At 65.9% G+C, this 114,998-nt stretch carries 105 protein-coding genes and 4 tRNA genes (1 of these 109 running past the window's edge); 77 read left to right on the forward strand and 32 right to left on the reverse strand.

Annotation, left to right across the window (positions count from 1 at the left end; genetic code table 11):
- A protein-coding gene (locus EPO41_RS24135; RefSeq protein ID WP_296330958.1) for a hypothetical protein crosses the window boundary here: on the reverse strand, positions 1-1,648 show its 5' portion. 257 nt of this gene lie to the left of the window's left edge; the window shows 1,648 of its 1,905 coding nt (coding positions 1-1,648); it begins with the start codon at positions 1,646-1,648; its stop codon lies off the left edge, out of view.
- Here EPO41_RS24135 and EPO41_RS24140 point away from each other — a divergent pair.
- From EPO41_RS24140 to EPO41_RS24160, 5 genes are all read left to right on the forward strand, one after another.
- On the forward strand, positions 1,635-1,886 hold the full coding sequence (locus EPO41_RS24140; protein ID WP_296331322.1) for an acyl carrier protein: 252 nt from the start codon (positions 1,635-1,637) through the stop codon (positions 1,884-1,886). The two genes, EPO41_RS24135 and EPO41_RS24140, sit on opposite strands and share 14 nt — an antisense overlap.
- On the forward strand, positions 1,883-3,043 hold the full coding sequence (locus EPO41_RS24145) for an acyl-CoA dehydrogenase family protein (RefSeq protein WP_296330960.1): 1,161 nt from the start codon (positions 1,883-1,885) through the stop codon (positions 3,041-3,043). Before EPO41_RS24140 ends, EPO41_RS24145 begins: the two co-directional genes overlap by 4 nt.
- A 68-nt stretch (positions 3,044-3,111) precedes the next feature.
- Entirely contained in the window at positions 3,112-3,963 is an 852-nt protein-coding gene (locus EPO41_RS24150; RefSeq protein WP_296331325.1) for an amino acid--[acyl-carrier-protein] ligase, read from the forward strand.
- On the forward strand, positions 3,947-4,918 hold the full coding sequence (locus EPO41_RS24155) for a DUF1839 family protein (protein ID WP_296330962.1): 972 nt from the start codon (positions 3,947-3,949) through the stop codon (positions 4,916-4,918). Before EPO41_RS24150 ends, EPO41_RS24155 begins: the two co-directional genes overlap by 17 nt.
- Entirely contained in the window at positions 4,918-7,317 is a 2,400-nt protein-coding gene (locus EPO41_RS24160; RefSeq protein ID WP_296330964.1) for a glycoside hydrolase family 2 protein, read from the forward strand. The genes EPO41_RS24155 and EPO41_RS24160 overlap by 1 nt, the downstream gene beginning before the upstream one ends.
- A gap of 160 nt (positions 7,318-7,477) precedes the next feature.
- Here EPO41_RS24160 and EPO41_RS24165 read toward each other — a convergent pair whose 3' ends face one another.
- The 5 genes from EPO41_RS24165 to EPO41_RS24185 all read right to left on the reverse strand — a co-directional run bounded on the left by EPO41_RS24165 (position 7,478) and on the right by EPO41_RS24185 (position 12,018).
- Entirely contained in the window at positions 7,478-8,671 is a 1,194-nt protein-coding gene (locus EPO41_RS24165) for a CoA transferase (RefSeq protein ID WP_296330967.1), read from the reverse strand.
- Positions 8,668-9,546 carry a hypothetical protein gene (locus EPO41_RS24170; RefSeq protein ID WP_296330968.1) on the reverse strand — a complete coding sequence of 293 codons (879 nt, stop codon included), beginning with the start codon at positions 9,544-9,546 and terminating at the stop codon, positions 8,668-8,670. The genes EPO41_RS24165 and EPO41_RS24170 overlap by 4 nt, the downstream gene beginning before the upstream one ends.
- Before the next feature lie 118 nt (positions 9,547-9,664).
- Positions 9,665-10,141 (reverse strand): HAD-IA family hydrolase, encoded by a 477-nt coding sequence (locus EPO41_RS24175; RefSeq protein ID WP_296330970.1) that lies wholly within the window; start codon positions 10,139-10,141, stop codon positions 9,665-9,667.
- Positions 10,142-10,217: 76 nt separating this feature from the next.
- Positions 10,218-11,624, reverse strand: coding sequence for a type I glutamate--ammonia ligase (gene glnA, locus EPO41_RS24180; RefSeq protein WP_296330972.1), 1,407 nt, complete (start codon positions 11,622-11,624; stop codon positions 10,218-10,220).
- 55 nt (positions 11,625-11,679) lie between these two features.
- Positions 11,680-12,018: a P-II family nitrogen regulator gene (locus EPO41_RS24185; RefSeq protein ID WP_296330974.1), complete on the reverse strand. Its 339-nt coding sequence runs from the start codon at positions 12,016-12,018 to the stop codon at positions 11,680-11,682.
- 196 nt (positions 12,019-12,214) lie between these two features.
- Between EPO41_RS24185 and EPO41_RS24190 the strand changes: the two genes are divergently transcribed.
- The 36 genes from EPO41_RS24190 to EPO41_RS24365 all read left to right on the forward strand — a co-directional run bounded on the left by EPO41_RS24190 (position 12,215) and on the right by EPO41_RS24365 (position 44,384).
- The gene (locus EPO41_RS24190) at positions 12,215-13,378 is read left to right on the forward strand and encodes an aminotransferase (protein WP_296330976.1); all 1,164 of its coding nucleotides are present in this window, start codon (positions 12,215-12,217) and stop codon (positions 13,376-13,378) included.
- Between the two features lie 217 nt (positions 13,379-13,595).
- On the forward strand, positions 13,596-14,201 hold the full coding sequence (locus EPO41_RS24195; RefSeq protein ID WP_296330979.1) for a hypothetical protein: 606 nt from the start codon (positions 13,596-13,598) through the stop codon (positions 14,199-14,201).
- The gene (locus tag EPO41_RS24200; RefSeq protein ID WP_296330981.1) at positions 14,198-14,596 is read left to right on the forward strand and encodes a TetR/AcrR family transcriptional regulator; all 399 of its coding nucleotides are present in this window, start codon (positions 14,198-14,200) and stop codon (positions 14,594-14,596) included. The genes EPO41_RS24195 and EPO41_RS24200 overlap by 4 nt, the downstream gene beginning before the upstream one ends.
- 16 nt (positions 14,597-14,612) lie before the next feature.
- Entirely contained in the window at positions 14,613-14,816 is a 204-nt protein-coding gene (locus EPO41_RS24205; RefSeq protein WP_296330982.1) for a hypothetical protein, read from the forward strand.
- The gene (locus EPO41_RS24210; RefSeq protein WP_296330984.1) at positions 14,813-15,454 is read left to right on the forward strand and encodes a TetR/AcrR family transcriptional regulator; all 642 of its coding nucleotides are present in this window, start codon (positions 14,813-14,815) and stop codon (positions 15,452-15,454) included. Before EPO41_RS24205 ends, EPO41_RS24210 begins: the two co-directional genes overlap by 4 nt.
- A 56-nt stretch (positions 15,455-15,510) precedes the next feature.
- Positions 15,511-15,587: transfer RNA gene (locus tag EPO41_RS24215), tRNA-His, on the forward strand.
- A gap of 23 nt (positions 15,588-15,610) precedes the next feature.
- The gene (locus EPO41_RS24220) at positions 15,611-17,113 is read left to right on the forward strand and encodes an NAD(P)H-hydrate dehydratase (protein ID WP_296330986.1); all 1,503 of its coding nucleotides are present in this window, start codon (positions 15,611-15,613) and stop codon (positions 17,111-17,113) included.
- Positions 17,114-17,201: 88 nt separating this feature from the next.
- Positions 17,202-17,286 (forward strand) — tRNA-Leu (locus EPO41_RS24225).
- A gap of 18 nt (positions 17,287-17,304) precedes the next feature.
- A complete protein-coding gene (tig, locus tag EPO41_RS24230; protein WP_296330988.1) occupies positions 17,305-18,651 on the forward strand; it encodes a trigger factor in 1,347 nt (448 codons plus the stop codon).
- Between the two features lie 88 nt (positions 18,652-18,739).
- Entirely contained in the window at positions 18,740-19,390 is a 651-nt protein-coding gene (locus tag EPO41_RS24235) for an ATP-dependent Clp protease proteolytic subunit (protein WP_296330990.1), read from the forward strand.
- Positions 19,391-19,534: 144 nt separating this feature from the next.
- The gene (gene clpX / locus EPO41_RS24240) at positions 19,535-20,806 is read left to right on the forward strand and encodes an ATP-dependent Clp protease ATP-binding subunit ClpX (protein WP_296330993.1); all 1,272 of its coding nucleotides are present in this window, start codon (positions 19,535-19,537) and stop codon (positions 20,804-20,806) included.
- 174 nt (positions 20,807-20,980) lie between these two features.
- Positions 20,981-23,380 (forward strand): endopeptidase La, encoded by a 2,400-nt coding sequence (lon, locus tag EPO41_RS24245; RefSeq protein WP_296330997.1) that lies wholly within the window; start codon positions 20,981-20,983, stop codon positions 23,378-23,380.
- Between the two features lie 147 nt (positions 23,381-23,527).
- Positions 23,528-23,800 (forward strand): HU family DNA-binding protein, encoded by a 273-nt coding sequence (locus EPO41_RS24250; RefSeq protein WP_295136838.1) that lies wholly within the window; start codon positions 23,528-23,530, stop codon positions 23,798-23,800.
- Between the two features lie 34 nt (positions 23,801-23,834).
- Positions 23,835-23,909 (forward strand) — tRNA-Val (locus EPO41_RS24255).
- Positions 23,910-23,938: 29 nt separating this feature from the next.
- Positions 23,939-25,291, forward strand: coding sequence for a DUF3857 domain-containing protein (locus EPO41_RS24260; RefSeq protein ID WP_296331000.1), 1,353 nt, complete (start codon positions 23,939-23,941; stop codon positions 25,289-25,291).
- 60 nt (positions 25,292-25,351) lie between these two features.
- Entirely contained in the window at positions 25,352-25,966 is a 615-nt protein-coding gene (locus EPO41_RS24265; RefSeq protein WP_296331002.1) for a hypothetical protein, read from the forward strand.
- Positions 25,967-26,292: 326 nt separating this feature from the next.
- Positions 26,293-26,369, forward strand: a tRNA-Asp gene (locus EPO41_RS24270).
- 45 nt (positions 26,370-26,414) lie between these two features.
- Positions 26,415-26,780 (forward strand): NADH-quinone oxidoreductase subunit A, encoded by a 366-nt coding sequence (locus tag EPO41_RS24275; protein WP_295136840.1) that lies wholly within the window; start codon positions 26,415-26,417, stop codon positions 26,778-26,780.
- A complete protein-coding gene (locus tag EPO41_RS24280; RefSeq protein WP_296331005.1) occupies positions 26,771-27,304 on the forward strand; it encodes an NADH-quinone oxidoreductase subunit B in 534 nt (177 codons plus the stop codon). The genes EPO41_RS24275 and EPO41_RS24280 overlap by 10 nt, the downstream gene beginning before the upstream one ends.
- Positions 27,304-27,945, forward strand: a complete 642-nt coding sequence (locus EPO41_RS24285; RefSeq protein WP_296331008.1) for an NADH-quinone oxidoreductase subunit C — start codon at positions 27,304-27,306, stop codon at positions 27,943-27,945. The genes EPO41_RS24280 and EPO41_RS24285 overlap by 1 nt, the downstream gene beginning before the upstream one ends.
- A gap of 1 nt (position 27,946) precedes the next feature.
- Positions 27,947-29,131 (forward strand): NADH-quinone oxidoreductase subunit D, encoded by a 1,185-nt coding sequence (locus EPO41_RS24290; RefSeq protein WP_296331011.1) that lies wholly within the window; start codon positions 27,947-27,949, stop codon positions 29,129-29,131.
- Positions 29,132-29,142: 11 nt separating this feature from the next.
- Positions 29,143-29,724, forward strand: a complete 582-nt coding sequence (nuoE, locus tag EPO41_RS24295; protein WP_296331014.1) for an NADH-quinone oxidoreductase subunit NuoE — start codon at positions 29,143-29,145, stop codon at positions 29,722-29,724.
- A gap of 3 nt (positions 29,725-29,727) precedes the next feature.
- A complete protein-coding gene (gene nuoF / locus EPO41_RS24300) occupies positions 29,728-31,011 on the forward strand; it encodes an NADH-quinone oxidoreductase subunit NuoF (RefSeq protein ID WP_296331017.1) in 1,284 nt (427 codons plus the stop codon).
- A 15-nt stretch (positions 31,012-31,026) separates the two neighbouring features.
- Positions 31,027-33,075, forward strand: a complete 2,049-nt coding sequence (gene nuoG / locus EPO41_RS24305) for an NADH-quinone oxidoreductase subunit NuoG (RefSeq protein ID WP_296331020.1) — start codon at positions 31,027-31,029, stop codon at positions 33,073-33,075.
- A gap of 15 nt (positions 33,076-33,090) precedes the next feature.
- Positions 33,091-34,116, forward strand: a complete 1,026-nt coding sequence (gene nuoH / locus EPO41_RS24310) for an NADH-quinone oxidoreductase subunit NuoH (protein ID WP_296331327.1) — start codon at positions 33,091-33,093, stop codon at positions 34,114-34,116.
- 12 nt (positions 34,117-34,128) lie between these two features.
- Positions 34,129-34,617, forward strand: coding sequence for an NADH-quinone oxidoreductase subunit NuoI (gene nuoI, locus EPO41_RS24315; protein ID WP_295136846.1), 489 nt, complete (start codon positions 34,129-34,131; stop codon positions 34,615-34,617).
- A 25-nt stretch (positions 34,618-34,642) separates the two neighbouring features.
- Entirely contained in the window at positions 34,643-35,257 is a 615-nt protein-coding gene (locus tag EPO41_RS24320) for an NADH-quinone oxidoreductase subunit J (protein ID WP_296331023.1), read from the forward strand.
- Positions 35,257-35,565: an NADH-quinone oxidoreductase subunit NuoK gene (gene nuoK, locus EPO41_RS24325; RefSeq protein WP_296331027.1), complete on the forward strand. Its 309-nt coding sequence runs from the start codon at positions 35,257-35,259 to the stop codon at positions 35,563-35,565. The genes EPO41_RS24320 and nuoK overlap by 1 nt, the downstream gene beginning before the upstream one ends.
- Before the next feature lie 13 nt (positions 35,566-35,578).
- Complete coding sequence (nuoL, locus tag EPO41_RS24330; RefSeq protein WP_296331031.1) at positions 35,579-37,546, forward strand: NADH-quinone oxidoreductase subunit L; 1,968 nt, start codon at positions 35,579-35,581, stop codon at positions 37,544-37,546.
- A gap of 8 nt (positions 37,547-37,554) precedes the next feature.
- Positions 37,555-39,069 (forward strand): NADH-quinone oxidoreductase subunit M, encoded by a 1,515-nt coding sequence (locus EPO41_RS24335; protein ID WP_296331034.1) that lies wholly within the window; start codon positions 37,555-37,557, stop codon positions 39,067-39,069.
- 19 nt (positions 39,070-39,088) lie between these two features.
- On the forward strand, positions 39,089-40,531 hold the full coding sequence (gene nuoN / locus EPO41_RS24340; protein ID WP_296331038.1) for an NADH-quinone oxidoreductase subunit NuoN: 1,443 nt from the start codon (positions 39,089-39,091) through the stop codon (positions 40,529-40,531).
- Between the two features lie 5 nt (positions 40,532-40,536).
- Positions 40,537-41,262: a biotin--[acetyl-CoA-carboxylase] ligase gene (locus tag EPO41_RS24345; RefSeq protein WP_296331039.1), complete on the forward strand. Its 726-nt coding sequence runs from the start codon at positions 40,537-40,539 to the stop codon at positions 41,260-41,262.
- A 12-nt stretch (positions 41,263-41,274) separates the two neighbouring features.
- Positions 41,275-42,045, forward strand: coding sequence for a type III pantothenate kinase (locus EPO41_RS24350; protein ID WP_296331042.1), 771 nt, complete (start codon positions 41,275-41,277; stop codon positions 42,043-42,045).
- A complete protein-coding gene (locus tag EPO41_RS24355; protein WP_296331045.1) occupies positions 42,042-43,694 on the forward strand; it encodes a ribonuclease J in 1,653 nt (550 codons plus the stop codon). The genes EPO41_RS24350 and EPO41_RS24355 overlap by 4 nt, the downstream gene beginning before the upstream one ends.
- A 26-nt stretch (positions 43,695-43,720) precedes the next feature.
- Positions 43,721-44,125 carry a methylmalonyl-CoA epimerase gene (gene mce / locus EPO41_RS24360; RefSeq protein WP_296331047.1) on the forward strand — a complete coding sequence of 135 codons (405 nt, stop codon included), beginning with the start codon at positions 43,721-43,723 and terminating at the stop codon, positions 44,123-44,125.
- A 13-nt stretch (positions 44,126-44,138) separates the two neighbouring features.
- Positions 44,139-44,384 (forward strand): DUF1467 family protein, encoded by a 246-nt coding sequence (locus EPO41_RS24365; protein ID WP_296331050.1) that lies wholly within the window; start codon positions 44,139-44,141, stop codon positions 44,382-44,384.
- Positions 44,385-44,641: 257 nt separating this feature from the next.
- Here EPO41_RS24365 and EPO41_RS24370 read toward each other — a convergent pair whose 3' ends face one another.
- Positions 44,642-45,934 (reverse strand): NCS2 family permease, encoded by a 1,293-nt coding sequence (locus EPO41_RS24370; protein WP_296331053.1) that lies wholly within the window; start codon positions 45,932-45,934, stop codon positions 44,642-44,644.
- A gap of 152 nt (positions 45,935-46,086) precedes the next feature.
- Between EPO41_RS24370 and proS the strand changes: the two genes are divergently transcribed.
- From proS to EPO41_RS24390, 4 genes are read left to right on the forward strand one after another with little or no spacing between them, the layout of a single operon-like run.
- On the forward strand, positions 46,087-47,400 hold the full coding sequence (gene proS, locus EPO41_RS24375; protein ID WP_296331056.1) for a proline--tRNA ligase: 1,314 nt from the start codon (positions 46,087-46,089) through the stop codon (positions 47,398-47,400).
- 19 nt (positions 47,401-47,419) lie between these two features.
- On the forward strand, positions 47,420-48,730 hold the full coding sequence (locus EPO41_RS24380; RefSeq protein ID WP_296331059.1) for an FtsX-like permease family protein: 1,311 nt from the start codon (positions 47,420-47,422) through the stop codon (positions 48,728-48,730).
- The gene (locus tag EPO41_RS24385; RefSeq protein ID WP_296331062.1) at positions 48,723-49,982 is read left to right on the forward strand and encodes a lipoprotein-releasing ABC transporter permease subunit; all 1,260 of its coding nucleotides are present in this window, start codon (positions 48,723-48,725) and stop codon (positions 49,980-49,982) included. The genes EPO41_RS24380 and EPO41_RS24385 overlap by 8 nt, the downstream gene beginning before the upstream one ends.
- Positions 49,975-50,658 (forward strand): ABC transporter ATP-binding protein, encoded by a 684-nt coding sequence (locus EPO41_RS24390; protein ID WP_296331065.1) that lies wholly within the window; start codon positions 49,975-49,977, stop codon positions 50,656-50,658. Before EPO41_RS24385 ends, EPO41_RS24390 begins: the two co-directional genes overlap by 8 nt.
- Here the strand turns inward: EPO41_RS24390 and EPO41_RS24395 are convergent.
- Complete coding sequence (locus EPO41_RS24395) at positions 50,655-51,425, reverse strand: helix-turn-helix transcriptional regulator (RefSeq protein WP_296331068.1); 771 nt, start codon at positions 51,423-51,425, stop codon at positions 50,655-50,657. The genes EPO41_RS24390 and EPO41_RS24395 overlap by 4 nt on opposite strands.
- A gap of 87 nt (positions 51,426-51,512) precedes the next feature.
- Here EPO41_RS24395 and EPO41_RS24400 point away from each other — a divergent pair, with 87 nt between their 5' ends.
- The 14 genes from EPO41_RS24400 to gloA all read left to right on the forward strand — a co-directional run bounded on the left by EPO41_RS24400 (position 51,513) and on the right by gloA (position 67,773).
- Complete coding sequence (locus EPO41_RS24400) at positions 51,513-52,580, forward strand: alcohol dehydrogenase catalytic domain-containing protein (RefSeq protein ID WP_296331070.1); 1,068 nt, start codon at positions 51,513-51,515, stop codon at positions 52,578-52,580.
- A gap of 43 nt (positions 52,581-52,623) precedes the next feature.
- Positions 52,624-56,070 carry a DNA polymerase III subunit alpha gene (dnaE, locus tag EPO41_RS24405; RefSeq protein ID WP_296331075.1) on the forward strand — a complete coding sequence of 1,149 codons (3,447 nt, stop codon included), beginning with the start codon at positions 52,624-52,626 and terminating at the stop codon, positions 56,068-56,070.
- Positions 56,067-57,086, forward strand: a complete 1,020-nt coding sequence (locus EPO41_RS24410; RefSeq protein ID WP_296331078.1) for a DUF72 domain-containing protein — start codon at positions 56,067-56,069, stop codon at positions 57,084-57,086. Before dnaE ends, EPO41_RS24410 begins: the two co-directional genes overlap by 4 nt.
- A gap of 163 nt (positions 57,087-57,249) precedes the next feature.
- Positions 57,250-58,038, forward strand: a complete 789-nt coding sequence (rpsB, locus tag EPO41_RS24415; protein ID WP_296331080.1) for a 30S ribosomal protein S2 — start codon at positions 57,250-57,252, stop codon at positions 58,036-58,038.
- Positions 58,039-58,113: 75 nt separating this feature from the next.
- Positions 58,114-59,040: a translation elongation factor Ts gene (gene tsf / locus EPO41_RS24420; protein ID WP_296331083.1), complete on the forward strand. Its 927-nt coding sequence runs from the start codon at positions 58,114-58,116 to the stop codon at positions 59,038-59,040.
- 68 nt (positions 59,041-59,108) lie between these two features.
- The gene (gene pyrH / locus EPO41_RS24425) at positions 59,109-59,834 is read left to right on the forward strand and encodes a UMP kinase (protein ID WP_295136868.1); all 726 of its coding nucleotides are present in this window, start codon (positions 59,109-59,111) and stop codon (positions 59,832-59,834) included.
- Between the two features lie 2 nt (positions 59,835-59,836).
- A complete protein-coding gene (gene frr / locus EPO41_RS24430; protein ID WP_296331086.1) occupies positions 59,837-60,391 on the forward strand; it encodes a ribosome recycling factor in 555 nt (184 codons plus the stop codon).
- Positions 60,391-61,131, forward strand: a complete 741-nt coding sequence (locus tag EPO41_RS24435) for an isoprenyl transferase (protein ID WP_296331089.1) — start codon at positions 60,391-60,393, stop codon at positions 61,129-61,131. Before frr ends, EPO41_RS24435 begins: the two co-directional genes overlap by 1 nt.
- Entirely contained in the window at positions 61,112-61,810 is a 699-nt protein-coding gene (locus EPO41_RS24440) for a phosphatidate cytidylyltransferase (protein WP_296331092.1), read from the forward strand. The genes EPO41_RS24435 and EPO41_RS24440 overlap by 20 nt, the downstream gene beginning before the upstream one ends.
- A complete protein-coding gene (locus EPO41_RS24445) occupies positions 61,807-63,009 on the forward strand; it encodes a 1-deoxy-D-xylulose-5-phosphate reductoisomerase (RefSeq protein ID WP_296331096.1) in 1,203 nt (400 codons plus the stop codon). The genes EPO41_RS24440 and EPO41_RS24445 overlap by 4 nt, the downstream gene beginning before the upstream one ends.
- Positions 63,010-63,039: 30 nt before the next feature.
- Positions 63,040-64,419 (forward strand): RIP metalloprotease RseP, encoded by a 1,380-nt coding sequence (gene rseP / locus EPO41_RS24450; protein WP_296331098.1) that lies wholly within the window; start codon positions 63,040-63,042, stop codon positions 64,417-64,419.
- Positions 64,420-64,543: 124 nt separating this feature from the next.
- Positions 64,544-66,844: an outer membrane protein assembly factor BamA gene (gene bamA, locus EPO41_RS24455; RefSeq protein ID WP_296331101.1), complete on the forward strand. Its 2,301-nt coding sequence runs from the start codon at positions 64,544-64,546 to the stop codon at positions 66,842-66,844.
- A gap of 17 nt (positions 66,845-66,861) precedes the next feature.
- Positions 66,862-67,338, forward strand: a complete 477-nt coding sequence (gene fabZ / locus EPO41_RS24460) for a 3-hydroxyacyl-ACP dehydratase FabZ (protein WP_296331104.1) — start codon at positions 66,862-66,864, stop codon at positions 67,336-67,338.
- A gap of 24 nt (positions 67,339-67,362) precedes the next feature.
- The gene (gene gloA, locus EPO41_RS24465) at positions 67,363-67,773 is read left to right on the forward strand and encodes a lactoylglutathione lyase (RefSeq protein ID WP_363247489.1); all 411 of its coding nucleotides are present in this window, start codon (positions 67,363-67,365) and stop codon (positions 67,771-67,773) included.
- Between the two features lie 144 nt (positions 67,774-67,917).
- On the opposite strand, the gene EPO41_RS24470 is transcribed toward gloA, so the two are convergent.
- From EPO41_RS24470 to gltX, 5 genes are all read right to left on the reverse strand, one after another.
- The gene (locus EPO41_RS24470) at positions 67,918-68,121 is read right to left on the reverse strand and encodes a hypothetical protein (RefSeq protein WP_296331109.1); all 204 of its coding nucleotides are present in this window, start codon (positions 68,119-68,121) and stop codon (positions 67,918-67,920) included.
- Positions 68,122-68,152: 31 nt separating this feature from the next.
- A complete protein-coding gene (gltA, locus tag EPO41_RS24475; RefSeq protein WP_295136877.1) occupies positions 68,153-69,451 on the reverse strand; it encodes a citrate synthase in 1,299 nt (432 codons plus the stop codon).
- Between the two features lie 121 nt (positions 69,452-69,572).
- Positions 69,573-70,472 carry a DMT family transporter gene (locus tag EPO41_RS24480; RefSeq protein WP_296331112.1) on the reverse strand — a complete coding sequence of 300 codons (900 nt, stop codon included), beginning with the start codon at positions 70,470-70,472 and terminating at the stop codon, positions 69,573-69,575.
- A gap of 82 nt (positions 70,473-70,554) precedes the next feature.
- Positions 70,555-72,252, reverse strand: a complete 1,698-nt coding sequence (locus EPO41_RS24485; protein ID WP_296331115.1) for a glutamine--tRNA ligase/YqeY domain fusion protein — start codon at positions 72,250-72,252, stop codon at positions 70,555-70,557.
- 14 nt (positions 72,253-72,266) lie between these two features.
- The gene (gene gltX / locus EPO41_RS24490) at positions 72,267-73,670 is read right to left on the reverse strand and encodes a glutamate--tRNA ligase (RefSeq protein ID WP_296331118.1); all 1,404 of its coding nucleotides are present in this window, start codon (positions 73,668-73,670) and stop codon (positions 72,267-72,269) included.
- 84 nt (positions 73,671-73,754) lie between these two features.
- On the opposite strand from gltX, the gene EPO41_RS24495 reads away from it, so the two are divergent.
- On the forward strand, positions 73,755-75,884 hold the full coding sequence (locus EPO41_RS24495) for a ComEC/Rec2 family competence protein (RefSeq protein ID WP_296331121.1): 2,130 nt from the start codon (positions 73,755-73,757) through the stop codon (positions 75,882-75,884).
- Between the two features lie 2 nt (positions 75,885-75,886).
- Here the strand turns inward: EPO41_RS24495 and lexA are convergent, their stop codons facing one another.
- The 5 genes from lexA to trpD all read right to left on the reverse strand — a co-directional run bounded on the left by lexA (position 75,887) and on the right by trpD (position 80,345).
- The gene (lexA, locus tag EPO41_RS24500) at positions 75,887-76,636 is read right to left on the reverse strand and encodes a transcriptional repressor LexA (RefSeq protein ID WP_296331123.1); all 750 of its coding nucleotides are present in this window, start codon (positions 76,634-76,636) and stop codon (positions 75,887-75,889) included.
- A 119-nt stretch (positions 76,637-76,755) separates the two neighbouring features.
- On the reverse strand, positions 76,756-77,970 hold the full coding sequence (gene glp / locus EPO41_RS24505; protein ID WP_296331125.1) for a gephyrin-like molybdotransferase Glp: 1,215 nt from the start codon (positions 77,968-77,970) through the stop codon (positions 76,756-76,758).
- 94 nt (positions 77,971-78,064) lie between these two features.
- Positions 78,065-78,538, reverse strand: a complete 474-nt coding sequence (moaC, locus tag EPO41_RS24510) for a cyclic pyranopterin monophosphate synthase MoaC (RefSeq protein ID WP_296331129.1) — start codon at positions 78,536-78,538, stop codon at positions 78,065-78,067.
- Complete coding sequence (gene trpC, locus EPO41_RS24515) at positions 78,535-79,335, reverse strand: indole-3-glycerol phosphate synthase TrpC (protein ID WP_296331132.1); 801 nt, start codon at positions 79,333-79,335, stop codon at positions 78,535-78,537. Before trpC ends, moaC begins: the two co-directional genes overlap by 4 nt.
- Complete coding sequence (gene trpD, locus EPO41_RS24520) at positions 79,332-80,345, reverse strand: anthranilate phosphoribosyltransferase (protein WP_296331329.1); 1,014 nt, start codon at positions 80,343-80,345, stop codon at positions 79,332-79,334. Before trpD ends, trpC begins: the two co-directional genes overlap by 4 nt.
- Before the next feature lie 70 nt (positions 80,346-80,415).
- Here trpD and EPO41_RS24525 point away from each other — a divergent pair, with 70 nt between their 5' ends.
- The 4 genes from EPO41_RS24525 (at position 80,416) to EPO41_RS24540 (ending at position 83,940) form a co-directional block, all read left to right on the forward strand.
- Positions 80,416-80,616, forward strand: coding sequence for a heavy metal-associated domain-containing protein (locus EPO41_RS24525; protein WP_296331134.1), 201 nt, complete (start codon positions 80,416-80,418; stop codon positions 80,614-80,616).
- A 135-nt stretch (positions 80,617-80,751) separates the two neighbouring features.
- Positions 80,752-81,219 carry a MarR family transcriptional regulator gene (locus EPO41_RS24530; protein WP_296331137.1) on the forward strand — a complete coding sequence of 156 codons (468 nt, stop codon included), beginning with the start codon at positions 80,752-80,754 and terminating at the stop codon, positions 81,217-81,219.
- On the forward strand, positions 81,212-82,330 hold the full coding sequence (locus EPO41_RS24535; RefSeq protein ID WP_296331139.1) for an HlyD family secretion protein: 1,119 nt from the start codon (positions 81,212-81,214) through the stop codon (positions 82,328-82,330). The genes EPO41_RS24530 and EPO41_RS24535 overlap by 8 nt, the downstream gene beginning before the upstream one ends.
- A 77-nt stretch (positions 82,331-82,407) precedes the next feature.
- Positions 82,408-83,940, forward strand: coding sequence for a DHA2 family efflux MFS transporter permease subunit (locus EPO41_RS24540; protein WP_296331142.1), 1,533 nt, complete (start codon positions 82,408-82,410; stop codon positions 83,938-83,940).
- Positions 83,941-83,949: 9 nt separating this feature from the next.
- On the opposite strand, the gene EPO41_RS24545 is transcribed toward EPO41_RS24540, so the two are convergent.
- The 4 genes from EPO41_RS24545 to EPO41_RS24560 all read right to left on the reverse strand — a co-directional run bounded on the left by EPO41_RS24545 (position 83,950) and on the right by EPO41_RS24560 (position 88,310).
- Positions 83,950-84,915, reverse strand: a complete 966-nt coding sequence (locus tag EPO41_RS24545) for a tripartite tricarboxylate transporter substrate binding protein (RefSeq protein WP_296331144.1) — start codon at positions 84,913-84,915, stop codon at positions 83,950-83,952.
- 19 nt (positions 84,916-84,934) lie between these two features.
- Positions 84,935-85,540 carry an aminodeoxychorismate/anthranilate synthase component II gene (locus EPO41_RS24550; protein WP_296331147.1) on the reverse strand — a complete coding sequence of 202 codons (606 nt, stop codon included), beginning with the start codon at positions 85,538-85,540 and terminating at the stop codon, positions 84,935-84,937.
- An 89-nt stretch (positions 85,541-85,629) separates the two neighbouring features.
- Positions 85,630-86,592, reverse strand: a complete 963-nt coding sequence (locus EPO41_RS24555) for a hypothetical protein (protein WP_296331150.1) — start codon at positions 86,590-86,592, stop codon at positions 85,630-85,632.
- A gap of 35 nt (positions 86,593-86,627) precedes the next feature.
- Positions 86,628-88,310, reverse strand: coding sequence for an AMP-binding protein (locus EPO41_RS24560; RefSeq protein ID WP_296331332.1), 1,683 nt, complete (start codon positions 88,308-88,310; stop codon positions 86,628-86,630).
- 103 nt (positions 88,311-88,413) lie between these two features.
- Here EPO41_RS24560 and EPO41_RS24565 point away from each other — a divergent pair, with 103 nt between their 5' ends.
- From EPO41_RS24565 to EPO41_RS24575, 3 genes are all read left to right on the forward strand, one after another.
- Positions 88,414-89,298: an EamA family transporter gene (locus EPO41_RS24565; protein WP_296331152.1), complete on the forward strand. Its 885-nt coding sequence runs from the start codon at positions 88,414-88,416 to the stop codon at positions 89,296-89,298.
- A gap of 32 nt (positions 89,299-89,330) precedes the next feature.
- The gene (locus EPO41_RS24570) at positions 89,331-91,985 is read left to right on the forward strand and encodes a bifunctional acetate--CoA ligase family protein/GNAT family N-acetyltransferase (protein WP_296331155.1); all 2,655 of its coding nucleotides are present in this window, start codon (positions 89,331-89,333) and stop codon (positions 91,983-91,985) included.
- A gap of 198 nt (positions 91,986-92,183) precedes the next feature.
- Entirely contained in the window at positions 92,184-93,164 is a 981-nt protein-coding gene (locus EPO41_RS24575; RefSeq protein ID WP_296331333.1) for a divergent polysaccharide deacetylase family protein, read from the forward strand.
- A gap of 7 nt (positions 93,165-93,171) precedes the next feature.
- Here the strand turns inward: EPO41_RS24575 and EPO41_RS24580 are convergent, their stop codons facing one another.
- Positions 93,172-93,609: a D-Ala-D-Ala carboxypeptidase family metallohydrolase gene (locus tag EPO41_RS24580; protein ID WP_296331158.1), complete on the reverse strand. Its 438-nt coding sequence runs from the start codon at positions 93,607-93,609 to the stop codon at positions 93,172-93,174.
- A gap of 149 nt (positions 93,610-93,758) precedes the next feature.
- Here EPO41_RS24580 and EPO41_RS24585 point away from each other — a divergent pair, with 149 nt between their 5' ends.
- The gene (locus EPO41_RS24585; protein ID WP_296331335.1) at positions 93,759-95,354 is read left to right on the forward strand and encodes a gamma-glutamyltransferase family protein; all 1,596 of its coding nucleotides are present in this window, start codon (positions 93,759-93,761) and stop codon (positions 95,352-95,354) included.
- On the opposite strand, the gene EPO41_RS24590 is transcribed toward EPO41_RS24585, so the two are convergent.
- The 3 genes from EPO41_RS24590 to EPO41_RS24600 form a co-directional block, all read right to left on the reverse strand.
- Positions 95,351-95,734: a TfoX/Sxy family protein gene (locus tag EPO41_RS24590; RefSeq protein ID WP_296331161.1), complete on the reverse strand. Its 384-nt coding sequence runs from the start codon at positions 95,732-95,734 to the stop codon at positions 95,351-95,353. The genes EPO41_RS24585 and EPO41_RS24590 overlap by 4 nt on opposite strands.
- Positions 95,735-95,737: 3 nt before the next feature.
- A complete protein-coding gene (locus EPO41_RS24595) occupies positions 95,738-97,429 on the reverse strand; it encodes an amidase family protein (RefSeq protein WP_296331164.1) in 1,692 nt (563 codons plus the stop codon).
- Between the two features lie 85 nt (positions 97,430-97,514).
- Positions 97,515-97,823 (reverse strand): EthD family reductase, encoded by a 309-nt coding sequence (locus EPO41_RS24600; protein ID WP_296331167.1) that lies wholly within the window; start codon positions 97,821-97,823, stop codon positions 97,515-97,517.
- A 161-nt stretch (positions 97,824-97,984) separates the two neighbouring features.
- On the opposite strand from EPO41_RS24600, the gene EPO41_RS24605 reads away from it, so the two are divergent.
- Genes EPO41_RS24605 through EPO41_RS24620 form a run of 4 tightly spaced genes read left to right on the forward strand, consistent with a single transcriptional unit; the run spans position 97,985 to position 101,005 of the window.
- On the forward strand, positions 97,985-98,953 hold the full coding sequence (locus EPO41_RS24605; RefSeq protein WP_296331170.1) for a tripartite tricarboxylate transporter substrate binding protein: 969 nt from the start codon (positions 97,985-97,987) through the stop codon (positions 98,951-98,953).
- A 21-nt stretch (positions 98,954-98,974) separates the two neighbouring features.
- Positions 98,975-99,649 (forward strand): glutathione S-transferase family protein, encoded by a 675-nt coding sequence (locus EPO41_RS24610; protein ID WP_296331173.1) that lies wholly within the window; start codon positions 98,975-98,977, stop codon positions 99,647-99,649.
- Between the two features lie 49 nt (positions 99,650-99,698).
- On the forward strand, positions 99,699-100,559 hold the full coding sequence (locus EPO41_RS24615) for an alpha/beta hydrolase (protein WP_296331176.1): 861 nt from the start codon (positions 99,699-99,701) through the stop codon (positions 100,557-100,559).
- Complete coding sequence (locus EPO41_RS24620) at positions 100,556-101,005, forward strand: cupin domain-containing protein (RefSeq protein ID WP_296331179.1); 450 nt, start codon at positions 100,556-100,558, stop codon at positions 101,003-101,005. The genes EPO41_RS24615 and EPO41_RS24620 overlap by 4 nt, the downstream gene beginning before the upstream one ends.
- Before the next feature lie 60 nt (positions 101,006-101,065).
- On the opposite strand, the gene EPO41_RS24625 is transcribed toward EPO41_RS24620, so the two are convergent.
- On the reverse strand, positions 101,066-102,394 hold the full coding sequence (locus EPO41_RS24625) for an FAD-binding oxidoreductase (RefSeq protein ID WP_296331182.1): 1,329 nt from the start codon (positions 102,392-102,394) through the stop codon (positions 101,066-101,068).
- A 99-nt stretch (positions 102,395-102,493) separates the two neighbouring features.
- Between EPO41_RS24625 and EPO41_RS24630 the strand changes: the two genes are divergently transcribed.
- From EPO41_RS24630 to EPO41_RS24640, 3 genes are all read left to right on the forward strand, one after another.
- Positions 102,494-103,705, forward strand: a complete 1,212-nt coding sequence (locus EPO41_RS24630) for an acyl-CoA dehydrogenase family protein (protein ID WP_296331188.1) — start codon at positions 102,494-102,496, stop codon at positions 103,703-103,705.
- 117 nt (positions 103,706-103,822) lie between these two features.
- A complete protein-coding gene (locus tag EPO41_RS24635) occupies positions 103,823-105,037 on the forward strand; it encodes an acyl-CoA dehydrogenase family protein (protein ID WP_296331190.1) in 1,215 nt (404 codons plus the stop codon).
- Positions 105,038-105,049: 12 nt separating this feature from the next.
- Positions 105,050-106,138, forward strand: a complete 1,089-nt coding sequence (locus tag EPO41_RS24640) for a hypothetical protein (RefSeq protein ID WP_296331193.1) — start codon at positions 105,050-105,052, stop codon at positions 106,136-106,138.
- Here EPO41_RS24640 and EPO41_RS24645 read toward each other — a convergent pair.
- Positions 106,119-107,090: a MerR family transcriptional regulator gene (locus EPO41_RS24645; RefSeq protein ID WP_296331195.1), complete on the reverse strand. Its 972-nt coding sequence runs from the start codon at positions 107,088-107,090 to the stop codon at positions 106,119-106,121. The genes EPO41_RS24640 and EPO41_RS24645 overlap by 20 nt on opposite strands.
- Before the next feature lie 138 nt (positions 107,091-107,228).
- Here EPO41_RS24645 and EPO41_RS24650 point away from each other — a divergent pair, with 138 nt between their 5' ends.
- Positions 107,229-108,254 (forward strand): aldo/keto reductase, encoded by a 1,026-nt coding sequence (locus EPO41_RS24650; protein WP_296331198.1) that lies wholly within the window; start codon positions 107,229-107,231, stop codon positions 108,252-108,254.
- Between the two features lie 266 nt (positions 108,255-108,520).
- Here EPO41_RS24650 and EPO41_RS24655 read toward each other — a convergent pair whose 3' ends face one another.
- Positions 108,521-109,705 carry a hypothetical protein gene (locus EPO41_RS24655; protein ID WP_296331201.1) on the reverse strand — a complete coding sequence of 395 codons (1,185 nt, stop codon included), beginning with the start codon at positions 109,703-109,705 and terminating at the stop codon, positions 108,521-108,523.
- 279 nt (positions 109,706-109,984) lie between these two features.
- On the opposite strand from EPO41_RS24655, the gene EPO41_RS24660 reads away from it, so the two are divergent.
- Entirely contained in the window at positions 109,985-112,444 is a 2,460-nt protein-coding gene (locus tag EPO41_RS24660) for a hypothetical protein (protein WP_296331203.1), read from the forward strand.
- 29 nt (positions 112,445-112,473) lie between these two features.
- Here the strand turns inward: EPO41_RS24660 and EPO41_RS24665 are convergent, their stop codons facing one another.
- Genes EPO41_RS24665 through EPO41_RS24675 form a run of 3 tightly spaced genes read right to left on the reverse strand, consistent with a single transcriptional unit; the run spans position 112,474 to position 114,944 of the window.
- The gene (locus EPO41_RS24665; RefSeq protein WP_296331205.1) at positions 112,474-113,352 is read right to left on the reverse strand and encodes a TauD/TfdA family dioxygenase; all 879 of its coding nucleotides are present in this window, start codon (positions 113,350-113,352) and stop codon (positions 112,474-112,476) included.
- Between the two features lie 13 nt (positions 113,353-113,365).
- Positions 113,366-114,118, reverse strand: coding sequence for an SDR family oxidoreductase (locus EPO41_RS24670; protein ID WP_363247492.1), 753 nt, complete (start codon positions 114,116-114,118; stop codon positions 113,366-113,368).
- Between the two features lie 13 nt (positions 114,119-114,131).
- Positions 114,132-114,944 (reverse strand): enoyl-CoA hydratase/isomerase family protein, encoded by an 813-nt coding sequence (locus tag EPO41_RS24675; RefSeq protein WP_296331210.1) that lies wholly within the window; start codon positions 114,942-114,944, stop codon positions 114,132-114,134.
- Between the last annotated feature and the right edge of the window lie 54 nt (positions 114,945-114,998).

The following is a 114,998-nucleotide window of genomic DNA, read 5'->3' on the forward strand; positions in this document are numbered from 1 at the left end:
TGAGGCCGAGCGCCCGTCCGATCCGCCGGCTCCCCAGCCGCGCAGAACGCAGCCCGCGGACCCAGAGCGAATGCAGGGTTCTGCCGATGTCGACCCGTCCCTCGAGGAGCGTGCGCCAGCTCTGCAGGCTGGACACCTTGCGGAAGTAGAACAGGGGCGTCCGCTGGCGGTGGTGGAGGTAGGTGATTTCGTCCGGCCGTTGGGGCAGGCTGAAGAGCGGCTGGTTGACCAGCATCAGGGCGCCGATGCGACGCTCGACCAGCGCTGCATGGAAGGCGTGATAGGCCCCGGAGCAGATGCCCTGAACGGTGAACTTGCGGAAGCCGCGCTTCTCGAGAGCCTCGATCATCGCTCGAATGTCGGCACTGCGGTCGGTGAACGCATGGCTGATGATGTTCTCCGTTCCAGGTGGGCCGAGACTGTCTCCAAGGCCGGCAAAGTCCGCGCGCAACGATGAAAGACCGGAGCGGGCGAGACGACGGGCGAATTCCACACCCTGTCGCGCCGCTCCATATCGGGGGTCGCGGCCGCCATTCACGATGATCACGACGTGCCGGGAGGGGCCCGTCTCGGGGTTGCAGACGATACCGAACAGCCGCTGGCCCGAGCCGAAGCGCAGTGTCGTCTCGATGCAGCCGCCCGGCCGCAAGGTGGCTTCGGCAGGCAAGGCGGATTGAGGATGGGCCGCCGCCGTCGCATCCCTTGCCAGGGGGAAGGCTGTGGTCACCCAGGCGATGACGTCGCGAAAGGTAGGGAGCTTGACGGCATCGAAGGTCGGATGCCCGACCAGGGAATCGAGATCGCTGCTCCAGCCCCCCACCGTCACCTCGACGCCGGCCTGTCGCCAGGACTCCAGGCATTCGTCGACCGGCCTGGTTCCCGCGCGGGAGAACACGGCAACCTTCCGGGTGGCGCCCATCGTGGTCCGGCGCAGATCCGTGCCGGTAATCTGGGCGATCGTCGTGGCGCTGAAGTTGAATTCACCGACTTCGATGCCGCCGCCAGACGGCAGGACGCGGCCGCCATGCAGCTCCGCATCGAGCATCAACTCGCGGGCATAGGACCGGCCGCTCACCGTAGGCTCGAACAGAAGCAGCCCGTCAATATCGTTACGGTGCGAGGCAGACAGGGTTGCCAGCATGGCGCCGGCCCGCATGCCGCAGATCAAAAGCTTCCGGGCGCCGCTCACGGACTTCAGCCAGTCGGCGGTCGTCCCGATGCTTTCCTGCCAGGCCGCCCAATGGCCGTCCGGCCGTTCGATCGCCCGGTCGCAGGAATCGCCGGTACCCGGATACTGCAAACGAACGGTCCAGTAGCCTGCGCCTGCCAGCTCGTCCGCCAGGACCCTGAGGGCGCAATAGGCCACCAGTTCGTCCCCGAGCAAACCGGGACAAATCAGAACCGCTACGTCGTTACGACGAGCGTCGACAGGCGTGTGAAGCCATCCGAAGCAGTCGTTAACCGCAATCGGCGTCATACCTTCCCTATACAGCCCACGCGCGCCTTCGGGAGTGTCCCACCACCCCCGGAAGCGCCTGCAAATTGATTTGTCCCCAAGGGCAGAATAGCCTAAACGGCAGGAATTGCTTGCGAATTTTCGATTCCGATAGTTGGAGTGTTCGGTGTCCTCGCCGCTGAAGGTTCGCATTCGAACTGTGCTGAAAAATGCCGGATCCCTGCAGAATGGTGTGGATGCCCTTCCGGACGATGCCGACCTTCATGCGGCCGGCCTGACCTCGCATGCCACCGTGAGCCTCATGCTGGCCCTGGAGGAGATGTTCGACATCGAGTTCCCGGACCGGCTGCTGGGTCGCCTGACATTTTCCAGCATCGATGCCATCGCCCGGGCACTCATCGAGATCGGTGTGCAGGACGAGGCGGCATGAGCCCGTGGCTCGCCGCGGCGCGCGCGGTCGGAGCTGAAATCGCCGCGCGGCATGCCGACGATGTCGACCTGCGGGCTCGTTTCCCGGCCGAGGCCGTGACGGGCCTGAGGGACCGCCAGTTGCTTGGCCTTCTGGTGCCCTCGACAGAGGGGGGAGCCGGCGCCGGCATCGCCGACGTGGTGTCGATCTGCCACGAGCTGGGGCGGTATTGCGCCTCTACGGCCATGGTCTACGCGATGCACCAGATCCAGGTCGCGTGCATCGTCCGGCATGCCGGGCACAATCCCTGGCAGCGCGCTTTCCTCCGACGGCTGGCGGACGGACAGCTCCTTCTCGCCTCGGCGACGTCGGAAGCGGGTGCGGCCGGCGATGTGCGGTCGAGCATCTGTGCACTGGACGAGAAGCGCGGACGCTTCACGCTGGTCAAGCAGGCGCCGGTGATCTCCTACGGCGAGGAAAGCGATGCGATCCTGGTGACGGCCCGGCGGACAGCGCAATCGCCACCCTCGGATCAGGTGATCGTCGTCGTGCCGAGGAGCGGCGTCGAACTGCAGCCCCAGGAAACCTGGAACACCCTGGGCATGCGCGGCACATGCTCAAGGGGGTATCGCCTGACGGCGGAAGGCGAGATGAGTCAGGTCATTCCGGTGCCCTACGCGGATGTGTCCGCGCAGACGATGCTTCCGGTCTCCCATCTCGTCTGGGGTGCCCTGTGGCTCGGCATCGCAACCGATGCGCTGGGCCGTGCGCGGGCCTTCGTTCGTGCCGAGGCGAAGAAGAGGCCGGGCGAGACGCCGCTGGGCGCCGCCCGATTGGCCGTCGCCGTGAACGAGTTGCAGACCATGAAGAGCAATCTCCTTGCCTGCCTGCGCCTGTACGAGGCGGCGATCGGGTCGGTGGACGGACCCTCGGCGATTTCTCTTGCCGTTGCGATGAACAACCTGAAGCTCGGCAGCTCGCAATCGGTGGTGAAGATCGTCGGCGAGGCGATGCTGATCTGCGGCCTGGCCGGCTATCGCAACGATTCACCCTTCAGCCTGGGACGCCATCTGCGCGATGCCCACTCGGCGGCCGTGATGGTGAGCAACGACCGCATCAGCGCGAACAATGCGACGCTCGCTCTGGCCCTGCGGGACGATCTGGAGCCGCTGGCGTGAAGGACCTCGTCTCCGCCGCCTACGAGGCGTTCCGGGACGAGCTGCTGGGCCATGGTCTGCTGATCTCCATGGGAGTCGATGGGCTTTATGGGCGGAGCGGGACCTTCGAGCATGTCGTGGAGCGCCTGAACGCGGCGATCAGTGGGGTCGGTGATCCGGACGGCCCCGAGGTCATGCGCTTTCCGCCGGGACTGGGCCGCCTGCAGCTCGAAAAGAGCGGCTATGTCCGGAACTTCCCGCACCTGGCGGGCACCGTAGCCAGTTTCGCGGGCTCCGATCACGACCATGCTGCGCTTCTCGGCAGGCTGTCGAAAGGCGAGGACTGGACGGACATGCAGCGGCCGACCGAGGTCGCCCTGACACCTGCCGCCTGCTATGGCGTCTACCCGACGATCGCGTCGCGGGGACCGCTTGCCGCCACCGGCGCCCTGGTCGATGTCTACACCTGGTGCTTCCGTCACGAGCCGTCCATCGACCCGGCGCGCATGCAGATGTTCCGGCAACGCGAGCATGTCCGCATCGGCACGCGGGAACAGGTCTCGTCGTTTCGCACGCTATGGCTCGACCGGGCGCAGGCACTCGTCGGGTCGCTGGAATTGCCCGCGACAATCGAAGTGGCGAGCGATCCGTTTTTCGGCAGGGCCGGCAAGCTCCTTTCGGCGAGCCAGCGCGAGGAGAGCCTCAAGTTCGAGCTTCTGGTACCGATCGTCGCCGAGGCGCCACGTACGGCCTGTGTCAGTTTCAACGACCATCGCGACCTGTTCGGCCGGGCCTGGGCCATCCAAACGGAAACGGGAGAGACGGCTCATACGGCCTGCGTCGGCTTCGGTGTCGAGCGATTGACGCTCGCCTTGTTCCGTCACCACGGCTTCATCGTCGCAGACTGGCCGGACCGTGTGCGTCATGTCCTCGGCCTCTGACGCGGTCGATCTCCTGGGCCTCAGTCCGGCGACGTGGAGGCCGAGCGCGCTTCACGGTGGCGATCGGGTCTGGCCTGAGACCAATTGCTACGTCGACCTGTGGGTGGAGCTTCTGCCGGCCCTCGGCCATTCGGTCGAAGCGGCGCTTCCGTTTACGGTGCTGCAGGACTTCGAGGGCGACCAGTTCACCTTTTTCAAGTTTCCGCTGGAGGACCTGCAGGCGCTGTTCGGCCTCTCCGTGCAGGAGCTTGCGATCTACGAATCGGTCGAAGCCCAGGCGATGGCGCAGCTTCGCCGCGGGCGGCCCGTGCTGGTCGAGGTCGACGCTTTCTGGCTGCCCGATGCCGGCGAGGCGTATCGCAAGGCACATGTGAAGACGAGCGTGGCCGTCATGGCGCTCGATCCGGCGAGGCGACGCTTCGGATACTTCCACGGCGCGGGCTACCACGAGCTGGCGGACGAGGATTATGATGGGCTGTTCCGCCGGCCGACGGTCCTGTTTCCCTATGCCGAGTTCGTGAAGCGCGACGGCAAGGCGCTCGGTGGTACGGCATTGCTCGAGGCTTCGCTCGCGCTCCTGCGTGGACATCTGAAGCGCCGGCCGCGCAGCAATCCGATAGAGGCCTGGCGCGTCGCGCTGCCATCGCATCTCGAGCGGCTGGCTTCCCGTGACATGGCTTACTTCCACCTCTACGCCTTCAACGTGCCGCGCCAGCTCGGCGCCAATTTCGAGATGCTCGGCACCTATCTGCAATGGCTCGGGACCAACGGCGTGGGCGGCCTTGCCGAAGCTGCCGCCGCCGGCCGGCGTATCGCCGAGGCCGCCAAGGCGGTGCAATTCCAGCTGGCACGCATGGTCCATCGCCGCAAGTTCGACGCCGATGCCGTGCGGTTGCAGCCACTCGAGGATGACTACGATCTCATCTTCGCCGCGCTCGCAGCGCGGTTCGCCTGATGGAGTGGCATCTCGCCTGTACCGCACCCGGGTCGGTGCAGACGCCGGCGGATCTGCCGGCGTTACTGGACTGGATCGCGGCACCGGTGCCTGGGACGGCGGCTCAGGCCCTGCGCGAAGCAGGGCGCTGGACGCTGGAGGATCCGCTCCCCCTGCATGACCAGGATATCTGGTATCGCACCCGCGTCGACGGGAACGGACGCCGCTTGTTGCGCTTCAACGGGCTGGCGACCCTGGCTGAGGTCTGGCTGAACGGACGATCGATCCTCGTCGGCGACAACATGTTCCTCATTCACGAGGTCGAGGTGGACCTCGCGGGTGACAACGAACTCGCGATCGTCTTTCGCTCGCTGGATGTCGAGCTCGCGCGTCGCAAGGGCAGGGCGCGCTGGCGAACCGCGCTTGTCGAGAACAACGCCCTGCGCCAGGTGCGCACCACCTTGCTGGGACATATGACCGGCTGGCAGCCGGCCGTGCACGCCGTGGGACCGTGGCGCGCCGTCGAACTCATCGGGCAAATGGGCGCACCGCATGTGAGGGCGAAGCGGATTCGCGCGACACTCGACGGCGACGATGGTCTGCTGGATGTGTCGCTCGATATCGATAGCAGCGGAACGCGACCGGAGGCCCGGCTGACCGTCGCCGGTATCGACGCGCCGCTCGAATGGACCGGTGAGGGGCAGCTTCGGGGCCGGATGCGCGTCCCGGACGTGGAGAAGTGGTGGCCGCATACGCATGGCACACCCACGCTTCATCGCGTTCGCCTCGTCGTCGGCGACTTCGAGATCGATCTCGGCCAAGTCGGATTCAGGTCGATCGATATCGACGGAGGCGTTGACGGTCGTGGCTTCGCGCTGCGCGTGAACGGACAGCCGATCTTTGCCCGAGGCGCCTGCTGGAGCACGGCGGACCTCGTCACGCTGGCAAGCGATCGCGAGGCGCTGGCACCCTGGCTGCGGCAGGCACGCGACGCGCACATGAACATGATCCGCGTTGGTGGGACGATGGTGTACGAGAGCGACGATTTCTTCGCCTTGTGCGACGAACTCGGCCTCCTCGTGTGGCACGATTTCATGTTCGCCAACATGGACTACCCGATTGCCGATCCGTCGTTCCGCGCGAGCGTCGAGCGGGAGGCGGATCAGTTCCTGGGTCGCGTGCAGGCGCATCCGTCACTCGCCGTCCTGTGCGGCGGCAGCGAGGTCGGCCAGCAGACGGCCATGCTCGGATTGCCGCCGTCGCTCTGGAGCAGTCCGCTGTTCGACGAGATCCTGCCGGGGATTGCCGCGGCCCGGTGCCCCGACGTGGTCTTCGTCGCGCAGTCGCCCAGTGGCGGCGTTCTGCCGTTTCAGGTGGATACGAGGGTGTCGCATTATTACGGCGTCGGCGCCTACAGGCGACCCCTCGAGGACGCGCGGCGAGCCGATGTCCGGTTCGCCGCCGAATGCCTCGCCTTCGCGAACACGCCCGCCGCGTCGACGCCGGCGCGAGCCTCGGACATTGTGCCCCGCGACCGCGGAGCCGAATGGGATTTCACCAGGGTGCGCGACCACTATCTCGCACAGCTCTACGGCGTCGATGCCGCGAAACTGCAGACCGAAGATCCGGTGCACTATCTCAGGCTGTCGCGAGCCCTGTCGGCGGATCTGATGGAGGCCGTCGTCGCCGAATGGCGGCGGCCGGCGTCGCGCTGCGCCGGAGCGCTGGTCTGGATGCTGAAGGACCTGAGCCCGGGCCCGGGCTGGGGGGTCGTGGATTCGAGTGGCATTCCCAAGCTCGCCTGGCACGGGCTGCGGCGGGCCTTTCGGCCGGTACAGGTGGCGCTCACGGACGAGGGCCTGAACGGCCTCGCTGTTCACCTCATCAACGAGACCGCGGCGCCGGTGTCGGCGAAACTGTCATTGCTCTGCCTGCAAGCCGGCGACGTGGTCGTGATGAAGCGGGAATGCGAGCTCACGATGCCGGCGCGTAGCGCGCGAACGATGAGTGCGGCCGAGCTCATCGGGTCGTTCTTCGACATCACCTATGCCTACCGATTCGGTCCGCCGCCGCTCGAGCTCGCGGCCGTTGCTTTGGACGATGCCGGCACCGGCGCTCGCCTCGGCGAAGCCGCCTATTTTCCATTGGGGCGCTCGGCGATCACGCATGATCCGGGCCTGTCGGCGAAACTGGAGCGGGACGGGGAGGGCTGGTCGGTGGTGGTCCAGGCCGACCGCTTCGCGCCCTGCATCCAGATCGAGGCACCGCATCACCATGCCGGGGACGAGGGTTTCCACCTGCTGCCGGGCGAGCAGCGGCGTGTGAAGCTGCTGCCCGCTGCCGGCGCCGGCGAGAAGCCGCCGACCGGCGAGGTTCTGTCCGTGGCGCCGAAGCGGGCGACGAGCTGCCGCTTCGGCTAATGCGGCTTTGCGCAGGCCGGGCCTGACGTCCATGCACCGGTTTTTGCAGCACCCATGACACAACAAGCCCCGGGAATCGCTTCCCGGGACTTTTTTCGATTCGTTCGTTTCGTTTATTTCGTATGTTTCGTTTGTGGCGCCCGGAAAGACGCTAGCAGTGCTAGCGCACCGCGCCCGAGGCACGAAGCGCGTCGATCTCGGCGTCGCTGTATCCGGCGCCGGCAAGGATGGCGTTCGTATGCTCGCCGAGTGTCGGCGCATGCGTTTCCACTTCACGCTCACCGCCCGAGAACTTGTTCGCCCGCCTCGAACGGCGGATGCGCCCTTCGCTGGGATGATCCTCGGGCTGGAAGAAGCCGACGTCGCCGAGATGCGGATCGGTCAGCAGGTCGTCGATCGTGTTGTACCGGGCGGCGGGCACGTCGCATTTGTCGAAGATCTCCAGCCATTCCGCGGTGGTCTTCTGGGCCAGGCCCTCCTTGCGGACGACGAAGTAGGCGGCGGCGTTCTTCGTTCGTGACGCGGCGCTGTCGAAGCGCGGGTCGGTCTTGAATTCGGGGCGGCCGATCGCATCGAAGAAGGCGAAGGCCTGCTGGTTGGTGTTGGGACCGACGGTGATGTAGCCGTCTTTGGTTGGCAAGGGCCGATAGTCGGGACTGAGCAGGCGGTTGTCGCCGGTCGGCCCGACGGGCGGATCGAAGGTGGCGGCGCCGAGATGCTCGCTCGACACGAACGAGGCCATGTTCTCGAGCATGGGCACGTCGATCGCCTCGCCCCGGCCGGTCTTCTCGCGCCGGTACAGAGCGAAGCCGATGCACTGGGCGGCGATCAGCCCGGTCGTGTGATCGCTCATCACCATGGGCACGAAACGCGGCTCGCCGGTGGCGCGCTCGAGCGTGCCGGCGACGCCGGACAGGCTCTGCACGATGGGGTCGTAGGCGGGGCGGTTGTAGTAACGGCCACCGCGTCCGAAGGCGAGGATCGAGCAGTGGATGAGCTTCGGATTTTTCTGCGCCAGGCTTTCATGATCGAGCCCGGCGCGGGCGAGGGCCTCGGGGCGCACGTTGCTCACGAACACGTCGGCCTTCTCGATCAGCCGGTGGAGGGCGGTGAGCCCGTCCGGCTTCTTGATGTCGAGAACGATCGACCGCTTGTTGCGGTTGAAGTTGATGAACTTGCCCGACATGCCGGGATTGCGGCTGCCCTGCGCCATGGTGCGCAGGAGATCGCCGCCCGGCGCCTCGACCTTGATGACCTCGGCGCCGTAGTCGGCCAGGGTGCGCGTGCAGATCGGCCCGACGACCACCGTCGTCAGGTCGACCACCTTCACGCCCGAGAGCGGACCACCGCTCACGCCTGACTCCCTTGGGCGAACTCCAGGTCCATCTCGCCGCACAGCACGCCGTTCTTGTCGGCGGCCCACAGCTTCAGCTTGCCGTCCTTCTGTTCCTCGCCGCGCACCTCGATGAGGTCGCCGACCCACAGCGGATGGACGAGGCGGGCGCTGTAGCCCTTCAACTCGCCCCTGGCATGCTTCAGCGCGGCGTCCACCATCAGGTGCATCGACAGGCCGCCGTTGGAGACGATGGCCGGATAGCCTTCCTCGCTGCGCGTGTAGTCGCCGTCATAGTGGATGCGGTGGGCGTTCCAGGTGATGCCGCCGTAGCGGAAATTGAGCGTGTTGGTGAGCTGGGTCGTCTCGGTCCAGGCCTGGTCGGTGCGCGCCGGGGTGGCCACCGTGGCCGTGGTCTTCTGGCCGGGCGGCACGGCGGGACGGTAGATCGCGTCGAACGTGTCGGAGGCGATGGTCCGGCCGCCTTGTTCGATCGTGTGGCGCATCGTCAGCACGAAGATGTCGCCCGAGCGCCCGGTCTTGGGGACGATGTTCGCCACCTCCGCCTTCTTTACTGCCGGCTCGCCGGCCTTGAGGCGGCCCATGATCTCGACCCGGCGCCCGGCGCCCATGCGGCGCGGCATCGGGATCGGCGGCAGGACGATGCCCTTGTTGGGATGGCCGTCGGGACCCAGCTCGCCCTGGCGGACGGTCTCGGCGAAGAAGACGGTGAACCAGTGCGGCGGCAGCTCCTGGCCGCGCTTGATGCTCTCGGGATCGACGTCGAAGGTCGCGGCGACGCGGCGGACGGCCATCATGCCGATATCGTCCTCGACCGTGCGCACCCGCCCGATCCAGGGACGCAGGGTCTCCATCGCTTCGTCCATCCAGCCCATGTCGGTCTTCCCTCAGAAGTATTGCGGCGTGCATCCTCCAACAAAAGAAGTGGCCGCGACAGCGGGGCCTTCCATGATCCGAAAATCGACTAGGACCTGCTTTCCGAGGGAAAGCAGGTCATCGCATCAGCGACGACAAAAGAGGAATTGCCTCTTCGTTGCTCCGATATTGGATGGCGCTCATGCCCGCCGCCGTAGCAGCGGCAACATTGTCCTGATCGTCGTCGAGGTAGATGACAGTCTGCGGAGCGCTTCCAAACTCCTTGGCGACAAAGGTGTATGCAACGGGATCTCGCTTGCTTAGCCCATGATCCGCAGCGGCAATGATTCGGTGACAAACCTTGTCTAATGCAGGTCGGATCTGCGGATGGTCCTGCACGGTGTCGGTCGTGAAGACACCGATCACGTATCGGCTTCGCAGAGTCCCGTAGAAATCGAGGAGTGTTCGGTTCAGTTCGAAATACTCGAATACGTCATAGTCCTTGCCCCGTTCCGTCACGAGTTTGCGATGCAGGGCGTTGAGCCCGCCCGAATAGAGCGGGTCTTTCGGCAGTAACAGGACGTGAGAGAAATCCGAGAGGAGTATTGCCGGCATCCCGAACAATAACCCAAGGCAAACAAAAAGGCCGCCCCTCGGGGCGGCCTTTCCGATTGTCGTCCGAGCGTCTGGCTCAGATCGAATAATACATCTTGTACTCGATCGGGGCCGGCTGGTGTTCCCAGTTGTAGACCTCTTCCCACTTGAGCTCCATGTAGGCGTCGATCTGGTCGTCGGTGAACACGCCGCCCTGGGTGAGGAACGAGCGGTCGGCGTCGAGGGCGTTGAGGGCCTCGCGCAGCGAGCCGGCGACGGTCGGAACCTTGGAGAGTTCTTCCGGCGGCAGGTCGTACAGGTTCTTGTCCATCGGGTCGCCCGGATGGATCTTGTTCTTGATGCCGTCGAGGCCGGCCATCAGCATCGCCGCGAAGGCGAGGTACGGGTTGGCCGACGGATCGGGGAAGCGGACCTCGACGCGCTTGCCCTTCGGCGAGGACGCGTAGGGGATGCGGCACGAGGCCGAGCGGTTGCGCGACGAGTAGGCCAGCAGCACCGGCGCCTCGAAGCCCGGGATGACGCGCTTGTAGGAGTTGGTGCTGGCGTTGGTGAAGGCGTTCAGCGCCTTGGCGTGCTTGATGATGCCGCCGATGTAGTACAGCGCCGTCTCCGACAGGTCGGCATAGCCCGAACCCGCGAACAGCGGCTTGCCGTCCTTCCAGATCGACTGGTGGGTGTGCATGCCCGAGCCGTTGTCGCCGTAGAGCGGCTTCGGCATGAAGGTCAGCGACTTGCCGTAGCTGTGGGCGACGTTATGCAGCGTGTACTTGTACTTCTGCACGTTGTCGGCGGTCTTCACGAGCGTGTCGAACTTGAAGCCGAGCTCGTTCTGGGCCGGCGCCACCTCGTGATGGTGGATTTCCATGACCAGGCCCATGTCGGTGCAGACCGACATCATCTCGGCGCGCAGGTCGTTGTGCGTGTCGACGGGCTGCACCGGGAAGTAGCCGCCCTTGACTGCCGGACGATGGGCCAGGTTGCCGCCCTCGACGACGGCGCCGGTGTTCCACGGCGATTCGTTCGAGGAGATGCTGTAGAAGCTGCCCTGCATCTGCACGTCGTAACGGACGTCGTCGAACACGAAGAACTCGAGTTCGGGGCCGAACACGGCCGTGTCGCCGATGCCGGAGGACTTCATGAAGGCTTCGGCGCGCTTGGCGGTCGAGCGCGGGCAGCGGGCGTAGAGCTGGCCGGTCGAGGGCTCGACGACGTCGCAGCTGACGATCAGCGTGGTCTGCGCGGAGAAGGGATCGAGCACGGCGGTCGACGGATCCGGCATCAGGATCATGTCGGACTCGTTGATCGCCTTCCAGCCGGCGATCGAGGAGCCGTCGAACATCACGCCGTCTTCGAAGGTGCCTTCATCGGTGGCGGACGCCATGCGGGCCGTGTGCTGCCACTTGCCGCGAGGATCGGTGAAGCGGAAGTCAACGAACTTGACGTCCTTTTCCTTGATCAGCGCGAGAACCTGTTTGGCATCCATTGTCGATCGTCCCTCTACTTGTGGTTTACTTCTTCAGCCCCCAAAGGCCGGGTCCTCATACGGCGGCGTCACCACGCTCACCAGTACGAATTCGGATCGCGTCGTCGATGCTCGACACGAAGATCTTGCCGTCGCCGATGCGACCGGTATGCGCCGAGCCGCGAATCGCCTCGACCGCCTTTTCCACCATCTCATCCTCGATGATGAGTTCGAGCTTCACCTTCGGCAGGAAGTCGACGACGTATTCCGCGCCGCGATAAAGCTCGGTGTGGCCTTTCTGGCGGCCGAATCCCTTGGCTTCGAGAACCGTGATGCCTTTCAGGCCGATCTGGTTCAGGGCGTCCTTCACCTCGTCCAGTTTGAAGGGCTTGATGATCGCTTCGATCTTCTTCATTTGGCTTGAGACACTCCGCGCGCAGGCACCGGGTCCTCCGAATGGGAGAGCCCGTATGAGATACAAGGAAGCACTTTCCATGCCAGAATTTCCCACAGCCTGAAATGGGAATTGTCGATTCATTCTGTCTGTTTTTCAGGCGAATAGACCGAATCTTCATCAGTTTAATGAGTGAATTACAGGCAGTACTGCATCCATGAAATCTGCAAACTCGACGATGGCCGGCTTGGGAACGACGGTGTTCGAAGTCATGTCGGCGCTTGCCCGCGAACACAACTCCGTCAACCTCGGCCAGGGATTTCCCGACGACAGGGGCCCGGAGGAGGTTCGGGCCGCGGCAGCGGATTATCTGCTGAACGGCCACAACCAGTATCCGCCCATGATGGGAATACCGGAGCTGCGGCAGGCGGTGGCGGAACACGCCAGGCGTTTCCAGGGACTGGACATCGATTGGCAAAGCGAGGTGCTGGTCACGTCCGGGGCGACCGAGGCGCTGGGCGACTGCCTGTTCGGCCTGATCGAGCCGGGCGACGAGGTCGTGCTGATTGAGCCTCTTTATGATTCCTACCTGCCCATCGTGCGGCGGGCAGGGGGGATCCCGAAGCTGGTGCGGTTGGAGCCTCCGACATGGCGCCTGCCCAAGGAGGAGCTGGCCGCCGCGTTCGGACCCAAGACCAAGCTCATCCTCTTCAACACGCCGATGAATCCTTGCTCGAAGGTCTTCGACCGGGAGGAGCTTTCCTTCATTGCGGACCTGTGCCTGAAGCACGACGTCTACGCGATCTGCGACGAGGTCTACGAGCACATCATCTTCGACGACCGGCGACACATCTCGCTGATGACCCTGCCGGGCATGCGCGATCGCACGGTGCGCATCGGCTCCGCCGGGAAGAGCTTCAGCCTGACGGGCTGGAAGGTGGGATACATCACCGCCGCGCCGGAGCTTATGAAGGCGATCGCCAGGACGCACCAGTTCATGACCTTCACCACCCCGCCCAACCTCCAGTGGGGGGCGGCGACGGGGCTGCGGCTGCACGATGGGTATTTTTCGACCCTGGCCGCCGACATGCAGCGCAAGCGCGACCGTCTCGCGGACGCTCTGGCAGGTATCGGCTTCGACGTGTTGCCGGCGCACGGGACCTATTTCGTCACCACGGACTTCCGGCCTTTGGGCTTCAATGGCACGGATGAGGAATTCTGCCGTCACATCACTGTAAAGGCAGGAGTAACGGCCGTCCCGGTCAGCGCCTTTTACCAGTCGTCGGAGGCGCCCAGGTATTTCGCGCGGTTCTGCTTCTGTAAGCACGACTCCACATTGGACAGCGCCATCCAGCGGCTGGCGGCCCATTTTGGGGACTAAGGCTCTGGTATTTGCAGTTTGCAAGTCGTAGAATGCAATTGTCGCCCGCTTTTGCGGCGCCAAAGGCTCGAATTAGGAGACTTGCTGCATTGGCGTTGCCAATATCTTCGTGTCCGAGCCATATCCGGCACGCATGGTGTTCCGTGGTGAGTTTGCTGCCGAAATGACAAGGACCGACGACGCTGCCCCAGCAGCGACGGCCCCCAAGCCCATACGGATGGATGGTCGTCGCTTGCGCAGCGAACGGACAAAGCAGCTCATCATCGAGGCCTATCTGGACCTGATCCGAGAGAACCCGCTTGTGCCGATGCCGACCGCGGCGGAGATCGCGGCGCGGGCCGGCTACTCGGTCCGGTCGATCTTCGAGCGCTTTCCCGACCTGCACGCGCTGAGAGTGGCGGCGGCGGACTACAGTCTTGCGCATGCGGCGGCGCTGGCACCGGCGCGCGACGTCGACGGCGATCGCGCGACGCGTATCAGGTCCCAGGTCGAGACGAGGGCCGGGACCTGCGAACGGGGGGTCGCGTTGTGGCGGGCGCTGCTGTTCAACGTCGATGAGAACGACGCCCTCAAGGTACGCATAAAGACGGCGCGTGAACGGACGATCGACCGCATCGAGCTGATGTATCGAGGGGAGCTGTCGGCGCTTCCTCCGACCGAGCGCCGCAATCTCCTGATCGCCCTCGAGGCCGTGACCGACATCGAGAGCTGGGCGCGGATGCGCGACATGTACGGGCTTTCGTTCGCCGAGGCCTGTGCCGTGTGGATCCGGGCCATCGACCGCATCCTGCCACCGACCCCGCAAGACGCTCCGCCATCATGAATTCGAGACCTACCAAGATCGACGGCCGCCGACTGCGCAGCGAGCGGACCAAGCAGTTGATCATCGAGGCCTATCTCGCGCTGGCCCAGGAGATGTCGCCGCGTGTCCCGACGGCCGCCGAGATCGCGGAAAGGGCGGGCTATTCGGTCCGGTCGGTGTTCGAGCGGTTTCCCGACCTCCGCGCGCTTCAGGTGGCGGCGGTCGACTATTCGCTTGCGCAGATGTCGGCGCTCGCGCCGCCGTGGGGAGCCGATGGCGACCGCAGGACCAGGATCGAGTCGCACGTTCCGGACACGCGGTCAGACCTGCGAGAGCTGGCTGCCGCTGTGGCGGTCGCTGATCGTGAACCAGGGCGACTCGCCGGAACTGAAGGCCCGCATCCGTCTGGCCCGTGACCGCGTAACCGCTCGCATGGAGCTGATGTTCGCACCGGAGTTCGCGATGATGCCTCCCGGGGAGCGGCGTCAGATCCTCATCGCACTCGAAGCCCTGACGGACGTGGAAAGCTGGGCCCGTATGCGCGAACTGTTCGGTCTGTCGATAGACGAGGCTTGCCTGGTCTGGACACAGACGATCGATCGCCTGCTTCCCGCAGAGTCCAGCGGCACGACATGACGGATCGGGGCAGGCAACCATCTGGATTCCCGGACGGGCCTGACCTCGCCGACGGTCGGCGGCTGCGCAGCGCAAGGACGCGGCAACTCATCATCGAAGCCTATCTCGCGCTCCTGCGGGAGAATCCACGGATCCCGACCGCCGCGGCGATCGCGCAAAGGGCCGGCTACTCGGTGCGATCCGTGTTCGAGCGCTTTCCCGATCTGCATGCGCTGCGCGTCGCCGCGACAGACGAAGCGCTGCTCAAGGCGACGGGTCAGGTCGCGGCGCAACCCGCCGTCGGCAACCGTCAGGAGCGGGTGAAGACTCATGTCGAGGCGCGCGGCAGGGTGTGCGAGGAGTGGTTGCCGCTTTGGCGAGCGCTCAATGCCAACCAGGGCGATTCGGCGGACCTCAAGGCGCGGATCCGCCTGATCCGAGAGCTGGTCATCCGGCGGATCGAGGAGATGTATGCGCCGGAACTCTCGACCCTCGACGAGCGCGAGCGGCGCCAGACGGTCCTGGCCATGGAGGCGCTGGTCGATTTCGAGAGCTGGGCGCGCATGCGCGAGCAGTTCGGATTGTCGTTCGAGGATGCCTGTGATGTCTGGAAACGGGCCATCGACCGGCTTCTGCCACCGACGCCGCCTGTTTCTTGACGCTCCGGCCGCCGGAGCGTAGGAAGGCGCCGCTTCGTCGGGAGCGATCCGCGATGGCGGCCGTAGCTCAGTTGGTTAGAGCGCCAGATTGTGATTCTGGATGTCGCCGGTTCAAATCCGGTCGGCCGCCCCAATCGCCCTCGCGAGAAGCCTCCAATGTCCGAAATGCGTGATCTCGTTCCCCGAGACGAACAGGCTCTCCTGAGTTGTGCCGAGATGGCGAAGGCCGATGCCTTTGCGATCGCCAGTGGCGTGCCCGGTCGGGTCCTCATGGAGGCGGCCGGGGCAGCCGTTGCCGCCGCCGCGATGGAACGTCATGCGCGGCGTCCGGTGGTGGTCCTCTGCGGGCCGGGAAACAATGGCGGCGACGGCTTTGTCGCGGCGCGACATCTGCAGAAGGCGGGATGGCCCGTGCGGCTGGTTCTCTTCGGGGCTGTCGGCAACCTCAAGGGCGACGCTGCCTGGGCGGCGGGCACCTGGACGGGGCCGGTCGAGCGCTGGTCCTCTTCGATGCTCGACGATGCGCCGCTCGTGATCGATGCCATATTCGGCGCGGGCCTCAGTCGGCCCGTCGAGGGAGAGATCGGGGCCGCCATCGCGTCGGTGAACGCGCGGAAGCTTCCCGTCGTCGCCGTGGATGTACCGAGCGGCCTGCATGGCGATTCGGGCGAAATCCTGGGCAGCGCGCTCGTGGCGGAAACGACCGTGTCGTTCTTTCGGGCGAAACCCGGCCATTACGCCGTCGAGGGCTTGCGACGCTGCGGCAGCCTGCTGATCGCGGATATCGGCATTCCGGCCCGAGCCCTGACGGAGATTGCGCCTCAGGCCTGGCTGAATGCGCCGACCCTGTGGGCGCATCTGCTCCGGCGCGCCGATATCGCCGATCACAAATATGCGCGGGGGCATCTCACGATCCTGGCCGGAGCCCACGCCACGGGGGCGGCGCGCCTCGCCGCGCTGGCCGGCCGGCGCGTGGGAGCGGGACTGGTCACGATCGCGGCTTATCGTTCGACCTTGCCGGCGTTCCAGGCGGCGGAGCCCGGGAACCTCATCGTCGAAGCCGACGATGGCGCGATGTTCACCCACCTGCTGGGCGACGAGCGGCGCAATGCCATTCTGATCGGGCCTGGATCGGGGACGGGCGACCGGACGAGAGAATCGGTCCTCTCGGCCCTCCATGCCAGGCGCAGCGTCGTTCTCGACGCCGATGCCATCACCGTGTTCGCGGCGGACCCGGGTCTTCTCTTTCGCAGCGTCCGCGGCCCGACATTGCTCACCCCCCATGAAGGCGAGTTCCGCCGGCTGTTTCCGGATCTCGGCGGAAGGGCGGGCAAGCTGGAACGCGTGAGGCAAGCGGCGGCGCGGAGCGGGGCGACGATCCTGTTGAAGGGGCCCGACACGGTGATCGCCGGACCGGACGGCCGCGCGGTCATCAACGTGCACGCGTCGCCCGCGCTCGCGACGGCGGGGTCGGGCGACGTGCTCGCCGGACTGATCGGGGGGCTGCTGGCGCAGGGCCTCACGCCGTTTGCCGCAGCCTCGGCGGCGGCGTGGCTGCATGGAGAGTGTGCACGGCAGTTCGGCGGTCCCGGCCTGATCGCCGAGGATTTGCCAGCTCTCCTTCCTCGCGCACTTCAGTCGGTGTCGACCTTCAATTGACCGTTCAGCGGGGTCGGGCTAAGAGGCGCGCGATTCAGCCTTCGCGGCGCGCCCCGACGGCTCGGAATGTGGTTTGGGCTGGCTTCGGGCGGGCGTGGTGGAATTGGTAGACACGCGAGATTTAGGTTCTCGTGCCGCAAGGCGTGGGGGTTCAAGTCCCTCCGCCCGCACCAGGAAATGGAAGTGAGACAATGCAAGTTACGGAACTCTCGGCTGAAGGCCTGAAGCACCAGTTCAAGATCGTCGTCCCCGCCGGCGACCTGACCTCGAAGATCGACGAGCGTCTCGCCGAGATGGCGAAGACCGCCGCGCTGCCGGGCTTCCGTCCGGGAAAGGTGCCGGTCAGCCTCCTGAAGAAGCAGTACGGCCAGGCGCTGTTCGGTGAGGCGGTCGAGGCGGCCGTCAACACCAGCACGGCGAAGGCGATCGAGGATCGCGGCCTGAAGCCCGCACTGCAGCCGCGCGTCGACCTCAAGCAGCTGGAAGAGGGCAAGGACGTCGAGTTCGAAGTCGTTGTCGAGGTGCTGCCGGAAATCGGCGCTCTCGACTTCTCGGGCATCGAACTCGAGCGGCTCAAGGCCGAAGTGCCGGAGAAGGACATCGACGAGGCGCTGGATCGCATCGCCAAGGCGAACCGCGAGCAGAAGCCGGTCGATCCGCCGCGTCCGGCGCAGAAGGGCGATGCGATCAAGCTCGACTTCGTGGGCTCGGTCGACGGCGTCGAGTTCCCCGGCGGTGCGGCCAACGACTACACGCTGGAGCTCGGTTCGGGCTCCTTCATCCCCGGCTTCGAGGACCAGCTGCTCGGCGCCGAGGTCGGCAAGACGGTCGACGTCAAGGTGACCTTCCCGGCCGAGTACGGCGCCGCGGAACTGGCCGGCAAGGACGCTGTCTTCAAGTGCACGATCAAGGAGATCCACGAGTTCGTCGACAAGCCGGCGGACGATGAGCTGGCGAAGAAGAGCAACTTCGAGAACCTCGAGGCCATGCGCAAGGCGATCGGCGAGCGGATCGGCCAGGACTACACGCAGATCTCCCGCACGATGATCAAGCGCCAGTTGCTCGACAAGCTCGCGGACAGCCACAAGTTCGCCGTGCCGGAAGGCCTGGTCGAGGGCGAGTTCAACGCAATCTGGCAGCGCATCGAGGAAGCCAAGAAGAACGGCCAGAAGGTCGAGGACGACGAAGAGAAGATGCGCAAGGAGTATCGCGACATCGCCGAGCGCCGGGTTCGCCTGGGCCTGCTGCTGGCCGACGTCGGCCGCTCCAACAGCATCGACGTCACGCCGGAAGAGCTGAACCAGGCTGCGATGCGCGAAGCCATGCGGTACCAGGGCCAGGAGCGTCAGGTCCTCGAGTACTTCAGCAAGAATCCCGAGGCGAAGGACCAGCTCCGCGCGCCGATCTTCGAGGAGAAGACGGTCGACTTCATCCTCGAGCTGGCCAAGGTCTCCGAGAAGTCGGTTACCCCGGAGGAACTGCTCAAGGCCGCCCGCGAGGCGGAAGAGGAAGAGGTCGGCGAGAAGGCCGCAGACTGATCCTGGGCCAGTTCTTGGGGCCAGTGGTCTTGAACGGGACCACCGGCGCTGCCACTTTTCACAGATCAGTCACTCAAGGGGGCCCGCGATGATTCGCGACCGCGATCCGCTGGAAGTTCACAACAACTACTACGTGCCGATGGTGGTCGAGCAATCGGCGCGCGGCGAGCGTGGCTACGACATCTGGTCGAGGCTGCTCAAGGAGCGGATCATCTTTCTGAACGGTCCGGTCGAGGACCATGTGGCGGGCGTCCTGTGCGCCCAGCTGCTCTACCTCGAAGCCGAGAACCCGACGAAGGACATCTCGTTCTACATCAACTCGCCTGGTGGCGTGGTGACGTCCGGCATGGCGATCTACGACACCATGCGTTACATCCGCCCGCACATCTCGACCCTGGTCTACGGCCAGGCGGCGTCGATGGGCTCTCTCCTGCTGACGGCGGGAGAGAAGGGCAAGCGTTTCGCCCTGCCGAACGCCCGCATCATGATCCATCAGCCGTCGGGCGGCGCCCAGGGCCAGGCCACGGACATCGAGATCCATGCACGGGAGATCCTTGCGACGCGGTCGCGGCTCAACCAGATGTATGTGGAGCATACCGGCAAGCCGATCGAGGTGATCGAGCAGGCCATGGAGCGGGACAAGTTCTTCGCGCCCCAGGAAGCCAAGGAATTCGGCCTCATCGACGATGTACTCGAGAAGAGGCCGACCCCGACCACCCTCCAGGCCGCTGCCTCCTAGGAAGCGGTCGCGACCAATTGTTTCCTGTTCGCACGGCGACACACCATATTTTGATGTTGTCGCCGTCCGGGCGGCACGTTTAACATAGGCTTGTGAGCGGGCCCTCAGGTCGCGGGGCCCCCCAAGCGGAGGTACGTTACCGACATGCCAGCCGCCAAGTCCGGGGGTGATTCCCGCAACACCCTGTATTGCAGCTTCTGCGGCAAGAGCCAGCACGAAGTCCGCAAGCTCATTGCCGGGCCGACCGTGTTCATCTGCGATGAATGCGTCGAGCTCTGCATGGACATCATCCGGGAAGAGAGCAAGACAACCCTCGTCAAGTCCAAGGACGGGGTACCGTCTCCCAAGGAGATCCGCCAGATCCTCGACGACTATGTCATCGGGCAGGATCAGGCGAAGCGTATTCTCGCCGTCGCCGTGCACAATCACTACAAGCGGTTGAGCCACGGCGGCAAGTCGAACGAAGTCGAGATCGCCAAGTCCAACATCATGCTGATCGGCCCCACAGGCTGCGGCAAGACCTTGCTGGCCCAGACGCTGGCCCGCATGCTGGACGTGCCGTTCACCATGGCCGATGCCACGACCCTGACCGAAGCGGGTTACGTGGGCGAGGACGTCGAGAACATCATCCTGAAGCTGCTGCAGGCGGCCGACTACAACGTCGAGCGGGCGCAGCGCGGCATCGTCTACATCGACGAGGTCGACAAGATCAGCCGCAAGTCCGACAACCCCTCGATCACGCGGGATGTCTCGGGCGAGGGTGTCCAGCAGGCGCTGCTGAAGATCATGGAAGGCACCGTCGCCTCCGTGCCGCCGCAGGGTGGGCGCAAGCATCCGCAGCAGGAATTCCTGCAGGTCGACACGACCAACATCCTGTTCATCTGCGGTGGCGCCTTCGCCGGTCTCGACAAGATCATCTCGATGCGCCGCCAGGGCACCTCGATCGGTTTCGGCGCGGAAGTGCGTGGACCCGAGGATCGCCGCACCGGCGAGATCCTGAAGGATCTCGAACCGGAGGATCTGCTGCGCTACGGCCTGATCCCCGAGTTCGTCGGCCGCCTCCCGGTGGTCGCCACGCTCGAGGACCTGGACGAGGTCGCGCTGATCGAGATCCTGACTCGCCCGAAGAACGCACTAATCAAGCAGTATCAGCGGCTGTTCGACATGGAGGGCGTGAAGCTCAAGTTCTCCGATGATGCGCTGCGCGCGGTCGCCCAGAAGGCGATCCTGCGCAAGACCGGCGCCCGAGGGCTGCGGTCCATCATGGAGACCGTCCTGCTCGACACCATGTATGACCTGCCGTCCCTCGACGGGGTTGAGGAAGTTGTGATCAACCGGGAAGTCATCGAGGGACGCGCCCAGCCGCTTTATGTGCACGGCGAACGCAAGGAAGGCATTGCCGCCGCGCCGGCCTGAGTTTTGCAGCGCCGGCGATAGCCGTCGCCGGCAGTCTTCCCGACGGGGCTTGAACAACCCTCTGTTCAGGCCAATCTCTGACAACGAGTGCGCGCGTTCGCGTGCCGTGGATTGCCCACAGGGGATCCCCGGCTCAGGCGCGGGTAGCTCTAACAGTGTACGTTGCGAGGCATCATGAACGCCCCCACTCAAGGAACCGTCTACCCCGTCCTGCCGCTGCGCGACATCGTCGTGTTTCCCGGCATGATCGTTCCCCTCTTCGTCGGCCGCGAAAAGAGCGTCAAGGCGCTCGAAGAGGTCATGAAGGACGACAAGCAGATCCTGCTGATCGCCCAGAAGAACGCCAGCCAGGACGATCCCGGCCCGGACGACATCTACACGATCGGCACGCTCGGTACCGTGCTGCAGCTCCTGAAGCTGCCCGACGACACCGTCAAGGTGCTGGTCGAGGGCGGTCGCCGCGTGAAGATCACCGGTTATAACGACCGACCGGACTTCTTCGAGGCGCGGGCCGTCCACATGGACGAATCGGCCGGCGACAGCGCCGAGCTGCAGGCGGCTGCCCGCACCGTGGTCTCGGAGTTCGAGAACTACGTGAAGCTGAACAAGAAGGTGCCGCCGGAAGTCGTCGTCTCGATCAACAAGATCGAGGAGCCGGCGAAACTTGCCGACACCATTTCGGCGCATCTGGCGCTCAAGGTTGCCGAGAAGCAGCAGCTGCTCGAGCTCGACTCCGTGTCGAAGCGGCTGGAGCGTATCCTCGGCCTGATGGAAGGCGAGATCGGCGTCCTGCAGGTCGAGAAGAAGATCCGCAATCGCGTGAAGCGTCAGATGGAGAAGACGCAGCGCGAGTACTACCTCAACGAACAGATGAAGGCGATCCAGAAGGAGCTTGGCGAGACCGAGGACGGTCGCGACGAGGTCTCCGAGCTGGAGAAGCGCATTAAGAAGACCCGCCTCAGCAAGGAGGCGAGGGAGAAGGCCAACGCCGAGCTGAAGAAGCTCCGGACGATGAGCCCGATGTCGGCCGAGGCGACGGTGGTGCGCAACTACCTCGACTGGCTGCTGTCGATTCCGTGGCGCAAGCCGACCAAGATCATCAAGGACCTGAAGTACGCCGAGGAGATTCTCAACGCCGACCACCACGGCCTGGAGAAGGTGAAGGAACGCATCCTCGAGTACCTCGCGGTCCAGCAGCGCGTCGACAAGATGAAGGGGCCGATCCTGTGCCTCGTCGGCCCGCCCGGCGTCGGCAAGACCTCGCTCGGCAAGTCGATCGCCAAGGCCACGGGCCGCAACTTCGTGCGCATGTCGCTGGGCGGCGTGCGTGACGAAGCGGAGATCCGCGGCCATCGGCGGACCTACATCGGCTCGCTGCCGGGCAAGGTCATCCAGTCGATGAAGAAGGCGAAGTCCTCGAACCCGCTCTTCCTGCTCGACGAGATCGACAAGCTCGGGGCGGATTTCCGTGGCGACCCGTCGTCGGCGCTGCTCGAGGTTCTCGACCCCGAGCAGAACACGACGTTCAACGACCACTATCTCGAAATCGACTACGACCTATCGAACGTGATGTTCATCACCACGGCCAACTCGCTGCGCATGGCGCAGCCGCTGCTGGACCGCATGGAGATCATCCGCCTCGCCGGTTACACCGAGGACGAGAAGGTCGCGATCACCCGCAAGCACCTGATTCCGAAGCAGATCGAGGCGAACGGTCTCAAGGAAAGCGAGATCGAGATCCACGACGACGCGGTGCGCGACCTCGTGCGCTACTACACGCGCGAGGCGGGCGTCCGTAACCTGGAGCGCGAGATCGCCAACCTGGCCCGCAAGGCCACCAAGGAAATCCTCATGAAGGGGACGACCAAGGTGAAGATCGGCCGCAAGAACCTCGAGAAGTATGCCGGCGTCCGGCGCTTCCGCTTCGGCGAGGCCGAACTCGAGGATCTGGTCGGCATCACGACGGGCCTGGCCTGGACCGAGGTCGGCGGCGAGCTGCTGCAGATCGAGGCCGTGCTGGTCCCGGGTCGTGGCCGCATGAGCGTCACCGGCAAGCTGGGCGACGTGATGCAGGAATCGGTGCAGGCGGCCAACGCCTATGTCCGCTCGCGCGCCCATGTGTTCGGCATCAAGTCGAGCATCTTCGAGAAGCGCGACATCCACATCCACGTGCCGGAAGGCGCGACGCCGAAGGACGGTCCGTCCGCCGGCGTGGGCATGGTCACTTCGATCGTGTCGGCGCTGACGGGCATCGCGGTGCGCAAGGAAGTGGCGATGACCGGCGAGATCAGCCTGCGCGGGCGGGTCATGCCGATCGGCGGCCTCAAGGAGAAGCTGCTGGCCGCGCTACGCGGCGGTCTCAAGACCGTGCTCATCCCCAAGGAGAACGAGCGCGATCTCCCGGAGATCCCGGACAACGTGAAGAAGGGCCTGGAGATCGTGCCGGTCTCGACCGTGGACGAAGTCCTGGCCCGCGCCCTGGTGAAGCCGCTGGTGGCGATCGAATGGGTGAACGATCTGGACGCCGTGGCCGCCAAGCCGGCGGAGCCGACAGAGGCCGCCCGGGCACACTGATCGCCCTCGACCAGACGAAACGCGAAGCCCCGGAGCGATCCGGGGCTTCGTCATTTTGATCCAAATCATGCGATCCGTTTCGGCGCGGCTACAAAATATGGTATAGGTAGGGCATACTTGACTTGCCGGACTAGGAGAGGCTCGCCCGTGAACAAGCACGATTTGATTGCTGCCGTCGCCGCGTCGACGAACCTCTCCAAGGTCGATGCCGCGAACGCCGTCGATTCGATCCTCACGGTGATCACCAAGTCGCTGCGGAAGAAGGAAAAGGTCCTCCTGGTCGGTTTCGGGACGTTCCAGGTGTCCAAGCGCAAGGCGGGCGAGGGGCGCAATCCCCAGACCGGCGAGAAGATCAAGATTCCTGCGGCAAATGTGCCGCGTTTCAAGGCCAGTAAGGCCCTGAAGGACGCGATCAACTAGGCTTTTCACACATCGCCGTGCTACCACGCGCGTCGGGCGATTAGCTCAGCGGTAGAGCATTCCCTTTACACGGGAGCGGTCGGCGGTTCGATCCCGTCATCGCCCACCAACTGCCATGTCCGAGCGGGGAGCAGCGGCGTGACGCAGATCGAGGGCGCGCCTGGAGTGACCCCGGGCGCGGTGCGCTGCGGGCCGTTGCCTGCCTGGGTCGAACATGCGCCGCCTGTCGTGCCACCGGACGCGAGCGCGGCAGGGTTCGTCGACAATGGCGTCTGCCGGCTTCTGTCCGAAAGCCAGGTCAATCTCTGCCTGCCCGAGCGGCAATGGCACTTCCGGCGCGTCCAGAAGGTGCTGACCCGCGCCGGCGCCGAACGCGTCTCGCACTTCGGAGTGGAGTTCGATCCTGCCTATGAGCAGGTCGAGATCCATCACGTGCGCATCCTGCGCGACGGTCAGACCATGGAGCACGCCCGCGACGACGCGTTCCAGACGTTCCGGCGCGAGACAAATCTCGAAATGCTGATGCTCAATGGGCGATTGACCGCGTCGCTGCTGATATCCGACGTGCGTGTCGGCGATATCGTGGAGACCGCGATGACGGTCACGGGCAGCAATCCGGCGCTGAAGGACAGATTTGCCGGCTGGGTGACGTTCGACGACGTCAACCCATTTCATCAGTATCGCCACCGCCAGCTTCGTCCGGTCGACCGCAACGTTGCCTGCAAGCCGTTCAACGAGCCGCCGGCGGCAACGACCGTGCTGGCGAATGGCATCGTGGAGGCGTGCTGGAGCCTGGAAAACCCGATACGGCGCGAAATCGAGGAGTATGCCGTGCCGTGGCAGCTCCACCTTCCGACTCTGCAGTTCACCGAGTTCCCGGCATGGTCGGACGTGTCGCGCCTATTCGCCCCTTACTATCAGTCCGCCGACTTGCCCGAGATCCTTGCCGGCGAGATCGACCGGCTCGCGGCAGAGTATCCGGACCCGGCTGATCGCGCCGTCGAATGGCTGCGCTTCGTGCAGCGGGAACTGCGCTATTTCGCGCTGTCCTTCGGGGAGGGCGGGCTGGTGCCGCGCGACCTGGCGAGCATCTGGTCCAGCCGGTTCGGCGACTGCAAGGATGCCGCCCTGCTTTACGTTGCCGGCGCCCGCCGCCTGGGGCTGGAAGCCTGTGCCGCGCTCACGTCGACGACGCACGGCATCGCGCTGCCGGATTTCCTGCCGGCCTCGGACCTGTTCAACCATTGCATCGTTCGGCTGCGACTGGAGGGGAAGAGCTATTGGCTGGACCCAACCTGCTCCGAACAGGCCGGCCGGCTGGCGATGCTCAGTCAGGTCCATTCCGGATGGGGACTGCCGCTTTCGGACGATGCCGATGTGCTCGAGCGAATCGGCTCCGACGAGCCGGCACAGCAGGTCAATATCGAGGACGAGGTCGAGTTCGGCCCCAAGCCCGATTCGCCGGCGAAGCTGACACGGCAGATCGAGTAATATTCACAGTCAGCCGATCGTACGCGTCACAGGTTCGCGAATGAAGGCTCTGGTGACTATGTGAGCGACCGGCTGAAGGAGGTGCAGGCGCTCTGGCCGCGCGCCCATGAGACCGGCGCGATCGATTTGCGTGATGATCGACCGGACAATTGCCTGACCGTGATCCTGCGCTACGAGATTCCCGATTGCTGGAAGGCGGAAGGGAAGCTGCTGGGCTTCCAGATCCACGACCTCGTCGTCGCGGGCGAACTGGGAGCGCTCAAGTCAGTCGAGCGAAAGGGCGAGATAGTCCTGGGACAACCGCGGAAGTTGGGCCATCGCATCACCCTGAAGATGCCGCGCAAGTGGAAAGACGGAGGATGGCACCACGGTGAGGAGGCGGAGGGCCTCTCCTTCGTCAGCCGCTTGCGGGTCGAGGGGCGCACGCTCGTCAATGAAAGGGCCATCACCGTGTCGAGCTGGTCGATGCCCGCCGCCGGCGCCAGGGACTACATGCGCGTCGTCGAGGCGATGCACACTAACGTCCTGAATATCTGGGCCCGCAAGCGCTTCGGACGGATCGTCTCGGCGGCGTCGGGCGGTTTCGGTCTCAACCTCAATTTGGGCAGGTTGTGGATGGTCTGGATCGGCATCATGTTCCTGGCGGCGATCCTGAAGGCGGTTGTCCCCAGGTAATTCGGCGCCCCTTTGCCGCCGGCGTTGGGGCAGCCCCGGCGGTCGTCTGCAGGCCGGGCCGGAAAGCAGGCGGAATCGCATGAAAGTCAGCCAGGCCAGCGTTTTACGTTTCCCTGGAATGTGGCAATTCGAGTGAGGTCTGTGTGGCGACGTCGGTGCGAACGACTCGCAACATCGGCTGCGCTGACGCAAACCGGGCAGTCGTCATATGCTACGCGAAAATTCTCTGGAAAATCCGGCACTTACGGACGCCTTAGCAGCTGCGGTATGCTTGACACCCAATAGGGTGTCCTATATTTCTCCGCGCGCCGTTTGGGGCTGAGAAAGCGGGCGTAGTTCAGTTGGTTAGAATGCCGGCCTGTCACGCCGGAGGTCGCGGGTTCGAGTCCCGTCGCTCGCGCCAGCCCAAACACTGGCAGCCCAGAAAAACAGGGCGCAAGGGGTGGCGATGGAAGCTCTTCTGCGGGAATACCTGCCAATCCTGATCTTCCTCGGACTAGCCTTCGGGCTGGTCTGTGCCATGCTCGGCGGGTCCTATCTGATCGCTCGCCAGAATCCGAACTCCGAGAAACTGTCGCCGTTCGAATGCGGCTTCGCGCCGTTCGACGATGCCCGCGGCCAGTTCGACGTAAGATTTTATCTCGTCGCGATCCTTTTCATCATCTTCGACCTCGAAGTGGCGTTCCTCTTCCCGTGGGCCGTGGCGCTCGGTGATATCGGCGTCTTCGGTTTCTGGTCGATGATGCTCTTCCTTGGTGTCCTGACGGTGGGCTTCATCTACGAATGGCGGAAGGGAGCCCTGGAATGGGAGTAATCACCCCGACCAAGCCCAGTACGGCGGCTGAAGCAGCGCTGTCGCGGGCTTTGAACGACGAGCTGGCCGACAAAGGCTTTGTCGTGGCCCAGCTCGACAAGCTGATCACCTGGGCGCGCACCGGCTCGATGTGGGGCCTGACCTTTGGTCTCGCCTGCTGCGGCGTCGAGATGATCCATTGCTGGATGAGCCGCTACGACCTCGACCGCTTCGGCTTCGCGCCGATGCCGAGCCCGCGGGCCGCTGACGTCATGATCGTGGCCGGCACGCTGACCAACAAGATGGCCCCGGCGCTGCGCAAGGTCTACGACCAGATGGCCGAGCCGCGCTACGTGATCTCGATGGGCTCGTGTGCCAACGGCGGCGGCTACTATCACTACAGCTACTCCGTCGTGCGCGGCTGCGATCGCATCGTGCCGGTCGACGTCTACGTGCCGGGATGCCCGCCGACCGCCGAAGCGCTGCTCTACGGCGTGCTGCAGCTTCAGAAGAAGGTCCGTCGCACGGGCACGCTGGTGCGCTGATGAGCGAGGCCCTCAAGGAACTCAGCGACCATATCGCCCAGGCGCAGGCGAATGTGGTCACGAAGGCCGAGATTCGCCTCGGCGAGCTGATGCTGGACACCACGCCTGACAATGTGATCGCGCTCCTGACCTATCTGCGCGACGACCCGAAGTGCCTGTTCAAGCAGCTCATCGACATCTGCGGCGTCGACTGGCCGGAGCGCGAGAAGCGCTTCGACGTCGTCTACAATCTGCTCAGCGTCAAGAACAACCAGCGCATCCGCGTGAAGCTGATGACCGACGAGACGACGCCTGTGCCGTCGGCTGCACGGGTCTACAGTTCCGCCGGCTGGTTCGAGCGCGAGACTTACGATCTTTACGGCGTATGGTTTTCCGATCATCCGGATCTGCGGCGCATTCTCACGGACTACGGCTTCGAGGGCCATCCGCTGCGCAAGGATTTCCCGTTGACCGGCTTCGTCGAGTTGCGCTGGGACGACGTGCAGAAGCGCGTGGTCTACGAGCCGGTGAAGCTTGCGCAGGAATTCCGCCGCTTCGACTTCCTGAGCCCCTGGGAGGGCGCGCCCAAGGTTCTCCCGGGCGACGAGAAGGCCCAGGAAGCGGCCGCGGCACCGGCGCCCGCACCGGCCAAGGCGAACTGACATGTCCGACGTCGAAATCAAGACACTGACCATGAACTTCGGGCCGCAGCATCCGGCGGCCCACGGCGTGCTGCGTCTCGTCGTCGAGATGGACGGTGAGATCGTCGAGCGTTGCGATCCGCATATCGGCCTGCTGCACCGCGGCACCGAGAAGCTGATCGAGTACAAGAGCTACCTGCAGGCGGTGCCGTATTTCGACCGGCTCGACTACGTCTCGCCGATGAACCAGGAGCATGCTTACGCCCTGGCGGTGGAGAAGCTGCTGGGCATCGAGGCGCCGGAGCGCGGCCAGTACATCCGCGTGCTGTTTTCCGAGATCACGCGCATCCTGAACCATCTGCTGAACGTCACGACCTTCGCGATGGACGTCGGCGCGCTGACGCCGCCGCTCTGGGGCTTCGAGCAGCGCGAGCTGCTGATGGAATATTACGAGCAGGTGAGCGGCTCGCGCATGCATGCGGCCTATTTCCGGCCGGGCGGCGTCCATCAGGACCTGCCGGCGGGCATGCTCGATTCGATGGAAGGGTGGATCAAGCAGTTCTATCCGTTCATGAAGGACATCGAGAACCTGCTGAACGAGAATCGAATCTTCCGCCAGCGCACGGTCGACATCGGCGTGGTCTCGGCCGATCAGGCACTCGATTGGGGCTTCTCGGGCCCGCTGATCCGCGCGTCGGGACTGCCCTGGGACCTGCGCAAGTCGCAGCCCTACGACGTTTACGACCGCATGGATTTCGACATCCCGGTTGGCAAGACCGGCGACTGCTACGCGCGCTACCTCGTGCGCATCGAGGAAATGTACCAGAGCGCTCGCATCATGGAGCAGTGCATCGCCGCGTTGCGCAAGGTCGGCGGTCCGGTGCGCGTCGACGATCGCAAGATCTCGCCGCCGCGCCGCGGCGAGATGAAGGGCTCGATGGAAGCGTTGATCCATCATTTCAAGCTCTACACCGAGGGCTACAAGGTGCCTGCCGGCGAGACCTACACGGCGGTCGAGGCCCCGAAGGGCGAGTTCGGCGTCTACCTCGTGTCCGACGGCACCAACAAGCCTTACCGCTGCAAGATCCGCGCTCCCGGGTTCCCGCACCTGCAGGCGCTCGAAATGATGACCAAGGGACACCAGCTCGCCGACATGTCGGCGAACATCGGCTCGCTCGACATCGTGTTCGGCGAGATCGACCGCTAGGAGACGATGCGATGGCGATGATCACCGCCGACCCCAAGGACGTCCCTCAGGTCGAGCACTTTGCCTTCACGCCCGAATACATGGCGAAGGTCGAGGAGCAGATCGCGCACTATCCGCCGGGCCGTCAGGCGAGCGCCGTGATCGCGGTGCTGGACCTGGCGCAGCGTCAGCACGGATGGCTCCCGCGCGCGGCGATGAACGAGGTGGCGCGCATCCTCGATATGGCGCCGATCCGCGTCTACGAGGTCGCCACCTTCTATACGATGTTCCAGCTGCGGCCGAAGGGCAAGTACCTGCTGCAGGTCTGCACCACGACGCCGTGCTGGCTGCGCGGCTCGGATGCCGTGATGAAGGCCTGCCAGCATGCCGCCGACGGCGAGACGTTCAGCGTGCAGGAGGTCGAGTGCCTCGGCGGCTGCGTCAACGCGCCGGTCGTGCAGATCAACGACGACTTCTACGAGGATCTCGACGAGGCCTCGATGAACAAGGTGCTCGACGCGTTCCGGCGCGGCGAGACGCCGAAGCCCGGACCGCAGGTGGATCGCCAGACGTCGGCGCCCGAAGGCGGCCTGACGACGCTGAAGGGCGAGTAGCACATGCTCAGCGACAAGGACCGCATCTTCACCAACCTCTACGGCGTCCACGACTGGCGCCTGGCCGGTGCCCGCGCCCGCGGCGCCTGGGACAATACCAAGGCGATCCTCGACAAGGGCGTCGACTGGATCATCGACGAGATGAAGAAGTCGGGCCTGCGCGGCCGAGGCGGCGCCGGCTTCCCGACCGGTATGAAGTGGTCCTTCATGCCCAAGGAAGTGAAGGATCGTCCGCATTATCTCGTCGTGAACGCCGACGAGTCGGAGCCGGGCACCTGTAAGGATCGCGACATCATGCGTCACGATCCGCACCTGCTGATCGAGGGCTGCCTGGTCGCGGGCTTCGCGATGCGCGCCAATGCCGGCTACATCTATGTGCGCGGCGAATTCTACAACGAAGCGCAGCATCTGATCGCCGCCATCAAGGAAGCCTATGACGCGGGCCTGCTGGGCAAGAATGCCTGCGGTTCGGGCTGGGACTTCGACCTCTACGTCCATCGCGGCGCCGGTGCCTACATCTGCGGCGAGGAGACCGCGCTGCTCGAGAGCCTCGAGGGCAAGAAGGGCATGCCGCGGCTGAAGCCGCCGTTCCCGGCGGGCGCCGGCCTCTATGGCTGCCCGACCACGGTGAACAACGTCGAATCGATCGCCGTCGCGCCGACCATCCTGCGCCGCGGCGCGGCCTGGTTCGCGGGCATCGGCCGTCCCAACAACACCGGCACCAAGCTCTTCTGCATCTCCGGCCATGTGAACCGGCCGTGCAACGTGGAAGAGGAGATGGGCATTCCTCTCCGTGAGCTGATCGACCGGCATTGCGGCGGCGTGCGCGGCGGCTGGGACAATCTGCTGGCGGTCATTCCGGGCGGCGCCTCGGTGCCGCTGCTGCCGAAGTCGATCTGCGACAACCAGTTGATGGATTTCGATTCGCTGCGCGACCAGCGCTCGGGCCTCGGCACCGCGGCCGTCATCGTCATGGACAAGTCGACCGACGTCGTGAAGGCGATCGCCCGGCTAAGCTACTTCTACAAGCACGAGAGCTGCGGCCAGTGCACGCCGTGCCGCGAGGGTACCGGCTGGATGTGGCGCGTCATGGAGCGGATGGTCACGGGTAATGCGCGGATCGAGGAGATCGATGCGCTCGAGGACGTGACCAAGCAGGTCGAGGGTCACACGATCTGCGCGCTGGGCGACGCGGCGGCATGGCCGATCCAGGGCCTGATCCGGCATTTCCGGCCCGAGATGGAGCGCCGCATCCGCGCGCGCACCGAAAAACTGGCGGCCGAGTAGGGCGGGGAGCAGTCAATGCCCAAGGTCAAGATCGACGGCGTCGAACTGGAGGTACCGGCCGGCCTCACGGTGCTGCAGGCCTGCGAGCTGGCCGGCGTCGAGATCCCGCGCTTCTGCTATCACGACCGCCTTTCCATCGCCGGCAACTGCCGCATGTGCCTGGTCGAGGTGAAGCCCGGTCCGCCCAAGCCGCAGGCGAGCTGCGCGCTGCCCGTCGCCGACAAGCAGGAGATCTTCACCCAGACGCCGACCGTGCAGAAGGCGCGCAAGGGCGTGATGGAGTTCCTGCTGATCAACCATCCGCTCGACTGCCCGATCTGCGACCAGGGCGGCGAGTGCGACCTGCAGGACCAGGCGATGGCCTATGGGTTCGACCGCAGCCGCTATCACGAGAACAAGCGCGCAGTGCCTGACAAGGAGCTGGGCCCGCTGGTCAAGACCTCGATGAACCGCTGCATCCATTGCACGCGCTGCATCCGCTTCGCGACCGAGGTTGCCGGCGTCGAGCAGCTCGGCGCCACGGGCCGCGGCGAGAGCATGGAAGTCACGACCTATGTCGAGCAGGCGCTGGCGACGGAACTCTCCGGCAACCTGGTCGATCTCTGCCCGGTGGGCGCGCTGACCTCGAAGCCCTACGCCTTCGAGGCGCGGTCGTGGGAGCTGACGAAGACCGAGTCGGTCGACGTGCTCGATGCGCTGGGCTCGAACATCCGCATCGATACGCGTGGCGCGCAGGTGATGCGCATCCTGCCGCGCCTGAACGACGATGTGAACGAGGAGTGGATCTCCGACAAGACGCGCCATGCGCTCGACGGCCTGCGTCATCAGCGGCTCGATCGGCCCTACGTCCGCACCAAGGGCAAGCTCGTCGAGGCAACCTGGGACGAGGCCTTCGCGGCCATCGCCGCCAGGCTGAACGGACTGGAAGGCTCGAAGATCGCCGCCATCGCCGGCGACCAGTGCGACGCCGAATCGATGGTGGCGCTCAAGGATCTCATGGCGTCACTGGGCTCGCCGAACATCGACTGCCGCCAGGATGGCGCCAGGCTCGACGGGCCGCGCGGCAGCTACATCTTCAATGCGGGAGTCCGCGGCATCGACCAGGCGGAGGCCATCCTGCTGATCGGCACCAATCCGCGCACCGAGTCGCCGGTGCTGAACGCGCGAATCCGCAAGCGCTACGTCCACGGCAACGTCGCCATCGCGAGCATCGGCCCGGCCGAGGACCTGACCTATCCGGTCGAGCGTCTGGGGGCGGGGCCAGCCACCCTGCGCGAGCTGGTCGACGGCAGGCTCGGCTTCTTCGAGAAGCTCAAGGGTGCGAAGCACCCGTTGATCGTCGTCGGCATGGGCGCGCTCGCCCGCGAGGACGGCGCCGCGGTGCTGGCGATGGCCCGCGAGCTGGCCGAGAAGCTGAACGCCGTCCGCGAGGACTGGAACGGATTTGCCGTGCTGCACACGGCGGCGGCCCGCGTCGGCGGCCTCGACCTCGGCCTGGTACCGGGTCAGGACGGGCGCGACGTCGCCGGCATCCTGGAAGGCTGCCAGAAGAAGGAGATCGAGGCGGTCTACCTGCTGGCGGCCGACGAGATCGACACGACGAAGCTCGGCAAGGCGTTCGTGATCTACCAGGGCCACCATGGCGACGCCGGCGCCCATCGTGCCGACGTGATCCTGCCGGGCGCAGCCTATACCGAAAAGCCCGGCATCTACGTGAACACCGAAGGCCGCGTCCAGATCGGCCGTCGTGCGGGCTATCCGCCGGGCGATGCGCGCGAGGACTGGGCGATCCTGCGCGCACTCTCGGAGCGTCTCGGCAAGACGCTGCCCTACGACACGCTGCATCAGGTCCGCTCGCGGCTCGTGGCCGTGAACAAGGTCTTCGCAGCCATCGACCAGCAGGCGCCCGCCGCCTGGGGCACGTTCGGCACGCCGGGCGCGATCAGCGATGCGCCGTTCAAGTCGGCGGTGCCGAATTTCTACATGACCTGTCCGATCAGCCGCGCGTCGAAGACCATGGCGGACTGCATGGCCTCGCGGGCGCATCTCATGGCGGCGGAGTAGGGCATGTACGCCGATCTGATCACCTTCTTCACGACCAACTGGCTGGGCATGGCGATCGTCATCCTGGCGCAGTGCCTTGCGGTGACCGTGCCGCTTCTGGTGGCCGTCGCCTACATGACCTATGTCGATCGCAAGGTCTGGGCCTCGATCCAGCTTCGCCGCGGTCCCAACGTGGTCGGTCCGTTCGGTCTGCTGCAGCCCTTTGCCGACGGCCTGAAGCTCGTGCTCAAGGAGACGATCGTCCCGTCGAGCGCCAACGGCATCCTGTTCGTCATCGCGCCGATGATTGCCTTCATGACGGCGCTGGTCGCCTGGGCGGTCGTTCCGTTCGACAACGGCTGGGTCATTGCCGACATCAACGTCGGCATCCTCTATCTCTTCGCCATTTCCTCGCTGGGCGTCTACGGCATCATCATCGCCGGCTGGGCCTCGAATTCGAAGTACGCCTTCCTGGGCGCGCTGCGCTCGGCGGCGCAGATGGTCTCATACGAGGTTTCGATCGGCTTCGTGCTGATCACCGTCCTGCTCTGCGTCGGCTCGCTCAACCTGTCGCAGGTCGTGCTGGCCCAGTCCGGCTGGTTCTGGAACTGGTTCTGGCTGCCCCTGCTGCCGATGTTCGTGATCTTCTTCATCTCCGCGCTGGCGGAGACGAACCGCACGCCGTTCGACCTGCCGATGTCGGAAGCCGAGCTGGTGGCGGGCTTCCACACCGAGTATTCGGCCATGACCTTCGGCCTGTTCTTCCTCGGCGAATACGCCAACATGATCCTGCTCTCGGCCCTGGGCGCGGTTCTGTTCCTGGGCGGCTGGCATTCGCCGATCCCCTATGCGCCGTTCACGCTCGTGCCGGGCGTGGTCTGGTTTGCCCTCAAGATCGCGTTCCTTCTGTTCATCTTCAGCTGGACCAAGGGCACTCTGCCTCGCTACCGCTATGATCAGCTGATGCGGCTGGGCTGGAAGGTGTTCCTGCCGGTGTCGCTGGGCTGGGTCGTCCTCACCGCTGCCGTCCTGACGTTCGGCGGCTGGCTGCCGAAGCCCTAGGAGCAATCGCCAATGGCTTCCCTCGATCGTACCGCGCGCGCTTTCCTGCTCTCCGAGCTGGTGGCGGGCTTTGCCCTCACCCTGAAATACATGTTCAAGCCCAAGGTGACGGTGAACTATCCCTACGAGAAGGGCCCGCTCAGCCCGCGCTTCCGCGGCGAGCATGCGCTGCGCCGCTATCCGAACGGCGAGGAACGCTGCATCGCCTGCAAGCTCTGCGAGGCGATCTGTCCGGCGCAGGCCATCACCATCGAGGCCGAGCCGCGCGACGACGGCAGCCGGCGCACGACGCGCTACGACATCGACATGACCAAGTGCATCTATTGCGGCTTCTGCCAGGAAGCCTGCCCGGTCGATGCGATCGTGGAGGGGCCGAACTTCGAGTTCTCGACCGAGACGCGCGAGGAGCTCATGTACAACAAGGACAAGCTGCTCGCGAACGGCGACCGCTGGGAGACCCTGATCGCGGCGAACCTCCACTCCGAAGCGGCGTATCGCTGAGCCGGACGGGGGAGAGAAACAGATCATGATACTCCAGGCCCTGGCCTTCTACGTCTTCGCCGCGATCACGGTGGCTGCCGCCGCCATGGTCGTGGTGTCGCGCAATCCCGTCTATTCGGTGCTGTTCCTGATCCTCGCGTTCTTCAACGCGGCGGCGCTGTTCCTGCTGATCGGCGCCGAGTTCATCGCGATGATCCTGGTCATCGTCTACGTCGGCGCGGTCGCGGTGCTCTTCCTCTTCGTGGTCATGATGCTCGACATCAACCTGACGGAGTTGAAGGAGGGTTTCCTCGCGTACTTCCCGGTGGGCGCGCTGATCGGCGCGGTGCTGTTCGCGGAGCTGCTGCTGGGCGTCGGCATCATCGGCAGCGGTTCGACGACGGTCGCGGGGCTGAATGCCCACGGCGCGCAGGTGATGGCGGTCGACAATACGCGTGCCATCGGTCGGGTGCTCTATACGCAGTACTTCTACCTGTTCCAGGTCGCCGGGCTGGTGCTGCTGGTCGCCATGATCGGCGCCATCGTGCTCACGCTGCGCAGCCGGCCGGGCGTCCGCCGCCAGCGCGCGGTCGAGCAGATCAACCGCACCAAGGAACAGTCCGTCACCGTGGTCAAGGTGCCGACGCGGGGAGGGGTGTGATGACCATCGGGCTGGGCCACTACCTCGCCGTCGCCGCCGTGCTGTTCACGATGGGCATCCTCGGCATCTTCCTGAACCGCAAGAACGTCATCGTCATCCTGATGTGCGTCGAGCTGATGCTGCTCGCGGTGAACATCAACCTGGTGGCCTTCTCGGTCTTCCAGGGCAATGTCGTGGGACAGATCTTCGCCATGCTGGTGCTGACCGTGGCCGCCGCCGAGGCGGCGATCGGCCTGGCGATCCTGGTGGTCTACTTCCGCAACCGCGGAACGATCGCCGTCGAAGACATCAATGCGATGAAGGGCTAGGGGCGCGCTCACCATGGATCTCGCCATCAAGCTCATCGTCTTCCTGCCGCTGGTCGCGGCGGCGATCGCCGGTCTGTTCTGCCGCGTGATTGGTGCCCGCCCGGCGCAGATCGTGACCTGCGCGGCGCTGCTGATCGCGGCGGCCCTCTCGGTCTTCGTCTTCGTCAAGATCGGTTTCGGCACCGAAAAGCTGCTCGTCGTGAAGCTGTTCTCCTGGATCGACTCGGGAACGCTCGACATCGCCTGGGCGCTGCGCGTCGACACCTTGACCGCCGTCATGCTGATCGTGGTCACCGGCGTGTCGTCGATGGTCCACATCTATTCCATCGGCTACATGGAGGACGATCCCAGCATCCCGCGCTTCATGGCGTATCTCAGCCTTTTCACCTTCTTCATGCTGATGCTGGTGACGGCCGACAACCTCGTTCAGCTCTTCTTCGGCTGGGAAGGGGTGGGCCTGGCCTCCTACCTGCTGATCGGTTTCTGGTACGACAAGCCCTCGGCCAATGCCGCGGCCATGAAGGCCTTCATCGTGAACCGCGTCGGCGACTTCGGTTTCGCGCTGGGCATCTTCGCCGTCTGGATGCTGTCGGGCTCGGTCGGCTTCGAGGAGATCTTCGGCAAGGCGCCGCAGATGGCGCAGATGCGCATCCAGTTCCTCGGCATGGACCTGCCGGCGCTCGAGACCGCCTGCCTGCTGCTGTTCGTCGGCGCGATGGGCAAGTCGGCCCAGCTCGGCCTGCACACCTGGCTGCCGGACGCCATGGAGGGCCCGACCCCGGTGTCGGCGCTGATCCACGCGGCCACCATGGTGACCGCCGGCGTCTTCATGGTCTGCCGCCTGTCGCCGCTGTTCGAGCTGGCGCCGACCGCCTCCGCGGTGGTGACGCTGATCGGCGCCGCGACGGCCTTCTTCGCCGCGACGGTCGGCCTGACCCAGTTCGACATCAAGCGGGTCGTCGCCTATTCGACCTGCAGCCAGCTCGGCTACATGTTCTTCGCCTGCGGCGTGGGCGGCTACTCCGCCGCCATGTTCCATCTCACGACGCACGCCTTCTTCAAGGCGCTGCTGTTCCTGGGCTCGGGCTCGGTGATCCACTGCCTCCATCACGAGCAGGACATGCGCAAGATGGGCGGCGTGCGTGAGAAGGCGCCCCAGACCTTCATCCTGATGTGGGTCGGTACGCTCGCGCTGTCGGGCATCGGCATCCCGTTCATCCTGGGCAACGGCCTGGGATTCGCGGGCTTCTACTCGAAGGACATCATGCTGGAGTCGGCCTTCGGCGTTCACACGACGGTGGGCGCGATCGCCTTCTGGCTGGGCGTCATCGCGGCGTTCATGACGGCCTTCTATTCGACCCGCCTGATGTTCATGACCTTCTACGGCAAGTACCGTGGGGACCATCACACCTGGGATCACGCCCATGAATCGCCGATGGTCATGATGATCCCGCTCTATGTGCTGGGCATCGGCGCCGCCTTCTCAGGGCTCGTCGGCTACGACTGGTTCGTCGGCCACGACTGGCATGCCTTCTGGGGCCATTCGCTGGCCGTGAAGGCCACGGAAGAGGTCCTGCATCACGCCCACGAAGTGCCGCTGTGGGTGAAGCTGCTGCCGCTGGTACTGGCGATCTCGGGCATCGTGCTCAGCTACTACTACTACGTCGTTCGCACCGACCTGCCGGAGCGTACCGTCAAGCGGTTCCCGGGCCTGCACGCGCTGTTCTACAACAAGTGGTACTTCGACGAGCTCTACGACGCCGTGTTCGTGAAACCCTCACTGGCGATCGGCCGCTTCCTCTGGAAGAAGGGTGATGGTGCCACGATCGACGGGCTCGGCCCCGACAATGTCGCCGCGCGGGCGCAGGACATGGCGGGCGTGCTGATGCGCTTCCAGAGTGGCTATCTCTATCACTACGCGTTCGTGATGCTGGTCGGTGTCGCCGGTCTCGTCACCTATTTCATGCTGTCGGCGAGGTAAGGCCCCCGATGTCGAGCTGGCCCATCCTCTCCCTGGTCACGTTCCTGCCGCTGGTGGGGGCGCTGTTCTGCCTGATCGTCAACGGCCCGAAGGAGGCCGTCGACCGCAACTGCCGCAGCGTGGCGCTCGTCACCACGACGGTAACCTTCCTGATCTCGCTGCTCCTCTGGATCCGCTTCGATCCGACCAAGGCGGGCTTCCAGTTCGAGGAGAAGGTCGCCTGGGTACCGGCGCTGAACATCGGCTACCATGCCGGCATCGACGGCATCTCGCTGTTCTTCGTGCTGCTGTCGACCCTGCTGACGCCGATCTGCATCCTGGCGAGCTGGGAATCGATCAAGGTCCGCGTCAAGGAATACATGATCGCGTTCCTCGTGCTCGAGACCTTCATGGTCGGCATGTTCTGCGCGCTCGACCTGACGCTGTTCTACATCTTCTTCGAAGGCGTCCTCATCCCGATGTTCCTGATCATCGGCGTTTGGGGCGGCAAGCGGCGCGTCTACGCGGCCTTCAAATTTTTCCTCTATACGCTGCTCGGCTCGGTGCTGATGCTGCTGGCGATCATCGCCGTCTACTGGCAGGTCGGCACGACGGACCTGCCGACGGTCATGGAGAAGCTCGACCTGCCGTTCACCTGGCAATGCTGGCTGTGGCTGGCCTTCTTCGCCTCGTTCTCGGTGAAGGTGCCGATGTGGCCGGTCCACACCTGGCTGCCGGATGCGCACGTCGAGGCGCCGACCGCGGGCTCCGTCATCCTGGCCGGCGTGTTGCTGAAGATGGGCGGCTACGGCTTCCTGCGCTTCTCGATCCCGCTGTTCCCCGAGGCGACGCAGTACTTCGCGCCGCTGGTCTTCGGCCTGTCGATCGTGGCCGTGATCTACACCTCGCTGGTCGCGCTGGTGCAGGAGGATATGAAGAAGCTGATCGCCTATTCGTCGGTCGCCCATATGGGTTTCGTGACGATCGGCGCCTTCGTCATGAACATGCAGGGCGTGCAGGGTTCGATCTTCCAGATGCTGAGCCACGGCATCGTGTCGGCCGCGCTCTTCCTCTGCGTCGGCGTGGTCTACGACCGCATGCATACCCGCGAGATCGCGGCCTATGGCGGCCTCGTGCATCGCATGCCGCGCTATGCCTTCACCTTCCTGTTCTTCACCCTGGCAAGCGTGGGGCTGCCCGGCCTGTCCGGCTTCGTCGGCGAGTTCCTGGTTCTGCTCGGCGCCTTCAAGGCCAATACCTGGGTGGCGTTCCTGGCCGCGACCAGCCTGATCCTGGGCGCCGCCTACGCGCTCTGGCTCTATCGCAAGATCGTCTTCGGCGAGCTCACCAAGGACTCGCTGAAGGGCATCCTCGACATGAACCGGCGCGAGATCGCGATCTTCCTGCCGCTCGTGCTGCTGACGATCTGGATGGGCGTCTATCCCAATTCCTTCCTCGACCCGATGGCACCGGCCGTGGACAAGCTGATCGGCGACTATCAGGCGGCCTTGAAACTCGCCCGCACCGCGGCTCTGGTGCCGTGAGCGGCCGGGAGTAATGAACATGATTGTCGGTCTCGAATCCTGGACCCTGGCCCGCCCCGAACTCTTCCTTGCCGCAGCCACCGCGCTGTTGCTGGTCTACGGCGTCGTCCGGGGCGAAATCGCCACGCCGTTCGTGTCGGCGGCAACCTCGGTCGCCCTGCTGGTGACGGCGGCGCTGTTGTTCCTGCCGTATCGTGAGGGGACGGCCTTCTCCTCGCTGTTCATCGTCGACCGGCTGACAGCGACCATGAAGTCGATGGTGCTGGTGGGCTCCGCCTTCGCCATCCTGATGTCGCGCGCCTATTTCGAGCAGGCCAAGGCCTGGCGCTTCGAGTATCCGCTGGTGGTCGCCCTGGCGACGCTCGGCATGATGCTGATGATCTCGGCCAACGACCTGATGGCGCTCTATGTCGGCCTCGAGCTGCAGTCGCTGGCGCTCTACGTCATCGCCGCGTTCCAGCGCGACAGCGTGCGTTCGACCGAAGCGGGCGTGAAGTACTTCGTCCTGGGGTCGGTCGCCTCGGGCATGCTGCTGTTTGGCTCGTCGCTGATCTACGGCTTCTGCGGCGGCACGGCCTTCGTCCAGATCTCGGGCGCGCTGGCCGACGGTCGCGCAACGGAGATCGGGGTGATCATCGGCCTGGTGTTCGTGGTTGCGGGCCTCGCCTTCAAGGTTTCGGCCGTCCCCTTCCACATGTGGACGCCGGACGTCTACGAGGGTGCACCGACGCCGGTGACGGCGCTGTTCGCCGTGGCACCCAAGATCGCTGCAATGTCGCTGCTGGTGTCGGTCCTGATGGGTCCGTTCAAGCCGCTGTTCGCGCAGTGGCAGCAGATCATCGTCGTGGCCTCTGTGCTCTCGATGGCGCTGGGCGCCTTCGCCGCGCTGCGCCAGCAGAACATCAAGCGCCTGATGGCCTATTCGTCGATCGGCAACGTCGGCTACATCCTGTTGGGTGTCGCCAGCGGCACCGAGAAGGGCATCCAGTCGGTGGTCTTCTACCTCGCCATCTACCTGGTCATGACGCTCGGTGTCTTCGCCACCATCCTGATGATGAAGCGCCGCAACATCATGGTCGAGCAGGTCTCCGACCTCGCAGGCCTCGCGCGAAGCCAGCCGATGATGGCGCTCGGTATGCTGATCTTCATGTTCTCGCTGGCCGGCATTCCGCCTCTGGCGGGCTTCTGGGGCAAGCTCTACATCTTCATGGCAGCGGTCGAAGCCAAGCTGTTCGTACCGGCGGTGCTGGGCGTGCTCGCCTCCGTCGTGGCCTCATATTATTACCTGCGCATCGTGAAGGTGATGTACTTCGATGAGCCGGCTGAGGCGATCGACCGGCCGGCCTTCGGCGTCAATCGCGTGGTGGCGCTGGCGGCGGCTTTCCTGATCGCCATCTTTTCCCTGGTTCCCCAGCCTCTCAGCCTGATCGCCGAAGCGGCCGCCAAGGGCCTGTTCCCGTGACCGCGATGCCCGTCCTTCCGGACGGGTGGACGTTGGTCGCGCTCGAAAGCGTCGGCAGCACCAACGACGAGGCCACCCGGCTGGCCGACGCCGGCGCCCCCGAGGGCACGGTCGTCTGGGCGCGCGAGCAGTCGGGTGGCCGCGGTCGCCGCGGTAGAAACTGGGCGTCGCCGGTCGGCAATCTCTACAGTTCCACGATCCTGCGGCCTGCTTGCATGGCGCAGCGCGCCGCCGAGCTGGGCTTCGTCGCCGCCCTTGCGGTGGGCGACCTCGTGCCGGCGGATCGCAGCGTCCGCCTGAAATGGCCCAACGACGTGCTCGTAGACGGCGGCAAGGTCGCCGGGATCCTGCTGGAGAGCGCGATCGGCCAGGACGGGCTGGTCGAGCATGTCGTGGCCGGCATCGGCGTGAACGTCGCCTTCGCGCCGCAGCTTCCCGAGATGCGCTATCCCGGCGCGGCGCTGGGCGGGACGGTTGAGGCGGCGCTGGAAGGGCTCACGCGCGCACTGGCGACGCGGTTGGCGCAATGGCGCCGGGACGGGTTCGAGACCATCCGGGGGGAATGGCTGGCCAAGGCGGGACCTCTTGGGATTGAGGTCGACGTGCGGCTGGGCGACGGACTGGTCAGAGGCCGGTTCGCCGGGCTGGACCGCGAGGGCGCTCTCCTGCTGGATACAGCGGAAGGGCCGCGCAAGATCGTGTCGGGTGAATTGCTGGGCCGGGCGGCCTGAGGAGAGGGCGGGATGCTGCTTGCCATCGACGTTGGCAACACCAACTCGAAGTTCGCTGTGTTCGACGGCGAGAGGCTCGTGTCGCAGTTCCGGTTGCGGACGGAATCGAAGCGCACGGCCGACGAATATGCGGCCTGGCTGACGCAGCTCATGCACCTGCAGGGGTTCGATCCGGAGTCGATCAAGGGCGCGATCCTGGCGAGCGTGGTGCCGCAGGTGAATGCTCATATCCGCCGTCTGTGCGAGACATACTTCAAGACGAAGCTCCTGATTGTCGGCGAGCCCGACTGCGAGCTTGGCATCAAGGTCCTGATCGACCGGCCGCAGGATGCCGGGCCCGACCGCCTGGTCGGCATCATTGCGGGTTACAAGAGGCATGGAGGGCCGCTGATCACGATCGATTTCGGCAGCGCCACCACCTTCGACCTCGCGGACAAGGACGGCAATTTCGTCGGTGGCGTCCTCGCGCCGGGCGTCGAGCTGACGATCGAGTCGTTCTACTTGATGACCGCACGTCTGCCGCGTATCCGGGTCGAGAAGCCCGCTCAGGTGATCGGCAAGGCGACGGTCCCGGCGATGCAGTCAGGCATCTTCTGGGGGTATGTCGGCCTCATCGAGAGCCTGATCAAGCGCATCCGGGCCGAGTACGGCGAGCCCATGAAGGTGGTCGCAACGGGCGGATTGGCCAACGTCTTCAAGGACGAGATCGGCCTGTTCGACGCGATCGAGCCCGACCTGATGTCGCTCGGCCTGCTGGAGATCTGGCGGCGCAACCGCGAATGACGGTTCCATCGAACGACGAGCTGCTGTTCCTGGCCCTCGGTGGGGCCGGCGAGATCGGCATGAACCTCAACCTCTACGGCACGGCCGGCAAGTGGCTGATGGTCGATCTCGGCATCGGTTTTGCCGACAGCACGATGGCCGGGGTCGAGGTGGTGATGCCGGATCCGGAGTTCATCGTGGAGCGCCGCGAGGACCTCGTCGGCATCGTTCTGACCCACGCCCACGAGGATCACCTCGGCGCCGTCGCCGATCTCTGGCCGCGGCTGAAGGCGCCGGTCTATGCGACGCCGTTCGCCGCCTCCGTCCTGAAGCGCAAGCTGATCGATGCGAGCCTGCGGGACCAGGTGCCGGTCACCGAAATCCCCCTGGGCGGCAAGTTCAGCCTCGCGCCGTTCGAGCTCGAGATGATCACCATGACTCATTCGATCCTCGAGCCGAATGCGATGGCGATCCGCACGAAGTTCGGCACGGTGTTCCATACCGGCGACTGGAAGATCGATCCCGAGCCGCTGCTGGGCGACCTCACGGACGAGGCCATGCTGAAGCGCATCGGCGACGAGGGCGCGCTCGCCATGGTCTGCGACAGCACCAACGTCTTCGTCGAGGGCGAGGCGGGTTCGGAATCGAAGGTCCGTGCCAACCTCGAAAAGCTCGTCCGGGGGCACACGGGCAGGGTGGCCGTGACCTGCTTCGCTTCCAACCTCGCCCGGGTCGAGAGCATCGCGCTGGCTGCGATCGCGGCCGGCCGGCACCCGGTCCTGTCGGGTCGCGCGCTCACGCGGATGCTCGAGGCCGCGCAGGAATGCGGCTACCTGCTGGATTTCCCCGAGTGTGTTCCCGAGAAGCAGGCGGGCTACCTGCCCCGCGACAAGGTGCTGTTCATCTGCACCGGCAGCCAGGGTGAGCCGCGCGCCGCCATGTCGAAGCTGGCGGGCGGCGAGCATCGCGACCTGGTCCTCGAGACCGGCGACACCGCCATCTTCTCGTCGAGGGTCATCCCCGGGAACGAGCACTCCGTCGGCCGTCTGCAGAATGCCCTCATGGCCCGCGGCGTAAAGGTCATCACCGACCGCGAAGCCGAAATCCACGTGTCGGGCCATCCGGCGCGGGACGAGCTGGTTCGGGTCTATCAGTGGGTCCGGCCCAGGATCGCGCTGCCGGTGCATGGCGAGGTTCGGCACATGATCGAGCATGCCGAACTGGCGCGGGCCTGCCAGGTGCCGGAAACGGTCGTGGCGCCCAACGGCACCCTGGTCCGGCTGGCGCCGGGGCCGGCCGAGATCATCGACCACGTCTTTTCCGGCCGGCTGGCCCGCGACGGCGACGGATTGATCCCGCTCGACGGGGAATCGCTGCGCGAGCGGCGCAAGCTCCTGTGGAACGGCGCGGCGGCGGCGACGCTGGTGGTCGACAAGAGGGGCAAGCCGCTCGCGCCCCCCAAGGTCTCGTTGCGCGGCATCGACGACGCGGACGGCGAGCTGGAGGCGGCCATCGTGGACGCGCTGTCCGAGATGCTGGCCGACCTCAACTCAGCCGAACGCTCGGACGACCGGCGCATCGAGGAGGCGGCCCGCCAGGCCGTCCGGCGCGTCGTGCGGGCGCACCTCGGCAAGAAGCCGTTGACGGACGTGCACATCGTCCGCATCTAAAGGCTGCGCAGCCGCTGGAGAAGACCATGATCGGACGCCTCAACCATATCGCGATTGCCGTGCCCGACCTGGCCAAGGCGAGCGAGCTCTACCGCACCGTCATGGGCGCCAAGGTGAGTGCGCCCAAGGAGCAGCCGGCGCATGGCGTGACAGTGGTCTTCGTCGAGCTGCCCAACACCAAGATCGAACTGCTGCATCCGCTGGGCGAGAAGTCGCCGATCGCCAATTTCCTCACCCGCAATGCCGACGGCGGCATCCACCACGTCTGCTACGAGGTCGAGGATATCTATGCCGCTCGCGACCAGCTGAAATCGCAGGGTGCGCGCGTACTGGGCGACGGCGAGCCCAAGATCGGCGCCCACGACAAGCCCGTGCTGTTCCTGCATCCCAAGGACTTCACCGGCACGCTGATCGAACTCGAACAGGTCTGAGGAGCGCCGCGCCATGGGCTGGGCCACCGGCGTCATGGTCTACTTGGTGATCTGGTGGATTGCGCTGTTCATGGTGCTGCCGCTGGGCGTCCGGAGGGTCGAGAATCCGGGCAGGGGCCAGGAGCGGGGCGCCCCGGAGCGGCCGGATCTGATTCGCAAGGCCATCATCACGACCATCGTCGCGGCGGTGCTGTGGCTCGCCTTCTACGGATTCTACCAGCTCGACCTGCTGAGCTTCCGGCGGCTCGAGGGATCCTGACCCGCCAGATCGTGGGCTTCCTCGCCCCAAAAGGAAACGGCGGACCAATGGTCCGCCGTCCTCTACCCCCGAAACTCGTCGTAGGCGGCTTGCGCCGCTCTCCTCCCTAAACCCGGACTGTGCCCAAGGCTCAGGCTGTGTACCGTGCCGCCAGCCGGTTGCCAAGACCTTTTCTTTCGATCCGGCGGTGTTCGGCAAAAGAATCTTCAAGGCCCGGCTTGTTTGAGCACAAACTAATGTCCGCACCGTTTCGCTGTTCATCCAATGACCATGTATTTGATCACGAACAGGACAGCGAGAATTGCCACGGCCGGATGGATGTCGCGATACCGGCCGGCGGCGATCTTGATTCCGACGTACGAGATGAAGCCGAACGCGATGCCGTCGGCGATCGAGAAGGTGAAGGGCATCGACATCGCGGTGATCACGGCGGGTGCCGCCTCGGTGATGTCGTTCCATTCGATCTCGGTCAATCCACGCGCCATCAGGCAGGCGACGTAGAGAAGCGCCGGCGCTGTCGCATAAGCGGGAATGGAGCCGGCGAGCGGCGCCAGGAAAAGGGCGCACAGGAACAACACGCCCACGACCGCGGCGGTGAGCCCGGTCCGGCCGCCGGCGTTGATGCCCGACGCGCTCTCGATGTAGCTCGTCGTCGTCGACGTGCCGATGGCCGCACCAAGCATCGCCGCGGCGCTGTCCGAGATCAGCGCGCCGCGCAGGCGCGGCACGGTGCCGTCGGGGCGCATGAATCCCCCGCGATGGGCGAGTGCGATCAGTGTGCCGGTATTGTCGAACAGGTCGACGAACAGGAACGCGAAGACGACGGTCACCAACCCGACCTGCAGTGCCCCCGCGAGATCCATCTGGAGGAAGACGGGCGCGATGGAAGGCGGGACGTCGAAGATACCGACGAACTTCTGGTGTCCCGCCAGGATCGAGATGACGGTCACGACGAGGATGCCGATGATCACGCCGCCCATGACGCGCCGGTGTTCGAAGGCGACGATGATGGCGAAGCCCAGGACCGCCATGACCACCGGCCAGCTCGTCATCTTGCCGTGGGCCACCAGCGTCGCCGGATTGCCGACCACGATGCCGGCATTCTTCATGGCGATCAGCGCGAGGAAGAGGCCAATGCCCGCGGCGATCGCCATCTTGAGCGACTTGGGAATCGCATTGACGATCCATTCCCGGATCGGCAGCACGCTGATGATCAGGAAGATGATGCCGGAGATGAACACACAGCCGAGCGCCACCTGCCAGCTGTAGCCCATGCCGCCAACCACACCGAAGGCGAAGTAGGCGTTCAGTCCCATCCCGGGAGCGAGGGCGATGGGGTAATTGGCGAGAAAGGCCATCAGGAAGCAGCCGATGGCTGCGGCCACGCAGGTCGCGGCGAAGACGGCGCCGAACGGCATCTTCGCCTCGGCGAGGATGGCCGGGTTGACGAAGACGATGTAGGCCATGGTCAGGAACGTCGTGAGGCCGGCCACCAGCTCGGTCCGGACGTTGGTCTTGTTCTCGCTCAGCCTGAAAAGTCGCTCCAGCATCCCGCTCTCCCCCGAAAGTCGCGCCCAGTATGCGCACAAGTGTGCGGGCACATGGCTGTGAAAAGCCAGCCGCACCGCCCGGTTTGCCTTTGGCCGACCCGTTCCCTACAGTCCGCCGCCATCCCGAGACCCCGACCGAGGACCGATTCCGCATGCGCATGAGCCAGTACTTTCTGCCGACGATGAAGGAGACTCCGTCGGAAGCGCAGATCGTGTCGCACCGGCTGATGCTGCGGGCCGGTCTGGTCCGCCAGACCAGCGCCGGCATCTATGCCTGGCTGCCGCTCGGCCTGCGCGTGCTGCGCAACATCGAGCGAATCGTGCGCGAGGAGCAGGACGGGGCAGGGGCCCAGGAGGTGCTGATGCCGACCATCCAGTCGGCCGACCTGTGGCGCGAAAGCGGCCGCTACGACGCCTATGGACCCGAGATGCTGCGCATCAAGGACCGCCATGACCGCGAGATGCTCTACGGCCCGACCAACGAGGAGATGATCACGGTCCTCTTTCGCGATGGCGTGAAGAGCTACCGCGACCTGCCGAAGAACCTCTATCACATCCAGTGGAAGTTCCGCGACGAGGTCCGTCCGCGCTTCGGCGTGATGCGCGGCCGCGAGTTCCTGATGAAGGACAACTACTCGTTCGACATCGACAAGGCCGGCGCCATCCATTCCTACAACAGGATGTTCGTGGCTTACCTCAGGACCTTCGCCCGCATGGGCCTGAAGGCGATTCCGATGCGTGCTGACACCGGACCGATCGGCGGCGACCTCAGCCACGAGTTCATCATCCTGGCAGAGACCGGCGAGAGCGCCGTCTTCTGCCACAAGGGGCTGGTCGACAAGGACATCCTCAGCCGCAAGATCGACTACGCGTCGGACCTGCAGGGCATCGTGAACGAATGGACGTCGCTCTATGCGGCAACCGACGAGATGCACGACGCCAAGGCCTTCGAGGCCCTGCCCGAGAGCGAACGGCTGGCCGCGCGCGGCATCGAGGTCGGCCACATCTTCTATTTCGGCACCAAATACTCGAAGCCGATGAACGCCGTCGTCGCCGGACCCGGAGGCGAGCAGATCACGGTCGAGATGGGCTCCTATGGCATCGGCGTCTCGCGTCTGGTCGGCGGCATCATCGAGGCGAGCCATGACGATGCCGGCATCGTCTGGCCGGAGGAGGTGGCGCCGTTCAAGGTGGCGATCGTCAACCTCAAGCCCGACGACGGCGCCGTCGGCGGCGCCTGCCAGAAGCTCTACGACGCGCTCGGCGCCAAGGGCGTCGCCGTACTGCATGACGATCGCGACATGCGGCCGGGCGGCAAGTTCGCCGACATGGACCTGATCGGCATTCCCTGGCAGGTGATCGTCGGCCCGAAGGGGCTGGCGGCGGGCAAGGTCGAGGTCAAGAACCGCAAGACCGGTACCCGCGAGGAGTTGCCGCCCGAACAGGTTCTCGCGCGGTTCGGCTGAGCGGGAGCAGGGCTCTTCCATGGCTTTCGCCGTCGAGCGCCTGATCGCCTTCCGCTACCTGCGGGCCCGCCGTGACGAGGGCTTCATCTCGGTGATCGCCGGCTTCTCGCTGATCGGCATCACCCTGGGCGTCGGCACGCTGATCGTGGTCATGTCCGTGATGAACGGGTTCAGGGTCGAGATGCTGCGCCAGATGTCGAGCATCAGCGGCCAGCTCGGCGTCCAGTCCAACCGCGGTGGCCTCGAGCCGACGCCCGATCTCCTGAAGCGCATGACGGCCGTGCCCGGCGTCGAGTCGGCGACGCCGACGGCCGAGGGCAACCTCATGGCCGTCGCGGGTGATCGCGTGCGCGGGATCGTGCTGCGCGGCATGCGGCCGGACGATATCCGCAACCGCGCGCCACTGGCATCGGCGATCGAGGGAACGCCGGAAAGCCGCGAGCGCTATCGCGCGCTCTGTCAGGCCGAGGACGACAAGGCGATCGACTGGGGAACCCTCAAGGGTTTCGGCGATGACTTCACGGTGGTGATCGGCCGGCGCCTTGCCGATCTCATGAACCTGAAAGTCGGGGACAGGCTCCAGCTCGTGTCGCCGGTGTCGGTTGCGACGCCGCTCGGCGTGATGCCGCGGTCCGCGGCCGTGAAGGTCGCGGCGATCTTCTGCACCGGCATGTACGACTACGATTCGAACTTCATCTACGCGCCGCTGCAGGATGCCCAGCACATGCTCAACCTCGGGCCCAACGTCACGGGCATCGAGGTGTTCGTGTCCGACAAGGCCTCGACTGCGGCGACGCGCCACCTGCTCATGCAGGCCGTGGGGACGGAGGGCTGGGTCTTCGACTGGTTCCAGGCCAATGCCGGTTTCTTCTCCGCGGTCGTGGCCCAGACCAACATGATCTTCCTGGTGCTGACGATGATCGTGATCGTCGCGGCCTTCAACATCATCTCCAGCCTGATCATGCTGGTCCGCACCAAGACGGCGGACATCGCGATCCTGCGCACCATGGGCGCCAGCCGCGCCGCCATCATGCGCATCTTCCTGCTGGACGGGCTGGCGATCGGCGGGGCCGGCACGGCGCTGGGCGTCGTGCTGGGATTGGCCTTCGCCCGCAACATCGAGGCGATCCGGCAGTGGCTGCAGCGGACCTTCGACATCGTGCTGTTCGACCAGACCCTCTATCTGCTGGCCGAGATGCCGTCGCAGATCGAATGGAGCGAGGTCGCGGGTATCGCGGTCATGGCAGTGGTCTTCGCGCTGCTGGCCTCGCTCTATCCCGCGGTGCGGGCATCGCGCCTCGATCCGGTGGAAGGCCTGCGCCGTGAGTGAGCGGGCGCCCGCCGTCGAGCGGTGGCTGGCCTGGCGCTACCTCGCCACGCGCCAGCGCGAGGGGTTCGTGTCCTTCATCGCGATGTTCTCGCTGATCGGCGTGGCGCTGGGCGTCGGCACTCTCATCGCCGTCATGTCGGTCATGGGCGGCTTCCGCGAGCAGCTCCTGGGCCGGATCATCGGCATGAACGGCCACGTCATCATCGCTGCCCGTGGCGGCCTCCTTCAGGCGACGCCCGAGCTGCTCGCCAGGCTCAAGGAGGTCCCCGGCGTCGAGGCGGTGCGTCTCACCCTGGAGCGACAGGCCCTGGTGACGGGCCACGGCCAGACGCGCGGTGCACAGCTTCGGGGCGTGCGGCGGGAGGATCTGCTGAGCCGCGAGATCGTGGCGAGGAACATCATCTTCGGCGACCTGGCGGAGTTCGGTCCCAAGCCCGGCCTGGTGATCGGCGAGCGGCTGCGACAGCAGATGCAGGTCCGCGTGGGCGAGCCGCTGACCGTGGTGACCCACCAGTTGAACGAGAGCGGGACGATCGCGCCGCGCTACACCGATTACGACATCCTGGCGAGCTTCCTGACCCGCCGCTACGAATTCGACAGCAGCCTGGTGTTCATCCCGCTGGAGGCGCTGCAGGAGAATCTCGAATACGGCAAGGAGACCGTGAGCTCGATCGACCTGTTTCTCAAGGATCCGCAGGCTGCGCCGCGCATGGCCCAGGAGCTGCGCCAGTCGCTCGGGCGCGACGATCTCCGCGTTTCGCACTGGCTCAGCCTCAACGCCCGCTTCGTAGGCGCCCTGCAGGTCGAGCGGGTGATGATGTTCATCATCCTGACCCTGATCGTCGTCGTCGCCGCCATGAATGTGGTCGCGAGCTTCACCATGCTCGTGAGAGTGAAGCGCGGCAGCATTGCCATCCTGCGGACGATGGGCGCGGGGCCGGGTACGATCGTGCGCGCCTTCTTCATGTCCGCTGCCGCGGTCGGCGTCGTCGGCACCGCGATCGGAACAGCGCTGGGGCTGTTGCTCTGCGCCAACATGCCGGCGATCGGTCGTGCCCTGGCAAACGTCACCGGCGGCGCCGGTACTGCGGGCGCCGAGGTCGACTTCATCACATCCATGCCCGTGCGGGTGGATCCCACCGAGGTGGTCTTCATCATCGTCGTCGCGATCGCCCTTTCGCTGATTGCGGCGGCCTATCCGGCATGGCGAGCCACCCGGGTCGAACCGGTCGAAGGATTGCGACATGAGTGACACGACCAAGCCGCTCTCGCTGCAGGGCATCCGCCGCACCTTCGTCCAGGGTGACCGCCGTCTCGACGTGCTGCGTGGCGTGTCGGTCGACCTGCATCCCGGCGAGATCGTGGCATTGGTCGGCCAGTCGGGCAGCGGCAAATCCACCCTGCTGCACATTGCGGGCCTGCTGGAACGGCCGGACGAGGGCGAGGTGGTGGTCGACGGCAAGCCGACGGTTCGCATGGCCGACAAGGAGCGGACAGGGTTGCGCCGCAAGTTCCTGGGCTTCGTCTACCAGTACCACCACCTGCTGCCGGAATTCTCAGCCGTCGAGAACGTGATGCTGCCGCAGATGCTGAACGGTGTCGGACGCGCCGCCGCGCACAAGCGGGCGGCCGAACTGCTCGGAATGGTGAAGCTCGGCGACCGGCTGGACCATCGTCCCGGGCGCCTGTCGGGCGGTGAGCAGCAGAGGGTTGCGATCGCCCGTGCCGTCGCCAATGCGCCACGGGTGCTGCTGGCCGACGAGCCGACCGGCAACCTCGATTCCTCGACGGCCGAGACGGTGTTCCAGCAACTGCTGACCCTGGTCCGTGAGACCGGCATGGCGGCGCTGGTCGCCACCCACAATCCCGAGCTCGCCGCCCGCATGGACCGCACGGTCAGCCTGCGGGACGGCGTCATCCATTCCTAGGCCGGCGTGTAGATCACCAGCTTCAACGCTGGATCGTCATTGCACTGGAACGAGGCATGCTGGAAGCGGAGCGTGCCCTTCTTCGGATGCATGAACTTCTTGATGCCGGCAGTACCGTCGCGGATGTCGTGCGCCTTCCACCAGCCGTCGAACTCGGCGCTGCCCTCGTGAAGCCGGTCGAGCAGTTCGACGAAGGCTGGATCGCCGGCCCACAGGTCGTGCGTCTTGCGGAACTGGGCCACCATGCGCCGCGCCTCGTCCTCCCAGCCGCTGCCGAACAGGCGGCGTGTGACAGGGTTGGTCAGCACACAGAGCAGGGTGTTGCGGCTGCCCTCGGGAATGCGGCCCCAGGCGAAGATCTCCTCAGCCGCCTCGTTCCAGGCCAGGACGTCCCAGCGCCGGCCGATGACATAGCTTGGATGGGGCAGGCTCTCGACCACCCGCCGCACGGCCTCCGGCACCGTCTCCTTGGCGAAGGCGCGGCGGTCGCCGTGGCGGGCGAGGGAGCGCAGGTGGTTGTGCTCGCTCTCGCCGAGCTTCAGCGCGCGGGCGATGGCGTCGATGGTGGTCAGTGACGGATTGACGTCGCGGCCCTGTTCGAGGCGCACATACCAGTCGACACCGATCCCTGCGAGTTCGGCGACTTCCTCGCGTCGCAAGCCGGGCGTGCGCCGCCGTCGCGTCGCCGGCAGGCCGACCGATTCGGGTCGGAGCCGCTGCCGCCGCGAGCGAAGGAAGTCGCCGAGTTCGCTGCGTCGTCCGTCCATGGGTCTGTTCAATCCCAGGATAATACCAGGTCTGACTGAGCCTAGGCCATTCCGTCAGGATGCACCATCCCAAGAAGGAGGTGATCCATGAAAGCAGCCGTCCTCAAGACGCTCGGCACGCCGCTCAGCGTCGAGACCGTATCCGATCCCGTGCTGGGCACCGGCGAGGTGATCGTCGATGTCGCTGCCGCCAACGTCCTTGCCTATGCAGGCGATGTGTTCAGCGGAAAGCGGAACTACCTGCTGGAGCTTCCGATCGTGCCGGGGTCGGGCGGCATCGGGCGCGTCCGGGCCATTGGGCCGGACGCGACACGGCTCGCCATCGGCGACTGGGTATTCATCGATCCGACCGTGCGAGGGCGCGACGACGCCGTGGCGCCGGACATCATCCTCCAGGGACTGACGGCCGGCAGTGAAGCGGCGTATCGCCTGCAGCGCTATTACCATGACGGCGCCTTCGCCGAGCAGGTGCGCGTGCCGACCGAGAATGCCGTGCCGATCGGCACCCTCGAGCCGGCCGAGGCTGGCCGCTGGCTCGGGTTGGGGCGGCTGCTGGTGCCCTATGGGGGGCTATTGGCCGGGCGGTTGCGGGCGGGCGAGACCTTGCTGGTCAACGGGGCGACCGGAGCCTTCGGCAGTGGGGGCGTGGCGATGGGTGTCGCGATGGGCGCGGCGCGGATCGTCGCCACCGGCCGCAACGAACAGGTACTGGCCGACCTCGAGCGTCGCCTGGGCGGCCGCGTCCGGACCGTGAAGATGAGCGGTGACGAGGAGGAGGATCGGCGGCGGATGCAGGAGGCGGCCGGCGGTCCGATCGACATCGTGCTCGACCTGCTGCCGCCGGAGGCGAGCCCGAGCTGGGTCCGCGCGGCCGCCCTGGCCGTCCGGCCCTATGGGCGCGTCGTCCTGATGGGCGGCATCCGCGAAGACGTGGCGCTGCCTTATGCCTGGATGATGCGATATGGCATCGAAGTGCGCGGGCAATGGATGTACCCGCGCGACGCGGTCGGGCGCCTGGTCGGCATGGTCCGCTCGGGCCAGATCCGGCTGGACGGCCTTGCGGTGAGCGAATTCCCCCTCGATCGGATCAACGAGGCCGTGGCGCACGCGGCGGCGAACGCCGGCCCGTTCAAGATGACGGTGGTTCGCCCCTGATTCTCGCCTCGTTTTCCACAAGATGCGGGAGCCATAGTGGGGCGTGCCCCTCGCTGATTTCATCCATCTGAAAGTTCGTTCCGCCTATTCGCTCACCGAAGGCGCGAACAAGGTCGACAAGATCGTCTCGCTGGCCAAGGACGCGGAGATGCCGGCGGTTGCCGTCACCGACCGCAACAACCTGTTCGGCGCGCTCGAATTCTCGCAATACGCCGCAAAGGGCGGTGTCCAGCCGATCGTGGGCTGCGATCTCGGCATCCGGCGCGAGGAAGAGGGGGGCGTCGCCACGGCGAGCAAGGTCCTGGCCATCGACTGGCTGACCCTGCTCGTGCAGAGCGAGCAGGGCTATCTCAACCTGATGCGGCTGGTGAGCCGCGCCCATCTCGAATTCAAGGCAGGCTCCGTCGCCGCCCTGCCAATGGCGGACCTCGAAGGACATACCGAGGGACTCATCGCATTGACCGGCAGCGCCGGCAGCACCGTCGGGCGCTTGCTGGCCGCCGGGCAGATGCCGGCCGCGGCCCATATGCTCGACCGTTTGCAGGGCCTGTTCGAGGGCCGGCTCTATCTCGAGTTGCAGCGCCATGGCGAGGACCTGGAGCGCCGGATCGAGGGCCCGCTGATCGATCTCGCCTACGAGCGCAACCTGCCGCTGGTCGCGACCAACGACGTGCACTTCCCGAAGAAGTCGATGTACGAGGCGCACGATGTGCTGCTGTGCATCGAGCAGGGCGCGCATATCGACGATCCCAACCGCCGGCGCCTGACGCCGGAGCACTATTTCAAGTCGGCGGCCGAAATGCGCAGCCTGTTCTCGGATATTCCCGAGGCCTGCGACAATACACTGGTGATCGCCCGGCGCTGCGCCTACATGCCGGCGCCGCGCAAGCCCATCCTGCCGCGCTACACCAAGCTCGAGGGGCGCACCGAGGGCGAGGCGCTGCGCGACCTCGCGAGGACCGGACTCGAGGAATTGAAGACGCTCGGTCGCCTGGCCGACACCATCAGCTTCGAGCGCTATACCCAGCGCTTGACCTACGAACTCGACATGATCGAGAAGATGGGGTTCGCCGGCTACTTCCTCATCGTGGCCGACTTCATCCAGTGGGCGAAGGACCATGACGTGCCGGTCGGACCGGGCCGTGGCTCGGGCGCCGGCTCGCTGGTCGCCTGGTCGCTCAAGATCACCGATCTCGATCCGCTGCGCTGGGGTCTGCTGTTCGAACGCTTCCTGAACCCCGAGCGCGTGTCGATGCCCGACTTCGACATCGACTTCTGCCAGGACAAGCGCGACCGCGTGATCCGCTACGTGCGCGACGAATACGGCCATGACAGGGTCGCCGCGATCATCACCTTCGGCAAGCTGCAGGCGCGTGCCGTGCTGCGCGATGTCGGCCGCGTGCTGGGCATGCCCTACGGCCAGGTCGACCGGATCTGCAAGCTGGTGCCCAACAATCCGGCCAATCCCGTGACCCTGGCCAAGGCGCTGGAGACCGAGGACCTGCTCAAGGAGCAATACAACGCCGACGAGGAGATCAAGCGCCTGATCGACCTGGCGCTGCAGCTCGAGGGCCTGTTCCGCAACGCCTCGACCCATGCTGCCGGCGTCGTGATCGGCGACCGGCCGCTAGACCAGCTCGTGCCGCTGTTCCGCGATACCGACAGCAAGGAGTCGCTGCCGGCCACCCAGTTCAATATGAAATGGGTCGAGACGGCCGGTCTGGTGAAGTTCGACTTCCTCGGCCTCAAGACGCTCACCGTCATCGAGAAGGCCTGGGACTTCATCGGGCGCGACCAGATCGACATCGCAAGGCTGCCGCTCGACAACCGCAAGACCTTCGAGCTTCTCTGCCGCGGCGACGGGTCGGGCGTGTTCCAGCTCGAAGGCAACGGCATGCGCGACGTGCTGCGCAAGATGAAGCCCGACCGGTTCGAGGACATCATCGCCGTGGTGGCGCTCTACCGGCCGGGCCCGATGGAGAACATTCCGAGCTACATCAAGCGCAAGCATGGCGAGGAGGAGCCGGACTACCTGCACCCGCTGCTGGAAGGGATCCTGAAGGAGACCTACGGCATCATGATCTATCAGGAACAGGTCATGCAGATCGCGCAGGTGCTGAGCGGATATTCCCTGGGCGGCGCCGACCTGCTGCGCCGCGCCATGGGCAAGAAGATCAAGGCGGAGATGGACGCCCAGCGCGCGAGCTTCGTCGAGGGCGCGGAGAAGAACGGCGTCAAGGCCGACAAGGCCGCGTCGATCTTCGACCAGGTCGACAAGTTCGCGGGCTACGGCTTCAACAAGAGCCACGCCGCCGCCTACGCGCTGGTCTGCTACCAGACGGCCTATCTGAAGGCCAACCATCCGGTCGAGTTCTTCGCCGCCACGATGACCCTCGACATGGGCAACGTGGAAAAGCTCAACGGCTATCGCCGCGACCTCGACAAGATCGGCGTCGAGCTGCTGCCACCCGATGTGAACCGGTCGACGGCCGAGTTCACGGTGGAGAAGACCGAAGATGGCAGGAAGGCGATCCGTTACGCGCTGGCCGCCATCAAGGGCGTCGGCAAGGAGGCGATGAACCGGCTCGCCGAGGAGCGTGCGGAGAAGGGGCCGTTCAAGGACCTGTTCGACTTCGCCGAACGGCTCGACCAGCGCGTCCTGAACAAGCGCCTGCTCGAGAGCCTGGTGAAGGCGGGGGCCTTCGACACGCTGAACAAGAACCGGGCGCAGACCTTCGCCGCCGTCGAGGCGCTCACCCGCCATTCGCAGGCCACGCACGAATCGCGCGGCAGCAACCAGAACAACCTGTTCGGCGACGACACGGCGCAGCGCCGTCCTCAGCTGGCCAAGGTGCCGGACTGGGCGCCGATGGAGCGGCTGCAGAACGAATTCGCCGCCATCGGCTTCTACCTGTCGTCGCATCCGCTGGCCTCCTACGAGCGCAGCCTGCAGCGACTGGGCGTCAGCCGCGCAGCCGACCTGCCGGCCCTGCTGGCGCGAGGCACGCCCGGACGCATCAAGCTCGCCGGCACGGTCATCGACCGGATGGAGCGCACCTCGGCCAAGGGCAACCGCTTCGCCTTCCTGCAGTGCTCGGACCAGTCCGGCGCCTTCGAATGCGTGATGTTCAGCGAGCTGCTGAGCTCCAAGCGCAACATCCTCGAGGCCGGACAGGCGATCCTGATCTCGGTCGACGGCCGCCTCGACGGCGAGCAGGTGAAGCTCACGGCCCAATCCGTGGAGAAGCTCGAGGATGCGGTCGCGAATTCCGCGGCAGGGCTGCGCATCGTGATCACCGATCCCAGGGCGCTCGAGGCCCTGCGCAAGGCGCTGGAAGGGAAGCGCGGGCGCGGGCGGGTCACGCTCGTCGTGCCGATGCCGGAGGAATCCGAAGCCGAGATCACCTTGCCCGGCACCTATTCGATCGCCGGTGGCCTGCGCGACACGATCGGCATGCTGCAGGGCGTTGAAAACGTCGAGGAAATTTGAGCCGCCAGCCCGGGCTCTTTGAGACCGAAACCCCTGCGCCCCCCAAGCGGCGCGCTGCGGGGGCAGGCGATGTGAGGCCGGCGCGGGATTCGCCGCTGCTCGAGGCCCCGGCGCTGCCGCTCGATATCCGGCTCGGCACATCCTCCTGGTTTTTCCCCGGCTGGCGCGGCCTGGTCTACGACGGTGTGCATCCGCAGGTGACCCTCAGCCGCAAGGGGCTGGAGGCCTATGCCCAGATCCCGCTGCTGCGGACCGTCAGCCTCGACCGGACCTTCTACGCACCGATCTCGGCCGTCGACTATGCGCGCTACGCCAGCCAGGTGCCGGCGCATTTCAGCTTCGTCGTGAAGGCGCCGGCGATCGTCTGCGATGCGGTGATGCGCGACGAGGAGGGGCGAGGGAAGGTATTCAACCCGAACTTCCTCAATGCGGCCGTCGCCACCCGGGAATTCGTCCTGCCCTGCCTGGAGGGACTCGAGGCCAAGGCCGGCCCGCTGGTGTTCCAGGTCTCACCGCTGCCGCGCAGCCTGGTCGAGGACTCGTCGCTGCTGGTCGAGCGTCTGGAAGCCTTCTTCGCGGCGCTGCCCCGCGAACTGGGCACGCACAGGCCAATTTACGCGCTGGAACTGCGTAATCCCGAATTACTGACGCCGCGCCTGATGCGCATGCTGGCCCGAGCCGGGGTGCGCTACTGCGTCGGCCTGCACGACCGGATGCCCGAGGTCGAGCGGCAGGAAACGGCGCTGAAAGCACTGGACGGTGAAGCGCCCGGGCCGCTGGTGGTGCGCTGGAACCTGCACCGCGGGTTCCTCTACCAGGCGGCCAAGCAGCGCTATGAGCCATTCGACAGGCTCGTGGACGAGGACGGCGAGACCCGGCGTATCCTGGCCCGGATGGCCGCCGCGGCCTTCAAGGCGGGCCGGAAGGTCTGGATCACCGCCAACAACAAAGCCGAGGGCAGCGCTCCCCTGTCGATCCTCGAACTGGCCCGTGAAATCGCTAAATTGCTCGTCTAAGGCCTTGATTTCACTGTCACTTGCATTTTCGGCGCCAACCCACTAGAAACGCGCCACTTCGCACGCGGGTTTGCGGTCGACGGGGAGACATCCCGGCGCTCGCTCCGGTGTTCCCATTCCGGGGACGACGCCCGCGGAGGCTCAACCGGAAAAGGAGAACGGCATGACCATGCCGACATTCACGATGCGCCAGCTGCTGGAAGCCGGCGTCCATTTCGGCCATCACACGCGCCGCTGGAACCCCAAGATGAAGCCGTACCTGTTCGGGGTGCGCAACGGGGTCCATATCATCGATCTTACCAAGACAGTGCCGCTGCTGGAGCAGGCGCTGCGCCAGGTTCGCGATGTCGTGGCCAGCGGCGGCCGCGTCCTGTTCGTCGGCACCAAGCCGGCGGCTGCCGAGCGCGTCGCCGACGCTGCCAAGCGCTGCGGCCAGTACTATGTGAACCACCGCTGGCTGGGTGGCATGATCACGAACTGGAACACCATTTCGGCCTCCATCAAGCGTCTGCGCGAGCTCGACGAGCGCCTGAAGGGCGACGTCGTCGGCCTCACCAAGAAGGAGCAGCTCGATCTGACGCGCGAGCGCGACAAGCTCGAGCGGTCGCTGGGCGGCATCAAGGAAATGGGCGGCACGCCCGACATGCTGTTCATCATCGACACCAACAAGGAGTCGATCGCGGTCCTGGAAGCCCGCAAGCGTGGCATTCCGATCGTCGCGGTGGTCGACAGCAACTCCGATCCCGACGGCATCGACTTCCCGATCCCGGGCAACGACGATGCGATCCGCGCGGTGTCGCTCTACTGCGACCTGATGGCGGGCTCGGTGCTCGACGGCATCCGCGCCGAAATCTCCGCCGCCGGCGGTGACGTCGGCGAGCTGGCCGAACAACCGGACGAAGAAATCCCCGCTGCCGAGGCCCCGGCGGCCGAGGCTGCACCGGCCGAGTAACCCGGCCCTTCACGGAAGAGAAACAGACGGGGCCGGTCGGAAGACCGGCCCTTGTTGCACTAAACGGAGCAAGAAATGGCTGAGATCACTGCATCGCTCGTCAAGGAACTGCGCGAGAAGACCGGCGCGGGCATGATGGATTGCAAGAAGGCGCTGGGTGAAGTCGCCGGCGACGTCGAGAAGGCGGTCGACTGGCTGCGCACCAAGGGTCTGTCGGCGGCTTCGAAGAAGGCCGGCCGCGTCGCTGCGGAAGGCCTCGTCGGCGTGGCCGCGGAAGGCACGCGCGGCGCCGTCCTCGAGGTCAATGCCGAGACCGACTTCGTCGGCCGCAACGACCAGTTCCAGAAGTTCGTTGCCGCGGCGACCAAGCTCGCGCTCGAGAATGGCGGCGACCTCGCCAAGGTGGCGGCCGCGCCGTTCCCCGGCACCGGCCGTGACGTGCAGGGCGAACTCACCAACCTGATCGCCACGATCGGCGAGAACATGAGCCTGCGCCGCGCCGCCTCGCTGTCCGTGTCGGATGGCGTGGTCGTGGCCTATACCCACAACGCCGTCGCGCCGGACCTCGGCAAGATCGGCGTGCTGGTGGCCCTCGAGTCGACGGGCGACAAGGCCAAGCTCGGCGCCCTTGCCAAGCAACTGGCCATGCACGTGGCCGCGGCCAACCCGCAGTCGCTGACGGTTGCCGAACTCGACCAGGCGGCGATCGAGCGCGAGCGCGCGGTGCTTGCCGAGAAGGCCGGCCAGCAGGGCAAGACCGCCGAAATCGTCGCCAAGATGGTCGAGGGCGGCCTGCGCAAGTTCCATCAGGAAGTCGTGCTGCTGGAGCAGGCCTTCGTCATGGACGGCAAGACCAAGGTCTCGAAGGTCGTCGAGGATGCGGCCAAGCAGGTCGGCGGTCCGGTCAGGCTCGTGGGCTTCCTGCGCTTCGCGCTGGGCGAGGGCATCGAGAAGAAGTCCGAGGATTTCGCAGCCGAGGTGGCTGCCCAGCTCAAGAAGTAGTATTAAACCCCACAGGCGCGTGGACTTGTGGTCCGCGCGCCCAAGACAAACGTAATCAGAGGCATCTGATGCCGTCGGGCCCCCTCTATCGCCGTGTCATGCTCAAGCTCTCTGGCGAGGGGCTCATGGGTAATCGGGAGTACGGTCTCGATCCCGACATGGTCGCCATGGTCGCACAGGAAGTGAAGGCCGTGGTCGCCATGGGCGTGCAGGTCTGCCTGGTGATTGGCGGCGGCAACATCTTCCGTGGCGTGTCGTCGGCGGCTGCCGGAATGGACCGGGCCAGCGGCGACTACATGGGCATGCTGGCGACCGTCATCAATTCGCTCGCCATGCAGAGCGCGCTGGAGCGGCAGGGCCTGCAGACGCGCGTCCAGTCGGCGATCCCGATGACGACGGTGTGCGAGCCCTATATCCGCCGCCGCGCCGCCCGCCACATGGAGAAGGGCAGGGTCGTGATCTTCGCGGCCGGCACCGGCAATCCGTTCTTCACGACCGACACCGCCGCCGCCCTTCGCGCGGCTGAAATGGGTGTCGACGCGCTGATGAAGGGGACGCAGGTCGACGGGGTCTATTCCGCCGATCCGCGCAAGGACAAGAATGCCCAGCGTTACGATACGCTGGGCTACATGGAAGTGCTGTCCCGCGACCTGCAGGTCATGGACGCATCGGCGATCTCGCTTGCGCGCGAGAACCGCATCCCCATCATCGTCTTCGACATCCACAAGCCCGGCGCCTTCGCGGCGACGATGCGGGGCGAGGGCACCTTCACGATCATCAAGGACGAGGCCTGAACATGTCTGCCGATCTCAACGAGCTCGAGAAGCGCATGCACGGCGCGATGGATGCGCTGAAGAAGGAATTCGCCGGCCTCAGGACGGGACGGGCCTCGGTCAACCTGCTCGACCCGGTGATGGTCGAAGCCTACGGCCAGCGCATGCCGCTCAACCAGGTGGGCACGGTGAGCGCGCCGGAGCCGCGGCTTCTCACCGTCAACGTCTGGGACAAGGGTCTGGTGACGCCGACCGCCAAGGCGATCCGCGAAGCGGGACTGGGCCTCAACCCGTCGCCCGATGGCCAGATGATCCGCATCCCGATTCCGGAGCTGACGACGGAACGCCGCAACGAGCTCGCCAAGCTGGCGCACAAATACGCCGAACAGGGCAAGGTCGCGGTCCGCAACGTCAGGCGGGACGGCATGGAGTCGCTCAAGAAGGCCGAGAAGGATCACAAGATCTCGGAAGACGAGCATCGGCAGAAGGCCGACGAGGTCCAGAAGCTGACCGACCGCTACGTCAAGCAGGTCGACGAGGCGCTGGCGCACAAGGAAAAAGAGATCAAGACGGTCTGATGTCCACTGCGCCGTTGCCCGCCAATCCCGACTCCGGGTCGGGACCTCAGCACGTCGCCATCATCATGGATGGCAATGGGCGATGGGCGAAGGCGCGTGGTCTGCCGCGGGTCGCGGGACATCGCCGCGGCGCGGATGCGGTGCGGCGTGTCGTGCGCGGCGCCGGCGAACTGGGCATTCCCGTCCTTACGCTCTTCGCCTTCTCGACCGAGAACTGGACGCGGCCCGCCGACGAAGTGGCCGACCTGATGGGTCTGTTGCGGCACTATCTGCGGAGCGAACTCGACGAGCTGCGCAAGAACGGCGCGCGGCTCCGGGTCATCGGCAATCGTGAAGGGCTTGCGCCCGACATCGTGCGCGACATCGCCGACGCCGAGAACATGACGGCGGGGAACGCGCGCATCGACGTCAATATCTGCATCAACTACGGCTCGCGCGACGAGATCCTGCGGGCGACACGCCGCCTGGCGCAGCGGGTCGTGGCGGGAGAGATCACCGTCAGCGGCATCGACCAGCAGAGCTTCGAGCGCGAACTCCTGACGGCGGGGCTGCCCGATCCGGACCTCCTGATCCGGACCAGTGGCGAGCAGCGGATCAGCAATTTCCTGCTCTGGCAATGTGCCTACTCCGAGCTGGTTTTCGTCGACACGCTGTGGCCGGACTTCGGCAAGGAACACCTGGAACAGGCAATCGTGGAGTTCCGACGGCGCGAGCGGCGTTATGGCGGCGTCGGCAGCTGACGCCGCTCCGCCGGCTGGCGGTGGGCGATTTGCCGGTCTGCTGATGCGGGCGCTCTCGGCCGTGATCCTCGGGCCGCTGATGCTTGCGGCCGTCTGGTACGGCTTCCCCTGGATCGATCTCGTGGCGGCGCTCGCGGCCCCCATCATGATCTTCGAATGGTCGCGGCTGACCCGTGGCGCTCCTGTCCTGCGCCTCCTCGCCTGGGCCTACGGCCTCGCGGCGCTTGCGGCGCTGCTGTGGCTGCGCCATCAGCCTGCGCACGGCCGCGAGACGATCCTCTGGGTGCTGGTGTGCATCTGGGCGACCGATATCGGCGCCTATTTCGTGGGACGGACGGCCGGCGGGGCCAAGCTCGCGCCGCGCATCAGCCCTGGCAAGACCTGGTCGGGATTGATCGGCGGCATGGCATGGGCCGCCGCCGCGAGTGCCGCGATGGGCTACGTCTTCGGCCTGGGAGAGACCGTGCATCTTGCCATCGCCGGAGCGGCCCTGGCGATCGTGGGGCAGGCGGGCGACCTGCTGGAATCGGCCGCCAAGCGGCGGGCCGGTGTGAAGGATAGCGGGCGTCTCATTCCGGGGCACGGTGGATTGCTGGACCGGATCGACGGTTTGATGGCCGTGCTCGTTGCGGTGGGTATCGCCCGACTGATCGCGGGAAATTCATGGCCCTGGACATGAGCAAGTGGACCGCGCCGTCACCTGGGAATCCCCGAGGCGTCACGATCCTGGGATCGACCGGCTCGGTCGGACAGAGCACGGTCGATCTCATCGCGCGTGATCCGGCGCGCTATCATGTCGAAGCGCTCGTTGCCCGCAATTCGGTGGAATTGCTGGCCGAGCAGGCGAGGCGCCTGCGGGCGCGCCTCGCCGTCGTTGCCGACCCCGACCGCTTCCTGGCCCTCAAGGCGGCATTGGCCGGCACGTCGATCGAGGTGGCGGCCGGTCCCGAGGCGGTCATTGAAGCGGCGGAGCGGCCAGCCGAATGGGTGATGGCGGCCGTCGTCGGATTCGCCGGCCTGGCGCCGACCCTCGCGGCGGCACGACGCGGGGCGATGGTCGCCCTCGCCAACAAGGAAGCCCTGGTCTGCGCCGGGCATCTGCTGATGGATGCCGTCGAAAGGTCGGAAGGCGTTCTTCTGCCGGTGGATTCCGAGCACAACGCCATCTTCCAGGTCTTCGAGCCCGACCAGCACCGTTCGGTCGACAGGCTCATCCTGACGGCTTCGGGCGGCCCGTTCCGCAACTGGTCGCTGGCCGACATGGCCGACGTCACGCCGGAGCAGGCGCTGGCCCATCCCAATTGGGACATGGGAGACAAGATCTCCATCGATTCGGCAACCATGATGAACAAGGGCCTCGAACTGATCGAGGCGAAGCTCCTGTTCGGATTGCCGGAAGACCAGGTCGACATCGTCGTGCACCCGCAATCGGTCATCCATTCGATGGTCGCCTACCGCGATGGGTCGGTGCTGGCCCAGCTCGGGACGGCCGACATGCGCATTCCGATCAGCCATGCCCTCGGATGGCCGGCCCGCATCGATGGGCCGTCGGCCAAACTCGATTTCATGAACATTCCGGCGCTCACCTTCGAGCGGCCTGATTCCGGCCGCTTTCCGTCCCTACGGTTGGCGCGTGAGGCTCTGGTGACGGGCGGCTATGCTCCCATCGTCCTGAACGCGGCGAACGAGGCGGCCGTGGCGGCATTCCTGTCCCGCCGAATCCGCTTTCTCGACATCGCCCGGATCGTTGAGGATGTGATGGCCGGCTGGAGCGGGCTTTCGGACACGGTCGATACGCTGCAGCAGGTGCAGGCGGCCGATCTGGAAGCTCGCAGGTTGGCTGAGACTTGCTGCCGGGCCAAGGCCCTGAGTAATTGATGTAAAATGAACTTCGTGGTCGAGTAAGGCATGCAAAGCATCGTCAGCCTGTTTACGACATACCTGCCGTATTTTGTCCTGGTCCTGACGCTGCTCGTCTTCGTTCACGAGTACGGTCACTACTGGGTCGGGCGCCGCTTCGGCATTCATGCCGAGGTTTTCTCGATCGGCTTCGGGCCCGAGATTTTCGGCTGGACCGACCGCAACGGCACTCGCTGGAAGGTCTCGGCCATTCCCCTGGGCGGCTACGTCAAATTCCTGGGCGACAGCGATGCCACGAGCGCTACGCCGACCGACGAGCCCTTGTCGGCGAGCGACCGCAAGCGTGCCTTCTTCAGCCAGCCGCTCTATGCGCGGGCTGCCGTCGTGCTCGGCGGGCCGATGGCCAATCTCCTGTTCGCGTTCCTGCTGCTGACCGGCGTATTCTTCTTCGCCGGTGAGCCCTACACGCCGGCGATCGTCGCCGTGCAGGCCGACGGGCCGGCGGCGAGGGCGGGCCTGCGCACCGGCGATGAGATCGTTCGCCTCGCCGACACGCGCATCGACCGCTACGAGGATATCCAGGAAGCGCAATTTCTCTACTGGGCGAAGCCGATGTCGGTCGAATACCGTCGCGGCAACCAGCTCCTGCGCGGCGAGATCCAGCCTCAATATTGCGAACGCACCGATCGCTACAACAACACGCTGCGCTACGGCGATCTCGGCATCGATCAGTTCATTCGTCCCGTTGTCGGCGGCTTCACGGCGAACAGCCCGGCCGAGGCGGCGGGTCTCAAGGTCGGTGACCTTCTGGTGGCGATCGACGGGAAGCCCGTCGACTATTTCTCGCGCATCCCGGAATTGATCGGCAGCCGTGGCGGCCAGCCGGTGACGGTCAAGTACGAGCGCGATGGCCGTTACCAGGAGACGTCCGTCGTGCCGATCGTCGACAAGACAGTCGATTGCGCAGGCAAGGAGCGGATCGTCGGGCGGCTGCGCGTTCGTCCGCCGGCCGTGACGGAGGTTCGAGACCACGGCGTCATCGGCGCCATGGGAGCAGGCGTGCGCGCCGTCTGGGGCATGACCACGATGTTCTATACGTCGATGGGCCAGATCCTGACCGCGACGCGGCCTGTGGATGAATTGGGCGGACCGATTCGCATCGCCAAGGCCGCGGGTGAGGCTTCGCATGCAGGATGGGCCGGTATCCTGAACCTCGTCATCGCGCTATCCGTCGTGCTCGGCATATTCAACCTTCTGCCGGTGCCTATGCTCGACGGCGGTCACCTCGCCATGTACGCCTACGAGGCGGTACGCGGCAGGCCACTCAGCCTGCGGGCCCAGGAGGTGGGATTGAAGCTCGGATTTGCGCTTGTGATCGGCATGGCGCTGATTGCAACTTTCAATGACATCAGGCTTTTGCTGCGCTGAATTCATGCGGCGTGGCGAGAACGGGGTGAAGGACAAAAGGGGTAGCTTACGCCCCCTCGCCGGTCTAGAAAGCTGCGTTCACGTTCTTGACCATCGGCAGGTTTGACAGGCGCCGGGGGGAAGTTTGATCTTTCGTTGGGCCGTACTGGCCATTGTCGCAATTCTCGCCTTCAACACGCCGGCATACGCCCAGCGCGGTGGTGCCGTGGCTGCGGGCGGCGGCACGATTGCCGGTATCCAGATCCAGGGCAACGTCCGCTCCGAAGTGGAGACGATCCGCTCGTACCTTCAGCTGAAGGTCGGCGAGCCGTTCGACGCGGCTGCGGCGGATCGCTCGCTGAAGGCGCTCTTCGCCACGGGACTGTTCTCCGATGTGACGATCGAGATGCAGGGCTCGACCCTGGTCGTGAAGGTCGTGGAAAACCCGATCATCAATCGCGTCGCCTTCGAGGGAAACAAGAAGATCGACGACGACAAGCTGCGCGACGAAGTGCAGTCGAAGCCGCGCCAGGTCTATACGCGCGCGCGGGTGCAGGCCGACGTCGATCGCATCCTGACCATCTATCGGCGCAGCGGTCGCTACAATGCGTCGGTCGAGCCCAAGATCATCAATCTGGAGCAGGGCCGCGTCGACCTTGTCTTCGAGATCAACGAAGGCGACGTCACGAGCGTGAAGCGCATCAGCTTCGTCGGCAACGAGGCCTTCGGCGACGGCACGCTGAGGGGCAAGATCCGCACGACGGAGGGCGCGTGGTGGCGGTTCCTGACATCGGATGACCGATTCGATCCCGACCGCCTGAACCTCGATCGCGAACTGCTGCGCAAGTTCTACCTGTCCGAAGGCTATGCCGACTTCCGCGTCGTTTCGGCGGTCGCCGAACTCGCGCCAAATCGCGAGGGCTTCTTCATCACCTTCACGATCAGCGAAGGCGATCGCTACAAGTTCGGCAAGGTCGACGTGACGAGCCGTTTCCAGGGCCTCAACGTCGACGTGCTGAAGTCCTTCCTGACGATCGCGGAAGGGGACTGGTTCGATGCCGACGCCGTGGAGAAGTCGGTCTCGAATATCCAGGAAGCGGTCGGCTCTCTGGGCTATGCGTTCGTCGAGGTCCGCCCCAACATCCGGCGCAACAAGGACAACAACACCGTCGACGTGACGTTCGATGTCCAGGAGGGGCCGCGCGTCTATGTCGAACGCATCAACATCTCGGGCAACACGAGAACGCTCGACAAGGTGATCCGCCGCGAATTTCGTCTCGCCGAGGGTGATGCGTTCAGCACCGCCAAGGTCCGCCGCAGCCAGCAACGCCTTCGCAACCTCGGCTTCTTCGAGAAGGTCGACGTCTCGGCGGCGCCCGGCTCGGCGCCGGACAAGACCAACCTCGAGGTGCAGGTCGTCGAGCAGAGCACCGGCGAAATCTCGTTCGGCGCGGGATACTCGACCACGGCGGGCGTCGTCGGCGATATTTCGGTCAAGGAACGCAACCTGCTCGGCAAGGGCCAGGAGGCCCGCCTCGGCCTGTCTATCGGCACGCTGAGCACCTCGATCGATCTGGGCTTCACCGAGCCCTACTTCATGGACCGCCAGATCTCCGCGGGTTTCGATCTCTTCAGGACGTCGAACGATCGCCAGTCGATCGCGAGCTACAGTGACCGCAGCGTCGGCTTCGCCCTGCGCGCCGGCTGGGCCTATTCCGAGGATATCCGCCAGCTCGTGCGCTACACGCTGCGGCAGACCGACATCTACAACGTCCAGCCTTGGGCATCGTACATCATCCAGCAAAACCAGGGCACGCAGGTCGTCTCGGAGCTCTCCGAGACCATCATCTGGGATACGCGCGACCAGCGCCTCAACACGACCAAGGGCTGGATGGTCCGTAACTCGATTGCAGCCGCCGGCCTGATCGGCACCGAGCAATATATCCGCACCACGGCTGACGCCGTCTACTACAGGTCGCTGTTCGAGGACGTGGTGATCTCCGTGGGCGGTTCGGCGGGCGTGATCTTCCCGTTCAACAATTCCTATATCCGACTGAACAATCTGTTCTTCATCGGTGGCGACACGATGCGCGGCTTCACGGTCGGCGGTATCGGTCCCCGCGATGCCAATACGACCGATTCGCTCGGCGGCCAGTTCTACTACACGGGCACGACGGAGCTTTCGTATCCATTGCCGCTCATTCCCAAGGAAGTGGGCCTTCTCGGCAAGGCCTTCGTGGACGTCGGATCTCTATGGGGGGTTCAGGCGCAGAGCTATGGCCTGGCATCCGTGCTGACCAGCCAGCTGATGCGCGTTTCGACCGGTGTCGGCATTCAATGGGTATCGCCCTTCGGACCCATCCGGATCGACTATGCGATACCCCTTCAGTATGAGTCGTGGGACAAGCAGCAGGCCATACGTTTCAGCTTCGGCACGCGCTTCTGAGCGGAGAGGCCACGGTCATGAACGCCCAAATCGAGAACACGACCGCTGCCGCGGCGACCTCCGTGGACATCAAGCGGATCCTGGAGATGATCCCGCACCGCTACCCGATGCTCATGGTCGATCGGGTGATCGACATGCAGCTCGACCGCAGCGCTGTGGGCATCAAGAACGTCACGATCAACGAGCCGTTCTTCCAGGGGCATTTTCCGTCCGAGCCGGTCATGCCGGGTGTCCTTGTCGTGGAGGCGATGGCGCAGACGGCATGTGTCCTCGTGGTCTCGACGTTCGGGGCCGGGTCGGAAGGCAAGCTGGTCTATTTCATGTCGATCGACGGTGTGAGGTTCCGCCGTCCGGTCGTGCCGGGCGACCGCCTCGAACTGCACGTCACGAAGGTGCAGAGCCGCGCCAATGTCTGGAAGTTCTCGGGCAAGGCGATCGTCGAGGGCAGGGTCGCAGCCGAAGCGACATTTGCCGCCATGATCCGGGACCGCTGACCGCCAACGAGCAGGGAGGGGATGATGCCCGATACCCAGTCCAATTTCCGTATGCTGCACACGATGATCCGCGTCATGGATCTCGACAAGTCTCTTGCCTTCTACACCGGCCCGATGGGCATGAAGCTGCTGCGCAAGCGCGACGTGCCGGACGGCAAGTACAGCCTGGCATTCGTGGGCTATGGCGACGAGCCGGAGCACTGCGTCGTCGAACTGACCCACAATTGGGACCAGGCGAAGCCGTACGAACTCGGCACCGGCTTCGGCCATCTCGCGATCGGAGTGCCTGACGTCTACAAGCTCTGCGAGGATGTCACGAAGGCCGGTGGCAAGGTCACCCGTCCCGCCGGTCCCGTGAAGTTCGGCACGACCGTCATCGCTTTCGTCGAAGATCCGGACGGCTACAAGATCGAGCTGATCGAGAGGAAGGGCTGAGGGCTGAGCGAAGCTCAGCCCCGGGAGCGACAGGACATTGCCGGAGGCAGTGTCCGAGAGCGCCAAAGGCAGAACGACCACACGAATCTCAAGCCACAAAAAAGGCCCGCATCGCGGGCCTTAAATCGTTCGGACCACCCGGTCCTAGAAGAACCGCCAGTTCGCGGCCATCAGGGCCAGCGCCGCGCCGGCAAGCCCGGCGAGGAGAACCCACGTCCGCACGCCGCGGCGACGGAAATTGTCATTGGCAGGACGGCCCACCCGCACGATGCGCGGCTGGACCCTCGGTGTCTGGGTGGCCGCCCAGGATGTTTCCCCCTGGCGCGGCCCGAACGATGATCTTGCCATGTGCTTCTCGCTTCCCTCCCGGACAGCGATTTCAGCCCCGCATGTGGAGTGGCTTGTAGGGGCGCTCGGTCTGGCCGTTGTAGAGCTGGCGGGGACGACCGATCTTCTGGTCGGGATCCTCGATCATCTCGTTCCACTGCGAAATCCAGCCGACCGTGCGCGCCACCGCGAAGAGAACGGTGAACATCGACGTCGGGATGCCGATCGCGCGGAAAATGATGCCCGAGTAGAAGTCGACGTTCGGGTAGAGCTTCTTGGAGACGAAGTAGTCGTCCTTCAGCGCGATCTGCTCCATTTCCATGGCCAGCTCGAGCAGCGGGTCGTGGGTTATGCCGAGCGAGGTCAGGACCTCATGGCAGGTCTGGCGCATCACCTTGGCGCGCGGATCGTAGTTCTTGTAGACGCGATGGCCGAAGCCCATCAGGCGGGTGTGGTCGGCCTTGTCCTTAACGCGGGACAGGAAACCCGGGATGTTCTGCTTGCCGCCGATCTCGTGCAGCATGTTGATGACGGCCTCGTTGGCGCCACCATGGCTCGGGCCCCACAGCGAGGCGATGCCAGCGGCGATGCAGGCGAACGGGTTGGCGCCCGACGAGCCGGCGAGGCGGACCGTCGAGGTCGAGGCATTCTGCTCGTGGTCGGCATGGAGCATGAGGATGCGATCCATCGCCTTCTCGACGATCGGGTTGACCTCGTACTCCTCGGCCGGAACGGAGAACATCATGCGCAGGAAGTTGGCGGCATAGGAGAGGTCGTTGCGCGGATACACGAACGGCTGACCGACCGAATACTTGTAGGCCATCGCCGCGATGGTCGGCATCTTGGCGACCAGGCGGTAGGAGGCGACCATCCGCTGGTGCGGATCGTGGATATCGAGCGAGTCGTGATAGAAGGCGGAGAGGGCGCCGACGACACCACAGCAGATCGCCATCGGATGGGCGTCGCGGCGGAAGCCGCGATAGAACTGGCTCAGCTGCTCATGAACCATCGTGTGGTTCGTGATGTCGCGAACGAACTTGTCCTTCTGAGCCTTGTTCGGCAGATCACCCTTCATCAGCAGGTAGGCGACTTCCATGAAGTCGCTCTGCTCGGCGAGTTCGGCGATGTTGTAGCCTCGATGGAGCAGGAGGCCCTCGTCGCCGTCGATGTAGGTGATCTTTGAGCCGCACGAGCCGGTCGAGGTGAAGCCCGGATCGTAGGTGAACATGCCGGAGTCGCCGTAGAACTTGCGAACGTCCACCAGGCGCGGTCCGAGTGTGCCGTGGATGATCGGCATCTCGTAGGTTTTGCCGGTTTCGTTGTCGGTCAGCGTCGCGGTCGATTTGGCCATCGGGTGAACTCTTTTCCAGGCTCGATTCAAGCAAGGCGCGCGCACCCCGCAGGATGCCGTTCGCCGGTTCGGCGGCACCCTAACAAGCCCCTAAAGAAGGCGCAATTGAACAGCCGGGCGGCTATTTCGCGAGGCGTAGAAAACGCCTGATCCGGCCGTCGATCGCGGTCAGCGAGAGGCCGATCAGGGTCATGCCCGCGAAGTGCCGCGGCGCCAGCCGCTCGCCCAGAACCAGGGCGCCGAGCAGGATCGCAGTGACCGGTATCAGGAACGTAACCAGTAGAAGGTTCGTCGCACCGGCGACTGCAAGAATGCGGAAATACAGGACGTATGCGAGGGCGGTCGAGAGGAGCGCCAGGCTTGCGAGCGCAGCCAATGTCGTCGCACCGGGCGGGGCCGGAAGCAGCCATGGCCGGTCGACGATCAGCATGACCGGCAGAATCAACATGGCGCTCGCTGTGACCTGTCCGGCTGCCGCCTCGAGAGGCGCCACGCCCATCGTCGCGAAGCGCCGGCCGTAGACACCGGCGAAGGCGTAGGAGAGGGCGGCGCCGAGGCAGGCGATCTGGCCCGCGATCCCCCGGCTGCTGCCGATCGCCTCCGGTCCCATGAGCACCGCGACGCCGCCGATCCCGATCACGAGCGCGGCGAGCTTCAGGCCGCCGATCCGTTCGTCATGGGCGATGAAATGCGCAACGAGCAGGGTGAAGAGCGGCGTCGTCGCGTTGAGGATCGACGCGAGCCCGGACTCGATCTGCGTCTGCCCCCAGAAAATGAGGCCGAACGGGATGAGGTTGTTCAGGAACCCCATGGCCGCGTAGCAGCGGAACGGCGCCTCGGCCCGGAACAGATTTCTGCCCGTCGCGGCGAGTGCGAGATTGAGCGCCAGCGCGGCGAGCGCCACGCGGCAGAACACCACCGTGAGCGGCGCCAGTTCGGCCAGAGCCACCTTGGCGAAGAAGAACGAGCCGCCCCACAGGACGGACAACGACAGCAACCAGATCCAGATCCGCAAGCTCATGACGGCAGCCTGCCGGTCGGACGGCGGCTGATCTATCCGGCGGCCGCCAGCAATCGCGCTTCGTCCCGCGGCAGCGCTACTCCTAGTTCTGGACCTGCACCTTTGCCCAGGTGTCCCGCAACTCGATCGTGCGGTTGAACACCAGAGCCGTCGGCCGGCTCGCGAGGTCCGGGCAGAAATAGCCCAGTCGCTCGAACTGCACGGCTTCCCCTTCAGATGTCTCTGCCAATGAGGGCTCCAGCAGCGCGCCGGACAGGACTTCGAGCGAGCCTGGATTCAGGTCGGCATCGAGATCGCCACCGGCGCCCGGGTCAGGGCGGTTGAAGAGCGTGCTGTACAACCGGACTTCGGCGGGAAGTGCATCCCGGGCGGACACCCAGTGCAGCGTGGCCTTTACCTTTCGACCGTCCGGCGCGTTGCCGCCGCGGCTCGCGGGATCGTAGGTGCAGCGCAGTTCGACCACGTTGCCGCCGGCGTCCTTGACCACCTCGCGGCAGGTGACGAGATAGGCGTAGCGCAACCTGACCTCTCGTCCGACCGCCAGCCGGAAGAATTTGTTCGACGGATTCTCCATGAAGTCGTCGCGCTCGACGAAGATTTCCCGGCCGAAGCGAAGGGTGCGCGTGCCGGCGGCCGGATCCCCCGGATGGTTGACGGCCTCCAGCTCTTCGACATGGTTTTCGGGAAAGTTCTCGATCACGAGCTTGAGCGGCCGCAGGACCGCCATGCGCCGATGCGCCACCTGATTGAGATGGTCGCGGATCGCGTGATCGAGCATGGCGAGGTCGACGACGCTGTTGGCCTTGGACATGCCGATGCGCCGAACGAAGTCGCGGATCGCCTTCGGCGGCACGCCGCGGCGACGCAGGCCTGCCAGCGTCGGCATGCGGGGATCGTCCCAGCCGCTCACGATGCCGCGCCGTACCAGATCCGTCAGGTGGCGCTTGGAAAGGACGGTGTAGCCGATATTGAGGCGGGCGAATTCGGTCTGGCGCGGCCGCGCCGGCACCGGCAAGTGGTCGAGGAACCAGTCGTAGAGGGGACGATGGTCCGAGAACTCCAGGGTGCAAAGCGAGTGCGTCACATGTTCCAGGGCGTCGGACTGGCCATGTGCGAAATCATAGGTCGGGTAGATGCACCACTCAGTGCCGGTGCGCGGGTGAGACGCGTGCAGGATGCGATACAGGACGGGGTCGCGCAGGTTCATGTTGCCGGACGCAAGGTCGATCTTTGCGCGCAGCACGCAGGCGCCGTTGGGAAACTTGCCGGCGCGCATGTCGCGAAACAGACCGAGATTCGTTTCCACCGAGCGGTCGCGATCCGGCGAGGCGCGTCCCGGTTCGGTCAGCGTGCCACGCATTGCCCGCATCTCGTCGGGCGGCGTGTCGTCGACATAGGCGAGGCCGGCGCGAATGAGGTGCTCGGCCCAGTCGTACAGCGTCTGGAAATAGTCCGACGCATGGTACAGGTGTTCGCCCCAGTCGAAGCCGAGCCAATGTACGTCCCGCTTGATGGCGTCGATATATTCCTGCTCTTCCTTCACGGGGTTGGTATCGTCGAAGCGAAGGTGGCAGCGGCCGCCGGTTTCGGTCGCAATTCCGAAATTCAGGCAGATCGACTTTGCGTGGCCGAGATGGAGGTAGCCGTTCGGCTCCGGCGGAAAGCGCGTGACGACGCTCTGCACTTTTCCGCTGGCGAGATCCGACTGAACCAGGTCACGAATGAAATCCCGCGCCTCTTCGTTCGCCGCGGCCTCCGGCATCGGCTTCTTGTCATCCATTACCTGTCTCCCGTTCAAGCGGCGGCCGCCAGCAAACGAACCTTGCTCTCGGCGGGCCCCAGCACGGCCAGCACTTCGAAGATGCCGGGCGAGGCGGTCGAGCCGGTCAGCGCGACGCGGAGCGGCTGGGCGACCTGGCCGAGCTTCAGCCCGTTCGCCTCGGCGAACTCACGCACGGCTTCTTCGAGCGCCTTTTCGCTCCAGTCGCTCGCCTGCGGCTCCAGCGCCGGCGCGAGCTTCGCCATCACGGCACGGGCGTCGGGTGTCAGCAGCGCCCGGGCCTTGTCGTCGGCGATCGGCGGCGCGCCAGCGCGGGCGTAGAAGACAAGACTGTCCGCGAGTTCGATCAGGGTGCGCGCGCGCTGCTTCACGCCGGAGAGGCCGCGCACGATGCGCTCGCGGCCAGCGGCATCGACGGTGCCGAGCTTCTCCTCGATGCGCGGCAGCACCAGCGGCAGCAGCTCGGCGTCCGGCGTTTCGCGAAGGTAATGCGCGTTGAGATTGGTCAGCTTCGCCATGTCGAAACGCGAGGCCGAGCGGCCGACGCCGTCGAGGTCGAACCATTCGATCGCCTGCGCCGTCGAGATGATCTCGTCGTCGCCGTGGCCCCAGCCCAGCCGCAGCAGGTAGTTGCGCAGCGCGGCCGGCAGGAAGCCCATGTCGCGATAGGCATCGACGCCCAGCGCGCCGTGACGCTTGCTGAGCTTGGCGCCGTCGGGTCCGTGGATCAGCGGGATATGGGCATAGACCGGCTCGGGCCATCCCATGGCGCGGATGATCTGCAGCTGGCGGAAGGCGTTGTTCAGATGATCGTCGCCGCGGATCACGTGCGTGACACCCATGTCGTGGTCATCGACGACGACGGCCAGCATGTAGGTCGGCGTGCCGTCGGCGCGCAGCAGGATCATGTCGTCGAGCTGCGCGTTCTCGACCGTGACCTCGCCCTGCACGGCGTCCTTGATGACCGTCTGGCCGATCTGCGGCGCCTTCAGGCGCACGACCGGCATCACGCCGGCGGGTGCTTCCTTCGGGTCGCGCTCGCGCCAGCGGCCGTCGTAGCGCATGGGCTTGCCGGCGGCCTTCTGTGCCGCCCGCATCTCGTCGAGCTCCTGCGGCGAGGCATAGCAGTGATAGGCGTGCCCCTTGGCCAGCATCTCCAGCGCGACCTCGGCATGGCGGGCGGCGCGCGAGAACTGGTAGGTGACCTCACCGTCCCACGGCAGGCCGAGCCACGACAGGCCGTCCAGGATCGCGGCGATCGCCGGCTCGGTCGAGCGTGCGCGGTCGGTATCCTCGATGCGCAGCAGGTACTTTCCGCCGTGATGCCTGGCGAACAGCCAGTTGAACAGGGCCGTGCGGGCGCCGCCGATGTGCAGGTAGCCGGTGGGCGAGGGGGCGAAGCGGGTAACGACGGTCATCGGCCTGGGATCATGCTCGGTAAGCGCGGGTTTTGCCGCATTTTGGGCGGAAAAGCGCGCCGTAGGTAGGGGAGCGTCCGGTTAGTGTCAAACCTGCGCGCCTGGATCCTCGAACAACTGGACGCCGAGCGCGGCCGGTGGGTGCTGTGGCTCCCCGTGGCGCTCGGTTTGGGCATCGCCATCTACTACGAGCTGCCGAGCGAGCCGGCCCTCTGGCTGGGCCCGGCACTGGCGGCGGGATCTTTGGTCATCGCTGTCTTCGCGCCGGCCGGCAGTCCCGCGCGCGCCTTGGCCATCGGCGCCGTCGCTGCCTCGTCCGGCCTCGGACTCGTGGCCTGGCGTACCGCCAGCCTCACCGCGCCGACGCTGACCCGGCCGCTGTTCAGCCTCAACGTCGAGGGCAGGGTCGCCGACATCCAGCGTCTGCCCGAGGGTGTTCGGGTCGTGCTCGAAGCCGTCCGTCTGAAGGGCAACGGCGTGCCGCCACCCGAGCTGATGCCGGCGAAGGTTCGCGTGACCTTGAACCGCGGGGCACCGCCGCTGGTGATCGGGGACCGCCTGCTCGTTCTCGCGAACCTGTCGCCGCCGGCCGGTCCCGCGGCGCCCGGCGCCTTCGATTTCCAGAGGGTCGCCTGGTATCAGCAGCTCGGCGCGGTCGGCTACGCGCTCGCGCCGGCAACCGTGATCGAACGCGGCAGGCCCGACGGGTTCGTGCGCACGATCGACTCGCTGCGTGCCGACCTCGCCGCCCGCATCCTTCATGTCCTGCCGGGCCCGGCGGGCGGCGTGGTCGCCTCGTTGCTGGTCGGCGAGCAGACGGCGGTCGACAAGGACGTGGCGCAGGCCATGCGCGATTCCGGCCTGGCGCATATCCTGTCGATCTCCGGACTGCACATCGTCTTTGCAGTCGGCCTCGTGATGGGCCTCGTGCGCTACGGCATCGCGCTCATCCCTCCGCTCGCCCTTCGCATCGATGCCAAGAAGGTGGCGGCCGTGCTCGCGCTGATGGCCGCGATCTTCTACACGGCACTGGCGGGGGCGCCGGTGCCGGCGCAACGCGCGTGCGCCATGGCCGCCTTTGCGCTGCTCGCCATCCTGCTCGACCGTACGGCGCTGTCGCTGCGCCTCGTCGCCTGGTCCGCCGTCATCGTGCTCGTCATCGCGCCGGAATCGCTGACCGGTGCGTCCTTCCAGATGTCGTTCGCGGCCGTCGTCGCGCTGATCGCGGGCTGGGAATCGGCGGCACCCTGGCGCCGTCGCCTGCACGAGCGGGCCGAAATCTCCCGCCACCGCTGGATATGGCGGCTCGCGGCCGCGCTGGGCGCAAGCCTGATCACGACGCTGATCGCCTCGATCGCGACGGGCGCCTTCGCCGCCTATCACTTCAACCGCCTGTCGCTGCTCGGCGTCGTCGCCAACCTGCTGGGAGTTCCCCTGACAGGCTTCTGGATCATGCCCTGGGGCCTGCTCGCCATGCTGCTGATGCCGTTCGGGCTGGAGGCCGTGGCGCTGGTGCCGATGGGCTGGGGGGTCGACGGCCTGAACGCCATCGCCTTCCATGTCGCGGCGTGGCCCGATGCCGCGATGCTGGTGCCGTCGCTGCCCGGCACCAGCCTGTGGCTGTTGACCGTCGGGGGCCTGTGGCTCTGCCTCTGGCGGCGCCGATGGCGCTATGCCGGAATCCCGGTCGCAGCGATCGGCCTGATGCTGGGGCCGCCGCCGGCGCCTGACCTGCTGATGAGCGAGGACGGCCGCGTGCTGGGCCTGCGCGACGAGCGCGGCGTGGTGCATGTCGCCTCGGCCCGCGTGGATCGCTACGTAACCGACGCCTGGGCGCGCCGGCAGGGGCAGGAGGGGGCAAGGCGCTGGACCGTGAGCGCCGACGAGCAGGCGTCCGGCCTGGGCTGCAACACCGGCCTCTGCCGATGGCGCAAGGGACCGTGGCGCGTCGCGCTGGTGAGTGACGAGAAACGCCTGGCCGAAGCCTGCGGCTCGGCCGACATCGTGCTGTCGACCGTCGATGCCCAGGCGCGCTGTCGCGGGCCGCGGCTGGTGATCGACCGGCGCGATGCCTGGAAGGACGGCGCCCACGCTTTGTGGCTCGACGATCTCGGTGTGCGACGCGAAACCGCCAACGCCCGTCGCGGCGACCGGCCCTGGGTCCCCAACAGCTCGATGCGGCAGACAGCGCCGGTCAAGGCACCCGGCGCCTGAGATCAGTGATAGCGCCGGTAGAGGCCGGCGAGGCGGCCCTGGATCTTTACCCGGTCGGGCCCGAAGATGCGGGTCTCGTAGGCGGCATTGGCGGGTTCGAGGGCGATCGAAGCACCCTTCTTGCGCAGCCGCTTCAGGGTCGCCTCGGTATCGTCGATCAGCGCGACGACGATCTCGCCGGACTCGGCAGTGTCTGAACTCTTGATGATGGCGATGTCACCGTTCTGGATTCCGGCCTCGATCATCGAGTCGCCCTGGACTTCGAGACAGTAGTGGGCGCCGGAGCCCAGCAGCGAGACGGGCACGTCGACGGTCGTCGAATTGTCGCGCAGTGCCTCGATCGGCGTACCTGCGGCAATCCGGCCGTAGAGGGGAAGGCTGAGCGCCTGCGCTTCGTTGGCGGCCTGGATGGCGCCGGCGAGCGGCACGCGATCGGCGCGCACGATCTGGGGCACGAAGCCCTCGCGGCCTTCGGAGAAGCCCGCGCGGCGAGCCTCGGCGAGCAACGGGGTGACATTGGGTGCAGGCAGGGCGGCGCTCTCGGGCAGCTTCACGACCTGCAGTGCGCGCGCACGATGCGGCAGGCGGCGCAGGAAGCCACGCTCCTCGAGGCCGGTGATCAGGCGGTGGATACCGGACTTCGACTTCAGCCGCAGCGCTTCCTTCATCTCGTCGAAGGAGGGCGACACGCCATCGTCGTTGAGCCGCTTGTTGATGAACAGGAGCAGTTCGTTTTGCTTGCGGGTTAGCACCGTCTTCTCCCCAGAACGCCTACCGGATTTAGGAACAAATCCTGAAACCCGGCACATGTTCTAGTTTGGTTCCGCCTTCCGGTCAAGTTATCCCGAGGAGAAGTGGGGAAAATGCAGGATCAGTACCCGCCCGGCAGGCCCTGGAGATCGACGACCTGCACCGTGTCGCCGGCCTTGCGCGCGGGGTCGTGGGGCGGGCGGATCATGAGGCCATCGCAAGCGGCCAGGACCGACAGCATCGAACTGTCCTGCACCGGGTGGGGATCGACGGTGAGGGTGCCGTCGGACGCGCGGGCGAGGCGTGCACGGACATAGTCCTCGCGCTGGTCGTTCTGCTTCACGTCGACCGCGAGGCGGGCGGGCTGGGTGCGCACCAGCTCGCCGGATTGCCCGAGCATCCGCTCCAGGGCGGGCTTCAGGAACAGCAGGGCACAAACCATGGTCGAGACCGGGTTGCCCGGCAGGCCGAGGACTCGGGCGCGAGCGCGAGCGGCGAACATCAGCGGCTTGCCCGGGCGCATGGCGATCTTCCAGAAACCCATGTCGAAGCCCTGGGCCTTCAGCGCGCTCTGCACCAGATCGTGGTCGCCGACCGAGGCGCCCCCCAACGTGATCAGCAGGTCGTGCTGTGCGCCGGATTCGATACAGCTTTCGATCAGCTTGGCGTCGTCGCGGGCGATGTCGAACAGCGTCGGCTCGCCGCCCCAGCCGCGCACCAGCGCCGCCACGGCGATGCCGGAAGAGGAGACGATCTGGTTGCGCCCGACCGGCTCGCCCGGCATCACGAGCTCGTCGCCGGTCGAGAGGATGGCGACCCGTGGTTTGCGGTGGACAGAGAGCCAGGGGTGGTTCATCGCGGCCGCCAGGGCGAGATCGCGCGTGGTGAGGGTCCGGCCCGCCTTCAACGGCATGTCGCCCGTGGAGAAATCGAGCCCGGCCTTGCGCACGTGCCGGCCCAGCCGCGGCGCCTCGAGGATGGTGATCTTCGTGCCGTCGGCTTTCGTGTCTTCCTGGATCACGATCGAATCGGCGCCCATCGGCAGCGGGCCGCCGGTGAAGATGCGCACGGCCTCTCCGGGCCGAAGCGCCTGATCGTAGGATCCGCCGGCCGGCGCCTGGCCGACGAGGTTGAGCGTCGCCGGCGCGGCCGGCACGTCGGCGGCTCGCACGGCATAACCGTCCATGGCCGAGAGATCCGCCGGCGGCTGCGTGAGCCGCGCCTGCGGCGACACCGCCAGCACGCGACCCGCAGCATCGGCGACGGAGACCGTCTCCGAGGGGAGGGGCGCGAACGCCGCGATCACGCGGGCGTGGGCATCACGAACGGAGAGCATTTGTCGCCTCATTGGAGCGCGCCACTCCAGTGGCGCTCAAGCTATCGTCGAGGTGTAGGGACATGAGCGCAACTGGAGTTGCGCGCTCCAATGATCAGACATTCCATGTCCCCGACTTGCCGCCGGACTTGTGGAGGAGCTTCACCTCCGAGATCACCATCCCGCGGTCGACTGCCTTGCACATGTCGTACACGGTGAGGGCGGCGACGGAGGCCGCCGTCAGCGCTTCCATCTCGACGCCGGTGCGGCCCTTCAGCTTGCAGGTCGCCTCGATATCGACGGCGTTGCGCGCTTCGTCGAGCGTCAGGACCACCGCGACGGACGACAGCGCGAGCGGATGACAGAGGGGAATGAGGTCGGGCGTCTTCTTGGCGGCCATGATGCCGGCAAGCTGCGCCACGGTAAGCACATCGCCCTTGGCGGCCTTCTTGTCGCGGATCAGCTTCAGGGTCGCCGGCTGCATGACGATGGTGGCGCGCGCCGTCGCGACCCGCTCGGTCACATCCTTGCCGCCGACATCGACCATGTGGGCGTTGCCCGAGTCATCGAAGTGGGTGAGGTCGCTCATGCCGCCTGCTGGACCAGGATCTCGCGCACCGCCGCCTCGACGTCGGGCTTGCGCATGAAGCTCTCGCCGATCAGGAACGCCGAGGCGCCGACCCGGGCCATGCGCGCCAGATCGGCGGGAGAGCCGAGGCCACTCTCGGCCACAAGAACGCGATCCTTCGGCACCAGCGGCGCGAGCTTCTCGGTCGTCGCGAGATCGACGGCGAGCGTCTTGAGGTTGCGGTTGTTGACGCCGATGAGATCGGCGTCGACCTGGAGGGCGCGTTCGAGTTCGGCGGCGTCATGCACCTCGACCAGAACGTCCATGCCCCATTTGTGCGCGAGCTTCGCCAGCTCGGCGGCCATCGCGTCGTCGAGGCAGGCCATGATCAGCAGGATGCAGTCGGCGCCCAGCGCACGGGCCTCCGGCACCTGGTAGGGATCGATCATGAAATCCTTGCGCAAGACCGGCAGCTTCACCGCCGCGCGCGCTTGCGTCAGGAACTCGTCCTTACCCTGGAAGTAGGGCTGGTCGGTCAGGATCGAGAGGCAGGTCGCGCCTCCGCGCTCATAGGAGCGGGCGAGGGAAGGCGGGTCGAAATCCTCGCGGATCAGGCCCTTGCTGGGCGAGGCCTTCTTGATCTCGGCGATCAGTCCGTAGCGCCCATCGGCGATCGTGGCCTTGAGAGCCCTGGCGAAACCGCGCGGCGAATCGGTGTCCCGGGCCAGGTTCTCGACGACCCTGAGCGATCGTTGCGACATGCGCCCGGCCACGTGGCGCTTCTTGTCGGCAACGATCCTGTCGAGCGTGTCGCTCATGCGCAAATCCTCTTCAATGTCGCCAGCGCATCCCTGGCCTTGCCGCTATCGATCGATTGGACGGCCATGGCCGCGCCTTCCTTCAGGTCACGCGCCTTGCCGGCGACCATGAGCGCGGCGGCGCTGTTCAACAGGACGATATCGCGGAAGGCGTTCTTTTCGCCGCCCAGCAGCGCGTGGATCGCCTCGGCATTATGCGCCGCGTCGCCCCCCTTGAGTTCGTCCAGGGTCGCACGCTTCACGCCGATCTCCTCAGGCGCAATCTCGATCTCGGTCACCTTGCCGTTCTCGAGCGAGGCGGCCCAGCTCGCCGTGGTCGTGGTGAGCTCGTCCATGCCGTCCTGTCCATGCACGACCAAAGCGCGCTCCAGCCCGAGCTGGCCCAGCGCCTGCGCCACCGGCTTCAGCCACCGGCGGTCGAATACGCCCACGAGCTGGCGCTTCACCAGGGCGGGGTTCGACATCGGCCCCAGCAGGTTGAAGATGGTGCGCGAGGGCGCCAGCTCGACCCGGGGGCCGGCGACGTTGCGCATGGCGCTGTGGTGGCGCGGGGCCATCAGGAAGCAGACCTTGGCTTCGACCAGCGCCTTCTCGAGCTTTTCGATCGGCACTTCGAGGCCGATGCCCAGCGCCGACAGCACGTCGGCCGCGCCTGATTTGGAGGTGAAGGCCCGGTTGCCGTGCTTGGCCACGGGCACGCCGGCGCCCGCCACGACGAAGGCCGAGCAGGAGGAGACGTTGTAGGTGCCGTGATGGTCGCCGCCAGTGCCCACGATGTCGATCGTGCCCTCAGGGGCCTTCACGCGCAGGACCTTGGCCCGGAGCGCCCGCGAGCCGCCGGCCAGCTCCTCAGCCGTCTCGCCGCGCACCTTGAGGCCCATCAGGAAGGCGCCCATCTGGGCCGGCGTCGCGTCGCCCGAGGTCATGATGTCGAAGGCGCGCTCCGCCTCGTCGATGCCCAGGGTCTCGCCGTTACCCACCTTGGCCAGAAGGCCGCGAAAATCGTCGATGTCGCCGCTCACCCAGAACCCCGTACTTTGCCTCTTGCCGGTTCGGCCGGCGGGCGCGAAGCTATATCACATGGCACAAGAACTCATCCTCAAGGTCACCGGCATGGATTGCGACGGCTGCGTAAAGGCCGTCACGCGCGCCGCCACCGGCGCCGGCACCGCGCCGCTTTCCGTCGACCTCAAGAGCGGGGAGATGCGTCTCCCCGAAGGCGCCGACGTTCCCGCAATCACCAAGGCGATCCAGCGCGCCGGCTTCGGGGTCGCGCCCTAAGGCGTCCGATCATATGAGGAATCAGTCGTAACAGGCTGATTTATAGTCATATTTTCGATTCAGGAATCTATCTGTCGGCAGACCTTGCCAAAATAATAAGCGAGCTTATCTTGAGTAAACTTAAGAGATAGGCTCATGGAACTGCCCGAACGAAATCTCGGATTCCTCCTGCATGACGTTGCCCGCCTGATGCGGAAGCGCTTCGAGCAGAATGCGCGCGGCCTGGGGCTCACGCGCTCGCAGTGTCAGGTCCTGGCGCATCTCGCCCGCAACGAGGGAATCCAGCAGAGCGGGTTGGCGGACATCCTCGAAGTCGAGCCGATCACCTTGACCCGGCTGCTCGACCGGCTGGAGGAGGCGGGCTTCGTGGAGCGCCGGGCGCATGCGACCGACCGGCGCATCCGTCAGCTTTACCTGTCCGAAAAGGCCCATCCGCTGCTGGCCGACATTTTCACCATCGGAGCCGCCACCCGTGCCGAGGCGTTGGAGGGCGTGGCCGAAGCGGAGCGCGACCAGCTTTTCACCCTGCTCAGTCGCATGAAGTCGAATCTGCTGGCCCGGGCGTCCACGCCGGCCGGCACGAGGAGTACAAACGATGGCTAACAGGAGTTCTTTCCGTCGGAGCGATCTGGCAGACGAGGTTTCTGGCCCGGCCGGTGCGAATGCCGAGCCGAGGCCCAGGCCGCGCAACCTGCGGCGCATCCTGCTGGTGCTGGGGCCCGCCGTGGTCCTGGCCGGTAGCCTGTTCGCCTACATGACGGGCGGCCGTTACGTGTCGACCGACAATGCCTACGTCCATGCCGGCAAGCTCACCGTGGCGACCGACGTTTCCGGCATCGTGGCCAAGGTCGACGTGCATGAGAGTCAGAAGGTGGAGAAGGGCCAGGTCCTGTTCACGCTCGACCAGGAGCCGTTCAGGATCGCGCTGGCCGGCGCCGAGGCCAATCTCGGCACCGTGCGCAACCAAATCGTGACGCAACAGGCCACCTACCGCCAGAAGCTGGCGCAGATCGAGCAGGCGAAAACAGATATAGGCTTCTACGAGACCGCCGCGCAGCGCCAGCAGGACCTGCTGAAGCGCGGCGTCTCGGCCCAGGCGACCTACGACCAGGCCAAGCGCGACCTCGATACGGCGCGCGAGCGGCTGCTCGTGGCCCAGCACGATGCCGAGGCGGCCCTGGCGCAGCTCGGCGGCCGCGCCGATGCGCCGATCGAGCAGAACCCGAACTATCTCGCCGCGCAGGCGCAGGTCGACAAGGCACGACGCGATCTCACCCGCACGACCGTTGTGGCGCCCATGCCCGGCATCGTGACCAACGTCGACGCGCTGCTGCCCGGCGAGTACCTCCCCGCCGCACAGCCGGCCTTCAGCCTCGTCTCGACACAGGACGTCTGGGTCGAGGCCAACCCCAAGGAGTCCGACCTCGCGAACCTGAAGCCGGGCGACAAGGCGACGGTCTCGATCGACGCCTATCCTGGCCGGGAGTGGCAGGCGACCGTCACCAGCCTGGCACCGGCGACGGGTGCGGAGTTTTCGGTGCTGCCGGCGCAGAATGCCACCGGCAACTGGGTGAAGGTCGTGCAGCGGGTGCCGATCCGCCTCAACGTCGAGATGCCCCAGGGCGCGCCGCCGCTGCGCACCGGCATGAGCGCCTATGTCGAGATCGACACCGGCCATCACCGCCAGCTTCGCGACCTGTTCAGCGGCTTTTGATGGAGCGCGCCACTCCAGTGGCGCTCATGTGCTTCAAACAATGAGAAGAGCGCCACTGGAGTGGCGCGCTCCCAGCAATGACCACTTCATCCAACAAGTCTCTCCCGCAACACATTGTCCCGCTGACGCTCTGCGTCATGCTGGCGACGATCATGCAGGCGCTGGACACGACCATCGCCAACGTGGCGCTGCCCTACATGCAGGGCTCGCTGTCCGCGACGACGGACCAGATCAACTGGGTGCTGACCTCGTACATCGTGGCCGCCGCCATTGCGACGCCCGTGACCGGCTTCCTCGAGGCCCGGCTCGGGCGCAAGCGGCTGTTCCAGATCGCCGTCGTGGGTTTCACGGCTGCGTCCGTGCTGTGCGGCATCGCCACGTCGCTGCCGGAGATGGTGCTGTTTCGGCTGATGCAGGGCCTGTTCGGAGCCTCGCTGGTGCCGCTGTCGCAGGCCGTGCTGCTCGATTCCTACCCGAAGGAAAAGCACGGCTCGGCGATGGCGATGTGGGGCATGGGCGTCATGGTGGGGCCCATCCTCGGTCCGACCCTGGGCGGCTGGCTGACCGAAGCCTACAACTGGCGCTGGGTCTTCTACATCAACGTGCCGATCGGCCTGGTCACCTTCCTTGGCCTCTCGGCCTACCTGGAGGAGACGGAGACCCGTCGCGATTCGTTCGACTGGTTCGGCTTCCTGATGCTCAGCATCGCGATCGGCTCGTTCCAGATGATGCTCGACCGCGGCGAGCAGATCGACTGGTTCTCCTCGACCGAGATCGTAGTCGAGGCCGTGTTGGCCGCGCTCGCCTTCTACCTGTTCCTCGTCCAGACCTTCACGGTGAAGCAGCCCTTCATCGACCCGAGCATCTTCAAGGACCGCAATTTTTCGGTCGGACTCTGCTTCATCTTCGTGGTCGGCATCATCCTGCTGGCCTCGCTGGCACTGATCACCCCCTATCTGCAGAACCTGATGGGCTATCCGGTTGTCACGGCGGGTCTCATTCTGGCGCCACGCGGCATGGGCACCATGCTGGCCATGATGATCGTGGGCCGCATGATCAACCGGGTCGATCCGCGCTTGCTGCTGGGCGCCGGCCTGCTGATCACCGCGGCTGTGCTGTGGGAGATGACGGGTTTCACGCCGAACGTGTCCGAGTGGACCCTGATCCGCACCGGCGTGCTGCAGGGCATGGGGCTGGGCTTCATGTTCGTGCCGCTCTCGACCATCACCTTCGCGACCCTGCCCGGGCACCTGCGCACCCAGGGCACCGCGCTCTACAGCCTGATGCGCAACATCGGCTCCAGCATCGGCATCTCGCTGGTGATCTTCCTGCTGACGCGCAACACGCAGCTCGTTCATGCCGAGCTGGCGGGGCAGGTGACGCCGTTCAACGACGCGCTTGCCCTGAGCGGGCCGGCGCAGTTCTGGAACATGGCGACCACCGTCGGCCGCGCGGCGCTCAATGCGGAAGTGACGAAGCAGGCGGCCGTCGTGGCCTACGCCAACGACTTCAAGTTGATGATGCTGGTGGCGTTGCTGGCACTGCCGCTGATCCTGCTGCTGCGCAAGGCCAAGGGGCCGGGCGGCGCGGGGCACGCGGTGCTGGAGTAGTGTGGCGCGCTACTCGATCTTCACACCCGCATCCTGGATGATCTTGCGCCATTTGGTGTTCTCGATGGCGATGTAGGCCTCGAACTCCTGGCGCGATTCCTTGGCCGGGACGAAGGACAGGCTCTTCATCTTCTCCAGCACCGCGGGATCCTTGAGGATGCGCATGACCTCGGCGCTCAGTCTGTCGAGGATCGGCTCGGGCGTCTTCGCGGGCGCGGAGAGACCGATCCAGCCCACGGCGACGACGCCTTGGATGCCCTGTTCGGCGACGGTGGGCAGGTCGGGCAGGAAGGGCGAACGACGCTCGTCGGCGATGCCGATCGCCTTCACCTTGCCGGACCTCACCGGCCCGACCGCGCCGGGCACGGCATCCGAAAGGAGCTGGATGTCGCCGCTCTGCAGCGCCAGCTGGGCCTCGGCATTGCCCTTGAACGGCACGTGCGTGAGCTTGATACCGGCGGCGCTCTTCAGCATCTCGACCGCGAGATGGCTGGCCGAGCCGTTGCCGGAGGAGCCGTAGTTGAGATCGGCGCCGGCCTTCGCCTTGGCGACGAGGTCCGAGATCGAGTTGATGCCGCTCTTCAGGCTGGTCATCAGCACCTGCGGCGTCAGGCCGATGTTGGCGATTGGCGCGAAATCCTTCTGCGGATCGTAGGGCAGCTTCGGATAGAGCGCCGGGCTGATCCCGTGCGTGGAGATCGTCACCATCAGCAGGGTGTAGCCATCGGGTGCCGCCTTGGCCGCGACATCGGCGCCGATCTGCCCACCGGCACCGGGGCGATTCTCGGCGATCACCTGTTGCCCCAGCGCCCTGGTGAGCTGGTCGGCCATCATGCGCGCCAGGATGTCGGTCGCCTGGCCGGCCGGGAAGGGCACGATGATGCGGATCGGCTTGGCCGGCCACGCCTGTGCGAAAGCTTCAGGAGACGCGGCGGTCGCCGCAAGCGAGAGAAAAAGCGTGCGGCGATCGATCATGGCGTTTCCATCCGGCGGCTCAGGCCGCCTTTTTCTTGCTCTGCTGGCTCGGGTGGTCGCCCGCGATCTTGAGGAAGTTCTCGAGGATCTTGTGGCCGTGCTCCGAGGCGATGCTCTCGGGGTGGAACTGCACGCCATGGATCGGCAAGGTCCTGTGGCGCAGGCCCATGATGATGTCGCCGGTCTCGGCGGTCACCTCGAGGTCCTTGGGGAAGTCCTTCCGATCGACGATCAGCGAATGATAGCGCGTCGCCTGGAAGGGCGAGGGCACGTCCTCGAACACGCTCTGGTTCTTGTGGGCGATGCCAGACAGCTTGCCATGCATCGGCTCGGGCGCTCGCACGACATGTCCGCCGAACACCTGGCCGATCGCCTGGTGGCCGAGGCAGACGCCGAACAGCGGCACCTGTTCCTTCGCGGCGGCGCGGATCAGGTCCATGCAGATGCCGGCCTCGTTGGGCGTGCAGGGGCCGGGCGAGAGCACGATCCCGGCCGGCTTCAGCGCCAGCGCCTCGTCGACCGTGATCTGGTCGTTGCGATGCACGACACAACGCGCGCCGAGGTCGCCCAGGAAGTGGACGAGGTTGTAGGTGAAGCTGTCGTAGTTATCGATCAGGAGGAGCATGACAAGATAATAGCGGTTCGGCGTACGTTCTCATAGGGGCTCAGGCGCTTCCTGCAGGCCGCGGGCAGCGCCGATCCGCCGACGGTCGCTCACCGCGCGGCGGTCGGCGATCCCTCGTCGAACCGCTGGGTGCCCTTGTTCCAGATCAGCGGAACCTGACACGTCCTGGTCGGCGCGGAGGGCGCGGCGGCGGAGCCGCGACATTGGTCGCCACTGCTTCCCAGCCAGACGGTGCTGCCGCGGATCTCCACCCCGAGGGCGTAGCGCGCGAAGACCTTGCGAGCGTGACCGTTCGGCAGCCCGATGAAAATCTCGACCATGGAGCCGCCACCGCCGCCACCGGTCAACCCCGCGCAGGCGATACCGCCGGTATTGATCAGCCAGTCGTCGATGCCGCTACCCGTCAGTCCGATACGGGTGACGTAGTCGCCAATTGGCGGTGGCGTCTTGTTCATCACCTGGCAATTGCCCTGCAGGCTGGAGACTTCCTGCGCGACCTCGGGCGGCATCCCACCCGGTGGGGGCGTTGCCGCGGGAGCCGCAGGCGATGGGGACGGCGGCGCAGCGCTCGCGGCGTAGCCCTGCTGGCACGAGGCGGCCGCATTGATCGCGGCCGCGCTGCCGTCGAGGGGGAAGGTCGTGTACACGGCGCCGAGCTGAAGGGAGAGCATGTTTCCCTGGCGCAGGGTGTCGACCAACGTGGTGTCCGGCAAAGAGGTCGAGAACGTCGTGGCGCTCGACGTGCGGAGCACGAGCGGATAGGGCACGCGATCGATGAACAGCGTGACCGGGACATCCTGCCCGACGGTGAACTGCCAGCCGGCGTTGGTAAAGCCGATCTGCCAGCTGCCCGACGCGGACTGGCCGATGTGCACCAGGGCGCCGCCGCCGTCGCGGGTGGCATCGCAGTAGGCGAACTTGCCGCTGGCATCGTTGTCCGCCTGCACGATCCAGCTCCCCAATACCTGAACCGATCCGGGAATGGGCGCGGCTTCCGCCGCCCATCCGATCAAGGCCAACACTGCGGCACCCAGTGCGATCCGTCCCGACATCCTGGCGCCTCCCGCTATAGCCTCGACGCCCGATCTTACTTCGCCAGCTCCGGGAAATCCTCCTCCCGGAACTCGCCTGCGCCGCGCTGGTTGTCCGCCGCGCGCTTTTCCTCGTCGCGGCGCAGTTCGACGCGGCGGATCTTGCCGGAGATGGTCTTGGGCAGCTCGGCGAATTCAAGGCGGCGGACGCGCTTGAACGGGGCGAGGCGGCCGCGCAGGTGCTGGAAGATGGAAAGCGCGGTGGCGCGGTCGGCCTTGCCGCTGGCCGTCAGGGTTATGTAGGCCTTCGGCACGGCTAGCCGCATCGCGTCGGGTGCGGGCACGACGGCGGCTTCGGCCACGGCCGGATGCTCGATCAGCACGCTTTCCAGCTCGAAGGGGCTGATCCGGTAGTCCGACGCCTTGAACACGTCGTCGGCGCGGCCGACGTAGGTCAGGTAGCCCTCGGCATCGCGCGATGCGACGTCGCCGGTGCGGTAGACGGCGCCGGTGAGTGGCGCGATCGAGCCGTCATCCTGCTGATAGCCCTGCATCAGCGCCGCCGGCCGTGCGGAGAGGTCGATGCAGATCTCGCCTTCCTCCGCATCCTTGTCGTCGGCGTCGAGCAGGCGGATCTTGTAGCCGGGCAGCGGGCGGCCCATCGAGCCGGGCTTGATCGGCTGGCCGGGCGGATTGCCGACCTGGGTCGTGGTCTCGGTCTGGCCGTAGAAATCGCGGATGGTGAGGCCCCAGGCCTTCTCGACCTGTTCGATCACCTCGGGGTTCAGCGGCTCGCCGGCCGCCAGCACTTCGCGAAGCGAGGTCTTGCAGGACTTCAGGTCTTCCTGGATCAGCATGCGCCACACGGTCGGCGGCGCGCAGAGCGTGGTCACGCTGTTGGCGACGACGGCGTCCAGCAGGTACCGCGCGTTGAAGCGCGGCTGGTTGGCGATGAAGATCGTGGCGCCCGCGATCCACGGCGCGAAGAAGCAGCTCCATGCATGCTTGGCCCAGCCCGGCGAGGAGATGTTGAGATGCACGTCGCCCGGCCGCAGGCCCAGCACGAAGATCGTGGTGAGATGGCCTACCGGATAACTCCGGTGGGAATGCAGAACGAGCTTGGGTTTCGCCGTGGTGCCCGACGTGAAGTAGAGCAGCATCGGATCGTCGGCATGGGTCGGGCCGTCCGGTGTGAACTCGGCCGGATGATCGAGCAGCTTGGCGTACGAATGCCAGCCGGCCGGCGCGTCACCCACGGCGATGCGCGTCAGGCTCTTGTCGAAACCGTCGAACTTGGCCGCTTCGCCGGCGGCGGCCACGACATGGCGCGCGCGGCCACGCTCGAAGCGGTCGGCGAGATCGACCGGTGTGAGCTGGGTGGTGGCGGGGATCACGACGGCGCCGAGCTTCATCGCCGCGAGCATCACTTCCCACAGTGGCGCCACATTGCCCAGCATCAACAGCATGCGGTCGCCGCGCTTGACGCCAAGCGCCCGCAGGCCGTTGGCCACTCGGTTGGAGCGTTCCGACAGCTCGGCAAAGGTGAGGCTCGCCGCGCCGTCGCCGACGATCTTGAGCGCGGGCTGGTTCGCGAGGGGGCCGCGCGCCAGCTCGCCGTCGAACCAGTCGAGCGCCCAGTTGAACCGATCCATCTCGGGCCAGCGGAAATCGCGATAGGCCGTCGCGTAGTCGCCGCGATGGCCCAGCAGGAATTCGCGCGCCGCCTTGTACGCCCCAATCGTGTACGTCCCGCCCGTCATCGCATGCCTCGTTCTCGTTTCCGCCCTTTCACGATCTTGGGCACGGGCGTAGGGTGAGGGCAACAAGAAGAAAGTCGCCCCCTTGGTCGTCGAGCCCCTGATCGTCGCACTGCTGCTGGCAGCAGCGCTGATGCACGCCACATGGAACGCCATACTCAAGGCGGATCAGTCCGACCGGCTCGCGACCTTCGGCCTGATCATGACAACCGGCACGGTGATGGGTCTCTGCATCGTGCCCTTCGTACCCCTGGTGGAGCCGGGGGCGTGGAAATTCCTCTTCCTCTCGGTCGCGATCCACGTCGCCTATTACTTCTTCCTGCTGAAAGCCTATTCCTACGGCGATCTCAGCCACACCTACCCGATCGCGCGCGGCCTCGGGCCGCTCCTGGTCGCGCTGGTGTCGGGCCGGGTGATCGGCGAGCATCTCCGGACGCAGGACATCATCGGCGTGTTCCTGCTGAGCTTCGGCCTGGTGGCCCTGGCGCTGCCGCTGAAGAACATCGTGCCGCGGCCGGGCAGCCGCCATGGGCTCGCGACCCTGTTCGCGGTCCTGACCGGCATCACCATCGCAGGCTACATCATTTCCGACGGCATGGGCGTGCGGGCCGCCGGCGAGACGCTCGAGCACCGTATCTCCTACATCGCGTGGCTCGCCGTGCTCGAAGGCCCCTGGTTGCTGGTGCTCGCTTTCTGGAAGCGGCCGGCGACGGTCTGGGCGCACATGAAGAAGACCTGGTATCGCGGCGTCGGCGGGGGCGTGATCGCCAACACCGGCTACGGCATCGCAATCTACGCGCTGGCGCTGGGACCGATGGCCCATATCGCGGCGCTGCGTGAGACGTCGGTACTGTTCGGGGCGCTGATCGGCACCCTCGTCCTCGGCGAGCCGTTCGGGGGCCGCCGGGTGGCTGCGGCGTTCGTGATCGTTTCAGGGCTTGTGCTGATGAATGGTCCGGCGCTCTTCTAGAGCGCATGTCGACCCGCAATCTCGATAGACTCATGTCCCCGCGCTCGGTCGTGATGATCGGCGCCACGGAACGTCCCGGCTCGGTCGGCGCGGCGGTTACGCGCAACGTCCTGGCCGGCGGCTTCCAGGGTGAAATCCACCTGGTCAACCGCAAGGGCGGCACGATCGCCGGCCGCACGGCTTTCCGCAGGGTGTCGGATCTGCCCGGACCGGCGGACCTCGCCGTGATCATGACTCCGGCCGCGACCATCCCCGGCCTGATCGTGGCGCTGGGCGAGGCGGGGACGCGGGCCGCCGTGGTGATCAGTTCCGGCCCCGGCAACGGTCCCGATGCCGCATCGGTCAATGCCCAGTGGCGGCAGCGGCTGCTGCGCGCGGCCCAGCCCTACCTGCTGCGCATCATCGGACCGAACTGCATCGGCTACGCCGCTCCACGCCTCGGCCTCAATGCCAGCTTCGGCCCGACCCGGTTCAAGGCCGGGCGCATCGCCGCGGTCGCCCAGTCGGGCGCCGTGCTGGCCGGCCTCGCCGACTGGGGCGTGGCGCAGGGTATCGGCTTCTCGCACCTGATCTCGATGGGCGACATGGCCGATGTCGATTTCGGTGACGTGCTCGACATGCTGGCGCGCGATTCCGATACGCGCGCGGTGCTGATGTATGTCGAAGGCATCACCCAGGCGCGCAAGTTCATGTCGGCGGCACGCGGCGTCGCCCGCATAAAACCCGTGATCGTGCTGAAGGGCGGCCGTCATGCTGCGGCCGCCCAGGCGACGGCCTCGCATACCGGCTCCATGGCGGGATCGGCCGCCGTCTACGACGCGGCTTTCGCGCGCGCGGGCCTCGTGCGCGTGCTGGGTCTCGGCGAACTGTTCGATGCGGCGGAGACGCTGGGCCACAGCATCGCCCCGCGCACCGAGCGCCTGGCGATCCTGACGAATGGCGGCGGTGTCGGAATCATCGCCACCGACCTGCTGATCGACGAAGGTGGTGAAATGGCCACGCTGTCGCCGACGACCATCGCGCGGCTCGACAAGCAGATGTCGATGAGATGGTCGCGCGCCAACCCGGTCGACATCGTGGGCGATGCCGACGGGCCGCGCTATGCCGCCGCGCTCGACGGGCTGGCCGACGATCGCGGTGTCGGTGCCGTCCTCGCCATGAACGTGCCGACGTCGCTGACCTCGTCGATCGACGCGGCGCGCGCCATCACCGGCGCCGCCGGGCGCAAGGTCGTCCCGGTGATTGGCTGCTGGATCGGCGGGCGCGAGGCCCAGGCCGGTCGCGACGTGCTGCACGACGCGGGCATTCCCGCCTACGATACGCCGTTGCGCGCGGTCCGCGGCTTCATGCACATCGTCGAGTATCGCCGCGGCCAGCGCGCGCTGCAGCGCACGCCGCCCTCTGTGCCGGATCTGCGGTCCGATACGGCGCTCGTGCGGTCGATCGTGCAGGGGGCGCTGGCCGACAAGCGCAAGGTGCTGACCGAACCGGAGGCGAAGCGGGTACTGGCGGCCTATGGCATTCCGGTCGTACCGACCGAAATCGCGCGCGACGCCGCCGAGGCGGCGGCCATTGCGGTGCGCATCGGCTTCCCCGTCGCCGTGAAGCTGCTGTCGCGCGACATCACTCACAAGAGCGACGTTGGCGGGGTCTCGCTCGACCTGGCGTCGGAGCAGGCCGTGCACGATGCCGTCCGCGAGATGACGGGCAAGATCCTGGTGCTGGCCAACAAGGCCAGGATCGACGGGTTCGTCGTCCAGCCCATGATCCGCCGGCCGCATGCCGTCGAACTGATCTTGGGCGCCGCCGAGGATCCGGTGTTCGGGCCGATCCTGCTGGTGGGCCATGGCGGCGTGGCCACCGAGGTGATCGACGACAAGGCGCTGGCCCTGCCGCCGCTCGATCCCGTGCTGGCCGAGGATGCGCTGAGCCGCACTCGCGTCGACCGCCTGCTGCGCGGCTATCGCGACCGCGCGCCGGCCGACCGGGAGGCGGTGGGCGCCGCCATGGTGCGCCTGTCGCAGCTCATCGCCGATGTCGGGGAAATCGCCGAGCTCGACATCAATCCGCTGCTGGCCGACGCCGACGGGGTGATGGCGCTCGATGCACGCATCGTGGTGAACCATCCGAAGAAAGGGCAGGAGCGGGCGGCCCGCTTCGCCATCCGGCCCTATCCGGTGGAACTCGAGGCCGAGATCCAGCATGGCGAGGAGAAGCTGCGTATCCGTCCGATCCGGCCCGACGACGAACCCACGCTGCAGGCCTTCACGCGCCGGCTGACGCCCGAGGATGTGCGCATGCGCTTCTTCGGCCCCATGCGTGAACTCAGCCACGAGCTCGCGGCAAGACTGACGCAGATCGACTACGACCGCGAGATGGCGTTCGTCCTGCTCGATGGCGACGAGATGGTGGGCGTCGGACGACTCGTCGCCGATCCCGATTTCCAGCAGGCCGAATTCGCGCTCACCGTCGCGTCCGATCGCCAAGGACGCGGCTATGGGGAACTGCTGCTGCGGCACGTGCTCAACTATGGCAAGGCGCGCGGCGTGAAGCGCGTCGTCGGTCACGTGCTGCGCGAGAACCGCAAGATGCTCGACCTCGCCAAGCAGGTCGGCTTCCGCCGCGAGAGCGGGCGCTCGGGCGAGCCCGACATCCGGGTCGTGAAGTCGCTCACGAGCCTGAATTGAGGCCAAATAGTGGCCTACGCCAAGAGGTTAGGGCATAAGGCTGAGATGGCGTCGAGGAAGAACAGAAGCGGGAAGACGAACAGAAGGAGTCCGAAGCGGCCGCCTGGCCTCGCGGATCGCCTTCGCGCCCGTTTCGACGGGCTTTCTGCCTGGGTCGCAGCGCATCGCTGGTACTCGATCGTCATCGGCGTGATCCTGATGTTCGCGGGCAGCGTGCTCGGCGGCTACTGGATCGCCGAACGACTCGACTTGCGGGGCAGCGAGCGCGTGGCTCGCGACACGTTGGAGGACATGAAGCGCAGCGCCGCGGCGACGGGTCCGGCCGTGGCGCCGAAATACGCGCGCATCGAGGAGCTGCCGGACTTCCCGAAATACACCGAGGCCGAGCCTGGCAAGCCGATGCCGACCCTCGAGGAAAAGCCGCCGGTGAAGAAGGTCGCCGCCACCTTCCAGGCCGAACAGACCTGGCGCCGCAATGCCGTGCCCTTCCGCGATCTCAAGAGCAAGCCGCTGGTCGCGATCGTGATCGACGATGTCGGCCTCGACCGCGCACGCTCCAGACGTGCATGGGAACTACCGGGGCCGATGACCATGTCGTTCCTGCCCTACGCGAAGGACCTGCCCGAGCAGGCACGCGCGGCGCGGGCGCGGGGTCACGAGCTGATGCTGCACATGCCGATGGAACCCAGCGGCCGCAACGATCCCGGACCGGGCGCCCTGATGGTGTCGATGTCCGACGCCGAGCTGCGTCAGAAGCTGCTGATCGCGCTGGAGAGCTTCGGCGGCTATGTCGGCATCAACAACCACATGGGCAGCCGCTTCACCGCCAATCGTCCCGACATGGAACTGGTGATGCGCCAGCTCAAGCCGCGCGGCCTGATGTTCCTCGACTCGCGGACCAGCCCGCAGTCGGTGGGCGACCAGACGGCGCAGGAGATCGGCGTGCCGTCGATCGTGCGCCACGTCTTTCTCGACGACGAGGACACCGTCGAGGCGGTGCGGCGCAAGCTCGCCGAGACGGAGACGGTGGCGCGCCGGCAGGGCTTCGTCGTGGCGATCGGCCATCCGCACGACTCGACCCTTCAGGCGCTGGCGGAGTGGCTGCCCACGCTGCAGGGCAAGGGCCTCGCGCTCGCGCCTTCGACCGCGATATTGCGCAAGCGCAACGGTTGGGACTGATCCGCCGTCAGGGCTCGAGGCCGGTATGGATCGGCGAGCCCGGTCCTCCCGGCTGGCGGAGTATTTGTCGCCGCATGCGCGGGTGGAAGCTGACGTGAACGCACCGGTTCTTCTCGTAGATGAGCTGATCGAACTTCAGCTCGCTGTCCCGAATTCTCCTGGCCGCATCGAGGTCGTGAAAACCGTCGACATGGAAATCCGCGGCATGGCCCAGCGCATGGTCGGAGTTCGGCACGCCGCCGACCGCTGCGTTCACCACGGGATTGCGATAGCCGCTCGTGATCTCGATCGGGCGGTCAAACAGGGCCCGGACGAGTTCCATCTGCTCCGCCAGGCTGCGCAGATTGACCATATGCTCCGGAGTCGGGGTGTTCTCGACACCCATCGACAATGCCTTGCTGGAAATCGTGAACTCGGCCAGGAAGAAATGCGCGCTAAGTTGCATGAGTGCCCCCGCCTTCAATCAACTCAGGGGATGGTACACGGCGCGGCAGCCGCGACAAGAGCGGAGGCAAGACGGCCGGCTCTCCGCTCAGCTATGGTCGTTGCCGAAAAGAATGAGGAGGAAGCGACGTGCGGTACAGGAAGCAGGCGATGATCGTGGCCCCGCAGCCCGAGCCGACGGAGGCCGGCGCGGACGTGCTGCGCGAGGGCGGCAACGCCGTGGATGCGGGCATCGCCTGCGCGCTTGTGCAGGGCGTGGTCGATCCGCAGATGTGCGGCATCGCAGGCTTCGGCTCCTGCGGCATCTTCATGCCCGGCAAGAAGTTCCACGGCTACATCGACGCCCATGCGCCGGCGCCGCTGGCGGCACGGCCCGACATGTGGGCCAACCTGATCGAGAGCGAGGCCCGCGACGGTTACGGCTTCATCCTGAAGGGCAGGGTCAACGACATCGGTTACAAGTCGATCTGCGCGCCGGCCAATCTCAAGATGTACTACGACGCGCACAAGGAGCACGGCAGCCTGCCCTGGTCGCGCATCGTCGAGCCGGCCATCGCCTGGGCGGAGAGCGGCTGGACCGTGCGGCCGCACGTCCATTTCTGGTGGGCCGACGACGGCGCCTTCGGTCGCGCCCCCAATTTCGAGCGCACCGGTTTCACGCCCGCGGCGCGCGAACTCTACTGCCGGCCCGACGGCGTGCCGAAGCGGGTGGGCGACCGGGTCGTGAACCGCGACTACGGCCAGACCCTGCGCGCCATCGCCAAGGGCGGGGCCGACGTCTTCTATTCCGGCGAAATCGCTCACGCGATCGCCGAGGACATGAAGAAGAACGACGCGCTGCTGTCGATCGACGATCTCAAGGCCTGGAAGACCGTGCGCAACGCGCCGCTGTGGGGCGACTATCGCGGCTACAAGGTCTCGACCAACCAGCCGCCGGGTGGCGGCGTCATGCTGATCGAGATGCTGAACATCCTGGAGAACTTCGACATCGGCGCGCTCGAGCATGGCTCCACCGAGCATCTGCGCATCGTGGCGGAGGCGATGAAGCGGGCGACGATCGACAAGGATGCAAAGGTCGGCGATCCGAAGTTCGTCACCGTGCCGGTCGGGGAGCTGACTTCGAAAGCCTATGCCAAGGCGATGGCGGGCGAGATTGCGCGCGGCGAGAAGGCGAGCGTGACGCGCTTCAACTCCGGCGCGGTCTCCAAGGACACGACGCACATCTCCGTCCTCGACAAGGACGGCAACTGCTTCACCATGACCCATTCGCTGGGCATGCCCTCGGGCGTGATCACGCCGGGCCTGGGCTTCATGTACAATGGCTGCATGGGCGTGTTCGATCCGCGCCCCGGCCGCGCCGGCTCGATCGCGCCGGGCAAGGCGCGCTTCAGCTCCGTCGTGCCGTCGATCCTCTTCAAGGACGGCAAGCCGCACCTCATCATCGGCGCGCCGGGCGCCACCCAGATCGCCATGGGCGTGCTGCACGTCATCCTGAACGCGCTCGACTTCGGCATGACCATGGTCGAGGCGGTCAGCGCGCCACGATTCTCGGCGACCTCGGACTCGATCGACATCTCCAATCGCATCCAGGGCCGGGTCGAGCGCGAGCTGCAGGGGCTGGGCTATCCGGTCGTCCGCAGCCCCTACGGCTTCGGCTTCGCCGCGGTCCATGGCATCCGCATCCACGAGGATGGCCTCGATGGCGGCGCCGATCCTGGCCACGACGGCGTGGTGATTGCGGTTTAAGTGCGCCGCGGGCTGACGGAGCTTTTCTTGCCAGATCTCTCCCGCGCCGCCGCGACGCGTCGCGCGGCCGCCAGTGCCGCGCGCGCCCAGATCAGAAACTCGTCGGGCTCGTCGAGCAGACGGTCGGGCAGGGGCCAGTAGGCGAGATCGATTGTGACGCCCTTCTTCACGTAGCTGAGAGGCGGTGCGGCCCCGGCTTCCTTGAACAGGGTGCGGTTCTGGTCGTCGACCCGCAGATAGAGCGTGTCGTCGCTGACGATGCCCAGCATCAGCCCGCGGCAGAACACGCCCGTCTTGCCGAACATGCGCCGCGTCGTGATGCGGCCGAGCGGGGCCAGTTGCTCACGCAGGAACTCGGCGAAGCCGTCGCTCGCGACCATCCGTTACAGCGCCGGCAGATCCGGCGGCGGACGACGGGCGTTCGTCGCCTGTTCGTAGGCATAGGCGAGGCGCAGCAGCGTGGCCTCGCTCCAGGCGCGGCCGGCGAAGGTGAGGCCGAGCGGGTAATCCGGCGTTTCCGTCTTGCCGACGCCGGAGACGAAGCCGGCCGGGACCTGCACGCTGGGATAGCCCGGCTTGGCGGCAATCGTGGAGCCGCTGGCGCCGGGAAACACCACGGCGTCGAGTCGATGCTGGCTCATGTAGGCATCCATGCCGCGCTCCTTGGCGGCCATCAGGTCCATCGCGCGCGCCGACTTGTATTCCAGCTCGGAGAGATCGCCCCGGGTCGCCTCGGCGGCCAGGAACAGGTCCTGCCCGTAGCGCAGCGCCTTGTCGGCGTTCTCGGCGTTGAAGGCGATGATGTCGGCCATCGTCTTCATCCGCGTACCGGTCGCCCAGTCTCGCAGGTAGAGATTGAGGTCGCGCTTCAGCTCATAGAGGAAGACGACCGACGCGGTGCCCGGCGTGCCCTTGTTCATTCCGAGCGGATTGCGATTGAGCACCGCCATCGTGGTACCGGGCCCGCCGATCCATCCGATCGCCGGAATGGCGGCGCGCACGACCGTGGCGCCGAGGTCCTCCAGCACTCTGATCGCCTGCGCCATCACCTCTTTTCCCCGCAGGGAGAGCGGACCATAGAAGGGATCGTTGAGCGGATCGTCGGGATCGCTCGGTACGCCGATACGCGCGCCCTTCAAGCCATCCTTGTCGAGGTCCGCGGTATAGTCCTGCGGGCGCTGCAGCAACTGCGTCGCCAGATCGGCCGGATCGCGCGCCGCCAGCACGTTCAGCAGGATCGCGGAATCGCGCACCGTCCGGGTCATCGGACCCGCCGTGTCCTGGCTGTGCGAGATCGGGATGATGCCGCTGCGGCTGATCAGGCCGACCGTCGGCTTCACCGTGACGAGGCCGTTCTGGGTGGCGGGGCTCAGCAGCGAGCCCGAGGTTTCGGTGCCGATGGAAGCGGCGCAGAGGCCGGCCGCAACGGCGACCGCCGAGCCGGCGCTGGAGCCGCCGGGCAACACGACCGGCGCGCCGTTGGCCATCAGCTTGGGCGAGTAGGGGTTCCGCACATAGCCGGCGATCGAGCTGTAGCCAGACGGCATGCCGATCGCGAGGATGTTGGCGAACTCGGTGAGGTTTGCCTTGCCGAGGATCACCGCGCCGGCCTCGCGCAGCTTTTTGATCACCGGCGCATCGTCCTTGGTCTGTGCGCCATCGAGAGCGAGAGAGCCCGCGGTCGTGGGCTGCTTGTCGCCGGTCGCGATATTGTCCTTCACCAGGATCGGCAGGCCGGCGAGGGGTTGTTTGGCCGACGGCGTCACGCCGTCGAGGCCGGCGGCGATCGACAGGGCATCGGGATTGCTCACCCGCACGGAGTTGAGGCCCGGCCCCTGACGGTCATAGGCCTCGATGCGGGCCAGATAGGCCCTGGTCAGCGCGCTCGACGTGATCCTGCCCTGCGCCAGCGCCTGCTGCAGGTCCGACAGCGAGGCATTGTCGACGGGAATCGCGGACTGCGCCGAGGCCGCTCCCGAACCCACCACGCCCAGCATGGCCGGCATGATGGCCAGTTCGCGGCGTTTGAGGCCGCCATCGGACGGCGGCCTGGCGCCCTTGGTGGGTTCGGTCACGGCAGTCACCTGTGATTTCTGCCGCCAAGATTGGCGGCGCGAGCATCTTTACACGATGCAGATGCCTGGCGCCGCCACCCGACGTTCAGATTTCGCGGGTCTCGAGCATCAGCAGTTGCGCGCCGGCCTGGGCGAAGTTCGCGAGGTCGCCTGCCGTCGCCTGACCCTCCTTGGAGGCGAAGGCCGCGCCGATCGCCGCCATCGAGTCGAAGGTCAGGATGGCCACCAGGTGATAAGGCGCCGGTCCCTGCGGCGTGCCGACCGGACCGTCGTTGACCTCGTAGGAACGCAGGCCCGGGATCGTCTTGGCCAGCGGCACGTGCTTGTTGAAATAGTGAGCATCGAAGGCCGCCGCATCGGCGGGCTTGTTGTAGAGAACCACGAGCTTTGCCATCGGCTTTCTCCCCCTTTGAGATGCCCATCTGACGAGCGACGGAAGGATACAGTCAATGGCTCCTCGCGCCATCGTGAGGTTCGCCACGCGACCCGCCTCCGTTGCATGCCGCCTGCCCCGCCTTAAACTCCGGCAAAAGAGTGGAACAAATGGGGGAAACGATGAAGTTCACACGACGGGGCGCTCTCGCCGCGCTCGCCGCGACGGCACTGGCAGCGCCTGCCGCCGCGCAGACCTACCCCGACAAGCCGATCCGCATGATCATCGCCTTCGCGGCCGGCGGGCCAACCGACGTGGTCGGGCGCCTCCTGGCGCCGCGCGTCTCGGAAATCCTGGGCCAGCAGGTCGTGGTCGAGAACAAGCCGGGTGCCACCGGCAACATCGGCACCGCGATGGTCGCCGACGCCAAACCCGACGGTTACACGATCCTGTTCAGCGCCTCGACCATGGCGATGGCGCCCGCCCTCTACGGCAAGCAGCTCGGCTACGATCCGGTGAACGGTCTGGCCGCCATCGCCTATGTGGCGAGCGTGCCGCTGATCCTGCTGGCGCCGATCGACGGAGCCAAGTCCACGCCGGAACTCGTGGGCATGCTGCGCAAGGATCCCGGGAAGTATTCCTACGCCTCGTCCGGCAATGGCGGGATGATCCATCTCGCGAGCTACCTGTTCGCCAGCCGCGCGGGCGGTGACGCGTTGCACGTGCCCTATCGCGGCTCGGCGCCGGGCATGGTCGACATGATCGCCGGCCGCCACGGTTTCCAGATCGACACCTTGCAGTCCAGCAAGGGCTTCATCGACGGCGGAAAGGTGAGGGTGCTGGGCGTCGCTTCCGACAAGCGCCTGAAGCAGCTTCCGGACGTGCCGACGATCAAGGAGTCCATGGGCTTCGACTACGCCATCAACACCTGGTACGCCGTCTATGCCCCGGCCAAGACGCCGCGCCCGATCATCGACAGGCTGAACGCCGCCTTCAACCAGGCGCTGAAGCAGCCCGACATGGTCAGGAAAGCCGACGAGCTCGCCATCGAGCTGGTCGATTCGACGCCCGAGCAGGCCAAGAAGTTCTACGATGACCAGATGGCCTTCTGGGATCCCATCATCAAGCAGTCCGGCGCCAAGCCGGAATAGTGTGAAGGACGGAGTAGAGTAATGATCAAGTTCTATTACAACATGGCGCCGAACCCGATGAAGGTGGCGCTCTGCCTCGAAGAGATGGAGCTGCCGTACGAGCTCGTGCCGGTCGACACCCGCAAGGGCGAGCAGCACGCGCCGGAATACCTGGCGATCAATCCGAACGCCAAGGTGCCGGCGATCGTCGACGACGGCGAGACGGTGTTCGACAGCAACGCGATCCTGCTCTATCTCGCCGAAAAGACCGGCAAGTTCCTGCCGCCCAAGAAGGGCGAGATGCTCTCCTGGCTGATGTTCGTGGCGTCGGGCATCGGGCCTTACTCGGGCCAGGCCGTACACTTCCGCAACTTCGCGCCCGAACCCAAGGAATACGCCGTCAACCGCTACACGTTCGAGGCGCAGCGCCACTGGGGTATCCTCGAGGCGCGGCTTGGCAAGCAGCAATTCATGTGCGGCGACAGTTTCAGCATCGTCGACATGGCGGTGTGGGGCTGGTCGCGCCTGATCCCCTTCGTGCTGGGAGCCGAGGCGCCCAAGCAGTTCCCCAACGTCCAGCGTCACCTTGCCGAAATCAACGCTCGTCCGGCGGCCGCCCGGGCGCTCGCGCTCAAGGACAAGCACGCCTTCAAGGCCGAGATGGACGAGGCGGCCAAGCTCGCGATGTTCCCGCACCTCGGCAAGAAGGTCGCCTGAAACCCGATTGTCTCTCGACATCGGCACGGCCGGGGCGCACATCGATTACATGACCGAATCGAGTGTTCCGGCCTTGCCGGCCGGGTTTCGTGCGCAGCAGATCGCCACGAAAGGCGCTGACATTCACGTCTGGGTGGGCGGAAAGGGACCTGCCGTCCTGCTGCTCCACGGTTATGGCGAGACCAGCGAGATGTGGGGGCCGATGGCGGCCGCGCTGATGGCGACGCGAACCGTCATCGCCCCCGACCTGCGCGGGCTCGGCCTCTCGTCCAAGCCCGAGGCAGGCTACGACAAGGCCACGCAGGCACAGGACATGAGAACAGTCCTGCAGACCCTGGGCATCGGTCGCGCCGCGATCGTCGCCCACGACATCGGCAACATGGTCGCCTACGCCTATGCCGCGCAATATCGCAACGACACCGAGAAGCTCGTCGTCATCGATGCGCCGCTGCCCGGCATCGGCCCATGGGAGCAGATCCTGCGCAATCCGCTCCTCTGGCACTTCAACTTCCGCGGCCCCGACGCCGAGCGGCTGGTGGCGGGGCGGGAGCGCATCTATCTCGACCGCTTCTGGAACGAGTTCTCCGCCGATCCGGCCAGGTTCGGCGAGGCGGCACGCGCATTCTACGCCGCGCGCTATGCCCAGCCCGGTGGCATGCGCGCAGGATTCGCCCAGTTCGCGGCCTTCGCCCAGGACGAGATCGACAACAAGCGCTTCGCCGAGACCAAGCTCGTCATGCCGGTTCTGGCGCTGGGCGGCGAGAAGTCGTTCGGCCTCACGATGGCTGCGGTGATGCGGTTCGCCGCCAGCGATGTCACGGAAGGCGTCGTGCCGAATGCCGGCCACTGGATCATGGAAGAGAATCCGGAGGCGACCGTCGCGCTCGTGACGAAGTTCCTCGGGCTATGAGGCGCGTTGTCCTCGCGTCACTCCTGGCGTTCGTCGTGACGGGCGCGCTGGCGGCCGATCCGCCGGCCCAGCAGCGCAAGCCGCCGGCCGAGTTCGACTTCTCCACGGCCGCGTCGGCCGGGGCGGGCACTTCCGGCATCGCCGCCATCCAGACTGTCGTCCTCAAGGGCGACCCGACGAAGCCCGGCCTCTACACGATCATGCTGCGCATCCCGGCCAACACGCGGATCGCGGCCCACACGCACCCCGACGATCGAATCGGCACGGTGATCTCAGGCACCTGGTACTTCGGCTACGGCAAGGTCTTCGATGCTGCTGCGCTGAAAGCGCTACCGCCAGGCAGCTTCTACACCGAGCCACCGTCCGATCCGCACTTCGCCGAGACGCGCGACTCGCCGGTCGTGCTGCAGATCACGGGCTACGGGCCGACAGGGACGACTTACTAGGAATTTCCGTCATCTCGACCGGAGCGCGCTCCGGTCGAGATGACGAAGGTGCTTGCCGAGCTACATCATTCCCGGCGCGCCCAGGTCTGTGCCGTCGATCATGCGGCTGTAGCGGAAGGGCGCGGGATCGACGATGGGCGGGTCACCGGCGATGAGGTCCGCCGCGAGCCGGCCCGCACCGGGACCGATGCCGAAGCCGTGGCCGGTATAGCCGGTCGAGAGGAAGAGGCCGGGCAGGGGATCGACGGCGGAGATCACCGGGATGCCGTCGGGCGTCGAGTCGATCAGGCCGCCCCAGGCATGCGCGACTTTCAAGCCCTTCAGCGCCGGATAGTGATCGCCGAGCCGCGTGAGGCCGCGCTGGACGAGCACGGGATCGGCGGCGGGATCGAGCGTGCGCTGGCGTTCGAAGGGCGACTCGAGGTCGAACGACCAGTTGGCGAAGGACTCCGGTCCCTCGAGGAAGGAGCGGCCGATGCCGAAGGTGAGGCCGGCGCGGCGCTTCTTGAAGGTCGGCCAGAACTGGCGGGCATAGAGCAGGCCCTGCGGAGACAGTTCGACAAGGCCGCGTCCGCCCAAACCCACCGTATAGCCGCCGTCGAGGCGGCGGCGGATCGTGACGTCGGGCAGGGACAGGCCGCCATCCGTCACCTCAGGCGCCGCCATCGTGGCGAAGGAGGTCGAACGTACGCTGGCCTGCGCGAGGCGGAGATCGTGCCGGCGACAGAAAAGGGAGCTCCAGGCGCCGCCCGCCAGCAGCACCGTCTGCGTGCGGATGATTCCGTGCTCGGTAATGACTCCGGCTACCTTGCCGCCGGCAATGTCGAGGCCGCGTGCAGCGCAGTTCTGGTGAAGCGTGGCACCATGCTTGCGTGCGCCCTCGGCGATGGCTGGACCGGCCAGCGACGGCTCGGCGCGGCCGTCGGTCGGCGAATGCACGCCGCCGATCCAGTGGCCGGTGCTGCCGGGCGTGAGTTCTGTGGCCTCGGCGGCGCTCAACACCCGGCTGTGCATCTGGTATTCGCGCGCCTTGAGGGTCCATTCCTCCCACTGGTCGAAATCGCCAGGGCGATCGGTGACATAGGTGAGGCCGGTGCGACGAAAGCCAGTCTCGGCGCCCACCTCGCGGGAGAGGTCACCCCAGATCTCCAGGCTCTTCATGGCGAGCGGCAGCTCGCGCAGGTCGCGATGCTGCTGGCGGCACCAGCCCCAGTTCCGGCTGGTCTGCTCGCCGCCGATGACGCCCTTGTCGAGCAGCGCGACCCGGTGGCCGCGTTTCGCCAGCCAATAGGCGGCGGTGCTGCCGGCAATGCCGGCGCCGATCACCACGATTTCTGCCGCTGATGGGAGCTTCTCGTCGCTGACGACGGGTTGGACGGGTGGGGACATCGGCCTTCCTGGGACTGTACGCGCTGCGGAACAGTGTATCGCACGCTTTACGCGCCGGAACCCGGCGCGGTACCTTCCGCCGCACAAGAGGAGCCCCCAATGGATCTGACGTTCGGCAAGGAAGAACTCGCCTTCCAGAGTGAAGTGCGCGACTGGCTGAAGGAGAACCTGACGCCCGAGATCGTCGGCGAGATCAAGGTCGGCCGGAACGCCTACATGCCGAAGGAGCGGCTGATCGACTGGCAGAAGCGGCTGGCCAGGAAGGGCTGGCTGTGCACCGGCTGGCCCAAGGAATTCGGCGGCCCGGGCTTCACCACGACGCAGAAGTACATCTTCGAGATGGAGATGGCGAAGGCCGGCGCCCCCGGCACCTCGCCGTTCGGCCCCAAGATGTGCGCGCCGGTGATCATGAAGTACGGCTCGGCCGAGCAGAAGGCGCGCCACCTGCCGCCGATGCTGAACTCCGACCTGATCTGGTGCCAGGGCTATTCCGAGCCGGGCTCGGGCTCCGACCTCGCCTCGCTCCGCACCAAGGCGGTGCGCGAGGGCGACTACTACATCGTCAACGGCCAGAAGACCTGGACGACCCTGGCGCAGACCGCCGACTGGATCTTCTGCCTGGTGCGCACTTCGAACGAGGGCAAGCCGCAGGAGGGGATCTCCTTCCTGCTGATCGACATGAAGACGCCGGGCATCTCGGTCGAGCCGATCATCACCGCCGACGGCAACCGCGCCGGCACGCAGGAAGTGAACTCGGTCTTCTTCACCGACGTGAAGGTGCCGGTCGAGAACCGCGTCGGCGAGGAGAACAAGGGCTGGACCTACGCCAAGTACCTGCTCGAGTTCGAGCGCGGCGGCAATCCCTACAGCCCGCGCCTGCGCTCGGGCTTCGAGCGCCTGAAGCGCTTGGCGCAGGCGATGCCGGAAGGCGAGGACTCGATCCTGGCCGACGCAGCCTGGCGCGAGAAGCTCGCGCGCATGGACATCGAGATCTCCGGCCTCGAAATGTTCGAGCAGGAGTTCTATTCCAAGCTGGCGGCGGGCCAGAATCCGGGCCCGCTTTCGTCGATGATCAAGCTGCGTGGCACCGAGGTCATGCAGCAGGTTCAGGAATACGCCGTCGAGGCCGCCGGCTACTACAGCCAGCCGTTCCCCGAACAGCGCGCCTGGAACGCCAATGTCGAGCCAATCGGCCCCGAGGGCGCCGACGTGCTGGCGCCGCGCTACTTCAACGGGCGCAAGATGACGATCTACGGCGGCTCCTCGGAAGTGCAGCGCGGGATCATGTCGAAGGTGATGCTGGGGCTCTGACCCCTCCGTCGCTTACGCGCCACCTCCCCATTTGAATGGGGAGGCAATGAAGTTTCCCCGCCTCCCCATTCAAATGGGGAGGTGCCCCGACGGGGTGGAGGGGTCAGGAGAGAAACCATGCGTCTAGCCTTCAACGATCAGGAACTGGCCTTCCAGCAGGAAGTCCGCGACTGGATCACCGCCAACATGCCGCCGGAAGTGGCGGAGGAGAGCCGCCGCAGCCGCAGCAGCCACGTCTCCAAGGAGCGGCTGTTGCAGTGGCAGAAGAAGCTGGCCAGCAAGGGCTGGCTCTGCCCCAACTGGCCGAAGGAATATGGCGGGCCGGGCTGGACCTCGACGCAGAAGTTCATCTTCGAGATGGAGATGGCGCGCGCCGATTCGCCCTATCTCTCCTCGTTCAGCATCAAGATGGTGGCGCCCGTCCTGATGAAGTTCGGCAGCGAGGCGCAAAAGAAGCGCTTTCTGCCCAAGATCGCCGCGGCCGAGGAGCTGTGGTGCCAGGGCTATTCCGAGCCCGGCTCCGGTTCGGACCTCGCGTCCTTGCGCACCAAGGCCGAGCGCCAGGGCGACCATTACGTTGTGAACGGCCAGAAGATCTGGACGACCAACGCCCATTTCGCCGACTGGATCTTCTGCCTGGTGCGCACCTCCAACGAGGGCAAGCGGCAGGAGGGCATCTCCTTCCTGCTGATCGACATGAAGACGCCGGGCATCACGCTCGACCCGATCTACCTGGTCGACGGCACGCGCACGCCGATGCGGCACGAGGTCAACCAGGTCTTCTTCACCGACGTGAAGGTGCCGGTCGAGAACCTGGTCGGCGAGGAGAACAAGGGTTGGACCTACGCCAAGTTCCTGCTCGAGTTCGAGCGTGGCGGGCAGGCCTTCGGCCCGCGGCTGCGCAAGGCCTTCCGCCATCTCCAGACGCTCTCGAAGACGCAGATGAACGAGGGCCAGTCGCTCTCGGGCGATCCGCAGTGGCGCGAGAAGATGGCCGCCGTCGAGATGGAGATCGACGCCATCGAGATGAACGAGCTGATGTTCTATTCGAGCCTCAAGACCGGCGATGCGCCGGGCAACATGGGCTCGGTCGTGAAGATGCGCGGCACCGAGGTCGGCCAGAAGGTGACCGAACTCGCGGTCGAGGCGGTGGGCTGGTACGGCACGCCCTTCACCGAACTGCGTAACTACGACAGCAACGTCGTGCCGGTGGGTGGCGAATATGTCGATGACGTCTCGCCGCGCTACTTCAACACCCGCAAGACCACGATCTACGGCGGCTCGTCGGAAGTGCAGCGCAACGTGCTCGCCAAGGCGATGCTCGGTCTCTAGGGCGGGGGTCGCGTGAGTGCGCCGAAGAGGGCGGTCTTCTACGCGATCCTGGCGGCAATCGTCCTGGTCGCGCTGGAGATCGGCGCCTCGGCGTTCCTCTACGCTGTCAACAAGGACAGGATCGCCGCTCTGCCCGGATCGCCGTCGGAGCCCGCGATCCTGCTGGCGCTGCGGACCGGGCTGAGCTGGCTGTTTCCCGGATCGTTTCCCGACCCGGCGACCTACAGGCGCATGACGCGGTCGCCGGCCGGGTTTTTCACCCAGGATGCCGAACAGGGCTATCGCGCCAATCCCGGGCGGTACGTCTTCCGCTACAGCGGCATGCGCCAGGGAAATATCGAACATCTCGACGCCGTGGTGACGATCAATCCGGATGGAACTAGGTTCACCGGCAAGGCGCCGGCTGACGCGACCCGCCGCATCTTCGTCCTGGGCGATTCCTATGTCTTCGGCGACGGCGTCAACGACCAGCAGACCTTCGCGTTTCTGCTGCAGGCAGCCTTTCCCGGCGCCTCCGTGCAGGTCCATGCGCTGGCCGGTTATTCCTGGGCCAATGCGCTGGTCACGATGCAGCGGATCAAGGAGCAGATCCGCCCCGGCGACGTCGTCGTCCTGGGCTATGCCCAGTATTACAAGGAACGCCATGTGGCGGCGCCGTCGCGGCTGCGCAGCATCCGCGACTGGATGGCCTCGACCTTTCCCGAGGTCGCACTCGATCCGAAAGACAGGGTGATCCGCGCGCGGCTCGACAAGAGCAATCGGCTCGCGCTCGACACGATCCCGATGCATTGCAAATTCGATCCGGCCTATTGCGCCGGGTCGGAACCGGCGCCGGAGTATGTCGACAGGGTGTCGAGCGAACTCCTGCGCGCGATTGCGGCGACCACGGCTGGGAAGATCTACCTGCTGCACATGTTCGGACCCAACAACGATCCCGTGCTCCGGAACCTGCCGGGCAATGTCGAGATCGTTGCCGCGACCCCGCAGGACTTCACCTATGTCATGCAGGACAACATCATGGGCCTCGACGATCATGGCGGACCCTACTGGCACTACGCCATGTACTCGAAGTTGGAGCCGGTCATCGCCGGACGGCGATGACGCTGTCGGTTCGCGCCCGTACTTCCGGCGTGGCGAGGCAGGAGGCCAGGGCCTCGTAACCCGGCGTGCCGCGATAGGGCGCGACGCGGAACGGTGGCGCATGATTGGCCGGACAGAAGAGCACCGTCTCGTCGGGGCCGAGCACATCGAGATCGAGGATCGATGAGGAGCGCGTCATCACGAACAGCGGCGGCGCGTCGGGGCCACGGCGGCGCAGAAGGGCGATCAGCGCCTCCTGGGTGGGCTTGTCGAGGCCTTGTTCGACGAGATCGACGACCACGGGCGTCGTTGTTTCGAGGCCGGTGAGAAGGGCTCTGAGCGCCGGCGTGTCGGTCGCGCCGTCCTGTACGAGCAGGGCGACGGTCGGCGCGATCGTCGACATCAGCGACGGATCGGCCGTGCGATCGAGGCCGAGGAAGGCGCCGTCGAGTTCGTCGGCAATCCGCATCGCCAGCCGTGTCTTGCCGCTGCCCAGAGGGCCCGTGACGTAGGTGAGGGGACGGATGTCGCGCAGCTCGAAGGGCTCACCGCCCCAGGGCCAGGGCAGCGCGAACGCGACGTGGAGGCCGGGCCTGAGCGCCAGCATGCGCGTGAGGTCGGAAGCGCTCGGCGCACCCCCGTGCGCGAGGTCGCCGCGCAGCGCCCGCACGCCGTCGATGGCCTCGACGAGCTCCCGCAGGCGCGCTTCGAGCGCCCCCTGATGCGCGGCCAGCGCCGGCTCGAGGCCGCTCGCATCGCCTTTCAGGATGCGCGCCACCTGGGCCAGGCTGAAGCCAAGCGCCCGCAGGGTCACGATCTCGGAGGCGCGCTCCAGATCCCCCGGCCCATAGGCCCGCCAGCCCGCGTCGGAGCGGATTGGTGCGAGCAGGCCGCGCTGTTCGTAGAGACGCAGCGCCTTGATGGAAATGCCGAGACGCCGGGCGGCGTCGGATGCATTCAGGAATTCGCTCACGATCGACCTCGCTTGATGTTGACCGCTCGTCCTATGAGGGCGGCCCCAGGGGCCGGGTCAACAGGCTTTTCCGGACATGGTCATTCCTGCGTCACCGCAGGCTGGCGTAGGCTCGGTGCCGGACAACGGAGGATGCGCATGGACTACCGCAATCTCGGCCGCGCCGGCCTGAAAGTCTCGGAGATCTGCCTCGGCACAATGACCTTCGGCAACGGCGCCGACCAGGACGGAGCCACGAAGATGGTGAATGCCGCGCTCGACGCGGGCGTCACCTTCTTCGACACGGCGAATTCCTATGTCGGCGGCACATCGGAGACGATGCTGGGCGTGGCGCTGAAGGGCAAGCGCCAGGACGCCATCATCGCCTCCAAGTTCTTCAATCCGATGGGCCACAGGCCCAACGATTCGGGCATGTCGCGGCTGCACATCAAGCAGCAGATCGAAGGCTCGCTGAAGCGCCTGCAGACAGACTACATCGACGTCTATTACATCCACCATGTCGACCACCAGACGCCGCTCGAGGAGATGCTGCGCGCACTCGACGATCTCGTGCGCGATGGCAAGATCCTCTACACGGCCTGCTCGAATTTCGAGGCCTGGCGCCTGATGGAAGCGCTGTGGATCAGCGACACGAGAGGCTGGGAGCGCTTTGCCGCCTACCAGCCGCAATACAGTCTCGTGGTCCGCGACATCGATGAGGAGATCGTGCCGGCGCTGCAGCTCAAGGGATTGGGCTGCGTGGCCTGGTCACCGCTTGGCAGCGGCTACCTCGCCGGCAAGTACACGCCGGGTACTCTCGAGGTCCAGGGCAGCCGGTCGGCCGAGGGCTGGGGCTTCCAGAGCAAGTTCTTCGCGCCCAATCACGGCGAGATCCTGCAGACGCTGCTCGATACGGCGAAGGAGCTCGGCAAGCCGCCGGCCGAGGTGGCGCTGCGATGGGTGATGGACCAGCCCTTCATGACCAGCGCCATCGTCGGCGCCCGCAATGCCGAGCAGCTCGGCGAGACGCTGCAGGCGGGCGGCTGGCGCCTGCCCGCCGACGCGCTCGCGAAGTTGAGCGATGTCTCCGCGCGGCCGCATAGATACCCGCGCGCCTTCGAGGACCCTATGCCGGCACGGCGTGCGAGTGCGCTGAAGATGCCGGGTCGAAAACAGGACCGATGACCTGAAGCCAGCGATTCGGCAGAACAAGGATCGAGGTCAGCGTTCCCGAGAGCGCTCGCGCTCACGTCCCGCGAGCGGGTCATGGCGTTCGTTGCGATATTGCACGTTGCTTACGTTCGGCCATAGTGGCTTTGCCATCGTTCCCCCCGATCGACCCTTGCCGGGTTTCTATGCCAGGGTGACGATCGCCGCTTACGTCCGCCTGACCGGCTTTCAGCATAAGAAACGTGAAACACGGCCGTCAACGGTGGTTGTGTTTTCTGTCATTAATTTGCAACTAGAACGCCGAGCTGAACGCGGCAGAGGCCGCTGTCCGAGGTCGAGGGGCGGCCAGACAATGTCTGCACGTCCGGCACGTAGATCGGGCGGTTGCCGGCGAAACCGGCGGTCGCGACGAGGCGGGCCTGCTTGCCTGCCTCGGCCTGGGAGTAGACGACCGTTACGCCGTTGATCAGGGCGAATTCGTGGGGCCAGACGAGGCGCAGCACCACGACCGGGCGACCCCGCTCGTCGCGGGAGGCCCAGCGCTCGACACTGGGCGGCGGGTTCGGCTTGCCGACGCCGCGATGGACGGCGCCGTCCAGCGTGACCCCGGTCTGGGTCATCTGGCCGAGCGGCAGCATCGTGTTGATCTCCTCGCCGTTCTGGCCGACCCAGATTTCCAGATGCGGTTGATGGATCCACGAGCCGGCCGGTGGTGCGGCGGCAGGGACGGGATCGAACACTTGCACAATCAGCGTGTTGCTGCCGACGCCGATCGTCCTGATCTCGGCCGCCTGATCGGCCGGTGCGGGCTTGCCCCAGACGACGAAGCCATTGTCGCCAGCGGTCGTCATGCCCGGAATGCAGTTGCCGAGCGCCGTCCCGGCCGGGATCGCGGCCTTGCCGGACAGGCCCGGCGCCACGACGGGATACGCACCGACGGTCTCGGCATCAATGCGAGCGGCGAAGGCCTGCGACGGCTTGGGCCAGGACGGACAGCCGACGCCGGGATCGCGCCGGGTGCTGTCCTTGGCCAGCGCCCGCACCAGCCGCGTCCGGTAATCGATGTCGGTCAGCGTGCCGCTCTGCTCCGAGACGTTGTGGTAGCTGCAATCCTGCTCCGTCAGGGCGCGGAAGGGCGACAGCGAATAGGTGACCTCCATCGACCAGCGCCACGAAGAGCCGCCGGATTGGCGATGAACGAGCCGGTTGGGCCCGACCTCGACCTCGTCCTCGCCAACCCCGGCCATGCCGTAGCCGTCGTTGCAGAGTTGCAGCACTTGCTTCGGCATCGCCGTGCCATCCAGCAGCCAATATTCGACGCCGCCGTCCCGCCCGTTGCCGTTGATGCAGCCTTCGTCCTGGTCCTTGGGTTTGTCGGCAAGACCCAGCCGAATCTCGACGACCGAAAGAGGCGTGTCTGCCGGTGACCGGCCAGCCTCGTACGTTTTCTCGACTTTACAGGTCACGCGTTGGGCGCAGATCGCCGCCTTCTGCGCCGCATCGGGGGCGGCGAAGGCCGCGACAGGAACAAGCAGAAATCCAGCAGCGAGAAGCAGAGGAAATATGACGGTTACCATGCCAGCCCTGCACGAGTGCGTGTTCGTGTCTCCAGCCTGCCAGTCTCCTTCCACCTATCGGAAGAGACTACGTTCAATATTCTCATCATCGATCCGTGCCATTGCTGCAGTCGCCGGGGACTATAGGTACAATTCCCCGGTCGACGCGTGTGTTGGAGGTATTGGGGAATGGCCACTTCGGATTCGCCTGTCACCAAGGGCGGCAATTTTGCGGGTACGTTCAATTCCTACACGGTCGTCGACCCCAACGTTCGAGCGCTCCTGTCGGATCACTATTGGACCTCGGATGTCGAGGGCACCACGCCGGCAACGACGTTCACCTATTTTTTCCCCACCGACAAGGATCAGTATCCGGACAACTACCAGGATCCAAGCGGCCTCGCCGCCTTCAAGCCGACTGACGATAATCAGCAGGCCGCGGCGGTCATTGGTTTCAAGCTCATCGCCTCCTACACCGGCCTCACCTTCGACCTGAGCAACACGCCGGATGCCTCGTTCAGGATTGCCGGTGCGGGCAGTCTTGTCGGCAACGAGGGTGGATCGCACGCCAGCTACCCAATGAACTATCCGGGCAATTCGATCATGAATTCGTCCGGGGACGTATATCTCGGCAAGAATGGCGAATTCGAAACGGACCAATTGTACGGGGAAGACTCCTTCGCCACCGTCATCCACGAGATGGGGCATGCGCTCGGCCTGAAGCACCCATTCGAACTCTATCCCAACGGCCCCATTGCCGCCGACCGGAACGACATCGAATTCACGGTGATGACCTACTCGTCGTTCCTCAGCGGCGAGGTGAGCGTGAACGCCAACACGACCGCGCCGTCCGGCTCATCCGTCTCCAGCTACATGATGTACGACATCGCGGCATTGCAGGCGATGTACGGCGCCAACTTCGACAAGGGCAAGACCGACGTCAAGCCGGCGGTCCAGGACACCTACACCTGGGATACCGACGGCAGGCAATACATCAATGGCGAGGAGGCTCCCAATACCGGCCCCACGGCCACGAAGAAGATCTTCACCACCGTGTGGACGCAAGGCGCCGACACCACCTTCGATCTCAGCAATTTCAGCGACGACCAGTACGACGACATGCGGCCGGGGAAGTGGCTCCGCTTCTCGAACAGCCAGCTCGCCGACCTGAATTCCGCGGCGCCCGAAGGATCGCCGGAATATCAGGCCCAGGGCAATGTCTACAACAGCCTGCTCTATCAGGACGACAAGCGATCGGAGATCGGCTCCCTGAAGGCCGGCTCCGGTAACGACACGATCATCGGCAACGATCTCAACAACACGATCTGGGGAAATGACGGCAACGATACGATCGACGGCGGGATCGGCAACGACATCCTCTACGGCGGGATAGGCGACGATATCCTGAGCGGGGGGTTCGGCTGGAAGAACGAACTGCACGGCGGCGACGGTATTGACACCGCGTCCTATGCGGACCGTACGGGCGTGGTTTATGCCGATCTCACCGCCCACTATGCCAAGGTCGACTATTATGCCGCCGACACCTACGACGGCATCGAGAACCTGACGGGCGGCTCGGGGCCTAACACCCTGATCGGCGACTCCGGCGACAACACGCTGACCGGCGGCAAGAGCAACGACCAGCTCTATGGTTTCGCAGGCGACGACGTGCTCGTGGGCAATGCCGGCAACGACATGCTGGCCGGCGGACTCGGCGCCGACGAACTGTCCGGTGGCGACGGCGACGACAGCCTGCTGGTCGATGCCGCCGACACCTCGATCGACGGCGGCGACGGTTTCGACTCGGCGCTGGTGCAGACCGCCGACGCCGTGACCCTCGACATGGCGGCGGCCTCGATTGAATGGGTGCACGGCAACGACGGCAACGATGTCTTCACGGCCGCGGCCCAGACCGTCGGCGTCTACATCTACGGCATGAACGGCAACGACACGATCACGGGATCGGCGTTCGCCGACTATCTCAACGGCGGTGAGGGCAACGACAACCTGCTCGGCGGTGCCGGCAACGACACGCTGATCGGTGGTGCCGGCTCCGATGTCCTGCGCGGCCAGGCGGGTGACGACGTCCTGATCGAAGAGGGCGGCGACAACCTGATCGATGGCGGCGATGGCTTCGACTCGCTCTTCGTCTGGTCCACCGGCGGCCTGACGCTGAACATGACGACGGCCTCGATCGAATGGGTGCAAGGGTCGGTACAGGGCGGTGACAGTCTCAATGCGGCGGGCAACACCGTCGACACCTTCATCTACGGCTGGGGCGGCGACGACATTCTGACCGGTGGCTGGGCCAGCGACCACATTGCCGGCGGCGAGGGGAACGACGTCCTGACCGGTGGTGCCGGCAACGATACGCTGATCGGGGAAGCCGGCGCGAACCGCTACGTCTACACCGACATCGTCTGGGGAGCCGACACGATCTTCTTTTTCGGTGGGCACACCGACAAGATCGACTTCAGAGCGATCGGCACGATCCACTCGCTCTCGGACTTCACGATGCACGAATGGGATGCTGGCGGCGGTTCGACCTCGACGACGCTGTTCCATACCGAGGGAACAACGACCAGTGCGATCACGCTGATGGGAGTTGCGGAGGCCAACATCCTCGCATCGGACTTCCTCTTCGCCTGATCGGCGGCGGGGAAAGCGCGCTGGCGGTTTCAGCCCGCCAGGACCGCTTCACCCACGATCTGGGTGCGGTGCATGAGCCGACGCAGGTTCTCGTCGAAGGCATCGCGGCGGTGCATGACGCAGCGATTGTCCCACATGACAAGGTCGCCGGCGCGCCACTTCTGGTACCAGGCGAACTTCTCCTGCGTGGCATGGGCCCAGATCGCGTCGAGCAGTGCCTCGCTCTCCTCGACCTCGAGGCCATGGATGTAAGCGCCGGGACGGCGGCCGAGGAACAGCGCCTTGCGGCCGGTGACGGGATGCAGACGGACCAGGGGATGCACGGCGCCCGGCGTATGGCGCACGTCGATCGTGCGCTGAAATCCCTTGCGCAGCTCGCCCGCCGAGTTGCGGCTGGAATCATGGATGCAGACCTTGCCCTCGATCGCGCGCTTCAGCTCGGGCGACAGCGTCTCGTAGGCCGCATACATGTTGAGGAAGCCGGTATTGCCGCCATCGGGCGGCACCTCGAGCGCATAGAGCAGGGACGCGCGGGGCGGCAGGGGGTTGTAGGACATGTCCGTGTGCCAGACGAGCTCGTAGCTGCCGAGGCTACCGACCGCCTTGCCGTCTGTCTTGACGCTGGCGATGACGGCCACCCATTCGCGCGCCTCGTCGATCACGTCGGAATCCGCGCGGTCGAGGCTGGCGGCCGAGATCGGTACCCTGTCGAGCTCGCCGAAGCGGGCGCTGAACTGCATCAGCATGCGGTCGTCGAGCTTCTGCCCGGAAAAGCGCAACACCAGGTGCTTGCCCCAGGCCTCGGCGATCTGGGCAAAGACCTCGTCCCCGACGGGCTTCGAGAGATCGACACCGTGCACGTCGGCGGCAAGGGCGGCACCGGTCGGCTGGATCCACAGGTCGGTCATCGGGAAGGCTCCTTCATCCATGCATGGTGAGGCCGCCGGAGACGCTGATCGTCTGGCCGGTGATAAAGCCCGCATCGTCGCTGGCGAGGAAGCAGACGGCGCCCGGAATATCCTCCGGCTGGCCGACGCGCTTCATCGGGATGGCGCCCACGAGAGCCGCGCGAACCTTCTGGCCGCGCTCATCGTCGCCCGCGACGGCCGCCAGCAGCGGCGTGTCGGTCGGGCCGGGGCAGACGGCGTTCAGGGTGATGCCCTTGCGCGCGACCTCGCGCGCCACGGTCTTGGTGAAGGCGATGATGCCGCCCTTGCAGGCAGAATAGACGGCTTCCTGCGAGGAGCCGACACGGCCCGCATCCGAGGCGATGTTGACGATGCGGCCGCCGCCGCGCGCCACCATGCCCTTCAGCACGAAATGACTCATGTTGAGCGGCCCGCGCAGGTTGATGGCGATGAGCTGGTCCCAGAGATCGGGCGTGGTGTCGACGAAGTTGGCGAAGCGGTCCCAGCCGGCATTGTTCACCAGGATATCGGTCGGCCCGACCTTGCGTTCGAAGTCGGCGATCGCCTCACCGACGGCCGCATAGTCGACAATGTCGACACCGGACGCATATCCGTTGATCTCGTCCGCGACCTTCTTCGCGCCGTCGAGGTTCTTGTCGAACACGCCGACGCGGGTGCCGTAGCCCGCGAAGCGGCGGCAGATCGCGCTGCCGATCGCGCCGGCACCGCCGGTCACGATGACGTTCCTTCCTTCGAGTCCGCGCATCATCGCCTCCGTGTCAGAGCGGCGAATAGGGATCGAACTTCGGCTTGCGCTTCTCCAGGTGAGAGGCGAGGCCTTCCTTCACGTCCGGCCCCACGAAGCCCAGCATTTCGAGGCCGAGCGAGGTGTCGAAGGTCGGGCCCATCATGCGTAGCCAGTTGTTCAGCGCGTACTTGGTGAAGCGGATCGAGGTCTGCGCGCCTTCGGCCAGCTTGGTCGCGACCTCCAACCCTTTGGCTTCGAGCTGGTCGTCCTCGACGCAGAGCGAGACCAGGCCGATGCGCTCGGCTTCCTGGCCGTCGATCGCCTCGCAGAGGAGCAGGTAGTACTTGGCCTTGGCCATGCCGCAGAGCAGGGGCCAGACGATGCAGGCATGGTCGCCGGCGGCGACGCCGAGGCGGGTATGGCCGTCGATGATCCGGGCCTTCTTCGAAGCGATCGACACGTCGGCCAGGATGCCGGCGACGAGGCCCGCGCCGACAGCGGGGCCGCGCATGGTACTGACGATCGGCTTGGAGCAATTGATCACGTTGTAGACGATGTCGCGCGCTTCCTTCCACGTACGCAGCAGCGCGTTGTGATCCTTCATGTTCTTTTCGATGATGTCGAAGTCGCCGCCCGCGGAGAACACCTTGCCGCCCGCGCCCTGGATGATCACGCAGTTGACCGTGTCGTCGCCGTCGATGTCGCGCCACACGTCGACCAGTTCGCGATGCATGATCGCGTCCGTCGCATTGTATTTCTCGGGCCGGTTCATCGTGACCCGCAGCACCTTGGGATGCGGGCGATCGAACAGCAGGCGCTGGTAGCGGTTTTGCCAGTCGGACATGGGCTTTCCTCCGTTGCGCGGGAGGTTAGCACGGCAAGCGGACGCCCCAAGGCC

Source organism: Reyranella sp., from assembly GCF_004297265.1.
Lineage (GTDB): Bacteria > Pseudomonadota > Alphaproteobacteria > Reyranellales > Reyranellaceae > Reyranella.

Coding starts and splice junctions, on each gene's coding strand:
- EPO41_RS24145 (WP_296330960.1), top strand. CDS start 1,883: ATGAGCCCGTGGCTCGCCGCGGCGCGCGCGGTCGGAGCTGAAATCGCC.
- EPO41_RS24150 (WP_296331325.1), top strand. CDS start 3,112: ATGGGAGTCGATGGGCTTTATGGGCGGAGCGGGACCTTCGAGCATGTC.
- EPO41_RS24155 (WP_296330962.1), top strand. CDS start 3,947: ATGTCCTCGGCCTCTGACGCGGTCGATCTCCTGGGCCTCAGTCCGGCG.
- EPO41_RS24160 (WP_296330964.1), top strand. CDS start 4,918: ATGGAGTGGCATCTCGCCTGTACCGCACCCGGGTCGGTGCAGACGCCG.
- EPO41_RS24170 (WP_296330968.1), bottom strand. CDS start 9,546: ATGGGCTGGATGGACGAAGCGATGGAGACCCTGCGTCCCTGGATCGGG.
- EPO41_RS24175 (WP_296330970.1), bottom strand. CDS start 10,141: ATGCCGGCAATACTCCTCTCGGATTTCTCTCACGTCCTGTTACTGCCG.
- glnA (WP_296330972.1), bottom strand. CDS start 11,624: ATGGATGCCAAACAGGTTCTCGCGCTGATCAAGGAAAAGGACGTCAAG.
- EPO41_RS24185 (WP_296330974.1), bottom strand. CDS start 12,018: ATGAAGAAGATCGAAGCGATCATCAAGCCCTTCAAACTGGACGAGGTG.
- EPO41_RS24190 (WP_296330976.1), top strand. CDS start 12,215: ATGAAATCTGCAAACTCGACGATGGCCGGCTTGGGAACGACGGTGTTC.
- EPO41_RS24195 (WP_296330979.1), top strand. CDS start 13,596: ATGGATGGTCGTCGCTTGCGCAGCGAACGGACAAAGCAGCTCATCATC.
- EPO41_RS24200 (WP_296330981.1), top strand. CDS start 14,198: ATGAATTCGAGACCTACCAAGATCGACGGCCGCCGACTGCGCAGCGAG.
- EPO41_RS24205 (WP_296330982.1), top strand. CDS start 14,613: ATGGAGCTGATGTTCGCACCGGAGTTCGCGATGATGCCTCCCGGGGAG.
- EPO41_RS24210 (WP_296330984.1), top strand. CDS start 14,813: ATGACGGATCGGGGCAGGCAACCATCTGGATTCCCGGACGGGCCTGAC.
- EPO41_RS24220 (WP_296330986.1), top strand. CDS start 15,611: ATGTCCGAAATGCGTGATCTCGTTCCCCGAGACGAACAGGCTCTCCTG.
- tig (WP_296330988.1), top strand. CDS start 17,305: ATGCAAGTTACGGAACTCTCGGCTGAAGGCCTGAAGCACCAGTTCAAG.
- EPO41_RS24235 (WP_296330990.1), top strand. CDS start 18,740: ATGATTCGCGACCGCGATCCGCTGGAAGTTCACAACAACTACTACGTG.
- clpX (WP_296330993.1), top strand. CDS start 19,535: ATGCCAGCCGCCAAGTCCGGGGGTGATTCCCGCAACACCCTGTATTGC.
- lon (WP_296330997.1), top strand. CDS start 20,981: ATGAACGCCCCCACTCAAGGAACCGTCTACCCCGTCCTGCCGCTGCGC.
- EPO41_RS24275 (WP_295136840.1), top strand. CDS start 26,415: ATGGAAGCTCTTCTGCGGGAATACCTGCCAATCCTGATCTTCCTCGGA.
- EPO41_RS24280 (WP_296331005.1), top strand. CDS start 26,771: ATGGGAGTAATCACCCCGACCAAGCCCAGTACGGCGGCTGAAGCAGCG.
- EPO41_RS24285 (WP_296331008.1), top strand. CDS start 27,304: ATGAGCGAGGCCCTCAAGGAACTCAGCGACCATATCGCCCAGGCGCAG.
- EPO41_RS24290 (WP_296331011.1), top strand. CDS start 27,947: ATGTCCGACGTCGAAATCAAGACACTGACCATGAACTTCGGGCCGCAG.
- nuoE (WP_296331014.1), top strand. CDS start 29,143: ATGGCGATGATCACCGCCGACCCCAAGGACGTCCCTCAGGTCGAGCAC.
- nuoF (WP_296331017.1), top strand. CDS start 29,728: ATGCTCAGCGACAAGGACCGCATCTTCACCAACCTCTACGGCGTCCAC.
- nuoG (WP_296331020.1), top strand. CDS start 31,027: ATGCCCAAGGTCAAGATCGACGGCGTCGAACTGGAGGTACCGGCCGGC.
- nuoI (WP_295136846.1), top strand. CDS start 34,129: ATGGCTTCCCTCGATCGTACCGCGCGCGCTTTCCTGCTCTCCGAGCTG.
- EPO41_RS24320 (WP_296331023.1), top strand. CDS start 34,643: ATGATACTCCAGGCCCTGGCCTTCTACGTCTTCGCCGCGATCACGGTG.
- nuoK (WP_296331027.1), top strand. CDS start 35,257: ATGACCATCGGGCTGGGCCACTACCTCGCCGTCGCCGCCGTGCTGTTC.
- nuoL (WP_296331031.1), top strand. CDS start 35,579: ATGGATCTCGCCATCAAGCTCATCGTCTTCCTGCCGCTGGTCGCGGCG.
- EPO41_RS24335 (WP_296331034.1), top strand. CDS start 37,555: ATGTCGAGCTGGCCCATCCTCTCCCTGGTCACGTTCCTGCCGCTGGTG.
- nuoN (WP_296331038.1), top strand. CDS start 39,089: ATGATTGTCGGTCTCGAATCCTGGACCCTGGCCCGCCCCGAACTCTTC.
- EPO41_RS24345 (WP_296331039.1), top strand. CDS start 40,537: ATGCCCGTCCTTCCGGACGGGTGGACGTTGGTCGCGCTCGAAAGCGTC.
- EPO41_RS24350 (WP_296331042.1), top strand. CDS start 41,275: ATGCTGCTTGCCATCGACGTTGGCAACACCAACTCGAAGTTCGCTGTG.
- EPO41_RS24355 (WP_296331045.1), top strand. CDS start 42,042: ATGACGGTTCCATCGAACGACGAGCTGCTGTTCCTGGCCCTCGGTGGG.
- mce (WP_296331047.1), top strand. CDS start 43,721: ATGATCGGACGCCTCAACCATATCGCGATTGCCGTGCCCGACCTGGCC.
- EPO41_RS24365 (WP_296331050.1), top strand. CDS start 44,139: ATGGGCTGGGCCACCGGCGTCATGGTCTACTTGGTGATCTGGTGGATT.
- EPO41_RS24370 (WP_296331053.1), bottom strand. CDS start 45,934: ATGCTGGAGCGACTTTTCAGGCTGAGCGAGAACAAGACCAACGTCCGG.
- proS (WP_296331056.1), top strand. CDS start 46,087: ATGCGCATGAGCCAGTACTTTCTGCCGACGATGAAGGAGACTCCGTCG.
- EPO41_RS24380 (WP_296331059.1), top strand. CDS start 47,420: ATGGCTTTCGCCGTCGAGCGCCTGATCGCCTTCCGCTACCTGCGGGCC.
- EPO41_RS24390 (WP_296331065.1), top strand. CDS start 49,975: ATGAGTGACACGACCAAGCCGCTCTCGCTGCAGGGCATCCGCCGCACC.
- EPO41_RS24395 (WP_296331068.1), bottom strand. CDS start 51,425: ATGGACGGACGACGCAGCGAACTCGGCGACTTCCTTCGCTCGCGGCGG.
- EPO41_RS24400 (WP_296331070.1), top strand. CDS start 51,513: ATGAAAGCAGCCGTCCTCAAGACGCTCGGCACGCCGCTCAGCGTCGAG.
- rpsB (WP_296331080.1), top strand. CDS start 57,250: ATGACCATGCCGACATTCACGATGCGCCAGCTGCTGGAAGCCGGCGTC.
- tsf (WP_296331083.1), top strand. CDS start 58,114: ATGGCTGAGATCACTGCATCGCTCGTCAAGGAACTGCGCGAGAAGACC.
- pyrH (WP_295136868.1), top strand. CDS start 59,109: ATGCCGTCGGGCCCCCTCTATCGCCGTGTCATGCTCAAGCTCTCTGGC.
- frr (WP_296331086.1), top strand. CDS start 59,837: ATGTCTGCCGATCTCAACGAGCTCGAGAAGCGCATGCACGGCGCGATG.
- EPO41_RS24435 (WP_296331089.1), top strand. CDS start 60,391: ATGTCCACTGCGCCGTTGCCCGCCAATCCCGACTCCGGGTCGGGACCT.
- EPO41_RS24440 (WP_296331092.1), top strand. CDS start 61,112: ATGGCGGCGTCGGCAGCTGACGCCGCTCCGCCGGCTGGCGGTGGGCGA.
- EPO41_RS24445 (WP_296331096.1), top strand. CDS start 61,807: ATGAGCAAGTGGACCGCGCCGTCACCTGGGAATCCCCGAGGCGTCACG.
- rseP (WP_296331098.1), top strand. CDS start 63,040: ATGCAAAGCATCGTCAGCCTGTTTACGACATACCTGCCGTATTTTGTC.
- fabZ (WP_296331104.1), top strand. CDS start 66,862: ATGAACGCCCAAATCGAGAACACGACCGCTGCCGCGGCGACCTCCGTG.
- gloA (WP_363247489.1), top strand. CDS start 67,363: ATGCCCGATACCCAGTCCAATTTCCGTATGCTGCACACGATGATCCGC.
- EPO41_RS24470 (WP_296331109.1), bottom strand. CDS start 68,121: ATGGCAAGATCATCGTTCGGGCCGCGCCAGGGGGAAACATCCTGGGCG.
- gltA (WP_295136877.1), bottom strand. CDS start 69,451: ATGGCCAAATCGACCGCGACGCTGACCGACAACGAAACCGGCAAAACC.
- EPO41_RS24480 (WP_296331112.1), bottom strand. CDS start 70,472: ATGAGCTTGCGGATCTGGATCTGGTTGCTGTCGTTGTCCGTCCTGTGG.
- EPO41_RS24485 (WP_296331115.1), bottom strand. CDS start 72,252: ATGGATGACAAGAAGCCGATGCCGGAGGCCGCGGCGAACGAAGAGGCG.
- gltX (WP_296331118.1), bottom strand. CDS start 73,670: ATGACCGTCGTTACCCGCTTCGCCCCCTCGCCCACCGGCTACCTGCAC.
- glp (WP_296331125.1), bottom strand. CDS start 77,970: ATGCTCTCCGTTCGTGATGCCCACGCCCGCGTGATCGCGGCGTTCGCG.
- moaC (WP_296331129.1), bottom strand. CDS start 78,538: ATGAGCGACCTCACCCACTTCGATGACTCGGGCAACGCCCACATGGTC.
- trpC (WP_296331132.1), bottom strand. CDS start 79,335: ATGAGCGACACGCTCGACAGGATCGTTGCCGACAAGAAGCGCCACGTG.
- EPO41_RS24525 (WP_296331134.1), top strand. CDS start 80,416: ATGGCACAAGAACTCATCCTCAAGGTCACCGGCATGGATTGCGACGGC.
- EPO41_RS24530 (WP_296331137.1), top strand. CDS start 80,752: ATGGAACTGCCCGAACGAAATCTCGGATTCCTCCTGCATGACGTTGCC.
- EPO41_RS24535 (WP_296331139.1), top strand. CDS start 81,212: ATGGCTAACAGGAGTTCTTTCCGTCGGAGCGATCTGGCAGACGAGGTT.
- EPO41_RS24540 (WP_296331142.1), top strand. CDS start 82,408: ATGACCACTTCATCCAACAAGTCTCTCCCGCAACACATTGTCCCGCTG.
- EPO41_RS24545 (WP_296331144.1), bottom strand. CDS start 84,915: ATGATCGATCGCCGCACGCTTTTTCTCTCGCTTGCGGCGACCGCCGCG.
- EPO41_RS24550 (WP_296331147.1), bottom strand. CDS start 85,540: ATGCTCCTCCTGATCGATAACTACGACAGCTTCACCTACAACCTCGTC.
- EPO41_RS24555 (WP_296331150.1), bottom strand. CDS start 86,592: ATGTCGGGACGGATCGCACTGGGTGCCGCAGTGTTGGCCTTGATCGGA.
- EPO41_RS24570 (WP_296331155.1), top strand. CDS start 89,331: ATGTCCCCGCGCTCGGTCGTGATGATCGGCGCCACGGAACGTCCCGGC.
- EPO41_RS24575 (WP_296331333.1), top strand. CDS start 92,184: ATGTTCGCGGGCAGCGTGCTCGGCGGCTACTGGATCGCCGAACGACTC.
- EPO41_RS24580 (WP_296331158.1), bottom strand. CDS start 93,609: ATGCAACTTAGCGCGCATTTCTTCCTGGCCGAGTTCACGATTTCCAGC.
- EPO41_RS24585 (WP_296331335.1), top strand. CDS start 93,759: ATGATCGTGGCCCCGCAGCCCGAGCCGACGGAGGCCGGCGCGGACGTG.
- EPO41_RS24590 (WP_296331161.1), bottom strand. CDS start 95,734: ATGGTCGCGAGCGACGGCTTCGCCGAGTTCCTGCGTGAGCAACTGGCC.
- EPO41_RS24600 (WP_296331167.1), bottom strand. CDS start 97,823: ATGGCAAAGCTCGTGGTTCTCTACAACAAGCCCGCCGATGCGGCGGCC.
- EPO41_RS24605 (WP_296331170.1), top strand. CDS start 97,985: ATGAAGTTCACACGACGGGGCGCTCTCGCCGCGCTCGCCGCGACGGCA.
- EPO41_RS24610 (WP_296331173.1), top strand. CDS start 98,975: ATGATCAAGTTCTATTACAACATGGCGCCGAACCCGATGAAGGTGGCG.
- EPO41_RS24615 (WP_296331176.1), top strand. CDS start 99,699: ATGACCGAATCGAGTGTTCCGGCCTTGCCGGCCGGGTTTCGTGCGCAG.
- EPO41_RS24620 (WP_296331179.1), top strand. CDS start 100,556: ATGAGGCGCGTTGTCCTCGCGTCACTCCTGGCGTTCGTCGTGACGGGC.
- EPO41_RS24625 (WP_296331182.1), bottom strand. CDS start 102,394: ATGTCCCCACCCGTCCAACCCGTCGTCAGCGACGAGAAGCTCCCATCA.
- EPO41_RS24630 (WP_296331188.1), top strand. CDS start 102,494: ATGGATCTGACGTTCGGCAAGGAAGAACTCGCCTTCCAGAGTGAAGTG.
- EPO41_RS24635 (WP_296331190.1), top strand. CDS start 103,823: ATGCGTCTAGCCTTCAACGATCAGGAACTGGCCTTCCAGCAGGAAGTC.
- EPO41_RS24650 (WP_296331198.1), top strand. CDS start 107,229: ATGGACTACCGCAATCTCGGCCGCGCCGGCCTGAAAGTCTCGGAGATC.
- EPO41_RS24660 (WP_296331203.1), top strand. CDS start 109,985: ATGGCCACTTCGGATTCGCCTGTCACCAAGGGCGGCAATTTTGCGGGT.
- EPO41_RS24665 (WP_296331205.1), bottom strand. CDS start 113,352: ATGACCGACCTGTGGATCCAGCCGACCGGTGCCGCCCTTGCCGCCGAC.
- EPO41_RS24670 (WP_363247492.1), bottom strand. CDS start 114,118: ATGCGCGGACTCGAAGGAAGGAACGTCATCGTGACCGGCGGTGCCGGC.
- EPO41_RS24675 (WP_296331210.1), bottom strand. CDS start 114,944: ATGTCCGACTGGCAAAACCGCTACCAGCGCCTGCTGTTCGATCGCCCG.